Below are 99,375 nucleotides of genomic sequence, written 5' to 3'. Positions count from 1 at the left end.
GCTAAACATTCACCGGCGAACACCTTGTAGCCCAATACCTATCCATCAGGCCAAAAAAAGGGCCAACCCCTGCCAAGAGATGTGGCCCATAAGCTCTCAAAGAGAGTCACTTGCCTGAAGAGGATTGCCGAATCAGCGCGCGGTAATCACCGCCAGTTTGCTGATCCCCGCACGTTCAATCGCCGCCATGGCCCGCGCCACTTCGCCGTAGTTCACGCCATCATCGGCCTGCAACTGCACACGAACTTCCGCGTCCTTGGCCTTGGCCGCCTTGAGGTTGGTCTCCAGCAGGTCCGGCTGGATCTCGTCCTTGTTGATGAACAACTTGCCAGCCCCGTCGATGCTCACCACCAGCGGGTCTTTCTGCTCCACCGGTGCCACCGCCTCGGTCTTGGGCAGGTTGATGGGGATGGCGTTGGTCAGCAGCGGCGCAGTGACGATGAACACCACCAGCAGCACCAGCATGACGTCCACCAAGGGCGTGACGTTGATTTCACTGAGGACTTCGTCGCTGTCCTGGGTCGAAAAGGCCATATCAGGACGCCTCCTTCACCGGCTGGGTGAAACCGGCCTGGGCTTTGTGCACGGCAGGGTGCACCAGTACCCGGAAGGCACTCTTCTGCGCCAGGCTGTAGAAGTCATGGGCGAAGTCGTCCAGGTCTGCTGCAGTCAGCTTGAGGCGGCGCAGGAAGTAGTTGTAAACCAGTACCGCTGGCACCGCGACGGCGATACCTACCCCCGTGGCCACCAGTGCCGCGCCGATCGGCCCGGCCACGGTCTCGAGGCTGGCGGAACCTGCCGCACTGATACCCTTGAGCGCTTCCATGATGCCCCACACGGTGCCAAACAAGCCGATGAAGGGCGAGGTACTGCCGATACTGGCGACCACCGCCAGGCCGGTTTCCAGCGAACGGCGCTCGCGGACGATCTGCTGGCGCAGAGCGCGTTCGAGGCGGTCCTGGTGGTTGATGGCGTGGCTCAGGTCGTTGGCCTGGGTGGTATCGCCGACGGCAATAGCGGCATAACCGGACTGCGCAACGCGGGCGGCTGGGCCAGGCAGCTCATGGCTGATTTCGGCGGCCGAGTCCAGGCTGGAGGCTGCCCAGAATTGCTGGTGGAAGCGTTTGTCCTGGTTCTTCAGCCGCACGAACTGCACGACCTTGACCAGGGCCAGGCCCCAGGTGACGACAGAGAAACCAACCAGCAGCCAGATGACTGCGCTTTCAACGGATTCGAGGGGGGATGCCAACAGGCTCATGATGATGTCTTCCTATGTTCTGCTGATTCTGTGAAATGCGTTAGCGAAGCTTGAAGTCGATTGGCACGCTGACCCACCCGGTCTGGGCCACGTCGCCTTGCTTGGCGGGGACGAAGCTCCAGCGCTTGACGGCGGCCAGCGCAGCGGCGTCCAAGGCATCGCGGCCACTGCTCTTCTGCACCTGGATCTGCCCCGGTTTGCCACTGGGCAACACCTCGACGCGCAACAGCACGGTGCCTTCCCAGCCGCGGCGCTGGGCCATCTGCGGGTACTCTGGCGCCGGGTTCTTGAGGTACGCGGCGTTGGCTGAAGCCGGTGTCACCGGCGCCGGCGCGGGTGGCGCAGGGGCTGGCGGTGCCGGGGCTGCAACGGGTGGCGGTGGCGGTGCCTCGACCGGTTTCGGCTGCGGCTTGGGCGCCTGCTTGACCACAGGTTTAGGGATCGGTTTTGGCTTCGGTTTGGGCTTGGCGGCCAGCTCGTCGACTACCGGTGGCGGCGGCGGTGGCTCGACCACCGGCGGCGCGGGTGCCGGGGGTGGCGGCTCGACCACGGGCGGCGCAGGGGCGGCGAACTCGATGGTCATGGGTGGCACCTGGGGCGGCACCACGGGCAGCTCAGGCGTCGGTGCCTGGCTGACCCAGTAGGCGGCGGCGCCGTGCAGCGCCAGTACCAGCAGCGCCAACGCCAGCTTGTCGCGGCGCTTGAGGCCGCTGGCAGGCGTGCGTTGCAGGCGCTGCTGGCCAAGCGGAAGACGAAGCGTGCGTCCAAGCTCGACCAGGTCGCCCGGTGCCGGGCGCCATGGCTGGTCGTAGGCTCTGACGGCCGTCTGGACATTACCCATTGATCAAACTCCTGGGGTCTCGATTCAGGTGTGTGGCTGAATCATCGGGGCCAGAGGCTTATCTCTTAAAGTAATGTTTCAAATTATGGTTAGAACTTAATTGAATATTGTTTTTGAGCGATCGTGTGAAAGCCACGGATTTCGCGGGCTGTGGGCTGGAGGGCGATTAGCGATGCTTTGTGGGCATGCAAAATATTCGCGTAAGGCATGAGATTGCGGCGAGGGCTGCGCCCTCGATTCGCAGCACAAGGCTGCTCCTACAGGGAATCGCGGTGCAGCATTGTGCTGCGGAAGGGTGCGAAGCAGCCCCAGCAATCCACCCGGCAATAAAAACCCGGGACAGAGCCCGGGTTCGATACGCTGGGGTAGCTTAGATATCCGCCACCTTCTGCCACACCTTCGGCCTGAAGAACAGCGTCTCCCCGCGTGCCAGGCCGGTCAAGCTGTCGTGGTCCTTGACCACTTCGGCCTCGATCAGCTCGCTCTGCCCTTCCACCTTCAAGGTCACCCGGGTGGTCGCGCCCAGCGGGCGGATATCGCGCACCTCGGCGGCATGGTGGCCTTCGGTTTCATGGCGCGACAGCGACACTTCGTGCGGGCGGAACAGCACGTGGTGGCCTTCGCTCAAGGCCAGGCGGTTGGAGTCGCCGAGGAAGTGGTAGACGAAGTCGTTGGCCGGCTGCTCGTAGACTTCACCCGGCGAGCCGATCTGCTCGATCACACCCTTGTTCATCACCACGATGCGGTCCGCGACTTCCATGGCCTCTTCCTGGTCATGGGTGACGAACACCGACGTCAGGTTGATATCTTCGTGCAGGCGCGCCAGCCAGCGGCGCAGCTCTTTACGCACCTTGGCATCCAGGGCACCGAACGGCTCGTCGAGCAACAGCACCTTAGGCTCTACCGCCAGGGCGCGGGCCAGGGCGATACGCTGGCGCTGGCCACCGGAAAGCTGCTCGGGGTAGCGGTCGGAGAGCCAGTCGAGCTGGACCATGTTCAGCAGCTCATGCACCTTTTCGGCAATTTTGCTTTCGCTCGGGCGCTCGCCCTTGGGCTTCATGCGCAGGCCGAAGGCGACGTTGTCGAACACGCTCATGTGGCGGAACAACGCGTAGTGCTGGAACACGAAGCCGACGTTGCGATCACGCACGTCGTGGCCAGACACATCCTCGCCATGGAACACGATGCTGCCGTCATCCGGTGTTTCCAGGCCGGCAATGATGCGCAGCAGGGTGGTCTTGCCGCAGCCGGACGGGCCGAGCAAGGCCACCAGCTCACCGCTGTGGATATCCAGGTTGATGTTGTCCAGGGCCTGGAAGCTGTTGAAGCGCTTGCTGACGTTACGAACTTCGATCGACATGAATTATTCCTCCGCAGCGCTATGGCGCAGGCGGTTAATACGGTTCTCGCTCCACTGCTTGAGCAGCAGGATGAAGAGCGCCAGGATCAGCAACAGGCTGGCCACGCTGAAGGCCGCGACGTGGTTGTACTCGTTGTAGAGGATCTCCACGTGCAGCGGCAAGGTGTTGGTAACGCCGCGGATATGGCCGGACACCACCGACACCGCGCCGAACTCACCCATCGCCCGCGCCGTACACAGCACCACGCCGTAGATCAGGCCCCATTTGATGTTGGGCAGGGTCACATGCCAGAACATCTGCCAGCCATTGGCGCCCAGCAGGCGCGCGGCCTCTTCTTCCTGGGTGCCCTGCTCTTGCATCAGCGGGATCAGTTCACGGGCAACGAATGGCACGGTAACGAAGATCGTCGCCAGGACGATGCCCGGCAGCGCGAACACAATCTGAATGTCATGGTCCTGCAGCCAGGGGCCGAACAGGCCCTGCGCGCCGAACATCAGCACGTAGACCAGGCCCGCGATCACCGGCGAGACCGAGAACGGCAGGTCGATCAGGGTCACCAGCACGCTCTTGCCACGGAAGGTGTACTTGCTCACGCACCACGCCGCGCTGACGCCAAACACCAGGTTCAGCGGCACCGAGATGGCCACGGCAAACAAGGTGAGCTTGAGCGCCGACAAGGCGTCGGGCTCGAAGATCGCCTCGAAGAAAGTGCCGAAACCGTTTTTCAGCGCCTGCGATACCACGATCACCAGCGGCAGCAGCAAGAACAGCGCGAACACCAGCCAGCCAAGGCCGATCAGGATGCGCCGCGAGGTGGCGCTGCCACGGCGGGCGGCATTGGCGGCGGCGGTAGCGCTCAGGGATGAACTAGACATAGCCGGCCTCCTTCAAGGGGTTTCGATGCGGCGCTGCAGCAGGTTGATCAGCAGCAGCAGGATGAAGGAAACCACCAGCATCAGCACGCCGATGGCAGTCGCTCCGGTGTAGTCGTATTGGTCGAGCTTGACCATGATCAGCAGCGGCAGGATCTCGGTCTTCATCGGCATGTTGCCGGCAATGAAGATCACCGAACCATACTCACCCACCCCACGGGCGAAGGCCAGGGCAAAGCCGGTCAGCCAGGCAGGCAGCAGTGCCGGAGCCAGGATGTGGCGGAACACCTGCAGCGGCTTTGCGCCCAGGCAGGCGGCGGCTTCTTCGACTTCACGCGGGATGTCGGCCAACACCGGCTGGACAGTGCGCACCACGAACGGCAGGGTCACGAAGGTCAGCGCCAAGGTGATGCCAAGCGGTGTGTAGGCGATCTTGAAGCCCAGGTCGGTGGCGAACTGGCCAACCCAGCCCGCCGGGGCGTACAGGGCTGTCAGGGCGATACCGGCCACGGCGGTAGGCAGGGCGAACGGCAGGTCGATCATCGCGTCGATGATCTTGCGCCCGGGGAAGGTGTAGCGCACCAGTACCCAGGCCAGCAGCGTACCGATCACACCGTTGATGATGGCGGCGAACAGGGCGGTGCCGAAACTCAGCTTGAGCGCGGCGATGACCCGCGGCGCGCTGATGATGTTCCAGAACTGCTCCCAGGTCAGCTGCGAGGCATGGATGAACATGGCCGCCAGCGGAATCAGCACAATCAGGCTGAGGTACACCAAGGTGTAACCCAGCGTCAGCCCGAAGCCGGGTATGACGGGGGAAATACGACGTGACATAAGTATCCCTGGTTGAACGCACGAAGCCCGGAATCAATCCCGGGCCGGTGCAGGCTTCTGAATCTTGGGGCTGCTGTGCAGCCCATTCGCGGCACAAGGCCGCTCCCACAGGGGAGCGCGGTTCCTTGTGGGAGCGGCCTTGTGCCGCGAATGGGCCGCACAGCGGCCCCGTTTTTCCATAACCGCTTACTGTGCCTGATAGATCTGGTCGAACACACCGCCATCATTGAAGAATTTAGGTTGTGCAGTCTTCCAGCCACCGAAGTCCTTGTCGATGGTGACCAGGTCCAGTTTCGGGAATTGCTTGCCGAATTCGGCAGCGACCTTCTCGTCACGTGGGCGGTAGAAGTTCTCGGCGGCGATCTTCTGCCCAGCCGGGCTGTACAAGTGCTTGAGGTATTCGGTGGCAATCGCAGTATTGCCCTTCTTCTCAGCGTTCTTGTCGACCACGGCCACCGGTGGCTCGGCCAGGATCGACAGCGACGGCACGACGATTTCGAACTTGTCGGCGCCACCGTCTTCCTTCAGCGCCAGGAAGGCTTCGTTTTCCCAGGCCAGCAGGACGTCGCCCTGGCCGTTGTTGACGAAGGTGATGGTCGAGCCACGGGCGCCGGTATCGAGCACCGGCACGTGCTTGAACAGCTCTTGCACGTAAGCCTTGGCCTTGTCTTCGCTACCGCCGGTCTTCAGGCCATAAGCCCAGGCGGCGAGGAAGTTCCACCGGGCGCCGCCAGAGGTTTTCGGGTTCGGGGTGATGACCGAGACGTCTTTTTTGATCAGGTCGCCCCAGTCTTTGATGCCTTTCGGGTTGCCCTTGCGCACCAGGAACACGATGGTCGACGTGTACGGGGTGCTGGCGTCCGGCAGGCGGGTCTGCCAGTTGTCCGGCAGGGTCTTGCCGAGCTTGGCGATTTCGTCGATGTCGCCGGCCAGGGCCAGGGTCACCACGTCGGCGCGCAGGCCATCGATTACAGCGCGGCCCTGTTTGCCCGAGCCACCGTGGGATTGCTGGATCTTCACCTTGTCGTCCGGGTGGGACTGCTGCCAGTGCTTGATGAATTCGGCGTTGTACTGTTGGTACAACTCACGGGTCGGGTCATAGGACACGTTCAGCAGTTCGTAGTCCTTGGCGATTGCGGAACCGGCAAAAACAGCACTGGCCAGGGCGGCGAGCGCATAACGGCGGATGGACATGGTGAAGCTCCCGATTGGCATTTTTCTAGTTTTAGAGGTGTGGCGCGATCAGCCGGTCTTGTTGCCGGGCTGTTGCAGGCGGAACTTCTCCTTGCGCTCGATCTGGACGACCTGAGCGTTGTGCACGGTAATCTCCACCGCACCGAAACGCAGATCGCGCAGGGCGCTCTGGATCTCACGCAGAATGGTGGCTTCGTCCTGACCGTCGATGCTACGCAGAGATGCACTCATGCTCGTTCTCCTTGGAGTGAGGTTGCCGGGCAGAGGTTTGAAGGGGATTTGCGCCTGGCTTGAGGGCAATAGTAGTGAGGCGGGGATATTCTTAAAAATACTGTTTAAGAATGTTTATATAACCGTTTTTACAAGCCACACATTTCCCCTGTAGGAGCAGCCTTGTGCTGCGAAGAGGCCGGTACATTCACCTTCAAAAACGGATGGCTGTACCGGCCTCTTCGCAGCACAAGGCTGCTCCCACAGGGGGATGCGTGGTCAGGATGAGTGTTTTTCAGGCTCGCGGATTTTGTACCAGGCCACATACAGCGCCGGCAAAAACAGCAGCGTCAGCAAGGTGGCCACGATGATCCCGCCAATCATGGCGTAGGCCATCGGCCCCCAGAACACCTCGCGGGCAATCGGGATCATGCCCAAGCTGGCCGCGGCCGCCGTCAGCAAGATCGGCCGCCGCCGGTGGTTGGTGGCCTCCACCACCGCATCCCACGGTGACAACCCCTGCGCCTCGAACTCATCGATCTGGGTCACCAGGATCACCGAGTTACGAATGATGATACCGGCCAGGGCCAGAATCCCGAGAATGGCCACAAAGCCCATCGGCGTACCCGTAGGCACCAACGCCAGCACCACCCCGATCAAGCCCAACGGCGCCACGCTGACCACCAGGAACAACTTCTGCACGCTGTGCAGCTGGATCATCAGGAAGGTCGCCATGAGGAACAGCATCAGCGGAATGACCTTGCGGATCGGCCCTTGCGCCTTGGCGCTCTCCTCCACCGTACCGCCGGTCGCCACCTCGAAGCCGACCGGCAGTTTGCTGGCGAACTCGTCGATCTTGGGCTTGAGCTGAGCGACCAGGTCGGTGGGCTGGATGTCGCCATTGACCGACGCCTTGATGGTGATGGTCGGCTTGCGATCACGCCGCCAGACCAACGGCTGTTCCAGCTCGTAACGCACCGTGGCGAAGGCCAGCAGCGGAATCGAGGTGCCATTGGGGGTGAGGATCTGCAGGTTCTGCAAGGTATCGGGCGAGCCACGCTCGCTGTCTTCGGCACGGGCGACCACGTTGACCAAGTAGATGTTGTCGTTGACCTGGGTAATCGGCACGCCGGTGACGATGCTGTTCATCACGTTGGCCACGTCTTCGGACGACAGCCCCAGCTGACGCGCTTTGTCTTGGGCAATCTCGATGCGCAGCACTTTGCCCGGCTCGTTCCAGTCGTAGATCATCTCGCCGATGTGCTCGTTGGCATCGAGCAAGGTGGCGAGCTCGATGGCGTGCTTGCGCACCTGGTCGATGTCCTGGCCGCTGACCCGGTACTGGATCGGCCGGCCCACCGGCGGGCCCATCTCCAGCGATTGCACGTTGGTGCCGATGCCGACGAACTCTTCGCGCAGCAGTTTCTGCAGGCGATCCATCATACCCTGGCGCTCTTCGAAGCCTTTGCTGACGATCACCAACTGCGCGTAGTAGGGGTTCTGCAATTGTTGGTCGAGGGGCAGGTAGAAGCGGATCGCGCCCTGGCCAATGTAGGTGCTCCAGCGCACCAGGTCCGGGTCGTCCTTGATCCTGGCCTCCAGCCGGTCGACGACTTTACGGGTCTCTTCGATCGAGGCGTTTTGCGGCAGGTTGAGGTCGACCAGAATTTCGGGCCGGTCGGATGAAGGGAAGAACTGGTTCTGCACGAAGCGCTCGCAGAATATCGCCAGCGCGAACAGCAGCACGGTGCCAATGATGGTCAGCCAGCGGTTGCGCATGCACCACAGCAGGCCGCCCTCGAATGCCCGGCCTACGCGCCCGGGTTCGGCCTCGTGGGCTTTGACCTTGCTGCTGAGGATATGCACACCCAGCACCGGGGCGAAGAACACCGCCACCACCCACGACACGATCAGCGCCACGGCGATCACCGCGAACAGTGTGTAGGTGTACTCACCTGCCGAACTGGCGTTGAGCCCGATCGGCACGAAGCCGGCCACCGTCACCAGGGTACCGGTCAGCATCGGAAACGCCGTCGAGGTGTAGGCAAAGGTCGCGGCCTGCTCTTTGCTCTCGCCCATTTCCAGGCGTGTGACCATCACCTCCACGGTGATCATCGCATCGTCCACCAGCAGGCCCAGGGCGATGATCAAGGCGCCCAGCGAGATCCGTTGCATGGTGATGCCGCTGTACTCCATGAACACGAAGACCATGGCCAGCACCAGCGGGATCGAGCAGGCCACCACCAGCCCGGCGCGCACGCCGAGGCTGACGAAGCTCACCGCCAGCACGATCACCACGGCCTCGAAGAGTGCGCTGGTAAAACCACCCACCGCCTGTTTGACCACCACGGCCTGGTCGGACACGGTGTGCACACCCACCCCCACCGGCAAGTCGGCGATCACGCTGTCCATCTTCTTCTTCAGCGCGGCGCCGAACACCTGGATGTTACCGCCCGCCTTCATGCCGATGGCCAGGCCAATGGCGGTCTGGCCGTTGTAGCGGAACATCGGTGACGGCGGGTCGACGTAGCCGCGCTCGATATCGGCAATGTCGGCAAGGCGGAAGAAGCGGTCATTGATCCTCAGGTTGACCGTTTCCAGGTCCTTTTCGGAGGCGAACTGGCCGGTGGTGCGCACCGAAATACGTTCGGGGCCCGCCTCGATAACCCCTGCCGGGGTCACCGCGTTCTGCGATTGCAGCGCCTGCATGACCTGGCGCTGGTCGATACCCAAGGCTGCCAGTTTGCGGGTGGAGAAGTTAAGGTACAGCACTTCGTCCTGGGTGCCGACCAGCTCGATCTTGCCGATGTTGGGCACTTCGCGCACTTCGGCGCGGGCCTGCTCCACGTAGTCCCGCAGTTGCCGCAAGGTCAGGCCATCAGAGGTGAAGGCATAGATCGAACCGAACACATCACCGAATTCATCGTTGAACGCCGGGCCCTGGATGCCCTCGGGGAATTGGCCGCGGATGTCCTGGATCTTCTTGCGCACCTGGTACCAGATGTCCGGGATGTCCTTGGCCTTGGTGGTGTCGCGCAGGTACACGTAGACCGTTGACTCGCCCGGGCGGGTGTAGCTTTTGGTGTAGTCGAGCGAATCCAGCTCTTCGAGCTTCTTCTCGATGCGGTCGGTGACCTGGTACAGGGTTTCATCCTGGGTCGCACCGGGCCAGCGGGTCTGGATGACCATGGTCTTGATGGTGAACGACGGGTCTTCCTCACGGCCCAGGTTGAAGTAGGAAAAAATCCCCATCAGCAAGCCGACGAACATCAGGTACCAGACGAACGATTGATGCTTGAGCGCCCATTCGGACAGGTTGAAGCTTCCTTTCATTGCGCATCCTCGTCGAAGGTGACCTTCTGGCCAGGCTTGAGGCTGTTGACGCCGGCAGTCACCACGCGCTCGCCTGGCTGCACGCCGGAGGCGATGACGATGTGTTCGCGGGTGCGGTCGATCAAGGCGACATCCCGGGTCGCCACGGTTTTCTGCTGCGTGTCGATCACCCACACCTGGGTCTTGCCGTCACGCTCGAGCAAGGCGCTCAGGGGCAGTTCACTGCGCGGCGTGACCGCAGAACTCAGGCTCACGCTGATCGCGGTGCCAAGGTGGAAGGCGGCAGGTGTGCTGGCCAGGGTCAGGCGTGCACGCCGGGTGCGCGTGGTGGCGTCGGCTTGCGGTTCCAGCTCGCGCAACGAGGCCGTGGTGTTGATGCTGGGGTCGAGCTGCGAGGCCACGGTGAAGGTGAGGCCCTTGTCGAGTTGCTCGCCCACGCCGATCGGCAGGTCGATCACGGCTTCCTTGACGTCTGGCCGGGCCAGGGTCACGACAGCCTGGCCCGCCGTTACCGTTTGCCCAGCTTCGGCCTGCCAGGCAGTGATCACCGCCGCGTGGTCGGTGCGCAGGGTGCTGTAATCAAGCTGGTCACGCGCCTGGCTGACCGCCGAGCGTGCCTGCTCCAGCGCCGCACCGGTGGTTTTCAGGTTGGTCTGGGCAATGTCCAGCTGGGCCTGGGCGCCGACACCGCGGTCGTACAGCTGCTGCTGACGGCGCGCGTCGGCCTGGGCGTTTATCCACTGCGCCTGGACCTTGGCCAAGTCGCCTTCGGCGGCGCGCAACTGGTTCTGCTGGTCGGTGGGGTCGAGGGTGGCCAGTGTGTCCCCAGGTTTCACCTGCGCCCCCACATCAAGCCAACGCCGGGCAATACGCCCGGACACGCGAAAGCCCAAGGTGCTCTCGAAGCGCGCCTGAATGCTGCCGGCAAAGCGCCCAAGTTGCGCTTGCACCTGCGGTTCGACCTTCACCGAAAGCACCGGCCGAACGGGCTCGATCGCTTCTTCCTCAGAGCTGCAAGCAACCAGCAACAGCCCGACCGGGAGCATCAACAGCAAGCGCTTCATGGCGCATCCCCCGCAGCCTTTTCATCGATTTTTTCAACCTGCATGCCGGGGTGCAGCAATTGCCCGCCATTGACCACCACGGTCTCCCCGCCTTTGAGGCCTTTGGCGACCACGATCTTGCCGGTGAGGTAGCGCGCCACTTCAACCTTGCGCAGTTCGACCTTGTCGCCCTCGCCCACCACCCAGACGGCAGGCTCATGCAAGGCCTTGGTCAAGGCCGACCAGGGCAGCTCGATGCTGGAGCGCCCCTGGGTATTGGCAGTGGCCGTCACCGGTGAGCCCAGCTGCATGCCGGGCGGCACGTTGCGCAGGCCAACCTTGACCTGCACCGTGCCACTTTGCGCTGAAACGGTTGGCGTCACTTCGCGAACGAAGCCTTGCGCCTGGACGTTGGGGTCATCGAGCAGCTTCACGATCACCCCCTCATCGCTTGGCGGTGCCACCAGCAACGATTCATACACGTTGAACACTGCATCACGGTCGCCATCGCGGGCGAAGCCGAAGATCGGCATGGTGGCCTGCACCACTTGGCCGACCTCGGCCTGGCGCTCGGTGATCACGCCGGCGGCTTCGGACACCAGCGCGGTGTAGCTCAGCTGTTCATTGGCATTGGCCAGCTGCGCCTGGGCGGCCTTGAGCGCGCTCTGGTTGCTGCGCAATGCGGCTTCGGCGGAGTCGTACTCGCTCTGGCTGGTATAGCCCTTGGGCAGCAGCTTTTGCTGACGCACGAAAGCCGCGGCCGTCTGCGTCACGCGCGCTTGGGCGGCGAACACCTCGGCCTTGGCCGAGTCGACGTTGTTCTGCAGGTCTTTCGGGTCTAGCCGTGCCAGTACCTGGTTGGCCTTGACGTGATCGCCCACATCGACGCTGCGCGAAATGATCTTGCCGCCCACACGGAACGACAAGTCGGTTTGCACCCGCGCTTGTACGTCGCCGGTCAAGGTCACCCTGGCAGCGAAATCGGTAGGCTGGACCTGTTGCACACCGACCCGAGGCAGCATCTCGGGGGTTTCTTCCTTGCTACAGCCGGTGAGCATGTACAGCACACTCAGGCCTGCCAGCACCAGTGGACGCGTCACCCTCATGCAGGCTCCTAGCTTGCGCACAAATGATTTGTGAGATGCGACTGTCAGCGTAGTTCAGGGTTCAGTAAACGGCGATACGGCCTGTTCGCCATATACCAAAGCGCCCCATGCTCACCACAGGAGTCAATGGCGGGTTGATGTGCTGAGTTCACGGGCCTCTTCGCGGGCAAGCCCGCTCCCACAGGAAATTCCACTGGCTTGAAACTGTGATGTACCTGGAAAGTCCACTGGCTTGAAAGCTGTGGTGTACCTGTGGGAGCGGGCTTGCCCGCGAAGAGGCCTTTCGAGACACAGAGCCATCCCTGCCATATCCAGAAACCATCAGCCACCGTGCAATGCCACATCAACCGCTATGTTTCAGGGGGACTTCGCCATCAAGGAAGATCCCGATGTGTCCAGCCCAATCCAAACTGCTTCGCCGGGGCCGCTTTTCAGAACCCGGCAGGCTCTACCTGCTGACGACGATTACCCATCAGCGCATACCGCTGTTTCACGACTTCCATCTTGCTCGCCAAGTGGTTAGGCAGCTACGCCTCTCGGATCACAATCAGGACTTCCGGTCATTGGCCTGGGTGGTGATGCCGGACCATCTGCATTGGTTGGTCGAGTTGAAAGAAGTGACCTTGAGTACGCTGATGCGCAGGTTCAAGTCCCGTACAGGGATAGCGCTGCGCAGAGCAGGCGTAAGGCACAAGCCAATATGGCAGGCAGGCTATCAAGACCATGCACTGCGGCGAGAAGAGAGTGTGGTGCATGTCGCCCGGTACATTGTTGCCAACCCCATGCGGGCGGGGCTGGTCGACAGTGTCAGGGAATACCCCCACTGGGATGCAGTGTGGCTTTGAATTCGTGCTGAAACATTCGCGGGCAAGCCCGCTCCCACATGAACACCACAGACCTCAGGCTTGTGGATATCCCTGTAGAAGCGGGCTTGCCCGCGAAGAGGTGGGTCAGACCGGCGCAGCTGCTGCCGTCGGGCGCTTGACCTGTGGCTGCGAGACGTTTGCCGCAGCCCCTTCTTCGATGGCCTGCTGAATCGCCTTGCGACGGTGCTCTTCAGCGCGGCGGCTGAAGTACCAGACCATGAAGGTCACCAGCGACACCGACAACAGGATCAGGCTGGCCACGGCGTTGATCTCTGGCTTCACGCCCAGGCGCACCGCCGAGAACACTTCCATCGGCAAGGTGGTCGAGCCCGGCCCGGACACGAAGCTCGCCAGCACCAGGTCATCCAGCGACAGGGCAAACGACATCATGCCGCCCGCCGCCAGCGATGGCGCGATCATCGGGATGGTGATCAGGAAGAACACCTTCCACGGCTTGGCACCCAGGTCCATCGCCGCTTCCTCGATCGACAGGTCCAGCTCACGCAAGCGCGCCGACACCACCACCGCCACGTACGCCGCACAGAACGTGGTGTGGGCGATCCAGATGGTGACGATGCCACGCTCTTGCGGCCAGCCGATCATCTGCGCCATGGCCACGAACAGCAGCAACAGCGACAGACCGGTGATCACTTCGGGCATGACCAGCGGCGCGGTGACCAGGCCGCCGAACAGCGTGCGGCCCTTGAAGCGGGTGACCCGGGTCAGCACGAAGGCCGCCAGGGTACCCAGCGCCACCGCTGCCACCGCCGTGTAGCAGGCGATTTCCAGCGAGCGCATCACCGACCCCATCAGCTGGGTGTTGTCGAGCAGGCCGACATACCACTTGATCGACCAGCCCCCCCACACTGTCACCAGCTTCGAGGCGTTGAACGAGTAGATCACCAGGATCAGCATCGGCAGGTAGATGAACAGCAAGCCGAGCACCAGCATCAGCTTGGAGAAACTGAAGCGCTTCATGCCCTGCCCTCCATTTCTTTGGCCTGGCTGCGGTTGAACAGCAGGATCGGCACGATCAGGATCGCCAACATCACTACCGCCAGCGCGGACGCTACCGGCCAGTCACGGTTGTTGAAGAACTCTTGCCACAGCACCTTACCGATCATCAGGGTTTCCGGGCCGCCCAGCAGTTCTGGGATCACGAACTCGCCCACTACTGGGATGAACACCAGCATGCAGCCCGCGATGATGCCGTTTTTCGACAGCGGCACGGTGATCTTCCAGAAGCTGTTGAAGGTGCTCGAACCCAGGTCCGATGCGGCTTCCAACAGGCTCGGGTCGTGCTTCACCAAGTTTGCGTACAGCGGCAGGATCATGAACGGCAGGTACGAATAGACCACGCCGATGTATACCGCCAGGTTGGTGTTGAGAATCTGCAGTGGCTGGTCGATCAGCCCCAGCCACAGCAGGAAGCTGTTAAGCAGCCCGTTGTTGCTGAGGATGCCCATCCAGGCGTAGACGCGGATCAGGATCGCCGTCCAGGTCGGCATCATGATCAGCAACAGCAGCACAGTCTGCGACTCTTTGCGGGCGTTGGCGATGGCATAGGCCATCGGGTAGCCGATCAGCAGGCACAGCAAGGTGCTGAAGAAGGCCATCTTCAACGAGCCCAGGTAGGCCGAGATGTAGAGCTCGTCTTCGGTCAACAGGCCATAGTTGGCCAGGTTGAGCACCAACTGGATCTTGTCTTCGACGTAGCTGTAGATCTCGGTATACGGCGGGATCGCCACGTCGGCTTCGGCAAAGCTGATCTTCAACACGATGAAGAACGGCAGCATGAAGAACAGGAACAGCCAGATGAACGGCACGCCGATCACCAAGTGCCGCCCCTCCGGGGTCAAGCGCTGGAAGGCTCGCTTGAGCTTGCGCAGTTTCATGACCGCAGTACCACGCCGCTGTCGTCTTCCCACCACACGTACACTTCATCGCCCCAGGTCGGACGTGTGCCCTGGCGCTCGGCGTTGGCCACGAACGACTGGACGATCTTGCCGCTCGGCAGCTCGACGTAGAACACCGAGTGGCCGCCCAGGTAGGCGATGTCGTGCACCTTGCCGCGCGACCAGTTGTGCTCGCAGGTCGGTTGCTGGGTCGTGACCAGCATCTTCTCCGGGCGCAGCGCGTAGGTGATGTGCTTGTCTTCGACCGACGTGGTGATGCCGTGGCCAACGTAGATCTTGCGTTCCAGTTCAGGGCTGGCAATGATCGCGTGGCCTTCGGCGTCGTCGACCACTTCACCTTCGAACAGGTTGACGTTGCCGATGAACTCGCACACCAGGCGGCTGGTCGGGGTCTCGTAGATGTCCACAGGCGAGCCGATCTGGGCGATCCAGCCCAGGTGCATGATGGCGATGCGCTGGGCCATGGTCATGGCCTCTTCCTGGTCGTGGGTCACCATCACGCAGGTCACGCCCACGCGCTCGATGATTTCCACCAGCTCAAGTTGCATCTGCGAACGCAGCTTCTTGTCCAGGGCGCCCATCGGCTCATCGAGCAACAGCAGTTTCGGGCGTTTGGCCAGCGAACGCGCCAGGGCCACACGCTGGCGCTGGCCACCCGACAGCTGGTGCGGCTTGCGCTTGGCGTACTGGGTCATGTGCACCAGCTTGAGCATCTCGGCCACACGGGCGTCGATGTCCGCCTTGGGCAGCTTGTCCTGCTGCAGGCCGAAGGCGATGTTCTGCGCCACGGTCATGTGCGGGAACAGCGCGTAGGACTGGAACATCATGTTGATCGGCCGCTCGTAGGGCGGCATCTCGGTGATGTCGACGCCATCGAGCAAGATACGCCCTTCGGTGGGGCGCTCGAAGCCAGCCAGCATACGCAGCAAGGTCGATTTGCCGGAACCGGAGCCACCCAGCAGGGCAAAAATCTCACCCTTGCGGATTTCCAGGGACACATCGTCCACCGCTACCGTTTCGTCGAACTTTTTCGTGACCCGGTCGATCTTGACCAGCACCTGCTTGGGTTGCTGGCCACCCTCGAGGGCTTTCTTATAGGCTCCGGAGGCAACTGCCATGAGTGAAACTCCCAACAAGATTTTTGTGCCCGCGCGGCCTGTTCTGCAGGGGCCGCGGCGGGTCTGGATTGTTACTTGCCCGACTTGACCTTGGTCCAGCTACGGGTCATCAAGCGTTGCACCTTGGGCGGCAACTCACTGTTGACGAACATCTTGTCCAGCACTTCCTGCGGTGGGTAAACCGCGGCGTCAGTCCTCACGGCCTGGTCCATCAGGTCGCCAGCCTTGGGGTTCGGGTTGGCGTAACCGACGTAATCACTGACCTGGGCGATAACCTCAGGTTTCAGCAAATAGTTGATGAAGGCATGTGCCTCTTTGACGTTCTTGGCGTCCTTGGGGATCGCCAGCACGTCGAACCAGAGGTTGCCGCCTTCTTTGGGAATCGCATACGCCAGGTTCACGCCCTTCTTGGCTTCTTCGGCGCGGGCCTTGGCCTGGAAGATGTCGCCAGAGAAGCCCGCCGCGACGCAGATGTCGCCGTTGGCAAGGTCGGTGATGTACTTGGACGAGTGGAAGTAGGTGACGTAAGGGCGCACCGCCAGCAGCTTCTGCTCGGCAGCCTGGTAGTCCTTGGGGTTGCTGCTGTTGGGGTCCAGCCCCATGTAGTTGAGCACCGCCGGGAGCATTTCGTCCGCCGAGTCGAGGAAGGCCACACCACACTTGGAGAGCTTCTTCATGTTCTCGGGTTCGAACAGCACAGCCCAGGAATCGATGGTGTCGACGCCCAGCGCAGCCTTGACCTTTTCAACGTTGTAACCAATACCGTTGGTGCCCCACAGGTAAGGCACGGCGTACTGGTTGCCCGGATCGTTCTTTTCCAGGCGTTTCATCAGCGCCGGATCCAGGTTGGAATAATTGGGCAGCAGGCTTTTGTCGAGCTTCTGGAACGCGCCCGCCTTGATCTGCTTGCCGAGGAAATGGTTGGACGGCACTACCACGTCATAGCCGGTGTTGCCGGCCAGCAGCTTGCCTTCCAGGGTTTCGTTTGAGTCGAACACGTCCTGCACGGGCTTGATACCCGTTGCCTTCTCGAAGTCCGCGAGTGTGGTCGGGCCGATATAGTCGGACCAGTTGTAGAAATGCACCGTAGGCGCCGCTTGGACGCTGCATGCCAGCGTCAGGCCCGCTCCAGCCATCAAGGCCTTGCGTAATACAGAAATAGACAAGTGGGTGGTCCTCACAATCAGTGCCTGGGTAGCGGCAATGTGGCCGCACACGCAAAACCGGCGCGCAACTTACCTTCGCAGCTTCGATGCCGCAATCATCAATTGCCTTTCATGGCCTCTGGGCCGGGCAACCCCGGCCCAGAGCGCCTTGCATCGGGCTTACTTGCCCGACTTGATCTTGGTCCAGCTGCGGGTGATCACACGCTGCACAGAAGCGTCAGGCGCAGCGATCGCGTACAGCTGCTTCTTCACTTCGGCAGGCGGGTAGATGCTCGGGTCGCTGGTGATGTCTTTGTCCACGAACTGGGTGGCGGCAGCGTTGCCGTTCGGGAAGCGCACGGCGTTGGTGATCTCAGCCATGATTTCCGGCTGCATCAGGAAGTCCATGAACTGGTAGGCAGCGTCTTTATGCTCGGCATCTTTCGGGATGGCGACCATGTCGTAGAAGGTACCGGCACCTTCTTTCGGAATGACGTAGTCCACTTTGACCTTGTCGCCAGCTTCGTGGGCGCGGGCCTTGGACTGCTCCAGGTCACCCGAGTAACCGACGGCCACGCAGATGTTGCCGTTGGCCATGTCGCCGATGTACTTGGAGGAGTGGAAGTAGGTGATCGAAGGACGGATCTTGAGGAACAGGTCCTCGGCGGCCTTCAGGTCTTCCTTCTTGGTGCTGTTGCTTGGCAGGCCCAGGTAGTGCAGCGCGGCCGGGATCATCTCGGTCGGCGCATCCAGGAAGCTCACGCCGCAGCTCTTGAGCTTGGCGATGTTCTCAGGCTTGAACACCACGTCCCACGAATCGATCTTGTCCACGCCCAGCGCGGCCTTGACCTTCTCCGGGTTGTAGCCAATGCCGATAGAGCCCCACATGTACGGGAAGGCGTGCTTGTTGTCCTTGTCGCTGGCATCGCCAACGGCCTTGAGCAGGTCGGTGTCGAGGTTCTTCCAGTTCGGCAGTTTGGAACGGTCCAGTTCCTCGTACACGCCAGCCTTGATCTGCTTGGCCAGGAAGTTGTTCGACGGCACGACGATGTCATAGCCCGACTTGCCTGCCAGCAGCTTGGCTTCCAGGGTTTCGTTGCTGTCGAAGACGTCATACTTGACCTTGATGCCGGTCTGCTTCTCGAACTTGGCGATGGTGTCCGGAGCGATGTAGTCCGACCAGTTGTAGACGTTCAATACCTTGTCTTCAGCCTGAACAGCGGTCGCCATGGCACCCATCAGGGCGGCGGCCAGCAACGTCTTGCCCATTTTCTTCATGCGTCATGCTCCAGATTTTTTTGATTAGCCATCCGTTCAGCTGCCAGGTCCCGCAGTACACGCGTCGGGCGACTGAAACAGTCGCTAGTCTGGCAAGTTACAAGGCGCTGTTTCAAGGAAAGCAGCCCCTTGTAACCAACTAATGTCACAACGCTAGCCTAGCAGGTGCTCATCTGATCGCTTCGAGGGTCAGGTCGAGGCACTTGCGCGCCTTTTCCACCAGCTCGTCGATCTCTGCATGGCTGATTACCAGCGGTGGCGCGATGATCATGGTGTCACCGACCGCACGCATGATCAGGCCGTTCTCGAAGCAGAAGTTGCGGCAGATCATGCCCACGCCCTTGCCTTCGTAACGGCTGCGGGTGGCCTTGTCCTTGACCAGCTCGATCGCGCCGAGCAGGCCCAGGCCGCGTACCTCGCCCACCAGCGGGTGGTCTTGCAGCTCACGCAAACGCTTTTGCAAATACGGTGCCGCTTCTGTGCGCGCCTGCTCGACGATTTTTTCGTCGCGCAGAATGCGCAGGTTTTCCAGGCCTACGGCGGCCGCGACCGGGTGCCCTGAATAGGTGAAGCCGTGGTTGAAGTCGCCGCCTTCGCTGATCACCTTGGCCACGGTGTCACGCACGATCACACCGCCCATGGGGATGTAACCGGAGGTCAGGCCCTTGGCGATGGTCATCAGGTCTGGCTTGAGGTCGTAATAGTCGGAGCCGAACCACTCGCCGGTACGGCCGAAACCGCAGATCACTTCGTCGGCCACGAACAGGATGTCGTACTTGGCGAGGATCTCCTTGACCTTCGGCCAGTAGGTTTCTGGCGGGATGATCACCCCACCGGCACCCTGGATCGGCTCGGCGATGAAGGCGGCGACGTTGTCTTCGCCGACCTCGAGGATTTTCTTCTCCAGTTGCTCGGCAGCCCACACACCGAATTCGTCCGGGCTCATGTCGCCGCCCTCACCGAACCAGTACGGCTGCGGGATGTGCACGATGCCCGGAATCGGCAGGCCGCCCTGCTCGTGCATGCCGCTCATGCCGCCCAGGCACGCACCGGCGAAGGTGGAGCCGTGGTAGCCGTTGATGCGGCCGATGATGGTCTGCTTGTGCGGTTTGCCCTTGAGTGCCCAATAGTGACGGACCATGCGCAGCACGGTGTCGTTGCCTTCGGAGCCGGAGCCGGTGAAGAACACATGGGTCATGCCTTCCGGCGCCACGTCGGTGATGGCTTTGGCCAGTTCCAGCGCAGGCGGGTGGGCGGTCTGGAAGAACAGGTTGTAGTACGGCAGCTCGCGCATCTGCTTTTCGGCAGCCTGCACCAGCTCTTCACGGCCGTAACCTACCGCCACGCACCACAGGCCGGCCATGCCGTCGAGGATCTTGTTGCCCTCGCTGTCCCACAAATGCACACCCTGGGCCTTGGTGATGATGCGCGGCCCCTTTTCCTTCAGCTGTTTGTAGTCGCTGAAGGGCGCGAGGTGGTGCTCGCCGCTCAGGTTTTGCCATTCACGGGTTTGCGGGTTTTTGACGCTCATGTGCTTCTCCGTTATCCGACAGCCGCGCTCCTGCGGCACCAGGGTTGATCAGACAGCAAACAGCAGGAACTCACGCTCCCAGGAACTGATGACGCGTTTGAAGTTTTCGTGCTCGGCGCGTTTGGTGGCGACGTAGCCAGTGATGAACTTCTTGCCCAGGTATTGGACCAGCGCACGGCTGATTTCCATGCGTTCCAGGGCGTCTTCGATGGTCAGCGGCAGGCGCAGGTTGCGGCGTTCGTAACCACGGCCCTGCACCGGTGCACTGGCTTCGATGCCTTCGACCATGCCGATGTAGCCGCACAGCAAGCTCGCAGCGATGGCCAGGTAAGGGTTGGCATCGGCGCCCGGCAGGCGGTTCTCGACCCGGCGGTTTTGCGGGCCGGCATCCGGTACGCGCAGGCCAACGGTACGGTTTTCTTCGCCCCACTCGACGTTCACTGGCGCCGAGGTGTCGGGCAGGAAGCGGCGGAACGAGTTGACGTTGGGGGCGAACAGCGGCAGCGCTTCGGGGATGAACTTCTGCAGGCCACCGATGTGGTGCAGGAACAGCTCGCTCATGCTGCCGTCTTCGTTGCTGAAAATATTTTTGCCGGTGACCACATCAACCACGCTCTGGTGCAGGTGCATGGCACTGCCCGGCTCGCCGGTCATGGGCTTGGCCATGAACGTTGCGGCCACGTTGTGCTTGAGCGCGGCCTCGCGCATGGTGCGTTTGAACACCAGGATCTGGTCGGCCAGGTGCAGGGCGTTGCCGTGACGGAAGTTGATTTCCATCTGCGCCGTGCCGTCTTCGTGGATCAGCGTGTCGAGGTCCAGCTGCTGCAGTTCGCACCAGTCATAGACGTCCTCGAACAGCGGGTCGAATTCGTTGGCGGCCTCGATCGAGAACGACTGGCGGCCAGTTTCCGGGCGGCCCGAACGGCCTACCGGAGGCTGCAGCGGGAAGTCCGGGTCTTCGCTGCGCTTGGTCAGGTAGAACTCCATCTCGGGCGCGACGATTGGCTGCCAGCCTTTGTCAGCGTAGAGCTTGAGCACTTTTTTCAAGACGTTGCGCGGCGACAGTTCGACCGGGTTGCCCTTCTTGTCGTAGGTGTCGTGGATCACCTGCGCCGTCGGCTCGATGGCCCAGGGCACCAGGAACACGGCGTCTTCGTCGGGGCGGCAGATCATGTCGATGTCGGCCGGGTCGAGCAGCTCGTAATAGATGTCGTCGTCGACGTAGTCACCCGTCACGGTCTGCAGCAGCACGCTCTCAGGCAGGCGCATGCCTTTTTCGGCGATGAACTTGTTGGTCGGCGAGATCTTGCCGCGCGTGATGCCGGTCAGGTCGCTGATCATGCATTCGACTTCAGTGATCTTGTGCTCTTTCAACCAATCGGTGAGCTGGTCGAGGTTGTTACTCATAAATACCTCAGGAGGTAAGGTGGTCCGCGCCTTGATTCTGGATGGAGAAGATTGCTAAAGCAAAAACCCCCACGCAGGAGCACAGTGGATACACTGAAAACAAGCGTGTCCGTAATGAGTTTGAAGGGCAGGAAGGCGAATCGAAGCGTGTGAAGCCGCTACGGGGAATGGTCCGGGTGCGCCAAGCGTCAATTATTGCGGCCAGGGCGGCCACACCGTTGACGGTGCGTGCATGAACGACAGGGGTACCCGACGGCACTGCGCAGGCAGTGCTTTCAGGTCGCGACAAGCGGACCATGTGACCCTCGTATTATTGTGTTCTGGGTTGAATCCGAGCTTAGCCTTGTTCATTTTTTTACACAACACCTCCGTAAAAAATAAAACACGGCACGCTTGAGATAGCCCTTCACGCGGGAAATAGCGGATAATGGTTCGCCCCGATATGCAGCAAATCTGCCGTAGATGTGCCATTTCAGGGCATCATGGGGTTGGCTTGACATCAGTAGGGCTTTTCGATTGACTGGTCTTGCAAGCCCCCCTTGATTGATATTTTTAACAACAAAGGTGTTGCATCATGTCGGTACCCCCGCGTGCCGTTCAGCTTAACGAAGCGAACGCGTTCCTTAAGGAACATCCTGAGGTTCTCTACGTTGACCTTCTGATTGCAGATATGAATGGTGTGGTGCGCGGCAAGCGCATAGAGCGCACCAGCCTCCACAAGGTTTACGAGAAAGGCATCAACCTGCCGGCCTCCCTCTTCGCCCTGGATATCAACGGTTCCACCGTCGAAAGTACCGGCCTTGGCCTGGACATCGGCGACGCCGACCGCATCTGCTATCCCATCCCCGATACGCTGTGCAACGAGCCGTGGCAGAAACGCCCCACCGCACAGCTGCTCATGACCATGCACGAGATCGAAGGCGAGCCGTTCTTCGCCGACCCTCGTGAAGTGTTGCGTCAGGTTGTCAGCAAGTTCGACGACATGGGCCTGACCATCTGCGCCGCGTTCGAGCTGGAGTTCTACCTGATCGACCAGGAGAACGTGAATGGCCGCCCGCAACCGCCGCGCTCGCCGATCTCGGGCAAGCGCCCACAGTCGACCCAGGTGTACCTGATCGACGACCTCGACGAATACGCCGACTGCCTGCAGGACATCCTCGAAGGTGCCAAAGAGCAGGGTATTCCGGCCGACGCCATCGTCAAGGAAAGCGCCCCAGCGCAGTTCGAAGTCAACCTGCATCACGTCCCAGACCCGCTTAAGGCCTGTGACTACGCGGTGCTGCTCAAGCGTTTGATCAAGAACATCGCCTACGACCATGAAATGGATACCACGTTCATGGCCAAGCCCTACCCGGGCCAGGCAGGCAACGGCCTGCACGTTCACATCTCCGTGCTGGACAAAGATGGCAACAACATCTTCACCAGCGAGGATCCCGAGCAGAACGCCGCGCTACGTCACGCTGTCGGCGGTGTGCTCGAGACCCTGCCAGCGTCCATGGCGTTCCTCTGCCCGAACGTCAACTCGTACCGTCGTTTTGGCGCGCAGTTCTATGTGCCGAATGCACCGAGCTGGGGCCTGGACAACCGCACCGTCGCGCTGCGCGTGCCGACCGGTTCTGCAGACGCCGTGCGCATCGAGCACCGGGTAGCCGGCGCCGATGCCAACCCGTACTTGATGATGGCGGCCGTGCTGGCCGGCGTGCACCACGGCCTGACCAACAAGATCGAGCCGGGCACGCCGATCGAAGGCAACTCGTACGAGCAGCTGGAGCAGAGCCTGCCGAACAACCTGCGCGATGCCCTGCGCGAGTTGGACGACAGCGAGATCCTCAACAAGTACATCGATCCGAAGTACATCGACATCTTTGTCGCGTGCAAGGAAAGCGAGCTGGAGGAGTTCGAGCACTCGATCTCCGACCTCGAGTACAACTGGTATCTGCATACCGTGTAATTGAAAACGCCGCCCATCAGGGCGGCGTTTTTCTGAGACCGGTGTCGCCTGCTTCGCGGGGCAAGCCCGCTCCCACAAGCCCTCCGCATGGCTCAGGCCTAGTGAGATTCCTGTGGGAGCGGGCTTGCCCCGCGAAGAGGCCGGTACAGGCTTACAAGGACTTCTCGAAAATCTTGGAGTTGCGCTGGTAGTTGTACAGCGATGCCCGCGCCGCCGGCAGCCGCTCCACGCCACTGGGCGCAAAGCCCCGCTCACGGAACCAGTGCGCAGTCCGCGTAGTCAGCACGAACAACGTATTCAGCCCCATCTGCCGCGCACGGCTCTCGATGCGCTCCAGCAACTCATCGCCCCGCCCGCCATGCCGGTACTCCGGGTTCACCGCCAGGCACGCCAGCTCCCCCGCCTCGGAATCGGCAATCGGGTACAGCGCTGCGCACGCGATGATCATGCCCTCGCGCTCGACCACACTGAACTGCTCGATTTCCCGCTCCAGCACCTCGCGCGAACGGCGCACCAAGATGCCCTGCTCTTCCAGCGGGCTGATCAGCTCCAACAGGCCGCCCACATCCTCGATGGTCGCCTCACGCACGACTTCGAACTGCTCCTGCGACACCAGCGTGCCGCCGCCACCGCGGGTGAACAGCTCGGTCAGCAGCGCGCCGTCTTCGGCATAACTGACGATATGGCTACGCGCCACGCCGCCCTTGCAGGCCTCGGCGGCCGCATCCAGCAATTCGCCCTGGTAGTCGCTGCCCAGGCGCAGCAAATGCGGCGCCACCTGTTGTGGCCGCAGCTCACGCACCAGCTTGCCCTGCTCATCCAGCAGGCCCGGTTCGGCGCCGAACAACAGCAACTTGTCGGCACCCAGCTCGATGGCCGCGCGGGTGGCCACGTCTTCGCAAGCCAGGTTGAAAATTTCGCCTGTGGGCGAATAACCCAACGGCGACAGCAATACGATGGAACGCTCGTCGAGCAGGCGGCTGATGCCTTTGCGGTCGACCCGGCGCACTTCGCCGGTGTGGTGGTAGTCCACACCCTCGAGCACACCGATCGGCCGCGCCGTGACCAGGTTGCCGGACGCCACGCGCAGGCGCGAGCCCTGCATCGGCGAGGCGGCGATGTCCATCGACAGGCGTGCTTCGATGGCCAGGCGCAAGGCACCCACGGCATCGATCACACAATCCAGGGTCGCCGCATCGGTGATGCGCATGCCACGGTGGTAGTGCGGGGTCAGGCCACGGTCGGCCAGGCGGCTCTCGATCTGTGGGCGCGAGCCATGCACCAGCACCAGCCGCACGCCCAGGCTGTGCAACAGCACCAGGTCGTGGACGATGTTGCCGAAATTAGGGTGGTCCACCCCATCGCCAGGGAGCATGACTACAAACGTGCAGTCGCGATGGGCATTGATGTACGGGGAAGCATGACGCAGCCAGTTGACGTAATCGGGCATGACAGGGCCTGTGGATAAGTGGACGGAGAACGGCGATACAGGGGGCGTTCAAGATCATCGTCGGAACAGGCTTGCGGTCACGCGCGGTCTCCTCTAGGCAGGAACGAATAAGCTCAATGGACGTTTAGTGCAGGCAATAGTGCCGAATCAAGTCACGCAATAGACGCACGGTAGGCTCGATTCGTGACATTTCCAGGTACTCGCCGGGCTGATGGGCACAGGCGATGTCGCCAGGGCCCAGCACGATGGTCTGGCAGCCCAGCTGCTGAAGATAAGGTGCTTCGGTGCCAAACGCTACCGCTTCGGCGCGGTGACCGGTCAGGCGTTCGGCCACCTGTACCAGCTCGGCGTCCGCAGCCTGCTCGAAGGCAGGCACTTCCGGGAACAGCGGGGCATAGTCGATGCGCACCTCGAACCGCTCCGCCACCGGCGCCAGCTTCTGGCGAATCGCTGCCCGCAGTTGCTCGACATCCATCCCCGGCAACGGCCGCAGGTCGAATTCCAGCGCGCATTGGCCGCAGATACGATTGGGGTTGTCGCCGCCATGGATGCAGCCGAAGTTCATCGTCGGTGTAGGCACGGTGAACTGTGGGTTGCGGAAGGTTTGCTGCCATTCGCCGCGCAACTGCATCAGTTCGCCCATTGCGGCGTGCATGGCTTCCAGGGCGCTGCGGCCGAGGGATGGGTCCGACGAATGGCCGCTGCGCCCGAGGATGTCGATGCGGTCCATGAGGATGCCCTTGTGCATGCGGATCGGCCGCAGGCCCGTGGGCTCGCCGATCACTGCGGCGCGGCCCAACGGTTGGCCGGCCTCGGCCAAGGCACGCGCGCCGGACATGGAGCTTTCTTCGTCGCAGGTGGCGAGAATCAGCAGCGGCTGCTTGAAGTCATGCTCCAGCAACGGCACCACCGCCTCGATGACCAAGGCGAAAAAGCCCTTCATGTCGCAGCTGCCCAGGCCCACCCAACGGCCATCGACTTCGGTCAGCTTCAGCGGGTCGCTCGACCACAGCTGCTCGTCATAGGGCACGGTGTCGCTGTGCCCCGCCAGCACCAGGCCACCCGGGCCGGTGCCACGACTGGCCAGCAGGTTGAATTTGCCGGGGCTGACCTGCTGGATGTCGCACGTGAAACCCAGGTCACCCAACCAGCCGGCCAGCAGGTCGATGACCTGACGGTTGGACTGATCCAGCGCAGGCTGGGTACAACTGACCGAAGGTGCGGCGATCAAAGCGGCGAACTGGTCTTTCAGCGTCGGCAACGGCATGCCTGTACTCCTCGGAAGCGTTGCCCATCATAGGACCATCTGCCGTCTGGAATAAACCGTTGACGGCCGACTCCTGTAGACTCTCTGCCAACGAGCCCCTCCTTCGAGCCTGCGATGCACAAAGAAACCGAACTCAAGCTCCGCGCCAGCCGCGAGACCCTTGCCGCCCTGCGTGAGCACCCCCTGCTGAAAAAGCGCAACAAGTCCGGTTGGCAGACCCGTGAACTGCTCAACCAGTACTTCGACACTCCGGAGCGCGAGCTTTCCGCCGCCCGTGTCGCCCTGCGCCTGCGCCGCGATGGTGATGCAATTATCCAGACCTTGAAGTGCCGCGGGCAAAGCGTGGCCGGGCTGTCCGAGCGCAACGAGTACGAGTGGCACCTGGACAAGGTCAAGCTCGACCTGAAAAAGCTCGACGGCACCTGCTGGCCCGAGCAGTTGGCTGCGCTCGACAAGAAAACCATCAAGCCGCTGTTCACCACTGACTTCAGCCGTGAATACGCCGAAATCGCTTGGGGCCGCGGCAAGAGCAAGGTCGTGATCGAGGCCGCGCTGGACCAGGGCTTCGTGATCGCCGGCAAGCGCAAGGAAGAAATCTGCGAGTTGGAGCTCGAGCTGCGCGAAGGCGCACCTGAAGCCCTGCTGGAACTGGCCGCCGAGCTCGCCGCCAGCCTGCCGCTGATGCCTTGCGACATCAGCAAGGCCGAGCGTGGCTACCGCCTGCTGGAGCCCGAAAGCTACGAGCTGGGCCTGCCGCAGACCGAGCTGGACGCCGAAATGGCCCTGGACGATGCCTTCGCCGCCCTCGCCTGGCAGTTGCTCGGCAGCAGCCAGCGCCTGGCCGAGCAATACCGCCACAATGGCCACTGGCGCCTGCTGCAGGACTGGGTGCAGTCTCTGGCCGAGCTGCGCGCACTGGTCGCCAGCTTGGGCCAGGCCGCACCGCGCGCCACCACCCGCGAGCTGCGCGCCAGCCTCGACGCGCTGCTGGAAGACTGGCGCCCACTGGTGCAGGCCGGCAACGATGACGAAGACATCCGCCGCGCTGCGCCTGAGCAATTCGCCGAAGAACTCGAAGACGTGCGTTGGGGCCAGTTCTCGCTGGAAACCTCGCGCTGGCTGCTGGCCCGTGGCTGGACCGTCGAGCGCAAAGGCCGTGGCGAACGCCAGGGCAAGGCGCAGCTGGCCAGCTGGATGGCGCACCTGCTGGGTGAAGAAGGCCGTTCGCTGAAACTGCCGCTGTACACCCAGCGCCCGGAAGACCTGGCCGAACAGCTGCCGCGCATCGAACAGCTGCTCGCCTGGCTGCACCATGCCCGCCAGGTGCTCGAAGCGCCGCAGATGGACCGCCTGTACGGCGACCTGAAAAAGCTGCACGAGCTGGCTGAACTGCCGCTGTCCGAAACGCCCGACGAGCTGCTTGAAGCCCGTATCGAGCAGGCCCGCGCGGTTGATCAGAGCCGTGGCTGGAAGTACCTGCTCAAGGCCTGATCGGCGTCGCTAGCCCTGTAGGAGCAGCCTTGCGCTGCGAAGAGGCCCGTTTTGCCACAGATTTTTTCTGGTCAAACCGGCCCCTTCGCAGCACAAGGCTGCTCCTACAGGTCGTGTACTACCTCGACAGTGGCAGGCTGGTGGTGGATTTGATCTCCGAAAGCGCCACGATCGAATTGACCTCCTGAATCCCCGGCACATTCGACAGTTTTTCGAAGAAAAACCGCTCATACGCCTCAATGTCCGAGGTAACGATACGCAGCAAGAAGTCCACCGAGCCCATCAGCACATAACATTCCAGCACCTCCGGGAAACCTCGGATCGCCTCGGTGAACTCGGTGAAATTGGAGCGCCCGTGCGCGTTGAGCTTCACCTCTGCAAAAATCTGCGTGTTCAGGCCGATCTTCTTGCGGTCGAGCAGCGTCACCTGCCCACGTATCACCCCCTCCTCCTTCAGCCGCTGAATGCGCCGCCAGCACGGCGACTGCGAAAGCCCCACACGCTCGGCGATCTGTGCGCTGGACAGCGAAGCGTCCTCCTGCAGCAATTCGAGGATGCGCCGATCATAGGCGTCCAGTTCGCTGTGCATTAATAATTCTCCAGATCACGACAATCCAAATAGATCAATCTGCCATACCGGCCAATTGGTCGAATCATAGCGAAAAAATACCCGCCTCAACGTGCAAGAATTTCTCCCACATTTGCGGAGACCAGCATGAACGCACTGCCACGTACCGACGCCTGGGCCGCCAGCAACGCCCACAGCACCGTGCACTACCGCCTGCAGGCCGAGGCCGAGCCCGACAGCTTGTGCCGGGTGCTCAACCTGTTTGCCTTGCAGTTTCTGACCCCACACCACGTGCAGGTCAGCCAACAGGATGACTGGCTCGCCATCGAGATCGGCATTGGCGGGCTGAGCTGGCACCGGGCCGAGGTGATTGCGCAAAAATTGCGCAACTTGGTGTGTGTGGGCGAAGTTAGCCTGATGAACCTGGCGCGCGTGGAGCTGGCGGTGGTGTGACACCGCAAGATCCAGAAACCCTTTGCCCGCCGTAAGCGCACCGCACCCGACTAGCCTTCAACAGGACTCCCCTCCTGGCAAGGACGCCGCCATGCATAGCCCCGACAACCAAGCCCTCGACCTCAAGCGCCTGCTCCAGGCCTTGCTCACCGACCGGCACCTGGACGCCAGCGACACCCTGCTGGTACTGGAGCAGGCCGCGTCACGGCCGACCTGCCACCCTCTGGAGCTCATCGCCGCCCCCGGCCTTGAAGACCGCAAGCACCCCGGCCAGCCCCTGGACCTGGACCGCCTCTGCCAATGGCTGGCTGACAAGATCGGCCAGCCGTTCCTGCGCATCGACCCCATGCAACTCGACATGGCCCAGGTCAGCGGGCTGATCTCCCCCGCTTTCGCCCAGCGCCATGGCATTCTCGTCGTCGCCGCCGACCCTTCCGGCGTCACCGTGGCCAGCGCACAGCCCTATCAGGATGACTGGCAAGCGGACTTGGCCAGGGGCCTGGGCAGGCCCATCCGCCGCGTGCTGGCCAGCCCGCTGCAGATCCGCCAGCTGGGGCAGTCGTTCTTCCGCCTGGCCCAATCGGTACAGGGCGCGCAGCACCAGCAGTCAGCCAGCCTGGGCGAGCTCGAACACCTGCTGGAGCTGGGCAAACGCCAGGCAGAAGCCAGCGCCGACGATGCCCATATCGTGCACATCGTCGACTGGCTGCTGCAGTACGCCATCGAGCAACGCGCCAGCGATATCCACCTGGAGCCCCGTCGCGAAAAAGGGCAGCTGCGCTACCGCATCGACGGCCTGCTGCACACCGTCTACGCCTTCCCCGCTGGCGTCACCCTGGCGCTGGTCAGCCGCCTCAAACACCTCGGGCGCATGGATGTGGCAGAGAAACGCCGGCCACAGGACGGCCGGTTGCAAAGCCGCCTTGCCGGCGGCGGCGAAGTGGAATTGCGCCTGTCGACCTTGCCGACGCCCTTTGGCGAAAAACTGGTACTGCGCCTGTTCGACCCGCAACAGTTGCATGAAGACTTCGACCGCCTGGGCCTGGAAGGGCAGCAACTGGAGCAATGGCGCGCGCTGCTGGGCCAACGCCAGGGCATCATCCTGGTGACAGGCCCCACGGGGTCAGGCAAGACCAGCACGCTCTACGCCAGCCTCAAGCTGCTGGCCACCCCGCAAGTCAACCTGTGCACCATCGAAGACCCCATCGAGCGGCTGGAGCCGGCCTTCAACCAACTGCAAGTCCAGCCCGCACTGGGCCTGTGCTTCGCCGACGGCGTGCGGGCGATGCTGCGCCAGGACCCGGACATCATCATGATCGGCGAGATCCGCGACCGGGAAACCGCCCTGGTGGCCGTGCAGGCAGCCCTCACCGGGCACCTGGTGCTGTCGACCCTGCACACCAACGATGCCTGCGGCGCGATCACCCGGCTGCAGGAACTGGGCGTGGCTGATTACCTGATCAAGGCAACGCTGATCGGGGTCATGGCGCAGCGCCTGATTCGCACCTTGTGCGGCGATTGCCAGGGTTGTGCCTCGGCAGCCAGCGGCCAGCCCTGCCGCACCTGTCGCGGTACCGGTTTTCAGGGCCGTACTGGCCTGTTCGAACTGTTGATACCCAGCGAAAGCCTGCGCGCGCAGATAGGCCCACACACCGACCTGGCGCAGTTGCGACGCCAGGCGCTGACCGAAGGCTTGGTAGACCTGCGCCGCTGCGGGGAGGCGAAAGTGGCCCGGGGCCTGACCGCTACAGAGGAAGTGCTAAGGGCCTGCTCCTGAGCAAAAAACCCTTGTATTCAAGGAACTTGCCCCCCTCGGCAGAATCAAACCGCGCATCTTCAACCCTCACCCTTCGAGGTGTTTCAACATGCGTCTCAAAACCGCCATCGCGACCGCTGCCTTGCTTTCGCTGCCAATGGGCTCCGCCATGGCCGATACCTTCTGGCGTAACGTGATTTCTTCCGGTGCAACCACGGCGTCGACCTACCTGACGTCGAAGGATCACAAACTGGTAATGGCCGCGCAGGATGACGCCGGCAGCTTCGTAGCCAGTGAAGGCGCAATCCGCGGGCCGTTCCTGGAATCGGCGATGCGCCAGGTGCGCGCTGAAAACCCAGGGATGCAGGCCAGCGACATGGAACTGGCCAATGCCATCCTGGCCAAGAACGCGGTAGCCGAATAAGTTTTTGGGGGGCCAGCCCCCCAAAAAATCAGCGATAAGCCTCCACCGGCACACACGCGCAAAACAAATTCCTGTCCCCATACACATTGTCGACCCGGTTCACCGCTGGCCAATACTTGTGCTGGCGTACGTGAGCGCTGGGGGCGATGCCTTGCTCCAGGCTGTACGGCCTGTTCCACGGTGCCAACACGTCAGCCAAGGTATGCGGCGCATGCTTGAGCGGGTTGTCTTCGGCCGGCCAGTTGCCTTCCTGTACCTGAGCGATTTCTGCACGGATCGCCAGCATCGCTTCGACGAAACGGTCCAGCTCGGCTTTCGACTCACTCTCGGTTGGCTCGACCATCAGCGTGCCCGGTACCGGGAATGACATGGTCGGGGCATGGAAGCCGTAGTCCATCAAACGCTTGGCCACGTCTTCCTCGCTGATGCCGGTCTGCGCCTTGAGCGGCCGCAGATCGAGAATGCACTCGTGGGCCACGCGCTGGTTACGCCCGCGGTAAAGCACCGGGAAAGCCCCACCAAGTTGGCTGGCCAGGTAATTGGCCGAGAGGATCGCCACCTCACTGGCATCGGCCAGTTGCGGGCCCATCATGGCGATATACATCCAGCTGATCGGCAGAATGCTCGCACTACCCCAAGGCGCGGCACTGACCGCGCTGTTGCTCGGGTCCAAACCCGGCACCGGCACCACCGGGTGGCTGGCGACAAAGGGCTTGAGGTGGGCGCGGATACCGATCGGGCCCATGCCGGGGCCGCCGCCCCCGTGGGGGATGCAGAAGGTCTTGTGCAGGTTCATGTGCGACACATCGGCGCCGATGTCGGCTGGCCGCGTCAGGCCGACCTGGGCATTGAGGTTGGCGCCGTCCATGTACACCTGGCCACCGTGTTGGTGCACCACGTCGCAGATTTCGCGAATACCCTCTTCATACACCCCGTGGGTCGAGGGGTAGGTGACCATCAGGCACGACAACCGATCCCCGGCCGCTTGCGCTTTGGCCTTGAGGTCCGTGAGGTCGACGTTGCCGTCGTCGTCGCAATCGACGATCACCACCTCCATGCCGGCCATCTGCGCCGAGGCCGGGTTGGTGCCGTGGGCGGAGGACGGAATCAGGCACAAGGTACGCTGAGGCTGGTGGCGGCTGCGGTGGTAGCGGGTGATGGCCATAAGGCCGGCGTATTCGCCCTGCGCGCCGGAGTTGGGCTGCATGCAGATGGCGTCGAAGCCGGTGATGGCGCATAACCAGCTTTCCAGCTCGTCGATCATCGCCTTGTAGCCCACTGCCTGGGCAGTCGGGGCGAACGGGTGCAGCTGGGCGAAGGCTGGCCAGGTGATGGGGATCATCTCGCTGGTGGCGTTGAGTTTCATGGTGCAGGAGCCCAGCGGGATCATTGACTGGTTCAGCGCCAGGTCCTTGTTTTCCAGCTGCTTGAGGTAGCGCAGCATCTCGGTTTCGCTGTGGTGCAGGTTGAAGACCGGGTGCGCAAGGATCGGCGTGCGCCGCACCAGCCCCGCCGGGATGCCTTCTGGCAGCGCCAACTGGTCGAGCGCGGCAATGTCCAGGCCGTGATCGACGCCGAGGAAAATATCCAACAGGCGCAATACGGTCTGCTCGTTGCAGGTTTCGTCCAGGCTCACGCCCAGGTGCCCGCGCCCGAGGATGCGCAGGTTGATACGCGCGTGCTCGGCACTTTCGATGATCGCCGCCTGCGCGCCGCCCACCTCCAGCGTCAAGGTGTCGAAGAAATGCTGGTTGAGCCGCTTGATGCCCTTGGCCTCCAGGCCGGCCGCCAGAATGAAGGTCAGCCGGTGCACCCGCTGGGCGATGCGCCGCAAGCCTTCTGGGCCATGGTAGACAGCGTAGAAGCCGGCGATGTTGGCCAGTAGCACCTGGGCCGTGCAGATGTTGGAGTTGGCCTTCTCGCGGCGGATGTGCTGCTCGCGGGTCTGCAGGGCCATGCGCAGCGCGGTGTTGCCCCGGGCATCGCGCGACACACCGATGATGCGCCCCGGCATGGCCCGCTTGAAGTCGTCGCGGCAGGCGAAATAGGCGGCATGAGGGCCGCCGTAGCCCATGGGGACGCCAAAGCGCTGGGTCGAGCCCAACACCACATCGGCGCCCAGCTCACCGGGTGGTGCCAGCACCACCAGGCTGAGCAGGTCGGCGGCGACGCAGGCCAAGGCATGCTGGCTGTGCAGGTGATCGATCAGCGGGCGCAGGTCGCGTACTTCGCCGTGGGTATCCGGGTACTGCAGCAAGGCGCCGAATACCGCGTGCTTGGCCAGGTTATCCACAGCATCGACGATCAGTTCGAAGCCAAACCCTTCGGCACGGGTTTTCAGCACCGAGAGGGTTTGCGGGTGGCAGTGCTCGTCGGCGAAAAAGGCGTTGCTCTTGTTGCGCGCCACGCGTTTGGCCAGGGCCATGGCCTCGGCAGCGGCGGTGGCCTCGTCGAGTAGCGAGGCATTGGCCAGGGTGAGGCCGGTGAGGTCGATGACCATCTGCTGGAAATTCAACAACGCTTCCAGCCGGCCTTGGGCGATTTCCGGTTGGTAAGGCGTGTAGGCGGTGTACCAGCCAGGGTTTTCCAGCACGTTACGCAGGATGACGGTCGGCGTGACGGTGCCGTGGTAGCCCATGCCGATGAGGCTGGTCCAGACCTGGTTCTGCTCGGCATAACCGGCGAGCTTGGCCAATGCGGCCTGTTCGTCCAGCGCCGGCGGCAGGTCGAGGGGGCGATTGAGGCGGATCCCCGGCGGGACCGTCTGCTCGATCAGCTCGCTGCGGCTGGCAACACCCAACGCGCTGAGCATGGCCTGCTGCTCCGAGGCATCGGGGCCCAGGTGGCGACGCAGGAAAGGGTTGAGCTCTTGCAGTTGATGCAGGGACGGCGACTGGGACATGACGACGCTCTCTTCCTAGACCAGGCCTCATGGAGACTTATAAGTCTAGGAAGGATTGCCGATTGTGCGGGGAAACTTGCTTGCAGGCCCGGCCTCATCGCGGGTAAACCCGCTCCTACAGGGGTATCAGCTGCAGTGCAGTACCTGTGGGAGCGGCTTTAGCCGCGAACAAGGCGACGCGGTATTACTCGCCGATAGCAGCCTGATAACCCGCAGCATCCAGCAGCTTGTCCAGCTCAGCCTTGTCGCTTGGCTTCAGCTTGAAGATCCAGGCACCGTAAGGCTCTTCATTGAGCAGCTCAGGGCTGTCGGCCAGTGCTTCGTTGACCGCGATCACTTCGCCACCGATCGGGGCGTAGATGTCGGAAGCAGCCTTGACCGATTCGACCACGCCAGCCGCGTCGCCTTGGGCGAACACCTTGCCGACTTCCGCCAGTTCGACGAACACGACGTCACCCAGGGCTTCCTGTGCGTGGTCGCTGATGCCAACGGTCACTGTGCCGTCGCTTTCCAGGCGTGCCCACTCGTGGCTTTCGGCAAAACGCAGTTCGGCGGGGATATTGCTCATGTCTTGAATTCCTCGATTGGCTCAGCGGTCGGCCCGCCGGTTAAAAATTATTCAAATCAGGATTTTGCCGTGGCGCACGAAGGTCGGTTTGACCACCCGCACCGGGTACCACTTGCCGCGAATCTCGACCTCGGCGCGGTCGCCGGTGGCCATGGGTAAACGCGCCAGGGCAATAGACTTGCTCAGCGTAGGAGAGAAACTACCACTGGTGATCTCCCCTTCGCCAATGCCAGCAACGCGAACCACCTGATGGGCACGCAAAACACCGCGTTCTTCCAGCACCAGGCCAACCAGTTTTTCCTTCACACCTTGCTCGATTTCCTCCAGCAGGCCCGCGCGGCCGATGAACTCGCGCTCAGCCGGCTCCCAGGCGATGCTCCAGCCCAGGTTGGAGGTGAGTGGGGTGTGGGTTTCGTCGATGTCCTGGCCATACAGGTTCATGCCGGCTTCCAGGCGCAGGGTGTCACGGGCGCCCAGGCCACTGGGGGCGATGCCGGCGCCGACCAGGTCGTTGTAGAAGGTAACGGCCTCGTGGCCTGGCAGGATGATCTCGAGGCCGTCTTCACCGGTATAACCGGTGCGGGCAATGAACCATTCACCGTCGGCAATGCCTTCGAACGGGCGCAGCGCGCGAATCAGTGCGGCGCGCGAGGCGCTGAGCAAGGCGGCGACCTTGTCCCGGGCCTGCGGGCCTTGGATGGCCAGAATGGCCAGGTCCGGGCGCACCTCGAAATCGACCGAGAACCCGCTTTGCTGGGCCTTGAGCCAAGCCAGCACCTTGGCGCGGGTAGCGGCGTTGGTGACCAGGCGGTAGCCGGCTTCGGTGCGATAGGCGATGAGGTCATCGATGACCCCGCCCTCTTGGTTGAGCAGTGGGCTGTACAGCGCCTTGCCGACACTGTCGAGGCGGGCAACATCGTTGGCCAGCAAATGCTGCAACCAAGCGGTAGCATCACGGCCACTGATGTCGATCACGGTCATATGGGAAACATCGAAGACCCCGCAGTCACTGCGCACCTGATGGTGCTCCTCGACTTGCGAGCCATAGTGCAGGGGCATGTCCCAACCGCCAAAATCGACCGTCTTGGCGCCGAGCGCCAGGTGCAGGTCATACAAAAGCGTGCGCTGTCCCATGGGTTTCTCCTTCCGGGCGTGGCGAAGCGGCGGCGGTCGATGACGTTTGGTCGTCAGCTCTTCTTGTAGGACCCGCCGCGCGAATGCCGCGCATTGTAGCCGCATGGGCGCAGGCTGGCATCCTTACTGTCAGTGACCGGGGCGCCGAGCTGAGCGGCGAATCAGCCCGATGACCGGCAGCAAGCCCACCAGCACCAGGGTCAAGGCAGGCAGCGAGGCACGTGCCCACTCGCCCTCGCTGGTCATCTCGAACACCCGTACCGCCAAGGTGTCCCAGCCGAACGGGCGCATCAGCAAGGTGGCCGGCATTTCCTTCAACACATCGACGAATACCAGCAGGGCAGCACTCAGTGCACCGGGCACCAGCAACGGCAGATACACCTTGAAAAACAATGCCACGCCGCCGACGCCCAAGCTGCGCGAAGCCTCTGGCAACGAGGGGCGGATGCGCTCCAGGCTGCTTTCCAGCGGCCCGTAGGCCACGGCGATGAAGCGCACCAGGTAGGCCAGCAGCAAGGCCGCAAGGCTGCCCAGCAGCAAGGGTTTGCCAGCGCCGCCCAGCCACGTCGAAATCGGCACCACCAGCTGGTTATCGAGGTAACTGAAGGCCAGCATGATCGACACGGCCAGCACCGAGCCTGGCAGGGCATAACCAAGGTTGGCCAGGCCGACCCCGGCGCGGATGCCGCCGGTCGGCGCCTGGCGCCGGGCGAAGGCCAGCAGCAGCGCCACGCTCACCGTGATCAATGCGGCCATGCCGCCCAGGTACAAAGTGTGCAGCACCAGGCCGACATAACGCTCGTCCAGGTCATGCCGCCCGCGCTGCCAGCACCACACCAGCAGTTGCAGCAGCGGTATGACGAAGGCACAAGCGAACACCAGCAGGCACCAGCCGCTGGCCAGCAGCGCCTTGGCCCCACGCAGGTGATAGAGCGCCTTGCCACGCGCGCGCTCATTACCCGTACGGCTCGCGCCGCGGGCACGGCGCTCGCCGTACAGCACCAGCATCACCGCCAACAGCAGCAGGCTGGCCAACTGGGCCGCGCTGGACAGGCTGAAGAAACCGTACCAGGTCTTGTAGATGGCGGTGGTGAAGGTGTCGAAATTGAACACCGCCACCGCACCGAAGTCGGCCAGGGTTTCCATCAATGCCAGGGCGATACCGGCACCGATCGCCGGCCGCGCCATGGGCAGTGCGACGCGCCAGAACGCCTGCAGCGGTGACAGCCCCAGTACCCGGGCCGCCTCCATCAGCCCCCTGCCCTGCGCCAGGAAGGCCGTGCGCGCCAGCAGGTAGACATAGGGGTAGAACACCAGCACGAGCACGATGATCACCCCGCCCGTGGAGCGCACGCGCGGCAGGCGCATCGGCCCGAATACTTCGCGCAGGGCGCTTTGCACCGGGCCGGCAAAATCCAGCAGGCCGACGAAAACGAATGCCAGCACGTAGGCGGGGATGGCAAACGGCAGCATCAGCGCCCAGTCCAGCCAGCGCCGGCCAGGGAATTCGCAGAGGCTGGTGAGCCAGGCCAGGCTGACCCCCAATACGGTCACGCCGATGCCTACGCCTACTACCAGGGTCAGGGTGTTGCCGAGCAGGCGGCTCATCTGGGTGTCGAGCAGGTGTGACCAGATCTGCAGGTCGATCGACTGCCATGACAGCAGCAGGACGCTCAGAGGCAACAGCACCAGGGCGGCGACCAGGGCGACCGGGAGGTACCAGCGGCGTTGGGGGGTGTGGGGCAAGTTCAGAACTCTCGATTGCGATTGCGACCGCTGCGCGGTCGTTCGCGGGCAAGCCCGCCCCCACAGGGTTTACACACGCTTCAGTGGAAAACCTGTGGGAGCGGGCTTGCCCGCGAAAGGGCCCTTGCAGGCCCCGGAAGGATAACTCAGTTCCAGCCAGCCCGATCCATCAAGCGAATCGCTTCGGCCTGGCGCTTGCCAGCGATTTCGACCGGAATGCTGTCAGCCTTGAAGCTGCCCCAGGCGGCTACCTCGTCCGATGGCTTGACCTTCGGGTTGGCCGGGAACTCCTGGTTGATGTCGGCGAACAGCTTCTGCGCGTCCTCGCCGGTCATCCATTCCACCAGCTTTTTCGCAGCCTCAGGGTGCGGGGCATGCTTGGTCAGGCCAATACCCGACAGGTTGACGTGCACACCGCGGTCACCTTGGTTGGGCCAGAAGATCTTGACCGGCAACGTGGGGTTTTGTTTATGCAGGCGCCCGTAGTAGTAAGTGTTGACCACGCCCACGTCGCACTGGCCAGCTTCGATGGCCTGGATCACGGCGTTGTCATCGGAGAACACGTCGGTGGACAGGTTATTCACCCAACCTTTGACGATGGTTTCGGTTTTCGCCTCGCCGTGGTTCTCGATCAAGGTGGCGGTCAGCGACTGGTTGTAGACCTTCTTCGCAGTGCGCAGGCACAGACGCCCTTCCCACTGCTTGTCGGCCAGGGCTTCGTAGGTGCTCAGCTGCTCCGGTTTGACCCGGTCGGTGGAGTAGATGATGGTGCGCGCGCGCAGGCTCAGGCCGGTCCAGTCATGGGACGAGGCCCGGTATTGCGGCGGGATGTTCTGGTCGATGATGTCCGATTTGATCGGTTGCAGGATGCCCATCTGCTCGGCCTGCCAGAGGTTGCCGGCATCGACAGTCAGCAGCAGGTCGGCCACACCGTTCTCGCCCTCGGCCTTGATGCGTTGCATCAACGGGGCTTCCTTGTCGGTGATGAACTTGACCTTGACCCCGGTCTTGGCGGTGTAGGCGTCGAACACCGGCTTGATCAGCTCGTCGATGCGCGAGGAGTACACCACCACTTCTTCAGCTGCCTGGGCAGTGCCGCCGAACAACGTCAGGGCCAGGGCGGCCAGTAGGGGCTTGCGTGGCAACATGAAATGCACTCCTCGGATCGTATGAGAGGCGCAAATGGTAGTGAATCCCATTTTGTCCCTCACCCTCGGAGCCGTTACCGGATGTTGCAGGCCGTGCTAACGTCAGGGCTTGGCCAATTCTGGCAGGTCTCCGCTCAAGCCCAACGCTTGGCGCACGAACAATGCCTTGGCCTCTGGCATCTGCTCCACCAGCTTCAAGCCACTGTTACGCAACCAGCGCAACGGCAGCGGATTGGCCTGGAACAGCCGCTCGAACCCTTCCATGGCGGCCATCAGCCCCAAGTTGTGCGGCATGCGCCGGCGCTCATAGCGGCTCAGCACCTTTACATCCGCCAGCCGTTCGCCGCGCTCGCTGGCATTCACCAGCACCTCGGCCAGCACGGCGGCATCAAGGAACCCCAGGTTGACGCCCTGCCCGGCCAACGGGTGAATGGTGTGCGCGGCATCGCCGATCAGCGCCAGGCCCTCAGCCACATAGCGCTTGGCATGGCGCTGACGCAGCGGCACGCACACGCGTGGGTCGGCCTGTAGCACCTCGCCCAGGCGCCCCTCGAAGGCCCGCTCCAGGGCCTTGAGGAAGGCCGGCTCGTCCAGCGCCATCAGTTGCTCGGCATGCTCTGGCGTGGTCGACCAGACGATCGAGCACCAGTCCTGCTGGCCCTCACGTGTCAGCGGCAGAAACGCCAGCGGGCCCTCGTCGGTAAAGCGTTGCCAGGCCGTGGCCTGGTGCCCCGCGCTGCAACGTACGCTGGTGACGATGGCGTGGTGCAGGTAATCCCACTCACGGGTTTCGCAGCCGGTCAGGCGGCGTACCGCCGAGTTGGCGCCATCCGCCGCCACCACCAACGGCGCCCGCAGTTGGCGACCGTCGGCCAGGGTCAGCAGCCACTCGTCACCGGAACGGCGCAGTTGCTCGAGCCGCGCGTTGGGCAACAGGCCGATGTCGCTGTCATGCAGACGCTCCAGCAAGCCATCCTGCACCACCCGGTTTTCGACGATGTGGCCGAGCACCTGGGCATGCACGCTGGCCGCCGCGAAGTGGATCTGGCCCGTGCCGCTGCCATCCCAGACGTGCATGTCGGTATACGGCGTGGCCCGTCGCCGGGCGATGCCATCCCAGGCGCCTAGGCGCTCCAGAATGCGCTGGCTGGCCGCCGACAGGGCACTGACGCGCGGCTCGAACGGCGCTTCGGTATCGAAGGGTTTTACCGACAGCGGGCTGCCGTCGAGCAGGAGAATGTCCAAGCCACTGTGGCGCAATGCCAGGGCCAGGGCGCTGCCGACCATACCGGCACCGACAATCAACAGATCTGCGCGCATTTCCATGCCTTACGCCTGCCTCGCTTGCGGCTTGAGCCGCACGTATAGGGTTTTATCGACCCGCGCTACCAGTTCGCCGGCGCCGTCGCGGATGTCCACCTGCAGCCGCGGCAGGCACTTCTTGCCGGTGGCGGTCTGCTGGCGAATGTCGTCGAGCAGGGCGTCATCGAGGTGGAACTCGGCGTACACGGGGCCTTTGCCCGGCGAGATGAAATCAATGCTCGCCGCCTTGTCCCAGACGATGTACTCGCGCCCCAACTGCTCGATCAGCAGCAGCATGTAGAACGGGTCGACCATCGAATAGAGGCTGCCGCCAAACTGGGTACCGACGTAGTTGCGGTTCCAGCGGGTAAGCTTCATGCGGACCTTGACGCTGCGCATGTCCGGGCTGATGTGCTGCACGCGGATACCGGCGCCCAGGTACGGCGGGTAAAGGTTCAGCAACCAGCGCAACATGCGGGCCCGGCGCGCCAGTCTGCGCGGATTGCTCATGCCTGGCCCCGCGAATCGGGGCGCGTACCCAGGCCCATGGCCTGGCGGGCAAACCAGCTTTTTGCCGGCGGCAGCAGGTCGAGCCCGAGCAGGCCAATGTTGCGCCCGGCAGCCAGCAACGGCTGGTTGCTGCCGAACAGGCGGGTGACCTGGTCGGAGAAGCCAATGGTCAGCGCCTGGTCCAGGCGCTGACGCTGGTGGTAGGCCCGCAAGGTGCCCAGGTCACCGGGGTGCTGCGGGCCCGCCAGCAGAGCGTGTGCAAGCACCTGGACGTCACGCAGCGACAGGTTGAAGCCCTGGCCGGCAATGGGGTGCAGGCTGTGCGCAGCGTTGCCCAGCACCACCAGGTGCGGGCGTGTCTGCTCTTCGGCCTCGACCAGTGCCAGCGGGTACAGATGCCTTGCACCCACTTGGCGCAAGGCCCCAAGACGATAGCCGAAGGCGTCCTGCAGCTCGCGCAGGAAGCTGCGTTCATCGATTTCGGCCAAGCGCTGAGCGTCCATGCCCTGACGGGTCCAGACCAGCGCGCAGCGGTTTTCCGGCAGTGGCAGCAGGGCCATCGGGCCGGTTTCGGTGAACCGCTCGAACGCCTGGCCGCGGTGGGCTTCGCCAGGCGTGATGTTGGCGATCAGGGCGCTTTGCTCATAGGGCGTGCGGCGCACATGAATACCCAGCTGCTCACGCAGGCCAGAGCGGCCGCCATCGGCCAGCACTGCCAAGTCGCATTCCAGGCTGGTGTCGTCATCCAGTTGCAGGCGATAACCGCCTTCGATGGCGTGCATCGCCCTCACTTCGGCGGGGCAACGCCAACTCACCACCTCAGGGTCCAACCCCTGCCACAGGCACTGCCCGAGCCAGGCGTTTTCCACCACGAAACCCAGCGCTGGCACGCCTTCTTCGTGGGCATCGAGGCGCGTGGCACCGAACCGGCCACGGTCGGATACCTGAATCTGCAGGATAGGCTCGGCGCGCTGGCTGATGGCCTGCCACAGCCCCAACTGCTGGTAGATCTGTTGCGTGCCATACGACAACGCCGACGAACGCGCATCGTAGCTGGGCTGGAAGCTATGGCCGGGTGCGAACGGCTCGATCAGCAGGATCTTCCAGCCTCGCGCCTTGGCCCCGGCCTGCAGGGCCAACGCCAGGCTCGCGCCGACCAGGCCGCCACCGATGATCGCCAAGTGGACCCGGTTCATGCCGCGTCCTTGCGCGCAGCCTGCATCAGCGCCTCGATCTCGGCGACTGTGCGGGGTACACCCGACGTCAGAATTTCACAGCCCTGCCTGGTCACTACCACGTCGTCCTCGATCCTTACGCCGATGCCGCGCCACTTCTTGGCCACCGCCTGGTTGTCGGCGGCGATGTAGATGCCCGGTTCGACGGTCAGCGCCATGCCGGGCTCCAGCACGCGCCACTGGCCGCCCACTTTGTATTCGCCCACATCGTGCACATCCATGCCCAGCCAGTGCCCGGCGCGGTGCATGTAGAACGCGCGGTAGGCTTCGCTTTCGATCAGCCCCTGCACATCGCCCTTGAGCAGCCCCAGCTCCACCAGGCCCTCGGTGATGACCTGCACGGTCGCCTCGTGGGCGTGGTTCCAGTGCTTGCTGGGGGCGATTTCGGCGAAGGCTGCCGCCTGGGCCTTCAGCACCAGCTCGTAGATGGCCTTCTGCTCGGGCGAAAAACGCCCGCTGACCGGGAACGTACGGGTGATGTCGCTGGCATAGCAGTCGATTTCGCAGCCCGCGTCGATCAACACCAGGTCGCCGTCCTTGAGCGGGGCGTCATTCTGCTGATAGTGCAGGATGCAGCCATTGCGCCCGGCCGCGACGATCGAGCCGTAGGCCGGCATTTTCGCGCCGCCTTTGCGGAACTCGTAATCCAGCTCGGCTTCCAGGCTGTACTCATGCAGCCCGGCCCGGCAGGCCTGCATGGCACGCACGTGGGCACGGGCGGAAATGTCTGCGGCAGCGCGCATCACCTTCACTTCTGCCGCCGATTTATACAGGCGCATGTCGTGCAGCAGATGATCCAGCGCAACGAACTCGTTCGGCGGCTGGGCACCCAGGCGCGCCTTGGAGCGGATCACGTTGATCCAGTCCATCAGCCGGCGATCGAATTCGGGGTTGCTGCCCATGGCGCTGTACACCCGCTCCCGGCCCTCGATCAGGCCCGGCAGGATCTCGTCGATGTCGGTGATCGGGAAGGCATCGTCGGCGCCAAAATCACGCACCGCACCTTCCTGGCCGGCGCGCAGCCCTTCCCACTGCTCGCGCTCAGGGTTGCGCTCGCGGCAGAACAGCACGTACTCGCCATGTTCACGGCCCGGGATCAGCGCAATCACCGCCTCGGGCTCGGGAAAGCCGCTGAGGTACTGGAAATCGCTGTCCTGGCGGTACACGTGCTCGACGTCGCGGTTGCGAATGGCAACGGCAGCGGCGGGCAGGATGGCGATGCTGTTGGGGACCATCTGCGCCATCAGCGCCTTGCGCCGACGGGCATACTCGGCCTTGGGAATGTGGCTCATGGGCAGACTACCCCCGGTTGATCAGTGCAACGATGGCTTGGACGCAGGTGCGGCCGGCTTGGCCAGCTCGGAGAACAGCAGCAGCGGCGCGACGCGCAGGTATTCCATGACTTCCATGTAGTCGCTCTCGCCGTCTTCGGACTCTTCGAGGGCTTCTTGTACCTGGGAGATTGCCACCAGGTCCTGCAGCACGTCTTTGGCTTCGGTGGACAGGTCCTTGCCACCGGCGTTCAGGCCAAAGCCCGTGATGAAGCCTTGGCACCACTGGCCCAGCGCCTCAGCACGGTCAGCCAGCGCGGCATCATCGGTCGGCAGCAGCAGGACGATGGCCATGTCATCGCTGGTGAGCTCGCCCTTGACCATCTCTTGCAAGCCGATCAGGGCGTTGCGGACGGTGTCACCGGGTTCGTTTTCCAGCAGTTGGGCGGCGTCGGCCAGCCAGGCGTCGGCATCGAAGCCGGCACCGGCGCAGCTGCGCCCGACCAGCAAGCCGTGCAGCTCGGCAGGAGTGACAGGGTGGCCGTTGCTGGTAAGCAGCATGGCGAAGGCAATGTAGGGCGATTGGGTATTGGGCATGGGCAACTAGGCGCCAGACGGCGCAATGACTAGAATGGAGACCTTGTATCCTAGCACCGGCAGGCGCGCCAAGACCATCGGCACTGGCCGTCGCGGCCCGGGGAGAGGCATCATCGCCAGGTGACTCAACGACGGAGCGATTCGAGTGCAACCCACGCAAGAGAACGACCTGCAAGCGCTGATGAGCCGATTCGAGTTGCTGATCGAACGTGTCGAGCAACTAAAACGGCAAAATGCACTCCTAGTAGCTCAGGAAAAATCCTGGCGCGAAGAGCGCGCCCACCTCATCGAAAAGAACGAGATCGCAAGGCGCAAGGTCGAGTCGATGATTTTACGCCTCAAGGCTCTGGAGCAAGACTCATGAGTTCAAGCAATAGCGTCACCGTGCAGATCCTCGACAAGGAATACTCGATCATCTGCCCGCCGGAAGAGCGCAACAACCTGGTCAGCGCCGCGCGCTACCTGGACGGCAAGATGCGCGAGATCCGCAGCAGCGGCAAGGTGATCGGCGCCGACCGCATCGCGGTCATGGCTGCGTTGAACATTACCCACGAGATGCTGCACCGCCAGGAAGACCGTAGCGCTGCCCCGGTCGCTGGCACCAACCGCGAACAGGTGCGCGACCTGCTGGATCGGGTCGATAAGGCTTTGTCCGACGACACGGATACCAAAATCGGCTGAGATTGGTATACTGGCGCCACTCCCTGGGGGATGCGCCAGTCGGTTATGTCCCTGAGCCGATACGCACAACCACGGGGGTTGCACGCTGGGGCCGGTGTGCATGTCCGCTCGACGGAAAGCCTTAACGCCCCCTGCAATCTCCACCTTGAACTTTCGGGTTCAAGGGCTACACCGATAGCGGTCTTATCGGGGAGCCTTATTTTTTTGTCCGCCCTTGCTGCGGGCATACCCCTACCAGTCGCGACAACTGGGAACGCCTGTGCCATGACCGACACCGCGCCGCTCACCCGCCCCCAGCTTCGTCGCCTGCTCCGCAATGCCCGCCGCGCACTGACGCCTGCCCAGCAGCGCCAAGCCGCCCTTGGCCTATACCGCCAGCTGGCGCAAGACCCGCTGTTCCGCCGCGCCCGGCACATTGCCCTGTACCTGCCCAACGACGGTGAAATCGACCCCTACCTGCTATTGCGCGAAGCCCAGCGACGCGGCAAACGTACTTACCTGCCGGTGCTGCACGCCTGGCCGCGCACACGCATGGTGTTTCAGCGTTTCGAACAGGGTGAAAAACTCAAGCGCAACCGCTTCCGTATTCCAGAGCCACTGACCGACCGCAAACGCCAACGCCCGATCTGGGCTCTGGACCTGATCCTGCTGCCGCTGGTGGGTTTCGATGAAGTGGGTGGCCGCTTGGGCATGGGCGGTGGTTTCTATGACCGCAGCCTGGCCTACCAGACGCGCCGCAAGACCTGGAAGAAACCTTTGCTATTGGGGCTGGCGCATGAATGCCAGAAGGTCGAGCGGCTGGCACAGGCCAGTTGGGATGTACCATTGCAAGGCACGGTCTCGGACCGCGACTGGTACCTGGCGCCGAACTGAGCGGCGCCAGCGGAGGGCATCAACGTTGCGGCTGGCTGGCGTCGACCGGCATTTGATAGGCGGTGTCCAGCTTACGCTCCAGGAACCCTTGCGCATAACCAGTGGTGACCACACCCAGGCCAAAAATGAACACCAGGATCCACAGCAGATCCGGCTTTTTGCGTTGATTCATCGAAGATTGCCCCCCAGGCAAACTGTTTCGGCTTGGCGATTTTCTGAGTATCGCCAGAGCATCTCGCTTTAAACGGGGCGCATTTTCCGACAACCTGCGCCCACACGCAAACATTGGCGCCAACCGGCTGTCGGTTTCGTGCAACAGGTTATTTCAAACCTTTTCAGGAGCAGCATGCATGGCCTATTGGCTGATGAAATCCGAGCCCGACGAGCTCTCGATCGAAGCCCTTGGCCGGCTGGGCGAAGCGCGCTGGGACGGCGTGCGTAACTACCAGGCGCGCAACTTTTTGCGGGCCATGAGCGTGGGCGACGAGTTCTTCTTCTACCACTCCAGCTGCCCGCAACCGGGCATTGCTGGCATCGCCCGCATCACTGCGGCGGCCTACCCGGACCCGACCGCACTGGACCCAGAAAGCCACTACTACGACCCCAAGGCCACCGCCGAGAAGAACCCGTGGAGTGCGGTGGACGTGGCCCATGTGAAAACCCTGCCCAAGGTGCTCGACCTTGGCAGGCTCAAACAACAGGCTGCACTTGCCGAATTGCCGCTGGTGCAAAAAGGCAGCCGCCTGTCGGTGATGCCGGTTACCCCTGAACAATGGGCGGCCATTGTCGCGCTGAAGTGAAGGTGGGCTAGGATCAAGGGGTTTGACCGATATCAACACGCCATGGATAGCCGCACGCCACGATAGCGGCGTGCATTGAGCAGGATGCTGACTGATGAATCGATATGCCCCCAGGGTCTTCGCCACTGCATTGATCGCCCTTCTGGCGACCGCGGCAGGGCTGGGTTACTGGAAGTCGCTGCATGACCAGCTGCCGGAAGGCCTGAGCATGGGCAACGGCCGTCTCGAGGCGACCGAAGTGCAAGTTGCCACCAAGGTCCCCGGGCGCTTGGCCGAAGTGCGGGTCGACGAAGGCGACAAGGTGACCCGTGGTCAGCTGCTGGCCCGTATCGACACCCGCACAATGGAAGCCCAGCGCAATCAGGCCGAGGCCGAAGTGCTGCGCGCCCAGGAAAACTACGCGGCGGCCCAGGCCAGCGTGCAACTGCGTCAGAGTGAGCTGCTGCTCGCCGGCCAGGAACTCAAGCGCGTGCGCGAGATTTTCAAGCGCAACTATGCCAGCCAACAACTGCTCGACCAGCAGCAGGCCCGCTTCGACACCGCGAACGCGGCGGTGGTTGCGGCGCGCGCCCAGCTGGCAGCCGTCAAAGCCGCCATCGGCGCCGCCCAGGCCCAAGTCACCCAACTGACCAGCGAGATCGACGACAGCAGCCTGCGCGCGCCCATCGACGGCATCATCCAGCTGCGCCTGGCCGAGCCGGGTGAGGTCTTGGGCGCTGGCGGTCGCGTGCTGATGCTGATCGACCCGAGCGACCAGTACATGAACCTCTACCTCCCAGCCTCCACCAGCGGCCGGCTGACCGTTGGCGATCAGGCACGCATCGTCCTCGATGCGCTGCCCGATCAGGCGTTGCCGGCGAAGGTAGCGTTTGTCGCCGCCAAGGCGCAGTTCACCCCGAAACAGGTCGAAACCCGCGATGAGCGGCAGAAACTGGTGTTTCGCGTAAAACTGCGCCTGAGCGACCCAAGCGCCGTGCCGCAAGCCAAGCCGGGCATGCCGGGCGCTGGCTATGTGCGCACGGCTGACATGGACTGGCCGGCCAACCTGCAATGAACGCGCCGGCACTGCTGGCCGAGGGCATCAGCCACCGTTATGGCGACCTGATCGCCTTGCAGACGCTGGGTTTCAGCCTGCCCAGCGGCACCCGCTGCGCACTGATCGGGCCTGACGGGGCCGGCAAATCGACCCTGCTCGGGCTGATCGCCGGCGTAAAACGCCTGCAGCAGGGCGAGTTGCAGGTGCTGGGCGGCTCGATCCGCCAACGACGCCACCGTGCTGCGCTGTACCCCAAGGTCGCGTTCATGCCCCAAGGGCTGGGCAACAACCTGTACCCCGAGCTGTCGATCAGCGAGAACATTCGTTTTTTCGCCACGCTGTTTGGCCTGGGCCGGCAAGAATGCGAACAGCGCATGGCCAACCTGCTGCAGGCCACCGACCTGCATCGCTTCGCCGAGCGCCCGGCCGGCAGGCTGTCGGGCGGCATGAAGCAGAAACTGGGCCTGTGCTGCGCGTTGATCCACGAACCTGACCTGCTGATCCTCGACGAACCCACGACCGGGGTCGACCCCCTGTCGCGGCGACGCTTCTGGGAACTGGTCGAGCAGGTACGCGAACAACGCCCGCAATTGACGCTGCTGGTGGCCACTGCCTATATGGAGGAAGCCGAGCAGTTCGAGCATTGCCTGATGCTCGATGGCGGCCGGCTGATTGCCGCGGGCCCCAGCCACACATTGGCGGGCGTCACGCCCAGCGGCAAACTGGACGATGCCTTTACCCATTTCCAGGGGGCAGGCAGTACGCAACATGCGCCGTTGGCTATCCCGCCACGCTCGGCAAATGACGGCCTGGTCGCCATCGAAGCGCATGACCTGACCCTGCGCTTTGGTGACTTCACCGCGGTCAACAAGGTCAGCTTCGCCATTGGTCGTGGGGAAATTTTTGGTTTTCTCGGCTCCAACGGCTGCGGCAAGACCAGCACCATGAAAGTGCTTACGGGCCTGGTACCCGCCAGCGAGGGCAGTGCCAGCCTGCTGGGCCGCCCGGTGGACGCCAGCGACCTGGCCACGCGCAAGCGGGTTGGTTTCATGTCGCAGAGTTTCTCGCTGTATGGCGAGCTCAGCACCCGTCAGAACCTCACGCTGCATGCGCGCCTGTTCGACCTCCCCAAGGCCGACAGCGCGCAGCGCATCAGCGAACTGATCGAGCGCTTCGGCCTGCGCGACATCGCCGACCAGCCGTCAGGCGCCCTGCCCCTCGGCCTGCGCCAGCGCCTGTCGCTGGCCGTCGCGGTGCTGCACCGCCCTGAAGTGCTGATCCTTGACGAGCCGACTTCCGGCGTCGACCCTGCCGCCCGCGATGATTTCTGGCGACTGCTGGTGGAGTTGTCGCGCGAGCAAGACGTGACCATTTTCCTCTCTACGCACTTCATGAACGAAGCCCAGCGCTGCGATCGCATTTCGTTCATGCACGCCGGGCGCGTGCTGGCCTGTGACACGCCTGATGCCCTGCAACGCCAATACGCCGGCGAAACGCTGGAAGACGCCTTTGTGCGCTGCCTGGAGCAAGCCCAGGAGGCCGTACCCCAGGCCCCGCAAAACACTGTGCTGGAACAGCCGGCAGCGGCCACACCGCCGTTGCGCCAAGGTTTCAGCCTGCGCCGCCTGCTGGCGGTGGCCAGCCGGGAGGGCAAGGAGCTGCTACGCGACAAAGTGCGCCTGGCCTTCGCCCTGCTCGGCGCCGTGTTCATGATGGTGATCTTTGGCTATGGCATCTCGCTGGATGTAGAGAACCTCGCCTTCGCCGTTCATGACCAAGACCAAAGCCCGCAAAGCCGGGCCTACCTCGAAGCGTTTCGCGGATCACGGTATTTCGCTGAGCAGGCGCCGATTCGCGATACCCGTGAAATGCACCAACGCCTGCAACGTTCCGAAATCAAACTGGCGCTGGAGATCCCACCCGGCTTTGGCCGTGACCTTTACGCCGGTCGCCAACCGGTGGTGGCTGCCTGGCTCGACGGCGGCATGCCGTTCCGTGCAGAGACCAGCCGCAACTATGTTGAAGCGGTGCACCAGGCGAACCTCGAACAATTTGCCGCGGCCAGCCAGCAACCGGTGCAGCGCCAGGAGCCGGTGCGCTTGGAAACACGCTTCCGCTACAACCAGGACGTGGTCAGCGTGAATGCCATCGGGCCCGGCGTCATGGCGCTGATCCTGGCGTTCATCCCGGCCATGCTCACCGCCCTGGGCATCGTCCGTGAAAAAGAACTTGGCTCCATCACCAACTTCTACGCCACGCCCCTCACCCGGCTGGAGTTTCTGCTCGGCAAACAGCTGCCCTACCTGGCCGTAAGCCTGGTCAACCTGGCGTTGCTGGTGGCGATGAACCGCTGGTTGTTTGCCGTACCGCTCAAGGGCAGCGTGCTGGCCCTGGCCTGCGGCGGCGTCGCCTACCTGCTGGCGACCACCAGCCTGGGCTTGCTGATCTCGGCCTTCACCCGCACTCAGATCGCGGCCATCCTGGGCACCATGATCATCACCAGCCTGCCGACCATCCAGTTCTCCGGCCTGATCGTGCCACGCTCGTCGCTCGATGGCGCCGCAGCAGTGATGGGCCAACTGTTCCCGGCGGGTTACTTCCTGGACATCGCGGTCGGCACCTTCACCAAAGCGCTGGGCCTGCGCGAGCTGTGGCCGCAGTGCCTGATCCTGCTGAGCTTCTTCGCCGTGTTCACCGGCCTGAGCCTGGCCATGCTGAAGAAGCAGGAGGCCTGATATGTCGCGCCTGAACCACACCCTGCGCCTGGGCCTGAAAGAGCTGACCAGCCTGCGCCATGACAGCGTGCTGCTGCTGTTTTTGCTGTATGCCTTCAGCGTGGCGATCTACATGCCGGCGGCAGGCTCGGTGATCGGCGTGCACAACGCCAGCGTTGCCGTGGTGGACGAAGACCATAGCCAGCTCTCGCGCAAGCTCACCGAGTCACTGCAACCGCCCGAGTTTCAACCTGCCGTGCCGCTGCCCCCAGACCGCCTGGACCAGGCCATGGACAGCGGCCAGTACACCTTCGTGATCAATGTGCCGGTGAACTTCCAGAGCGACCTGCTGGCCGGGCGCTCACCCGAGCTGCAGATCAACGTCGACGCCACGGCCATGAGCCAGGCGTTCATGGGCGCCGGCTACATCGGCCGGATTTTCGAGCGTGAGCTGCTCGACTATGCCCAGCGCACCACAACCCAGAGCCCCGTGCTGATCAACCCCAAGGCACTGTTCAACCCCAACCTGGAGGGTGGCTGGTTTCTGGCCGTGATCCAGATCATCAACAACATCACCATCCTGGCGATCATCCTCACCGGCACGGCGCTGTTGCGCGAGCGTGAACACGGCACCCTCGACCACTTGCTGGTGCTGCCGTTGACCGCCCTGGAAATCATGCTGGCGAAAATCGCCAGCAACGCGCTGGTGGTGGTGCTGTGTACCTGGGTGTCGCTCATCGTGGTGGTCAAAGGCGCCCTGGGCGTGCCGCTGTCTGGCTCCATGGGGCTGTTCCTGGCCGTGACCGCGCTGTACCTGTTCGCCAGTACCGCCTTGGGCATCTTCCTCGCCACCCTGGCGCGCTCGACGCCTCAATTCGGCCTGCTGGCGATCCCGGTCATCATCCCGATGCTGTTGCTGTCTGGCGGCAGTACCCCGCTGGACAGCATGCCGCAGTGGCTGCAGTGGGTCATGCAGGGCTCGCCGTCGACGCATTTCGTCAGCCTCGGCACCGCGATCCTGTTCCGCGACGCCGGCGTGGTCGTGGTATGGCCAGACATCCTGGCCCTGGCCGTGATTGGCCTGGTGTTCTTCAGCGTGGCGCTGGCGCGCTTTCGGCGGACGCTGGCGTCCTGAGAGAGTGTCGCTGGGGAATATGAGAACGACACAAAGACAAAGGGCGCCTTCCGGCGCCCTACTCACAGACAGGTCGGCTTGTCATCGCCATCTACCTGCCCGGCTCTGTGATTGCTGGTTAACCAGGATCCGCAGAGTCTTACAAGCCCCTTACGGGAACAGGATGGATTATCACGCATCAGGTGCTTTATTGACAACAGACTGCACTGTTGCTGGATGTGTGAAGCCCAGCGTGAAGCAAACGGCGGCCCTAACGGCGGCAAAATGCTCGGGCTGCATTGTAAAAGTCATATATTCCCGGCCACCTCCCTGCCGCGACTTGACGCGGCATCTGTCCAGCCTGGAGGTTGCAACCGTGTAGATCATGTCGCACTTGGCCCAGCATGTCAGATCAGGGCCAGGCAAATAACTCGGCAGGACAACGTGATGCCTGGCCAAGTGATCAGGAGCAGTGGTGCTCAACGGGATTATCGTCACCAACTGGCGATTTTGACTGTGCTTGCGAAGAACGACGACGGGCCGCACCTTGATCATTTCAGGTGCTTGAAATCCTGAAAAATCGCACATCAGTACAGTCGCCTCTTTCGGTTGGTACTTCAAAGGCATTGCCAATACTCTCGAGCAACTGAAGACGAGGCACAATTTAACGCGGCCATCGCATCAGAAACTGTAAATTGGCGGACGTACAAGGAAGACAGAAAGGTCCTACGACTAGGGTTAGTCTGAGCTCGTTTCAGACACAAATGACGAGGCCCTGCTGGAGGCCTGCGCCCTAATAGAAGCCGCTGTCGCCGGCTTGCCGGCGATGGGCCCCAAGGGTTTCAGGTCACTGCACAATCAAGTTGTTGAACAGCAGGTCTTCGACAATTGGCTTGCCCTCTTCCGCTTCCATCACCTGCTGCACCTGCTTCAAGGCTTCCTGGCGCAGTTGCTCCTTGGCGTCGACGTTGCTCATCTTGTCCACCGTCTGCTGGGTGAACAGCGCCACCAGCTGGTTACGGATCAGCGGCTCGTGGTGTTTCACGGCCTTGGCGGCTTCATCACCGGTCACGCGCAGGGCTACGTCGGCCTTGTAGACACGCAGCTTGGGGCTGCCGTCGAGGGCATAGTTACCGACAAAGGGTGGGCTCAGGGTGATGTAGGCGACCTTGGGCGCCCCTTCCTTGGCTTCTTCGGCCACGGCCGCAACTGGCAGCATCAGGGCCAGCACCATCAAGATCCACGCTTTCACGAATTCGCTCCTCAATACAATTGGCGCCAGCTTACCCAGCACACCGCTCAAACCCAAGCCCTGGCTTATGCCGGCCCATCAGGGTAGGCCATGCTCGTTGACCCGGCAGGTGGCCCTCCTACACTTATCGGCCACTACCCGCAAAGGAATAGCCCCGATGAAAGCTGTGTTGTGCAAAACCTTGGGCCCGGCGCGCGACCTGGTACTGGAAGACGTCGCCAGCCCCGTGCCGAAAAAGAACGAGATCCTGCTGGATGTGCAGGCTGCGGGCGTCAACTTCCCCGATACCTTGATCATCGAAGGTAAATACCAGTTCCAGCCACCGCTGCCGTTTTCCCCAGGTGGCGAAGCGGCCGGTGTGGTGGTTGCGGTCGGCGAGAAGGCCGGTGCGTTCAAGGTGGGCGATCGGGTCATGGCCCTCACGGGGTGGGGTGCGTTCGCCGAACAGGTGGCGGTGCCCTTCTACAACGTGATGCCGATCCCCGAGCACATGGACTTCACCACCGCCGCCGCCTTCGGCATGACCTATGGCACCTCGATGCATGCACTCAAGCAGCGCGGTCACCTGCAGCCGGGTGAAACCCTGCTGGTGCTGGGGGCCTCAGGGGGTGTGGGCCTGGCGGCCGTGGAAATAGGCAAGGCCATGGGCGCCCGGGTGATCGCTGCAGCCAGCAGCGCCGAAAAACTGGCCGTGGCCAAGGCTGCCGGCGCCGATGAGCTGATCGACTACAGCCAGGCCAGCCTCAAGGACGAGATCAAGCGCCTGACCGGCGGCCAGGGCGTGGACGTGATCTACGACCCGGTGGGTGGCGAGCTGTTCGACCAGGCGGTAAGGGGCCTGGCCTGGAATGGCCGGCTGCTTGTGGTGGGGTTTGCCAGCGGGGCGATCCCACAGCTGGCGGCGAACCTGGTGCTGCTCAAGGGCGCAGCGGTCGTGGGGGTGTTTTGGGGGGCGTTTGCCCAGCGTCAGCCGGAGCAGAATGCAGCTAACTTCCGTCAGCTGTTTGCCTGGCAGGGTGAAGGCAAGCTGAAGCCGCTGGTGTCGGAGACTTATCCACTGGCTGAGGCGGGGGCTGCCATTGAGAAGCTGGGGCAGCGGCAGGCTGTGGGTAAGTTGGTGGTGCTGACTAGCTAGCGTCTGGCTGCTTGATTGCCTGCTCGGGCCTCTTCGCGGGGCAAGCCCGCTCCCATAGATTATCCACTGCCCTCAAGGCGGCTCGGGTGCCTGTGGGAGCGGGCTTGCCCCGCGAAGAGGCCGGTACTGCCAGTCAATAAATCAGACCTCGCGCAGGTTATGGCAGCGCCTGAACCGCGCCTCCAGGTTGCGATCCGGCATTTGGTGGCTGCGCAGCGCATTCAACGTCTGTTCCACATACTCGCGCGTGGTGCCATATCGCCCCTTGGCACTGGCTAGGATCTGGCTGAGCAGTGTGTCGGGCAAATTCCCCGCATAGCACGGCAAATGGCGCTCCAGCACAAAACCCAAGGCCTGCACCTTGCTGCCATCACCCAATCGGCAACTGAGCCAGTGCGGGCGGTAGGCCGGGTACGGCATTTCGCGTTGCCACAGGGCCATCAGCGAATCATCCAGGTTGCTTTCATCCAGCCGATAGGCAAAACCACTGCATGACCCACCACGGTCCAGGCCGAACACCAGGCCGGGCGTTTCCGGTGTGCCACGGTGCTCGTGCGACCACAGGTACAGCCCACGGTGATAACCGTGCACCCGTGCGCGCTGCCGCTCTACCGAACTGCACTCCGGTCGCCAGATCAATGAACCATAGGCGAACAACCACACCGGCCCGCCTTCATGGCGTGACATGGTCAGTTGCATGGAGTTGATCAATTGCTCGCGGGTCAGTTGCTGGCCGAAGTCGAGCGCCGGAGGGTAAGCACTTGTCCAGGACAAACTTTCAATTGCCGACATACGCTGCCGCCATTATTCCCTGTGAACTACAGATGAATCGAGAATCGCTGTGTGCCGGGGTTTGCGCCCCGCACCTAAGGTGTCTGCATTAACCTTAGGATAGAAACGCGCCAACACTCAAGCCTGAAAGCTAAAGTTTCACGCGAACTTCCGACGATTGGAGAGCATTGTTTCGAGCGCAGTGAAAGTTATTAGCCAAGGCGGTAACAATTACCGCCTTATACCCACTCGGTTGAACTTGAGTTATTAGCCGCGCGGCGCGTAGGCAAATACATCGGCGCGCATGCGGTGTGCATCCATACCGGCCTCGACCAGGGCATCGAGGGTGGCATAGACCATGTTTGGCGAGCCGCTGGCGTAGACGTGCACGCCGTTGAGGTCGTGGATGTCTTCGCAAACGGCCTCGTGCAGCATGCCGCAGCGGCCTTCCCACCCACACAGGTCACTGACGACCTTGTGCAGGAACAGGTTGGGCAGGCGCAACCATTCGTCCCAATGCTCAATCTGGTAGAAGTCCTCAGGCCGACGCACACCCCAGTAAAGGTGTACCGGATGCTTGAAGCCCTGGGCACGGCAATGCTCGACCAGGCTGTGCATCTGGCCCATTCCCGTACCGGCGGCGATCAGCACCAGCGGCCCGTCTGGCAACTCGGCCAGGTGCGCATCACCGAAAGGCATTTCGATGCGCGCCAGGCGATCACGCTGCAGTTGCTCGATCAGCTGCAGCGCGCTGGGCTCACGCGCCAGCACGTGCAGTTCCAGCTCACGCCCACCATGGGGCGCAGAGGCCAGGGAGAACGCCGCCTGCTTGCCGCCCTCGCGTTCGATCATCAGGTACTGACCGGCGTGATAACGCGGCGGCTTACCGGCAGGCGCACGCAGGCGCACGCGCCAAACGTCGCCACCGACCTCGACGCATTCGCTCACGCTACACGCCAGCTTGCGCACTGGCAGCTCGCCCAGGGCGAGCACACCGTCCCAGAGCAACACGCAATCCTCCAGCGGTTCGGCAATACAGGTGAACAGCTCGCCATGGTCGCGTACTTCGCCGTTCTGGCGGACGCTCCCTTCCACCAGCAAGGCGGCGCAAACATGGCAATTGCCATTGCGGCAGCTGTTCGGGCAGTCATAGCCGAGCCGCCGCGCTCCATCCAGGATCCGTTCCCCGGGTTCAAGCGCCAGCACTGCCCCGGACGGCTGCAACGTTACCTGCATCAATCTATTCCCAACTGATCCCACAGCTCATCGATACGGCGGGTGACGGCCTCGTCCTTGACGATGACCCGTCCCCATTCGCGTGTAGTCTCGCCCGGCCACTTGTGGGTGGCGTCCAGGCCCATCTTCGACCCCAACCCGGACACCGGCGACGCGAAGTCCAGGTAGTCGATCGGGGTGTTGTCGATCATCACCGTATCACGCTTGGGGTCCATGCGCGTGGTGATGGCCCAGATCACATCGTTCCAGTCGCGGGCGTTGATGTCATCGTCGGTGACGATAACAAACTTGGTGTACATGAACTGTCGCAGGAACGACCACACACCCAGCATCACGCGCTTGGCGTGGCCTGGGTATTGTTTTTTCATGGTCACCACCGCCATGCGGTACGAGCAACCTTCCGGTGGCAGGTAGAAGTCGACGATCTCCGGGAACTGCTTTTGCAGGATCGGCACGAACACTTCGTTCAGCGCCACGCCGAGAATCGCCGGCTCATCCGGCGGACGGCCCGTGTAGGTGCTGTGGTAGATCGGTTTTTGCCGGTGAGTGATGCGCTCGACCGTGAACACCGGGAAGCTGTCCACTTCGTTGTAATAGCCGGTGTGGTCGCCGTAGGGGCCTTCCGGCGCCATTTCGCCTGGGTGAATCGCGCCTTCGAGAATGATCTCGGCGGTGGCCGGTACCTGCAGGTTGCTGCCACGGCACTTGACCAGCTCGGTGCGGTTGCCACGCAGCAGGCCCGCGAAGGCGTATTCGGACAGGGTATCCGGCACCGGCGTCACGGCGCCCAGGATGGTTGCAGGGTCTGCGCCCAGCGCCACGGCCACTGGGAACGGCTGGCCGGGGTGCTTCTCGCACCATTCGCGGTAATCCAGCGCGCCGCCACGGTGGCTCAGCCAGCGCATGATGACCTTGTTGCGGCCGATGACCTGCTGGCGGTAGATGCCCAGGTTCTGGCGGTCCTTGTTCGGGCCGCGGGTAACGGTCAGGCCCCAGGTGATCAGCGGGGCCACATCGCCTGGCCAGCAGTGCTGGATCGGCAACTGGCCAAGGTCGACGTCGTCACCTTCGACCACGACTTCCTGGCACACCGCATCCTTGACCACCTTCGGCGCCATCGACACGACTTTCTTGAAGATCGGCAGCTTCGACCAGGCATCTTTCAGGCCTTTCGGCGGCTCTGGTTCTTTGAGGAAGGCCAGCAGCTTGCCGATTTCGCGCAATTCTTCGACCGACTCGGCGCCCATGCCCATGGCCACCCGCTCGGGCGTGCCGAACAGGTTGCCCAGTACCGGGATGTCGTACCCCGTGGGCTTCTCGAACAGCAACGCCGGGCCTTTGGCACGCAGGGTGCGGTCGCAGACCTCGGTCATTTCCAGGACGGGAGAAATCGGAACCTGGATGCGCTTGAGTTCACCGCGCTGTTCCAGGCCACGGATGAAGTCGCGCAAGTCGCGATACTGCATGCAGGAGCCTCGTGTTGGCCGTATCGGTCGGGGTGCAGAGTGTAGCGCCGTTCGGCGCCTAATGGCCAAAAATGACTTGGGGCCGCTTCGCGCCCCATCGCGACACAAGGCCGCTCCTACAGGTAATGCATAATCCTGTAGGAGCGGCCTTGTGTCGCGATGGGGCGCGAAGCGGCCCCAATCGATTCCAGCCTGAAACGCTTACTTACGCTTCATCGACAAGAAGAACTCGTCGTTGGTCTTGGTCTGCTTGAGCTTGTCGACCAGGAACTCGATGGCGGCGATTTCGTCCATCGGGTGCAGCAGCTTGCGCAGGATCCACATGCGCTGCAGTTCGTCGTCGGCGGTCAGCAGCTCTTCGCGGCGGGTGCCGGAGCGGTTGATGTTGATGGCCGGGAACACACGCTTCTCGGCGATACGACGGTCCAGGGGCAGCTCCATGTTGCCGGTACCCTTGAACTCTTCGTAGATCACTTCGTCCATCTTCGAGCCGGTTTCGACCAGCGCGGTGGCGATGATGGTCAGCGAACCGCCTTCTTCGATGTTACGCGCGGCACCGAAGAAACGCTTCGGCTTCTCCAGGGCGTGGGCGTCGACACCACCGGTGAGGACCTTGCCGGAGCTCGGGATCACGGTGTTGTAGGCACGTGCCAGACGGGTGATGGAGTCGAGCAGGATGACCACGTCTTTCTTGTGCTCGACCAGGCGCTTGGCCTTCTCGATGACCATCTCGGCAACCTGCACGTGGCGGGTTGGCGGCTCGTCGAAGGTCGAAGCGACCACTTCGCCGCGCACGGTGCGCTGCATTTCGGTCACTTCTTCCGGGCGCTCGTCGATCAGCAGGACGATCAGGTGGCACTCGGGGTTGTTACGGGTGATGTTCGCCGCGATGTTCTGCAGCATGATCGTTTTACCCGCTTTCGGCGGGGCGACGATCAGGCCACGCTGGCCTTTGCCGATCGGGGCGCACAGGTCGATGACGCGGCCGGTCAAGTCTTCGGTGGAACCGTTACCGGCTTCCATCTTCAGGCGCTTGTTGGGGAACAGCGGCGTCAGGTTTTCGAACAGGATCTTGTTCTTCGCGTTTTCAGGGCGATCGAAGTTGATCGTGTCGACCTTCAGCAGGGCGAAGTAACGCTCCCCTTCCTTCGGCGGGCGGATCTTGCCGACGATGGTATCGCCGGTACGCAGGTTGAAACGGCGGATCTGGCTAGGCGAGACGTAGATGTCGTCGGGGCCGGCCAGGTAGGACGCATCAGCCGAACGCAGGAAACCGAAACCATCCTGGAGAATCTCCAGCACGCCGTCACCCGAGATCTCTTCGCCGCTTTTCGCGTGCTTCTTCAGCAGGGCGAAAATCACGTCCTGTTTGCGCGAACGGGCCATGTTTTCGATGCCCATCTGTTCGGCCATTTCCAGCAGATCGGTAATCGGCTTTTGCTTGAGTTCAGTCAGGTTCATAAGGGGAGTGACGTAATCATGTATGAAGGGAGGATTAAGCTTCTGGCTTAATGAAGCCGCGCCGCTAGAAGGCGATAGGATCGCGCACAGATTCTAATTAGGAGTGCGTCGGCGACGGCGTGCAGGGGGCACTGGAGAAGCAGTGCGAGGCCGAATGTAACACTTGCTTTTTTCGACGTCTAGTGGGTTGGAAAAGAAAAGCCCCGGTATTTCCGGGGCTTTTTCACATCACAGGTGGGCGTCGAGGAACGCGGCCAGCTGCGATTTGGACAGTGCGCCGACCTTGGTGGCCTCGACGTTGCCGTTCTTGAACAGCATCAGCGTCGGGATGCCACGCACGCCATGCTTGGCCGGGGTTTCCTGGTTGTCGTCGATGTTCAGCTTGGCGACAGTCAGTTTGCCTTCGTAGGTGGAAGCGATGTCGTCCAGAACCGGAGCGATCATCTTGCATGGACCGCACCATTCAGCCCAGTAGTCGACCAGCACCGGGCCTTGGGCTTGCAGGACTTCGGCCTCGAAGGTGGCGTCGGTGACGTGTTTGATCAGATCGCTGCTCATGGATATCTCCGGGGTCGTAAGCATAAAAACGTGGCCCATCATAGCCGCAGAGGCTGACTACAGGAAGTCACAGACGATTGAGTGTAACTATAGTTGTGCAAGACGCCGCGAATCGAAACTGTCATATGCGTGTCATAACATCGAATGGCACATTGCCCTGCATCAAGCCTTGGCGTGCCACGCGTTGGCGACAGCCCCGTATCGTGTCACGATTGCCAGGTTAACGACCGAGAACATCCAGATCATGCCGCATACCAACGCGAAGAACCTGTCTCTGATCGCCGCCATCGACCTTGGCTCCAACAGTTTTCACATGGTCGTGGCCAAGGCCCACCACACCGAGATCCGCATTCTCGAACGGCTGGGGGAAAAGGTTCAGCTGGCCGCCGGCATCGACGAAGAGCGCAAGCTCAGCGAAGAAGCCATGGAACGGGGCCTCGAATGCCTCAAGCGCTTCGCCCAACTGATCAACGGGCTGCCCGCGGGTGCGGTGCGCATCGTTGGCACCAACGCCCTGCGCGAGGCGCGCAACCGCAACGAATTCATCCAGCGCGCCGAGGCCATTCTCGGGCACCCGGTGGAAGTGATTTCCGGCCGTGAGGAAGCCCGCCTGATCTACCTCGGCGTCTCCCACACCCTGGCCGACAACCCCGGTAAGCGCCTGGTCGCCGACATCGGCGGCGGCAGTACCGAGTTCATCATCGGCCAGCGGTTCGAGCCACTGCTGCGCGAGAGCCTGCAAATGGGCTGCGTCAGCTTCACCCAGCGCTACTTCCGCGACGGCAAGATCACCCCGGCGCGTTATGCCCAGGCCTACACCGCCGCGCGGCTGGAGCTGATGAGCATCGAAAACGCCCTGCACCGCCTGACCTGGGACGAAGCCATCGGGTCGTCCGGCACCATCCGCGCCATCGGCGCAGCCATCAAGGCCAGCGGCCTGGGCAATGGCGAGGTCAACGCCGAAGGGCTGGCGTGGGTCAAACGCAAACTGTTCAAGCTGGGCGAGGTGGACAAGATCGACTTCGAAGGGGTCAAGCCAGACCGCCGCACCATCTTCCCGGCAGGCCTTGCGATTCTCGAGGCCATCTTCGACGCCCTCGAACTGCAACGCATGGACCACTGCGACGGCGCCCTGCGCGAAGGCGTGCTGTTCGACCTGCTCGGCCGCCATCACCACGAAGACGTGCGCGAGCGCACCCTCAACTCCTTGATGGAGCGTTACCACGTCGACCAAGGCCAGGCCGCGCGCGTCGAGCGCAAGGCACTGCACGCCTTCGACCAGGTAGCAAAAGCTTGGAATCTGGAAGAGGGCAATTGGCGCGATCTTCTGGGATGGGCCGCGAAAGTGCACGAAGTTGGGCTGGACATCGCCCACTATCACTACCACAAGCACGGCGCCTACCTGATCGAGCACTCCGACCTGTCGGGCTTTTCCCGTGAGGATCAGCAGATGATGGCCCTGCTGGTACGCGGCCATCGCCGCAACATCCCCAAGGACAAGTTCGCCGAGTTCGGCGATGAAGGCGTGCAGCTGATTCGCCTGTGCGTGCTGCTGCGCTTCGCCATCCTGTTCCACCACATTCGTGGCACGCAGCAAATGCCGAAGGTACAGCTGCAAGCAGGCGACAACAGCCTCGATGTGGTCTTCCCAGAAGGCTGGCTGGAGCAGAACCAGCTGACCCAGGCCGACTTCGCCAACGAGGCGGAGTGGCTGGCCCGGGTCGGCTTCGTCCTCAGCGTACGTTGAGGACCGGGTTGCTCAGGCGCTCCAGCAGGGTCGCCTGGGCACTGCGCGGGTTCTGGTTGCCGGTTGGGGTGCTGCGCACGTAGCGCCCATCCGACTGCAGCGTCCAGGCATGGGTGTTGTCGGTCAGGTAGCTTTCCAGCTCTTTCTTCACCCGCAGCAACAGCTTCTTGCCTTCGACCGGGAAGCAGGTCTCGACGCGCTTGTCGAGGTTGCGCTCCATCCAGTCGGCACTGGACAGGTAGATCTGCTCCTCGCCGCCATTGAGGAAGTAGAACACCCGGGTGTGCTCGAGGAAGCGGCCGATGATCGAGCGCACGTGAATGTTGTGCGAAACCCCCGGAATACCTGGCCGCAGGCAGCACATACCGCGCACCACCAGGTCGATGCGCACCCCGGACTGGCTAGCCTTGTACAGCGCCTTGATGACCTTGGCATCGGTCAGCGAGTTGAACTTGGCGATGATGTGCGCAGGCTTGCCGTCCAGTGCGAACTGGGTCTCGCGGGCAATCATGTCGAGCATGCCCTTCTTCAGCGTGAAGGGTGCGTGCAGCAGCTTTTTCATGCGCAGGGTCTTGCCCATGCCGATCAGCTGGCTGAACAGCTTGCCGACGTCTTCGGTGAGGGCGTCGTCAGAGGTCAGCAGGCTGTAGTCGGTGTACAGGCGGGCGTTGCCGGCGTGGTAGTTGCCGGTACCCAAGTGCGCATAGCGGACGATTTCGCCCTGCTCACGCCGCAGGATCAGCATCATCTTGGCGTGGGTCTTGAACCCGACCACCCCGTAAATCACCACCGCACCCGCCGCTTGCAGGCGGCTGGCCATCTGCAGGTTGGACTCTTCGTCGAAACGCGCGCGCAATTCGATCACCGCAGTGACTTCCTTGCCGTTACGGGCAGCGTCCACCAACGCGTCGACGATCTCCGAGTTGGCACCGGAGCGATACAGGGTCTGGCGCACGGCCAGCACATGCGGGTCCTTGGCGGCCTGGCGCAGCAGGTCGACCACCGGCGTGAACGATTCGAACGGGTGCATCAGCAGCACGTCCTGCTTACTGATCACGCTGAAGATGTTGTCAGCGTTCTGCAGCAGCTTGGGGATCGCCGGGGTGAACGGCATGTATTGCAGCTGCGGGTGGCTGTCGAGGCCGGTGATGCTGAACAGGCGGGTCAAGTTGACCGGGCCATTGACCTGGTACAGCTCGCTCTCGCTCAGGCTGAACTGCTTGAGCAGGTAGTCCGACAGGTGTTTCGGGCAGGTATCAGCCACCTCAAGCCGCACGGCATCTCCGTAACGGCGCGAGAACAGCTCGCCGCGCAGGGCGCGGGCCAAGTCGTCGACTTCTTCGGAGTCCAGCGCCAGGTCGGCGTTTCGGGTCAGGCGGAACTGGTAGCAGCCCTTGACCTTCATGCCCTGGAACAGGTCGTCGGCGTGCGCGTGGATCATCGACGACAGGAACACGTAGTTGGCGCCCGGGCCACCGACTTCTTCAGGCACGCGGATGACCCGCGGCAACAGCCGCGGCGCCGGGATGATCGCCAGGCCCGAGTCGCGGCCGAAAGCATCGACGCCTTCGAGTTCAACGATGAAGTTGAGGCTCTTGTTCACCAGCAAGGGGAACGGGTGCGTCGGGTCGAGGCCGATCGGGGTGATGATCGGCGCGATCTCGTCACGGAAGAAGCGCCGCACCCAGGTCTTGAGCTTGGGCGTCCAGTGACGGCGACGGATGAAGCGGATGTGGTGTTTTTCAAGCTCTGGCAGCAGCACGTCGTTGAGGATCGCGTACTGGCGATCCACCTCGGTGTGCACCAGCTCGCTGATGCGCGCCAGCGCCTGGTGCGGCTGCAAGCCGTCGGCCCCGGCCTGTTCGCGGGCGAAATTGATCTGCTTCTTCAGGCCGGCGACGCGGATCTCGAAGAATTCGTCGAGGTTGCTGGAGAAGATCAGCAGGAATTTCAGACGCTCGAGCAGCGGGTAGCTCTCGTCCAGTGCCTGCTCCAGCACCCGAATGTTGAACTGCAGCTGCGACAGCTCGCGATGAATGTACAGGCTGCTGTCGTCAAGGCCCGGGACGGTGATCGCCGGTGCCGGCGCGGGGGCCGGTGCCGCGGCCTCGACCACAGGCTCGGGCTCTGGCGCCAGCGGCAGGTCTGGCGTGGTTTGCACCATCTCTTCGGGGACTGCCTGGGCGTCCTTGATCGCGACAGGGGTGAGCACTTCATTATTCATCTGGACGTTCCTGGAGGACGTTAACGCCCTATCATCAATTGAGCGGGACGATAAGCGGCCATTATGACGCCTGTGTTACACCCACTGGCAAGCCTGCGACTTGTGGCCGAAGGCATTGTCCTTGTAGGAATTGTTCACGTCGAGACACATTTGGACACTTTCATCCACGCGCGCGAAGGGGTAGGCTGCGCGTTCATTTCGCCAGCACCTCAGAAAATGCTTCAACAATTCCTGCAGGATTTCGGCTACTTCGCCCTTTTTCTAGGCACCTTCTTTGAAGGCGAGACCATCCTGGTGCTTGCGGGTTTCCTCGCGTTCCGCGGTTACATGGACATCAAGCTGGTGTGCCTGGTGGCCTTCTTCGGCAGCTATGCCGGCGATCAGCTGTGGTACTTCATGGGCCGTCGCCATGGGCGCAAGATCCTGGCACGCAAACCGCGCTGGCAGGCCATGGGTGATCGGGCGCTGGACCACATCCGCCGCCACCCCGACATCTGGGTGCTGAGCTTCCGCTTCGTCTATGGGCTGCGCACGGTCATGCCGGTGGCCATTGGCCTGTCGGGCTATCCGCCGCGCCGCTACCTGCTGCTCAACGGCCTCGGTGCCGCCATCTGGGCGCTGGCCCTGGGCGCAGCGGCCTACCACTTCGGCGCCATCCTCGAAGGCTTGCTGGGCAATGTGAAGAAGTACGAGCTATGGGTGCTCGGCGGCCTGTTGTTGCTCGGTGTCCTGCTCTGGCTGCGCCGGCGCTTCCGCACCCTGCGCGCGGAGCGCAAGGCGGCGGCACTGGCTCAGGCCCCAGAGGCTGAGCAGGCTGTAAGCCAGGAGCAGGACCCACCCAAGCGGCGTGATCACCGCTAAGCCCATTGCGCCAGCCAGGTACAGCGCTGGCGCATTCGACAGCAACCGCGCCCGCTCCAGGCGCACGGCCCAGGGCCGGTTCTCCAGCAGCGCGCCGAGCACGAACAAGCCCAAGGCCATGACCGACCAGCCCAGTATCAAGGCGGCGGCAGGCACGCGCTCCGCGGCCTCCATCAAATAGCTGCCCAAGGCCACATAGACGACGAACTGCGCCGCTACATAGGCCTGCTGCGCTCGCCCCAGGGCAACCTCGAACTTGCGAAACAGCGCCAGGTCCGGCTTGGCCAGTGGGTAACGCGCCGCGACATCGGCCGGGCGCCAGCCCGTGGGCATGAACCAGATCCGCCATTTGTCCCACACGCTGCGCGTGCGCCGGGCATCACGCCACAGCTGGGCGTAGAACTGCAGGTTGGCCCACAGCGGGTTCCAGCTGGCCAGTGGGGTGGTCACGCCGAATACCACGGGCTCGGCCGGGTCCTCTTCCTTGAACGTTCCGAACAGGCGGTCCCAGAGAATGAACACGCCGCCGTAATTGCGATCCAAGTAAACAGGATTTTGCGCATGGTGGACGCGATGGTTGGATGGCGTGATGAAGATCCACTCAAGCCAACCGAGTTTGGCAATGTGCCGGGTATGCACCCAGAACTGGTACAGCAGGTTCAGCGACGCCACGGTGATGAACACCAGGGGCGGCACGCCGATCAGCGCCAATGGCAGGTAGAAGATCCACGAAAAGATGAAGCCGCTGCTGGTCTGGCGCAGCGCCGTGGTGAGGTTGTACTCCTCGCTTTGGTGGTGCACCGAATGAGCCGCCCACAGCACGTTACGTTCGTGCCCCAGGCGGTGCAGCCAGTAGTAGCAGAGGTCGTACAGGACGAACGCCAGCACCCACACCCACCACGCTTGCTGGGGCAAGCGCAGCAGCGCCAGATGCTCCCAGGCCAAGGCATAGGTCAGCAGCCCGACCCCTTTGGTCAACAGGCCAGTGCTGGTCGACAAGACGCCTGTACTCAGGCTGTTGATCGCGTCGGCCAAGGTGTAATTACGCTGGCCACGCACGCGGTCAGCCACCAGTTCAACGGCGATCAATACGAAGAAGAACGGCACGGCCAGCAGTATCAGGTCCATGGTGACGACCTCAGGCGTTATCCACAAAGATTAGGCCGCGACCGCGGGAATCCCTATGGCTACATCTGCCAAACTAGAGGACATTTAGCGCCTCGACACTGGAGTAATGAGCATGACGAAAAAAGTAGCGGTGATACTTTCCGGCTGTGGCGTCTATGACGGCGCCGAAATCCACGAAAGCGTGATCACCCTGCTGCGCCTCGACCAGCGCGGGGCGCAGGTGCAGTGCTTTGCGCCGAACATCGCGCAGATGCATGTGATCAATCACCTGACCGGCGAAGAAATGCCCGAGTCGCGCAACGTGCTGGTGGAGTCGGCGCGTATCGCCCGTGGCGAGGTCAAGGACATCCGCGAAGCCAATGCCGAAGACTTCGATGCACTGATTGTGCCCGGTGGTTTCGGGGCGGCGAAAAACCTCTCGAACTTTGCCGTCGAAGGCACCAACTGCAGCGTCAACCCAGACGTACTGGCCCTGGCCGAAGCCTTTGCCGATGCCTGCAAGCCGGTTGGGCTGATCTGCATCTCGCCAGCGCTGGCGGCGAAGATCTACGGCCCAGGCGTGGTCTGCACCATCGGCAACGATGCCGGCACGGCTGCTGCGGTAGAGAAGATGGGTGGCAAGCATGAAGAGTGCGATGTGCACGACATCGTTGAAGACACCCAGCGCAAGCTGGTGACGACCCCGGCCTACATGGTTGCGAAGTCGATCAGCGAAGCGGCCGGTGGGATCTACAAGCTGGTAGACCGGGTGCTGGAGCTGACCCACGAGGGCGACCAATAACCCAAGCCTGCCCTGCCTTTGTAGGAGCGGCCTTGCGTCGCGAAAGGGCTGCGCAGCGGCCCCGGCAATCTATGCCTGATGCGCAGATCGTGGGGCCTTGCGCAGCCCTTTCGCAGCACAAGGCTGCTCCTACAAAAGCCGTGGACGTCAGGTGGGCTTGGACAAGCGCGCGATAATCCGGTCCAGCGCATTGGCGAATGCCTGCTTCTCGCGCTCGCCATAAGGCGCCTGCCCTCCCCCAACCTGCCCTTGCTCGCGCAAATCGGTGAACAGGTTGCGCGTCGCCAGCCGGTCGCCCATGTTGCGCTCGTCAAACTCGCGCCCGCGCGGGTCCAGCGCCGCCACGCCTTTCTTGACCAGCCGATCGGCCAACGGCACGTCGCTGCAGATCACCAGCTCACCCGGCGCGGCGTTGTCGACCAAATAGTCGTCGGCCGCATCCATACCGCTGGGTACCACGATCAGCCGCACACAGGCAAAGGCCGGTTTGCTTTGCGCCTGGCCGGCCACCATCACCACCTCGAGTTTGCGCTTGAGGGCGAACTTGACGATCAAATCCTTTGCCGCCTTGGGGCAAGCGTCGGCATCGATCCATACACGCATCCGTAAACACCTCTAAATCAGCGAGACTACGCTCATGCAGCCCATCATGCCCGAAGCGGGCTGAAAGCTGGAGTCGGCGGGTTTCACCCACACGCAAGGACGCTGGAAAAATGACGCCAACAAATCGATTTAGCGCTTATCCGACTGGTTCACTCAGGCTAAACTCGCCGCAGCCCTACTGGCCTGCCACGAGCGCGCAATGAACCACCCCCAAGAAATCCGCCCAGACCTGGACGAAGGCATCGACCGGAAAGTTCTGGCGACCTTGCGTGCGCGCTTTCTGACGCTCAACCAAGGTCGCCTGCAACGTGCGATGGAGGGGCTGTCGACGCGCCAGCAACAGGTACTGACACTGTTGCCGCTGCTGTTCCACGTCAACCACCCACTGCTGCCCGGCTATGTCTCGAGCAGTACGCCCGCCGGGGTGGCCGGTTTCGAGCCTGCCGACGACCTGGTCGCCGAAGCGCAACGGCTGGCACGCTCGTTCGCCTACAAGGCCCGCCAGGGGCAGGCAGCGCGCCCAATCCATGGCGTGTTCCTGATGGGCAGCCTGGGCTCGCTGGCCCAGGCCGAACAAAGCGACATGGACTTGTGGGTCTGCCATGCGCCAGGCCTGGGTGATGACCTGCTGAACGAGCTGCGCCGCAAATGCCAACTGCTGGAAACCTGGGCCGCCAGCCTAGGCGCCGAAGCACACTTCTTCCTCATCGACCCGCAAGGCTTTGCGCAAGGCGAGCGGGACGGCCAGCTTGGTTCCGACGACTGCGGCACCACCCAGCATTACCTGCTGCTCGACGAGTTCTACCGCACCGCCATCTGGCTGGCTGGGCGCACGCCGCTGTGGTGGCTGGTGCCGGTCTACGAAGAGCACAACTACAGTGCCTATACCCAGACCTTGCTCAGCAAGCGCTTCATCCGCAGCCAGGACGTGCTCGACCTCGGCAACCTGGCGCATATCCCCCCCGGCGAGTTCGTGGGTGCTGGGCTGTGGCAACTGTTCAAAGGCATCGACTCGCCCTACAAATCGCTGCTCAAACTGCTGCTGACCGAAGCCTACGCCAGCGAGCACCCCGCCGTGCGCTGCCTGAGCCTGGACTACAAGCATGCGGTGTTCGCCAACCAGCTCGACCTCGACGAGCTGGACCCTTACGTGATGGTCTATCGGCGCATCGAGCACTATCTGCGGCAACGCGGCGAAACGGCGCGCCTTGAGCTGGTCAGGCGCAGCCTGTACCTGAAGGTCAACAAGAAACTCAGCGGCCAGGTGCGCGCCAACGGTTGGCAGCGCCAATTGCTGCAACGCCTGGCAGACGAATGGGGTTGGGACGAGCGCCAGCTGGCCCTGCTCGACAGCCGCAGCCAATGGAAGGTTGGCCAGGTCGCGGTCGAACGCCGCGAGCTGGTGGCTGAGCTGAACCACAGCTACCGCTTCCTCAGCCAGTTCGCCCAGACCCGCAACGCCAGCAGCCGCGCCGACCAGCGTGACCTCAATGTGCTGGGCCGGCGCCTGTACGCCGCCTTCGAGCGCCGTGCCGGCAAGACCGAGGTGATCAACCCAGGGATCGCCCCGGACCTCGCAGAAGGCACCCTCACCCTGGTCCAGGCCCCCAACCGCAAAGAGCCGGGCAGCCACCACTGGGAGCTTTACACCGGCAACCTGAGCACGCACGAGGTCACGCATTTCAGCCCGATCAAACGCTGCCGCGAGCTGCTCGAACTGCTGACCTGGGCCCATCGCAATGGCGTCATCGACAGCAGTACACGCTTCGCCGTGCACCCTGGCGCCAGTGACCTGCGCGAGCTCGAGCTGTTCAACCTGCTGGGCAGCTTGCAGCAGACCCTCGACCTGCCGCTGCCGACCGTCAGCGAAGTCCGCCTGCTGCAACCCAGTGTGGCCGACGAAATCCTGTTGCTGATCAACGTCGGCATCGACCCGCTGCGCCAGCACCGCGACCTGAACATCCTGATGACCACCGAGCGCACCGACTCGCTGAGCTACGCCGGCGTGCGCGAAAACCTGGTGCTGACGCTGGACCAGGTCACCCTCAACAGCTGGAATGAAGTGCTGGTGCAGCGCTACGACGGCGAGCACGCATTGCTGCGCTGCCTGCGCGACTACCTCAACAGCCTCGGCCAGCGCGGCCACCGCCCCCGGCTACGGGTACGCTGCTTCTGCCACAACCGCGCCCAGGCCATCGAGCAGCGGGTCGAGGAGGTTTTCGCCACGGTGCAACAGTTGCTCGACCAGGGGGCGAACTACCGCTACCTGCTGCAGGTAGCCCAGCACACCCATGTGCTGGAGCTACTGCCCGGCCAGGTAAGCCTGGCGACCCTGGCTGACCACCAGGCGCTGCTGGACTACCTGAGTGAAGAACGCAGCCGCTACAGCCCGCTGCACCTGGACGCCAATGCCCTGCAGGACCACGACCTGGCACTGGTGCTGGAGCAGGGGCGGCCCGCGTGCATCCAAGTGTTCTATCGCCTGCAAGGCGCCTGGGCCGATCTGTATGTGCTGGATGAGTACAACGCGCTGTGGCAACAGCGCCTGCCATTGCAGGATGAAGCCCATCTGCTGCTGCCACTGCAACGCTTCCTGCGTTCGGTGCTGATGCGCCGCGATACTCAACTGCCGCTGGACGCCCTGCGCCCCGCTTCGCTGGATATCCACTATGGGCAGTTGTTGCCGTCAGGCCCGGGCAAGGCGCGCAGCATCGAGCCACGGCTGGTGCCTATCGAGGGCAGCGGCCAGCCGTACTATGAGGTTCAGGCGATTATCCAGGGCGGTGCCGCGGGCGCCGTGACGGTGACGTTGTACTGTGACCAACAGGAGTTCTCCGAGCTGGACCATGGCGATCAGCTGTACGCCGTGGTCGCCCGGCAGATCATCGGGCAACGCCGCAGCGCCGGTCATTACCGCTGCTACATTACCGACCTGGATTTGTCCGAGCTGCTGGGTGATGAGCTGGGCGCGACCGTTCTGTACCTGCGTTACAAGCGGGAGCTGGAACAGGCGCTGAATGAGGGGCTAGAGCAGTTGCAGGCAGCGGTCGGGGGATGAACCAGTGGGGCCGCGTTGTACCCCTATTTACAGGGCATGCGCGAACATTGTGGGGCCTTGTGCCGCGATGGGCCGCAAAGCGGCCCCCAAAAGGCTCACAGGTCGAAATCACCCGCCGCTTCTGGCTGATACTCGACTTCCAGCAGCTTCAGCTTGAGGGTCTTGCCGCCCGGCGCCGGCCAGTCGATCTGCTCACCGACCGAAAGGCCCAGCAAGGCACAACCAATCGGCGCCAGGATCGACACCTTGCCTTCCGGCCCAGCATCCTTCGGGTACACCAGGGTCAAGTGGTAGTCCTTGCCGCTGGCCTCTTCACGGCAGTGCACGCGCGAGTTCATGGTCACCACCCCGGCCGGGACGTCCTCGTGACCGACCACCTGTTCGGCGCGGTCAAGCTCGTCCTGCAGGGCGAGCACACCCGGCGTACTTTCGTCGAGGCTGTCGATCAGACGCTCGAGACGTTGTACGTCCAATCGGGTGAGGATGAGGGAAGGCTTGGTGCTCATGATCCAGTCAGACTCCTTTGAACAGGCAATTTTCGTCGGGCAAATAAAGCAAAACCCCGCCCAAGGGCGGGGTTTATGATGACTTTGGCGTCACCGACGCAGAACCTGACACTACCACAGCCGGGCAAATACTCAAGCCCGTGCGCGCAAGGCCTCGGCTTCGCGGCAGATCTGCCGGCGCCGCTCGTCGTCCGCAGACCGCCATTCGCGGATGTGCTCCACAGGGCGGTGGCAGCCGGTGCAGACACGCTGCTCATCCAGGCGGCAGACGCTGATGCACGGCGATTTCACGGCCGTGCTGACATTGCTGTAGAGCGGCTTGGGCGGCCGCAGCTGCTCACTCATCTCAGATCTCGTCGAAGTCCAGCTTCTCGCCGGCCCGCTCCCAGACGATGCGCTCCAGCATCTCGCCGAGCAGCTCTTCGCTCTTCTCGCAGATCCACTTCTTGCTCTCTTCGTCGTAGTCGAAGTGGAAGCCACCCGACTTGTCCGCCAGCCACAACTGGCGCAGGGGCTCCTGGCGGCTGAAGATCAACTGGCTGCCGTTGTCGAACTTGATGGTCAGGACACCGGCGGAGTTCTCCATGTCCAGGTCCATGCCGCTCTCGTCGAACAGGTCTTCCAGGGCCTGTTGGGTCGCGTCGACCAGATCATGGAAACGCGCTTCGCTCAAACTCATTGCAGGAACCTCGAAATTGGCTGCGTTACAGGCAAGCCGGGCAAGATACGGGCGCTTGCCGCCGAATGCAAAGATTAGCCATTGCAGGCGGCAAGAATAGCCCGCCCGGCGGACCGGCTCTTGCATAGGCAATCCGCCGGTCGCTCGGTATACTCGGGCGCAATACTGCATATTTCAAAGGATTTCACCCATGAAGCGCCTGATTTCCTCGCTCGCGGCGCTGGTCGCGGTTGCCTGCCTCGTTTCGGCCTGCGGTCAGAAGGGCCCCCTGTACCTGCCGGAAGACGGCAAGGACGGCAAGGGCAGCCAGAAGTCGCATCAGCACAAGCACGCTCCGGCGGTACAGCCGCAAGAAGAGCAGCCTATCCAGCCCGAGCAAACGCCAGAGCAGTAAGGAAATCAGATGAACGCTTTCAATTACCGCGACGGTGAACTGTTCGCGGAAGGTGTGGCCCTGTCGGCCATCGCCGAACGTTTCGGCACCCCGACCTACGTGTACTCGCGTGCCCACATCGAAGCCCAGTACCGCAGCTATACCGACGCGCTGCAAGGCGTCGAACACCTGGTGTGCTTTGCAGTCAAGGCCAACTCCAACCTCGGTGTGCTGAACGTGCTGGCCCGTATGGGCGCAGGCTTCGACATCGTTTCCGGCGGTGAGCTGGAGCGCGTACTGGCCGCTGGCGGCCGCGCTGATCGTGTGGTGTTCTCCGGTGTCGGCAAGACCCGCGAAGACATGCGCCGCGCGCTGGAAGTCGGCGTGCACTGCTTCAACGTCGAGTCCACCGACGAGCTTGAGCGCCTGCAAGTGGTGGCCGCCGAGATGGGCAAGGTTGCCCCGGTCTCGCTGCGGGTCAACCCGGACGTCGACGCCGGCACCCACCCGTACATCTCCACCGGCCTCAAAGAAAACAAATTCGGCATCGCCATCGCCGACGCCGAAGCCATCTACGTGCGTGCCGCCCAACTGCCAAACCTGGACGTGGTCGGTGTCGACTGCCACATCGGTTCGCAGTTGACCACCGTCGAGCCGTTCCTCGATGCCCTCGACCGCCTGCTGGACCTGGTCGACCGCCTGGCCGACTGCGGCATCCACCTGCGCCACCTCGACCTGGGTGGCGGCGTTGGCGTGCGCTACCGCGATGAAGAGCCGCCTTTGGTGGCCGACTACATCAAGGCCATCCGCGCGCGCGTCGGCGACCGCGACCTGGCCCTGGTCTTCGAGCCGGGCCGCTACATCGTGGCCAACGCCGGTGTTCTGCTGACCCGCGTCGAGTACCTCAAGCACACCGAACACAAAGACTTCGCCATCATTGATGCGGCGATGAACGACCTGATCCGGCCGGCCCTGTACCAGGCCTGGATGGGCGTCAGCGCGGTCACCCCACGCGAAGGCCAAGGCCGCGCCTACGACCTGGTCGGGCCGATCTGCGAAACCGGCGACTTCATTGCCAAGGAGCGCGAGCTGAACCTGGCCGAAGGCGATCTGCTGGCTGTGCAGTCTGCCGGCGCCTATGGTTTTGTCATGAGCTCGAACTACAACACCCGTGGCCGTTGCGCCGAAATCCTGGTCGACGGTGACCAGGCGTTCGAAGTACGCCGCCGCGAAACCGTCGCCGAACTGTATGCTGGCGAAAGCCTGCTGCCGGAGTGAGCCCATGCTGCTGCGTTTCACCAAGATGCATGGGCTGGGCAATGACTTCATGGTCCTCGACCTGGTCAGCCAACACGCACACATCCAGCCCAAGCATGCCAAGCAATGGGGCGACCGCCACACCGGCATCGGCTTCGACCAGCTGCTGATCGTCGAGGCACCGAACAATCCAGAAGTGGACTTCCGCTACCGGATCTTCAATGCCGACGGCTCCGAAGTCGAACAGTGCGGCAACGGTGCGCGCTGCTTTGCCCGCTTCGTGCTGGACAAGCGCCTGACCGCGAAAAAGCGCATCCGCGTCGAAACCAAGAGCGGCATCATCGAGCTGGACGTGCAGAACGACGGCCAGGTGAGTGTCGACATGGGCCCGCCGCGCCTGGTGCCGGCCGAAATCCCCTTCGTCGCCGACGAGCAGGCACTGAGTTACCCACTGGAAGTCGACGGCGAGGTTCACGCCATTGCCGCTGTGTCCATGGGCAACCCACATGCCGTGTTGCGCGTCGATGACGTGCATACCGCGCCTGTGCATGCCCTGGGCCCGAAGATCGAAAACCATCCGCGCTTCCCGCAGCGGGTCAACGCTGGCTTCATCCAGGTCATCGACCGTCACCGTGCCAACCTGCGGGTCTGGGAACGCGGTGCCGGCGAGACCCAGGCCTGCGGCACCGGCGCTTGCGCTGCGGCCGTGGCGGCTATCAGCCAAGGCTGGATGGACTCACCGGTGACCCTCGACCTGCCGGGTGGCCGCCTGCACATCGAATGGGCCGGCCCCGGCAAGCCCGTGTTGATGACCGGCCCGGCCGTACGCGTCTACGAAGGACAGGTTCGTCTCTAAGCGAGTAACCGCCATGACCGATCAGCCCAAGGTTGTACCCCAGCAGTCCACCGAGCTCGATGCCGAGGCGGTGGTCGCGTACCTGCGCGCCCACCCGACCTTCTTCGCCGAGCACGACGAACTGCTGGTCGAGCAGCGCATCCCCCACCAGCGTGGCGACAGCGTGTCGCTGGTGGAGCGCCAGCTCAAGCTGCTGCGCGACCGCAACATCGAGATGCGCCATCGCCTGTCGCAACTGATGGACGTGGCGCGAGACAACGACCGGCTGTTCGACAAGACCCGCCGGCTGATCCTCGACCTGCTCGATGCAGGCAGCCTGGAAGAAGTGGTGATGGCGGTCGAAGACAGCCTGCGCCAGGAGTTTCAGGTGCCCTTCGTCAGCCTGATCCTGTTCGGCGATAACGTCGCGCCAGTGGGCCGCTGGGTCAGCAACGCCGAGGCGCACCAAGCCATCGGCGGCCTGCTGGGGGGCGGCAAAACGGTCAGCGGCAACCTGCGCGACCATGAGCTGGCGTTCCTGTTCGGTGAAGATCAGCGCCTCGAAGTCGGCTCCAGCGCCGTTGCCGCCCTCGAATACCAAGGGCTGCACGGCGTGCTGGCGATTGGCAGCCGCGACCCGCAACACTACAAGAGCAGCGTCGGCACCCTGTTCCTCGGCTACATTGCCGAGGTGCTGGGCCGTGTCGTGCCGCGCGTTACCCAGACCCTGCGTCCGGTGCGCTGATGGAACGCCAGCTGGAGGCTTATTGCGCACACCTGCGCAATGAGCGCCAGGTGTCCGAGCACACCCTGCTGGCTTACCGCCGTGACCTCGACAAGGTCATTGCCTACTGCAACGATCAGGGCATCGCCGGCTGGCAAGCGCTGCAAATCCAGCAGCTACGCCAGTTGATCGCCCGCCAGCACCACCAAGGCCAATCCTCGCGCAGCCTGGCGCGCCTGCTGTCGGCCGTGCGCGGCTTGTACCGATACCTGAACCGTGAAGGGCTGTGCCAGCACGACCCGGCCAGCGGCCTGTCTGCGCCCAAGGGCGAGCGCCGCCTGCCCAAGACGCTGGATACCGACCGCGCCCTGCAACTGCTCGATGGCGGCGTCGACGACGACTTCATTGCCCGACGTGACCAGGCCATGCTCGAACTGTTCTATTCGTCAGGCCTGCGCTTGTCCGAACTGGCTGGCCTCGACCTCGAATACCTCGACCTTGCCGGCGGGCTGGTGCAGGTGCTGGGCAAGGGTGGCAAGGCGCGCGTACTGCCTGTCGGCCGTAAAGCCCGCGAGGCCCTGCAGGCGTGGTTGCGCCTGCGCGGCATCGGCGGCCCACGCGACAGCGCCGTGTTCATCACGCGCCAAGGCAATCGCTTGAGCCCACGGGCTATCCAGATGCGGGTCAAGGTCGCCGGCGAGCGTGAGCTGGGCCAGCACCTGCACCCGCACATGCTTCGCCATTCTTTCGCCAGCCATCTGCTGGAATCGTCCCAGGACCTGCGTGCGGTGCAAGAGATGCTCGGCCATGCCGACATCAGCACCACGCAAATCTACACCCACCTGGACTTCCAGCACCTGGCCGCGGTGTACGACAGCGCCCACCCCCGGGCCAAACGCAGCAAAGGCACAGACTCATGAGCATCAAGCTGATCACCTTCGACCTCGATGACACCCTGTGGGAGACCGCGCCGGTGATTGCCAGCGCTGAAGTGGTCCTGCGCGACTGGCTCGAAGCCAACGCGCCGATCCTCGGCGGCGTGCCGGTCGAACACCTGTTCGCCATTCGCGAGCGCCTGGTGCAGGCCGAGCCCGGCCTCAAGCACCGTATCAGCGCCCTGCGCCGGCGGGTGCTGTTCCATGCCCTGGAAGAGGTCGGCTACAGCGAAAAGCACGCGCAGGCGCTGGCCAACGAAGGCTTTGAAGTGTTCCTGCATGCACGCCACCAGGTGGAAATTTTCCCGGAGGTGCAGCCGGTGCTGGAAATCCTGCGCCACCAGTACACCCTGGGGGTGGTCACCAACGGCAACGCCGATGTGAGCCGCCTGGGCTTGGCGGACTACTTCCGCTTTGCCCTGTGCGCCGAGGACCTGGGCATCGGCAAACCGGACCCGGCACCGTTTCTCGAGGCGCTGAAACGTGGCGAGGTCGAAGCCAGCGCGGCGGTGCATGTGGGTGACCACCCCGGCGATGACATTGCCGGCGCCCAACGGGCCGGGCTGCGGGCCGTGTGGTTCAACCCACAAGGCAAGGCCTGGGTCGGTGAGCGGGCACCCGATGCCGAGATCCAGCGGCTTTCGCAACTGCCTGAGGTAATGGCGCGCTGGCGCTGACAGGGGCCGCTTCGCGGCCCATCGCCGGCAAGCCAGCTCCCACAGGTATGCGCTGCGCCTAAGGTAGCTTTATCCTGGGGGAGCTGGCTTGCCGGCGATAGGGCTCCTAAACCCAACACGCACAAAAAAGCCCGCAGCGACGGCGGGCTTTTTTGTGGGCGACCACTCAGATAGGGCGGCTGCCGTATTTGTTGTCCGGCTTCTTGGGCGGATCGGCGACCACGTTGGCCTCCACTTCCTGCACCTTGCCACCGCGCGAGAGGAACTCTTCCATCGCTTTGGCCAGCGCATCGCGCTCCTTCTGCTTGGCTTCCATGCTCGGCATCTCGTCTACCGAGACAGCGGCCTTGGACTTGCCTTTGGCAGTGGGCGCAGGGCTATCGTCTTCGCCAGCGTCTTCCGCAACGTCGTCAGCCGCTGCTTCGAGACCCTCATCAGCCTCATCATCGTCGCCTACTTCGAGGTCGTCGTTTTCCAGATCATCGTCGCTCATGTTCTACCTCATGACTTGCGAAAAGCAGGTTGGTTATAGACCAGTGCAGCCGTAGACCGGCAGCCACCAGTGAAAATTCAACTGGCCGTGGGTTGGCCACTGCCTTGGGCATCCACCTCCTGATGGGAGGGTCGTACCCTGCAGGCCCTGCTCCTGGCAGGACCTGACGAAATCCTTGAGCCACCTGCTGGCCACGCGCTAATGGCAAGCCTAGCAAAGGCTGGGGAAGCGTGCGGACTGCATGTCAAACACCCTTCGGCGCGCATTCTAGCGCGCCCGTGGAAAAAGCAAAGCTCCATAAACGCTCGGCATCTTGTAAGTTTTCTGCCTACGTCGCGAACGTGACGGATAAACCGTTTGCCGTGCGGGAAATGGCAAAAATCAGACGAAAAAATGCCCGGCGAACCGGGCAAGTTTTTACCGCGTCGCAGTTACAGGTTGTAGCCGCGTTCGTTGTGCTGAGCCAGGTCGAGGCCGACCGACTCTTCTTCTTCGTTGACCCGCAGGCCCATCACCAGGTCCAGCACCTTGAGGATCACGTAGGTGACGATGGCGGTGTAGACCACGGTGAAAATCACGCCTTTGGCCTGGATCCAGACCTGCATGCCGATATCGGTGACCGTGCCGAAGCCGCCCAGGGCCGGTGCGGCGAACACACCGGTAAGGATGGCGCCGACGATACCGCCGATACCGTGTACGCCGAAGGCATCCAGCGAATCGTCATAGCCCAGCTTGCGCTTCAAGCTAGTGGCGCAGAAGTAGCAGATCACACCCGAAGCCAGGCCGATCACCAGGGCGCCCATCGGGCCCACGGTGCCTGCGGCAGGCGTGATTGCGACCAGGCCGGCGACCACACCCGAGGCGATGCCCAGGGCACTCGGCTTGCCGTGGCCAAGCCACTCGGCAAACATCCAGCCCAAGGCCGCAGCGGCGGTGGCGATCTGGGTCACCAGCATGGCCATGCCAGCCGTGCCGTTGGCGGCGGCGGCAGAACCTGCGTTGAAGCCGAACCAGCCGATCCACAGCATCGCTGCGCCCATCAGGGTGTAGCCCAGGTTGTGCGGGGCCATCGGCGTGGTCGGGTAGCCTTTGCGCTTGCCCAGCACCAGGCAGCACACCAGGCCAGCGATACCTGCGTTGATGTGCACCACGGTGCCGCCGGCGAAGTCCAGCACGCCCCAGTCCCACATCAGTGCGCCATCACCGCTCCACACCATGTGCGCGATCGGTGCGTACACCAGGGTGAACCAGATGCCCATGAATACCAGCATCGCGGAGAACTTCATGCGTTCGGCGAAGGCACCGACGATCAGCGCCGGCGTGATGATGGCGAAGGTCATCTGGAAGGTGATGAACACCGCCTCAGGGAACAACGCGGTGGCCGAAGTCAGGCTGTCGGGCGTGACGCCGCTGAGAAATGCCTTGGAGAAGCCACCGACGAAGGAATTGAAGTTGAGCACGCCCTTTTCCATACCACTGGTATCGAAGGCCATGCTGTAGCCGTAGACGACCCAGAGAATGCTCATCAGACCGGTGATCGCGAAGCACTGCATCATCACCGAAAGCACGTTCTTGGAACGCACCATGCCGCCGTAGAACAGGGCCAGGCCCGGGATGGTCATGAACAGCACCAGCGCCGTAGCGGTCAACATCCAGGCGGTGTCGCCGGAGTTCAGCGCTGGGGCAGCTTCCTCTGCCAGGGCGAGCCCGGGCATTACGAGGGACAATAGGGCTCCTAGCCCTGCGATCTTACGCAGAGTCATGTTGTTTTCTCCTGGGGCGTTGGGTTTGGTGAGGCTTTTTTTGTTACTTAGATCGCGTCGGTATCGGTTTCGCCGGTACGGATGCGGATCGCCTGCTCCAGATTCACCACGAAGATCTTGCCGTCACCGATCTTGCCGGTGTTGGCTGCCTTGGTGATGGCTTCGATTACCCGATCAAGGTCCTTGTCGTCGATGGCGACGTCGATCTTCACCTTGGGCAGGAAGTCGACCACGTATTCAGCACCGCGATACAACTCGGTGTGGCCCTTCTGCCGACCGAAGCCTTTGACTTCAGTGACGGTGATGCCCTGCACGCCGATTTCCGACAGTGACTCGCGCACGTCGTCCAGCTTGAACGGCTTGATGATGGCTGTGACTAGCTTCATGAAACTCTCTCCCGATTTGGTGGACTTGCCCCAGGAAAACAAACCCGTCTCAAGTCTAAGCGCAGCGGTTGGCTTTGTAACGCGTCGTCGGCATCCGGCTCCGCGTGCGCACTGCCTGGTCACAAGGAACTGCATCAGTGCATGGCTCGTACAGGTCATTGCAGAAACCTTGCCAGTTCCACTAAAACGCCAGAAAACAGCGAGTTGCACGAAATAGTCGGGATTGGCCAGTCGCCAGCATTGAAAAGATGCACGATTTCGGTGCGCGCCGGCTTGGCCCACTGCGCGAAAAATGTGCAGTGCGCACTGCTTGCTCACTGGCCAAACCGCGTTTTGCTGCGTGTTACACTGCGGGTCATTTTTCAGTTTCAGTGGACAGCCGAACATGCTCGCGCCCAAAGCCCTTCTCGATGCCCTGAGCGACCAGGCCTCACGCCTGTTCAGCAGCGATACCGCCCAGCCCCGCGCCGAACTGGAAAGCCAGTTCAAAGTGCTGATGCAGGGTGCCTTCAGCAAGCTGGACCTGGTCAGCCGCGACGAATTCGACAGCCAGATGGTCGTGCTGGCCCGTACCCGCGCCCGCCTGGAGGCCCTGGAGAAGCAAGTCGCTGAGCTGGAAGCGCGGATGGCGCCGCCCAGCGAATAAGGCTCAGGCGGAGGCCTGCAATCGATCCTCGCGCCGATTACCTGGTTTCGGCGGTAACTCGCTGGCGTGCAGTGTGCCGCGGAACAGCGTCGCGCCGCACAAGGTGAACAGCGTCTTCACCCGGTTGTGCGAGTTGAGTATCTCAGCCTGGATATGCTCGATGTCGTTATCCGCCGGCTGCAATGCGACCGCACGGTTGATCCACTCGATGGCGGCGAAGCGGCTTTGCTTGCGCGTGCCCTGCCCTTGCATCCAGGCCAGCCCTAGTTCAGCACTGGCGCGAGCGGCAATACTGGCGTCCGGGTGCTCGACCAGCGCCTGCAAGTAGTCGACGGCTTCGGCCTGTTCCTGCGGTTCGCCGAACTGACGCAGCAGAATACCCAGCTGCAGACGCGCACTGGCAGCGGTCTGCATATCGCCCAACGCATCGTTCAACAATCGCCTGACGGCCAACATGGCACTGCGCTCATTCAAGGCTTCTGCGCTTTGCATGCGACGGCAGGCCAAGGTGTATTTCGCCTGCTTGCAACCGGTCTCTACCGCGCGCAACAACCAATAGTCGGCAGCACTCGCGTCCAGGTACTGCGCGGGGGTGTTGGGCAGCGCGCCTCGGTGCAGGTCATGAAGGCTAAGGGCAGCCTCTGGCAGGCTCAGCTCGGCACAGCGTTCATAAAGGTAGAACGCTGCCTCGTGCTGGTTGGCAGCCCAGAGCAGGCGTGGCACTTCAAGCACGTCCAAACCCGGCCCTTGGCGGCCACATTGGCGCTTTACCGCAGCCAGTGACCACACACGTGCCTGCTCGTTCGAGCACTGAAAACCCCACAGCCCAAACGCATGCCCAACCGCCCTCAACGCACAGGCGGCGGGGTGCGAGCGGCTCGCGCAGAGCTGCTCGATAGCGATACGAAAGGCCTGCTGGTCATCCTTCACTGCGTGGAACAGCATGACGCAGACAAAACTACGGAAGGGCTGGCCGATGCCCGGGACGAACCCAAGGTCAGGGTAAAGATTTACACTGACGGCAAAATCGCGCAGGGCGCCGGCGTAATCCTGCTGAGCACAACCACGCAAAGCACCACGCCAGGCCAGCAAGGTGGCACGCTCCCTGGGCCTGAGTGCTCGCAGCGACCACGCCTTGAAGACCTGCAGCCACACAGCGATCGACTGCGACTGGCCGGCATGCGGCAGTTCGAGCTGGTCCTCGATAGCCAGCCAGCGCAGTGCATTACGCTGTTCCTCGGGCCAACGCTCACACAGCGGCCCAATGGCCAGGGCGTCGATCGCGGCGTCACTGCCTCCCCAGCAGGGCAACAGGTAGGTTGCATAAGCCTGAATCGCTTCGAAACAGCCGGGGAATGCGCCAAGTGCTTGATGCAGCCAATAGTGCTGGACGTTTTCTCGCCCCTGCTCGGCCCGCTCGCACAGGCACGCCGGTAAGGCCTGAGGTAGTTCGGCCAGAGGTAGCAGGCCGTATTTCACCAGCAGCGGCGCTGCAGCCTCTTGCACCTCCACGTCGGCCTGAGCACAGGGGCTGAAGCGCACCGGCTGGCCGTCGAACAGGCCCAGCAACCAGCCTGGCTCCGCGAAATGCGCGCTGATCTTCAGCATGCCGATCGCCGCTGCCACGGGTTGGTTTGAGCGCCCCATGGCACGCAGCAGGTGCGCCGCGCCAATCTCGCAAACCTGTTCCGCCGCCAGCCGACGCTCGGCGCTGATGGGCTCGGTGTTGGCAGACTCGCGGATATGGCAGGCCCGGCTGAAACAATGAAAGCCCATCACCACCTGAGGGTGATAGGCCTTGGGGCAGGCATCGATCCAGGCCTTGAGGATCTGCGTCAGGGCCTTGTCACCCTGGCTGTCCCAATCGACCAGCATGTATCCTTCGACGGCCTCCAGGTAGGCCGGGAACTCGCCGGGCGGCGACTGCCGCCAGCGCACTTCGAGGATGTCGAAGAAGCGGTTGAGTTCAACGAATGCACTGGCCTGCACCAGTTCACGGATTGCCTGGCGAGTGCGAGTGAGCGTTTGCACGGGGCAATACCTCAAGTCCATTTGTAGGAAGTTGTGTTGCCATCCCATGGCAATCACAGTAGCCCTTCAACACTAAGCCATACCCTGGATCTGCGCAAAAATAATTGGATCCATTTGTGTCGGATTCTAAGAAAACCCAGGGGAAATACCTGACCTGAAAAACCAGGACGCACACTTATTGCGCTGATCGTGGCAGTCGCCGCTAAGCTTGCCCAAGCCGCAGGAAGCGGCCCCATTCCGCGACAATGGAGCGTCCATGTCACTTGCTCTCGTCCACAGCCGCGCCCAGGTCGGCGTGCAGGCACCGGCGGTCAGCGTCGAAACTCACCTGGCCAACGGCCTTCCCCACCTGACCCTGGTCGGCCTGCCCGAAACCACGGTCAAGGAAAGCAAAGACCGGGTCCGCAGTGCCATCGTCAATTCCAGCCTGGATTACCCAGCCAGGCGCATCACGCAAAACCTGGCTCCTGCCGACCTGCCCAAGGATGGCGGGCGTTATGACCTGGCCATTGCCTTGGGCATCCTCGCCGCGAGCGGGCAGGTGCCGGTGGCCACCCTCTGCGACATCGAATGCCTTGGCGAACTGGCGCTGTCCGGCCAGTTGCGCCCCGTGCAGGGCGTGCTACCGGCGGCGCTGGCGGCACGGGAAGCAGGCCGGGCGCTGGTAGTCCCGCGGGAGAACGCCGAGGAAGCAAGCCTGGCAGGCGGGCTGGTGGTGTATGCCGTCGGGCACCTGCTGGAGCTGGTCGCCCACCTGAACGGCCAAGTGCCCTTGCCGCCGTATGCCGCCAATGGCCTGGTCTTGAACAGCCGGCCCTACCCCGACCTCAGCGAGGTACAGGGCCAAATCGCGGCCAAGCGCGCCTTGCTGCTGGCGGCCGCCGGGGCCCATAACCTGCTGTTTACCGGCCCGCCTGGCACCGGCAAGACCTTGCTTGCCAGCCGCCTGCCAGGGCTGTTGCCGCCACTGGACGAGCGCGAAGCGCTGGAGGTGGCAGCCATTCAGTCAGTCAGCGGCCATGCGCCGTTGAACAGCTGGCCGCAACGCCCGTTCCGCCACCCACACCACTCAGCCTCGGGCCCTGCGCTGGTAGGCGGTAGCAGTCGGCCGCAACCCGGCGAGATCACCTTGGCTCACCATGGTGTGCTGTTTCTCGATGAACTGCCCGAATTTGAGCGGCGTGTGCTGGAGGTATTGCGCGAGCCGCTCGAGTCCGGAGAGATCGTGATTGCAAGGGCCCGGGACAAGGTACGTTTCCCTGCGCGGTTCCAGTTGGTGGCCGCGATGAACCCCTGCCCTTGTGGCTATCTGGGCGACCCTACCGGCCGCTGCCGCTGCAGCACCGAGCAGATCCAGCGCTATCGCAACAAACTGTCGGGGCCACTGCTGGACCGCATCGACCTGCACCTGACCGTGGCGCGTGAAACCACCACCCTCAACAACCAACCCAGCGGCGAGACCAGCGCCGCTGTCGCCGAACGGGTGGCCGAAGCACGCGAGCTGCAGCAACGCCGACAAGGGTGCGCAAATGCCTTTCTCGACCTCAACGGCTTGCGCCGCCATTGCCCGCTGGAGGCGGCGGACCAAGCCTGGCTGGAGACAGCCTGCGAGCGGTTGACCCTGTCGTTGCGCGCGGCCCATCGGCTGCTGAAAGTGGCACGCACGCTGGCGGATCTGGAAGGTGTGGCGTCGATTACCAGGGCGCACCTGGCCGAGGCGCTGCAGTATCGGCCTGGGAGCTGATCTGAATCCGCGATTTTGGGGCCGCTTTGCGGCCCATCGCGACGCAAGGCCGCGCCTACACGTACAGCGCCCGCCTCCGCCCGGGGGAGGCTGTGCGGCGTTATCGGTCGACCAACGCCGCCTCAACCGCCGCCAGCAACGCCTCTTCAGAAAACGGCTTGCCCAGGCACGCCACCGCCCCATGGCGCTGCGCAGCCTTCAGCGCCATGTCGTCCCAATGCGCCGACATGCAGACGACCGGCAGCCGCCAGCCCCTGCGCGCCAGCTCACGCAGCACATCTAGCCCGGAAAGCCCAGGCATCTTCAAGTCCAGCAACGCACACCCGGCCTCGCGCGCCAGCGTCGAGGCCAAGAACTCTTCGCCCGAACCAAACAGCAATGCGCCGAAGCCTGTCGCTCGCAGCAGGTTGGCCAGGCTTTTGCGCACAGACGCATCATCGTCGACGATGCACACCCACGCCCTGTCGCGTTCAACCTCGGGGTTCATGCGGCGCCCTGGCCCTCGGCACGGGCCTCGAGCACGTTGTGCATGGCGACCAGTTCGACCAGCGAGCGGGACTGCATCTTGTTCATGATGTTCTTTTTGTGCACCTTGGTCGTCACCTCGCTGGTGCCAATCTCTTTGGCAATCTGTTTGTGCGACAACCCGCCGACCACCAGCGCGAACACCTGCCGCTCACGTTGGGTCAGGCGCGCGTACTTTTCCCTGACTTGCCGTGTATGCCGCCACGCGCGCCCAGCCGTCAGCGCACGGGCACGCAGCGCCGTCAGCAGGGTCAGCAATTGCGTCTCATCAAAGGGCTTGGTCAGGAACTCCACAGCACCCGCACGCATCGCCTGAACGGTCATGGGAATAGTGCCGTGGCCGGTCATGAACACGATCGGCCAGGGCAGGTCGAGCCGACGCACCATCGCCTGCAGCTCCAAACCGCTGGCCTCAGGCAGGTTCATGTCCAGCAACAGGCAGGCATAAGGCGTGTCGGCATGCGCTTCAAGCAGCGCCTCAGCCGAGGCGTACAGGCGATGCACAATGTCGTGCGAGCGAAAGAGGCGCCCCAAGGCGTTGAGCACCGATGGGTCGTCATCCACCACCAGCACGGGCACCGCTGCGCAATCAGCCGCGGGCTCAGCCGTATCGAGGTCGAAGGCTAGCGAAGCGTTGCTCAAGGGTCTCGCCGGCAGGTCGAGGGCCACTTCAGATGCCAGCCGATAGCCGCGGCGTGGCACGGTCTGGATCAGGCCGCGGTCACCGAACGCCTTGCGCAACAAGGAGATCTGCACCTGCAGGTTGTTGTCTTCGACCACCGTGCCGGCCCACACCTGGCTGAACAGCTCGTCCTTGCCAACCACACGGCCTTTGGCGCGGATCAGTGTTGCCAGCACCTCGAAAGCGCGCCCGCCCAACACGATCGGCTTGCCGTCGAGAAACGCTTCTCGTCGCTCCAGCGACACCTGGGCATTGCCAAATCGGATCATGGTCTTCTCGAGTCTCACGGGTCCGGGCGGTTGCGCAGCCCCGTGCAATCTAGGCCAGCGCCCGCATTCATACAATTATCCCGAGGGATAGGTTGGCCTTGGACTATACAAGCGCCCGCCACGGCCAAGGGGACGATAACGGTCAAGATGGTTCCCGTTCCTGCCAAGCCGTCTGGCCCGCGCATGCGCGGGGGGATCGCTGCGTATACTCGCGCCCTTGGATGTGGTTAGCAGGGGGTGCTTGATGCTCGATGAACGCCTCGCTTACAGGCCCATCGATTATGACCAGTCAATCGACGAGGGCTGGTTGAATCGGTGCGACATCACTCGCCTGGGGCAGGAAGGCGAGCTGACCTACTTCCGCCTGTGTGACCCCGGCACGGGGCAGGCCTGGATCGCTGTGCGGGCCCCGATCGAATCCCCTGCTGCCTGCCAGCGCCTGGAGCGCGATTATCGCCTGCGCCTCGACCCGGAGTGGGCGGTGATGCCCTCGGCCTACGTGCGTTCGGCTGAAGGGCCGCTGCTGGTGTATACGGGCGGCCGCTCGGTCGCCGACCTCATCGCTCAAGGCCCGGCAGCGCTCCCCGGCTTCCTCGACATCGCCGTCAAAGCCGCATCAGCATTGGCGCTGGCACACGCTGCCAACGTACTGCACGGTGCCTTGCAACCCGCGCATATCTGCGTGCAGCACGCGCAGCGGGTGAGGCTTGGCGGGTTTCGCGCGGATGCGCACTCGCTCATCAGCGAGCAAGGCGCCCCCATCGGCAACTGGTCCTACCTGGCGCCGGAACAGATCTGCCCCCTCGGCTCCAGCAGCGACCAACGCAGCGATATCTATGCGCTGGGTGCCATCCTGTACCAGCTTTTGCTGGGCGAGTTGCCGCTCGCCGGGCGCGACACACTGCACTGGCGCCAGCTGCATGCCGGCGTGCAGCCACGGGCGGCCATCGAGGTCGACAACCGCGTGCCGCAGCCGCTCAGCCGCATCCTCGCCAAGGCCCTGGCCAAAGAGCCCGATGCCCGCTACCAGACCGCCCGTGCGCTGGCGGTGGACTTTGCTCACTGCCAGCGGCAGTGGCTGGCGGCCCAGGCCATCGAAGATTTCGAGCCTGGCAGCGCTGACCCCCTTTCGCCCAACCACGAACGCCTTTATGGCCGCACAGCCGAGCAGAAGGTCATCACCCTGCTGCTCAAGGCATTGCGCCGCGACAGCGCGCCCCAGGCCCTGTTCATCAAGGGCGCTACCGGCATGGGCAAGTCCAGCCTGGTACAGGCAGCGCTCAAGGGCGGCGCCGAGGGTTATTGGGCCAGTGGCAAGTGCAACAGCCTGGAACGGGCGGTGCCCTATGGGCCCTGGATCGAGATTCTCGGTTCGCTGACCACCCAATTGCTGGCCAAGAACCGCGATGACCTTGACGCGCTGCGCCGTGAAATTCTGCGGCGCATCAAAGGGCGCGGCCGTTTGCTGGGCAAGCTGGCCCCAGACTTGAAGCTGGTGATCGGCCCCATGGCCGAGTTCCCGGAAAAGCCCACACGGCTGGCCTTGCAGAAAGAGCTGCGAGCGATCGTCGAATTCCTGCAGGTGTTCAGCCGCCCCGGGCGCCCATTGGCGCTGTTTCTCGATGACATGCAGTGGGCTGACGACGCCACGCTGCACTTGCTTGATGAGCTGCTGGAGCAAGCACCCAGCAACCTGCTGTTGATCTTCGCCCGGCGCAGCGATGCACCACCCGGCAGCAAGCCCCTGGTTACCCCGGCGTCCATCCGTAGCACCACCCTAGACCTACGCCCCCTCACCGTCGGCGCCGTGATGGAGATGATCAGCGAGCGCTACCACGCCGCGCCTGACGCTGCCTTGCAGCTCGCCGAGCTGGTGCATGCGAAGACCGCTGGCAACCCGTTCTTCATCCACCAGATCCTCGGGGCGATGGTCGAGGACCAGTTGTTCACCTTCGACACCCAGACCATGCGCTGGTCGTGGTCGCTGCCAGCAGTAGCGCAACACCGCTATGCCGACAACGTCGCCGACCTGATGGTCCATCGCCTGGCACGCCTGCCTGAAGCCCAGCGCACTGTGCTGCGCTTTGCCAGCGCCGCGGGTGGCCGATGCGACGAACGCCTGCTGCGCCGCATGCTGCCACTGCCCGCCGAGCAACTGGCCGAACAGCTCAAGGCATTGATTGGCGCGGGCTTCCTGCTGCCGGGGCACAAGGCGCTGGTGTTCTCGCATGATCGCGTACTGGACGCCGCCTACGCACTCACCCCATCGCGCGAGCGGCCGGCGCTGCACGCGCATATTGCCCAAACCATGCGGGCGGCCTGGCAAACGGCTCAACACGACGCGGTGTTCGAAATCGCCAACCAGGTGCAGTTGGCCAGCCCGCATGCATTTGCTGCCAGCGACTGCGAAGGGTTTCTGGTGCTGCTGCAGGAGGCCGCGTTGCGGGCGCGCGACAATGCCGCCTATGAGCAGGCCGCCGGCTACCTGCAGGCGGCCGACGAACTGCTGCGCCTCGGCATCACGCTCGGCAGCCAGGCGAACCACGCCTTTACCATCGCCTGCCTGGCCGCAGAGTGCGACATGCAACTGTCACGCATGCCACAAGCCGAAGTTCGCATCCTCGAATGCCACCAGCGTGCGCTATCGGCGCTCGACAAGGCCCGGGTATGCAAGCTTGAAGCACGCCTGCATACCTTGCGTTCGGACTACCCAGCCGCCATCGCGTGCGCCATCGGCGGCCTTGAGCTGTTGGGCATCACGCTTGCCCAGGGCATCCACCCCGAGCAAGTCGAGGCAGCCTATGGCCGTGTCCACGCCCTGATCGAGAACAAGGGCCGTCATTGCCTGGAATCGTTGCCCAGGGCCGATTCGGAAGACGCGGCGGTGGCAATCGCGCTGCTGGCGACCCTTTCATCATCGTTCTTCGTCAAGGACGACCTCTGCTTCCTGCACCTGGCCAAGATCATGGAGCTGTCATTGCTCCACGGCGTCGCCCCCGGCAGTACTTATGGCCTGGCCTGGTTCGGCGTGATGGCGGCCGAGCGCTTTGCCGCCTACCATGACGGCCATGCTTATTGCCTGGCGGCGCTCAAGCTGATCGAGCGGCACGGTTTCGAGGCCGACTTGACCAGCGCCCTGCTCGCGCTCGACCAGGTCAGCGCCTGGACCGCGCCGATGGAGTTTGCCCGGCGCACGGCACTGGAAGCGGTCGAATCGCCGCGCCTGAGCGGCGACCTGGCGATGGCCTGCTATGCCCGCAATCACCTGGTTTCCGACTCACTGTTCATGGGCCAACCCTTGCAGGAAGTCAGCGGCGAAGTGGAGCAAGGGTTGGGCACCGTTCGCGGCTACGGCTACAGCGATGTCGAACACATCCTCTTGGCCCAGCAAGCGTTCGTCGCTGTCATGACCGGCAGCAGTGGCAGAGTCGGCCTTGCGTCGCGCTCGGGGTGCGAAGCGCCTGCCGAAGCCCGCGTGCACAGCATAAAGTCCTGCACCACGCTGTTCTTCAAGCACCTCTACGCCGGCATGTCGGCCTTTTACCTGGGCGATATCAATCAGGCCGTACACCTACTCGCCAGCGCCGGCAGCCATGCCTGGGCCGCCCCTGCACACATCAACCTGGCCGACTACCACCTGTTCCGCGGCCTGACCCTGGGCAGCCCGGAAGCCCCGGGCAGCGCGATGGGCAAATTGGCTGCGCTGCACGAATTGCGCGAGCGCTTTGCTGCGTGGGCGAGCTTCAACCCGGTCACCTTCCGCAACAAGCTTCTGCTGATCGAGGGCGTGATCGCCAAGCTCAGCGGCGATGGCCTGGCTGCCATCCGCTGCTTCGACCAGGCCCAGATCGCCGCCACGGCCGCCGGCTTCATCCATGAGCAGGCCCTGGCCCACGAGCAACTGGCTGAAGTGTGCATCCCCAGTGGCTTGATCTCTGGCGCCAACCTGCACCTGCGCATTGCCCGTGACTGCTTCCACATCTGGGGTGCTACGGGTAAGGTGCGCCAGCTCGAAACCCTGCACCCGTTCCTGCGCACCCAGCCCGTGCAGGAGACCTACCGCTCTGCCAGCCAGGCCAGGCTCGACCTGGAAGTCGGCCTGGAAGCCGCGCGCGCGCTGTCCGAAGAGGTATTGCTAGAGGGCCTGATCGAAACCTTGATGGGCCACCTGACCCAGCACTCCGGCGCCGACCACGGTGCCCTGCTGATCGTCAGCGGCGCCGAGTTCCAGATGGCCGCGCTGGCCTACATCGACGATGCCGGTCTGCACGTGCGCATGGACAATTGCCAGAAGTTCCTGACCCAGGCGCCGCTGTCGATCATCAATGCCACCCTGCGCACCAAGAAACCCATGGTGTTGAACGACGCCCTCAGCGACTGCCCAGAAGCGTTTCGCCAGGAGCTGCACGCACGCAACGCCCGCTCGGTGCTGTGCCTGCCGCTGCTGCTGCAGGGTGTGCTGATCGGCCTGGTCTACCTGGAAAACCGCCTGGTGCCGAACCTGTTCGGCAGCCAGCGCCTGGCCATGCTGGAGATTCTCGCTTCGCAGGCTGCGGTATCGCTGCAAACGGCCAAGTTCTATACGCGCCTGGCCGAGGACAACCAGAGCCGCGCGCAGATGGAGGCCGAGCTGCGCCGCTCACGTGCAGAGCTTGCCCGCAGCGCGCACCTGCAGGTGATGAACGAGTTGTCCGCCTCCATCGCCCACGAGATCAGCCAGCCCCTGCTCGGCATCGCCGCCAATGCGGCCGCCAGCCTGCGCTGGCTCAAGCGCGGCCAGCCCGACCTGGAAGAAGCCATCGCCGGCCTGGAAGATATCCGCAACGACAGTGAACGGGCAGCCAACATCGTCCGCGCACTGCGGTCGCTGGCCAAACAGTCGCCGATGCAACTCAAGCCGGTGAAGCTCGATGCGCTGATTCTGGAAGTGGTGCGCCTGACATCCTCGGATGCCTTGAAAGGCGGCGTGAAGGTGCAAACCCGGCTGCAGGCCGCGACGAGCCTCATGGCCGACCCTGTGCAGTTGCAGCAGCTGATCTACAACCTGATCACCAATGCCCTGGAAGCGCTGGCGGGGTTCCGCGACGATGGCCTGTTGCGCATCACGTCTGCCGTGGTCGAGGCGGGGGTGGAGATTTGCGTGGACGACAATGGGCCAGGGATTGCGCCAGAGGAGCTGGAGCGGGTGTTTGGTGCGTTCTACACCACCAAGAGTGGCGGACTGGGGATGGGGCTGGCGATCTGCAGCTCGGTGATTCAGGCCCATGGTGGGCAGTTGCAGGCTCAGGTTTCGGAGTTGGGCGGGTGCCGGATCAGGTTGACGGTGCCGGTTCGGGCGGATGATTGACCTGTTTTAGCCTATCCGCGAATGGCTGCGCAGCAGCTCCAACCCAACATCGAAATATTTTGGGAAACATCCCACGTAGATAGTGGACGGCATCACCGCGCAAATTCAGGTCCCTGAGAACAGACTGGGCGTCCGGAAATTCTTCAGGAGTACTTGGATGCGCCATTCTATAGTTGACTTGAAAAGTGTAAGGCGTGGCCTTACGATCAGTTCTCTATGATCAAGAGTTTCAGGCAACTGGCGTCTTGTGTTCCGCTTCGTTGGTACCGACGTGGAACTTGTCGATTATCTGGACTACCACTAGGAAGCTGAAACCCATGCCTATGTATGATCCACCCCATCCCGGTGAGTCTCTGCGCGAAGACGTTTTGCCTGCTATAGGCATGAGTGTCTCGGGGCTTGCACGCCATCTCGGCTATTCGCGGGGGCAACTGTCCACCGTACTCAATGGGCGTGCCGCCCTATCTGCGGACCTGGCTTATCGTCTTGAACTGGCGGGCCTCGGCGATGCGCGGCAGTACCTTGCCGAACAGGCGGCTTATGATCTCTGGCAAGCCGCGAACCGTGAGCACCCCCAGATTACGCGGCTGGTGTTTGCCTGAAACTCAATCCGCATCCGAATCAAACAACCGCTCCAACTCCACCCGCGCTTCCTTCGCCGTCTGCATCACCTTGGCCCGGTCATCGCGCACCTGCCCCTGCGCCTCCAGCACTTCTTCGTCATGCTGGGTGAACCGCGCAATACGGTCCGCCGCTTGTTCGTCACTCAACCCTAACCCCACCAGCGCACGGCGGGTCAGCTCCAGGCTTGAGTAGAACGTCTCGCGAATGGGCTCGGCACCCACGTCCACCAGCTTGTGCACATGCTGGCGGTTTCGTGCCCGGGCCAGCACTTTCAGGTGCGGGTACAGGCGCTTGACCCGCTCCGCCGTGCGGGTGGTGACTTCCGGGTCGTCGGTGGTGATCACGAAGTATTCCGCCTCGCCCACCTTGGCCGCATGCAGCACTTCGGGGCGCAGGGGGTCGCCGTAGAACACTGGGGCCTGCTCGAACATGCGGGTCATCTCGATGGCGTCCACCGAGGTTTCCAGGGCGATGAAGGGGATCTTCTGGGCACGCAGGATGCGCGAGACGATCTGCCCCATGCGGCCCATGCCTACGATCACCACGCGCGGTGCATCGGTCTGGATCTGCTTGTACTGTTCGGGCACTTCACGCTGCGGTTGCGGGCGCTTGAGGGCACGGGCGCAGCCGAGCATCAACAGGGGCGTGATGGCCATCGACAAGGTGATGGTCATCATCAGCAGGTCGTAGGTCTGGGTGTCGAACAAGCCTTGGTCCTTGCCCAGCTTGAACACAACGAAGGCGAACTCGCCACCCGCCGCCAGCACCATGCCCAAGCGCAGGGCGCTGGCGCTATTGAGGCCGCCGGCGAGCCGGCCGACCACTATCAGCAAGGTCAGCTTGACCGCGATCAGCAGCAGGGTCAGGCCCAGCAGCACCAGCGGCATTTCCAGCAGCAGGCTGAGGTTGGCGCCCATGCCGACACTGATGAAGAACAGCCCCAGCAACAGCCCTTTGAACGGTTCGATCTGCGATTCCAGCTCATGCCGGTACTCCGAGTCGGCCAGCAACAGGCCGGCCAGGAATGCACCCAAGGCCATGGAGATACCGGCCTCTTCCATCAGCCAGGCGGTGCCGATCACCACCAGCAGTGCGGTGGCGGTTGAAACTTCTGGCAGGCCGGTGCGAGCGACGATGCGGAACACCGGGCGCAGTAAGTAGCGGCCGCCCACGATGACCACGGCGATGCTGGCGAACACCTTCAGTGCATGTTCAAGGTTGTCACCGTGGCCGGTATCCGGGCCACTGGCGGCCAGCAGCGGGACCAGGGCAATCAGCGGAATGGCAGCGATGTCCTGGAACAGCAGGATGGCGAACGCCAGGCGACCGTGCGGCGCGTTGAGCTGCTTGCTTTCGGCCAGGCTCTGCAGGCCCAGGGCGGTGGATGACAGCGCCAGGCCCAGGCCCAGCACCAAGGCGGCGGCCAGTGACTGGGCGAAGCCGAACAGGGCGATGGCGCCAATCACTGCGCCGGTCAGCAGTACCTGCGCAGCGCCCACGCCGAACACCGACTTGCGCATCAGCCACAAACGCTTGGGCGACAGTTCCAGGCCGATGATGAACAACAGCAGCACCACGCCCAGTTCCGAGATGTGCGCGACGCTTTCGGTATCGCGGATCAGCCCCAGTGCCTGCGGGCCGATGGCCACGCCGGCCAGCAGGTAGCCGATCACGGCGCCCAGTTGCAGGCGCTTGGCCAGGGGAACAGCAAGGACCGCAGCGAGCAGGAAGATCACCGCGGTTTGCAGAAGGCTGCCTTCGTGTGGCATTGGCTCGTACTCCATGAGCTGCCGGGGCAGCGTTGAACAATGTGGCCGGCAATTTTGGGCATTGTGCGGGCGTCAGACAATCCGGCTTGAAGGAGAAACATTGTCCCGCCTATCAAGGCAATCAGCTGATCGCACGCGCATCGGCTCAGCTCTCGCCAAACTGCGCCCGGTACTGTGCCGGCGTCATGCCGATGCGCTCGCAAAACACCTTGCGCATATGCCGATCACTGCCAAACCCACAGCGTGCCGCCACCACCTTCAACGGCAGGTCGCTGCCTTCGAGCAGTTTGCGCGCCTGGTCAATGCGCGCATTTTGCAGGTACTGCAACGGCGTGATGCCGACCTCACGCTGGAATGTACGGGCAAAGTTGCGGCTGCTCATGGCCACCAGGTCGGCCATTTTCTGCACGGTAAAGGCCTGGTCTATATGGTCGACGATATAGGCCTGCACCCGCGCGGTTGGCGAATCATCACGCGGCACGGCCGCCAGCAACGGCCCATACGGGGTTTGCCCGCCCTGACGATGGCGAGCGACCAGCAGCACCTTGGCCACTTCCAGGGCCAGGGCCTTGCCGTGGTCTTCGGCGACCACGGCCAGCGCCAGGTCGATACCGGCGGTGATGCCGCCCGAGGTGATCAGGCAGCGGTCGATCACGTAGATCTGTTCGGTCTCGACGTTCGCCTCAGGGAAGGCCCGCGCCAGCCGTTCGACATAGTTCCAGTGGGTGGTGCAGCGATAGCCGCCGAGCAGGCCGGCCCGGCCCAGCAAGAACACGCCGGTGCAGATGGCACCAAATCGCTTGGCCCCGCGCACGGCCTGTGGCAGCCAGCGCTCAAGGCCCGGCAGGGCGACGTCATAGGCCCCTGGGCCGCCGGGTACCAGCAACAGGTCGACGGCTTCGGGCAGCTCTTCCAGGCGCAGGTCGGCCATCACCCTCAGCCCGCATGAACCGCGCACCGTACCCTGGCCTTCGGCCAAGGTGATCAGCCGGTACTGCCGCTCAGCGGGCAGAAACCGGTTGGCGATGGCAAAGGCGTCCATGGGGCCGGTGACATCCAGCAACAGCACATCATTGAACAGCACCATCGCCACGGTGCGGTGGGCGGGATTTTCCTGCATGCCTCTTTCGCCTTGAATGCGGGCCGCCGGGAGCGGCCCGAAACTGAATACGCGCGCATCTTAAGGTATTGGTATAGCGGTCAGGGCCAGCACTGCACAATTAAGAACTCTTCAGGTTTGGCTCAGGACTTTGTCATGACCCGGGGGCGAGACTTTCCTCATTGAACAGGAGAGTCGCCATGAGCCCTCTGACGATCCACAGCACCTCACCGGCCCCAGGCGCGCTGACCCCTGCGCGGCTGCGCCAGGCCAAGGAACTGATGCTGCACAGCCCTTTGTCGATCATCGAGATCGCTGGTGTGTGCAACCTGACCCGCAGCCATTTCTCGCGCGCGTTCAAGGTCAACACCGGTTTGTCGCCCCAGGCCTGGCGCCTGCTGGCGCGCATGGAGAAGGCCAAGCGCCTGCTGGCCACCGAGGTGCCGATCACCCATGTCAGCCTCGAATGTGGTTTCTGCGACCAGTCCCATTTCACCCGGGCATTCAGCCGCCTGGTCGGCCAGCCGCCCAAAGCCTGGCGGTTGACCACGCAAGGTGCCGCATCCGGCCCGCATTCTTAAGCGCCTTTTATCCATTGGTATACCACCTTCGGGTAGTACGCCTGAGTTTCACACCCTAAGCCCAATGCAAGGAGTTACCCTCATGAGCCAACCGGATTACAAGCGCCTGAACAAAGACGACGCCGTGGTGCTGCTGGTCGACCACCAGACCGGCCTGATCTCCCTGGTGCAGGACTTCTCGCCCAACGAGTTCAAGAACAACGTACTGGCCCTGGGCGACCTGGCCAAGTTCTTCGGCCTGCCGACCATCCTCACCACCAGCTTCGAACAAGGCCCCAACGGCCCGCTGGTGCCCGAGCTGAAAGAGATGTTCCCGGACGCGCCGTACATTGCCCGCCCTGGCCAGATCAACGCCTGGGACAACGAAGACTTCGTCAAGGCGATCAAGGCGACAGGCCGCAAGCAGCTGATCATCGCCGGCGTGGTCACTGACGTGTGCGTGGCCTTCCCGACCTTGTCGGCGCTGGCTGAAGGCTTCGAGGTGTTCGTGGTGACCGACGCTTCCGGTACCTTCAACGAAACCGTGCAGCAGGCCGCGTGGGTACGCATGACCCAAGCAGGCGCACACATGATGAACTGGTTCTCGGTGGCCTGTGAGCTGCACCGCGACTGGCGCAACGACATCGAAGGGCTGGGCAATCTGCTGTCGCAGCGGATTCCCAACTACCGCAACCTGATGAACAGCTATGCGGCGTTGAGCGCTCGCTGATCCACGCCTGCACAGCGACAAAAAAGCCGGCGCCCTCACAGGGCGCCGGCCTTTTCGTTTGCCACTAGCGGGTGATTACTTACCCGCCGTCAGCGCGTTGTAACTGGTCATCAAATTCCGATAATCCGGAATGTGGTTGGAGCACAGTGCTGCCAACCCTTCGACGTCATTGCGCCAGTCGCGGTGCAACTCACAGGCCACGCCGAACCAGGTCATCAGCTGCGCACCGGCACGGCTCATGCGGTCATGGGCGGCATCGCGGGTCATTGCATTGAAGGTGCCGGAAGCGTCGGTCACCACGAACACCTCGAACTCTTCTTCCAAGGCTGCCAGCGCCGGGAATGCCACACAGACCTCGGTCACTACACCGGCGATGATCAGCTGCTTCTTGCCAGTGGCCTTCACTGCCTTGACGAAATCTTCGTTGTCCCAGGCGTTGATCTGGCCTGGGCGGGCAATGTACGGAGCCTCTGGGAACAGCGCTTTCAGCTCGGGCACCAGCGGGCCGTTGGGGCCTTGCTCGAAGCTGGTGGTAAGGATGGTTGGCAGGTTGAAGAACTTGGCCAGGTCCGCCAGGGCCAGTACGTTGTTCTTGAATTTGTCCGGTTCGATGTCACGGACCAGGGACAACAGGCCAGCCTGGTGGTCGACCAGCAGCACAGCGGCGTCATCTTTGTTCAGGCGGTTGTAGGTGAATTTGCTCATGGTCCGTGCTCCTAAAAGGTTTTCGATGTTTTCAGTAAGTGGGGTGTTTCGCGTTGATGGGCACAGATTAAATTCATCACCTTTGCTGCGGTAGACTGCGAAAATTGCCTTTAGCGTTCCATTTGGAGAACGATCATTGGAAGACCTCAACTCCCTCTACTACTTCACCCAAGTCGTCGAGCACGGCGGCTTCGCCCCGGCCGGGCGGGCGCTGGACATGCCCAAGTCAAAACTCAGCCGACGCATTGCCGACCTTGAGGACCGCCTGGGCGTGCGCCTGCTGCACCGCACCAGCCGGCACTGCTCGTTGACCGAAATTGGCCAGGCCTACTACAACCGCTGCCTGGCCATGCGCGTGGAAGCCGAGGGCGCGGCGGAGATCATCGAGCGCAACCGCAGCGAGCCTCGCGGCCTGGTGCGCATCAGCTGCCCGACCACCCTGCTCAACTCCTGGGTCGGGCCAATGCTGACCCGTTACATGCTCAAGTACCCGCAGGTGGAGCTGTTCATCGAAAGCACCAACCGCCGCGTCGACCTGCTGCACGAAGGCTTCGACGTCGCGCTGCGCGTGCGCTTTCCGCCACTGGAAAACACCGACATGGTGATGAAGGTGCTGAGCAACAGCACCCAGTGCCTGGTGGGGCATCCGCAGTACCTGGCGCAACTGCCCGAAGGCTTCGACCCGCAGCTGCTTGGCACGCTGCCCAGCGTGCATTGGGGCAGCGCCCAGCGTGAGTACCAATGGGAGCTGTTCCAGGGCGAGGACATGAGCCGCAGCATCGTGATCCCGCACACGCCGCGCATGGTCACCGACGACCTGTTCGCGCTGCGGCATTTTGTAGTGGCCGGGGTTGGCATCGCGCACTTGCCACGTGTGGCCGTGCGCGAAGACTTGGCCGAGGGCCGGCTGGTGGAGCTGCTGCCGGAGTGGCACCCGCGGTGCGGCATCGTGCATGCGATCTTCCCGTCACGGCGCGGGTTGTTGCCGTCGGTGCGGTCGCTGATCGATCACCTGGCCGAGGAGTTCGCGATCAGCGACATGGCCTGAGTCAGTTGCTGTCAGTACCGGCCTCTTCGCGGGCCCAGCGCCCTGGAGACCACGCGGTCCCTGTGGGAGCGGGCTTGCCCCGCGAAGAGGCCAGCACACCCTTACAAGACCTTGGCCTACGCTTGCCTCACAGTCTCGGATCATCCACCCCGGAGCCCTCATGATCCGCGCCAATCACGGACCAGGCCGCGCCCTGCTCGCCTCCCTCGCCCTTTGCCCCGCATTCAGCCAGGCAGATGAACCCGGCTGGTCGCTGCTCAGCCGCAACTACTTCCTGCACAGCGACTTCCGCTCGCCTTCCGGCAGCGGCCAAAACTACCGTCAGGAATGGGCCCAAGGCTTCATCGGTGAAATCCGTTCGGGGTTCACCGAAGGCACGGTGGGTGTTGGCATCGACGCGCATGGCTTTCTCGGCCTCAAGCTAGACGGTGGCCGCGGCCATGCCGGTACCGGCTTGCTGCCGCGTGACAGCGGTGGCCGTGCCGAGTCCGACTATTCCAGCGCCGGTGCAGCCCTCAAGCTACGCCTGGGCAATACCCTGCTGCGCTACGGCGAGATGACTGTCGAGACACCGGTGTTCGACACCGGCGACAAACGCCTGCACCCCGAATACGCCACGGGTTGGTTGCTGGAGAACACCGACCTGCCCGACTGGCGCCTGCAGGCGGGCCGCTTCACTGCGTTCAACAACCAGGACAACAGCTCGACCCACGACGATTTCGCCGGCTACGGCGCCACCACCCATGGCCGCGCTATCAGCCTGGCCGGCGCCACGTTCGCCCCCGATGGCCCGTTCGGCGGTGCGCTGTACGCCAGCCAGCTGCAAGACACCTGGCGCCAGGCCTACCTCAATCTCAACCTGGCCGAGGGCAATTGGCGCCTGGACGGCAACCTCTACAAAACCCGTGATACCGGCAACGCCAGCGCTGGTGCCATCGACACCACCGCCTACAGCCTGGCGGGCAAGTACCGCTTCGGTGCCCAGGCGCTGACCCTGGCCTACCAGAAGGTCGAGGGCGACACCCCCTTCGACTTCGTCGGCGGCGACTCCATCTACCTGGCCAACTCGATCAAGTACGCCGACTTCAACGGCCCCGGCGAGCGTTCGTGGCAACTGCGTTACGACCTCGACTTCGCCACCCTCGGCATGCCCGGCCTGAGCCTGATGGGCCGCTACGTCAGCGGCCGCGGTGTCGATGGCACGCATGCCCCGGCAGGTGGCGCCTACACGGCGCTACAGGGCCAGGGCGGGCGCCACTGGGAGCGCGATGTCGACCTCAAGTACGTGGTGCAGTCCGGCGCCGCCAAAGACCTCAGCCTGGCGCTGTCCCACGTCAGCCACCGCGCCAACCAAGCCCAGGCGGGCGATGATATCGACCGCTTCTACGTGATCATCGAATACCCGCTCAAAGGCGGCTTTTGAACAAAAAAGGGGCCTCTACGGGCCCCTTTCCTCATGTCAACTTAGAACGCAAAACACGAACACCCCAACGCCCCCCAGAACCCTTGGAAGTCGTTCACCGGCACGCTGGAATGCCGCGCCTTTTCGTGGCTGTGTGCATGCACCCCACACGGCCCGCTGCACTGGTGCACCGCCGCGGCCAGCGATGGCGTACCCACACGCCAGTGCCCTGGCACCTTGGCCACCGGCGACCATTCCGGCAGTACCGGTACCTGCGGTGGGCCGAGCCTGTCGAACTCGCCAGCAGCGTACACGACCTTGCCGTCAACGATGGTCAGCACCGACTCGATGCCCTTGATCGCTTCTTCCTCAACACTGAAAAAGTCCAGCGACAACGCCGCCAAGTCCGCCAACTGGCCAACCTTGATCTGGCCCTTCTTGCCCTGCTCGCTGGAGAACCAGGCGCTGCCCTGCGTGAACAATTGCAGCGCGGTGTCGCGGCTCAGGCCCTCGGGGTACAGCTCCATGCCGCCGACGGTTTTGCCGCTGACCAGCCAGTACAGCGAAGTCCACGGGTTGTAGCTGGAGACGCGGGTTGCGTCGGTACCAGCCCCAACCGGCACGCCCATGTCGAGCATGCGTTTGATCGGCGGAGTCTGCTCGGCAGCCTTGGCGCCGTAGCGGTCGACGAAGTACTCACCTTGGAAGGCCATGCGGTCCTGGATGGCGATACCGCCGCCCAAGGCGCGCACGCGCTCGATGTTCTGCGGGGTGATGGTCTCGGCGTGGTCGAAGAACCACGGCAGGCCATTGAACGGGATGTCGCGGTTGACCTTCTCGAACACATCCAGCATGCGCGTGATGGATTCGTTGTAGGTGGCGTGCAGGCGGAACGGCCAGCGCTGCTCGACCAGGTGGCGTACCACCGGTTCCAGCTCTTCTTCCATGGTTTGCGGCAGGTCCGGGCGCGGCTCGAGGAAGTCCTCGAAGTCGGCCGCGGAGAACACCAGCATCTCACCCGCGCCGTTATGGCGCAGGAAGTCGGTGCCGCTGTGCAGCTTGACGCTGGAGGTCCACTTCTTGAAGTCGTCGAGTTCTTCCTTGGGCTTCTGGGTGAACAGGTTGTAAGCGATACGCACGGTCAGCTGGTTGTTGTCTGCCAGCTCCTGGATCACCGAGTAATCGTCGGGGAAGTTCTGGTAGCCGCCCCCCGCATCGATGGCGCTGGTCAGGCCCAGGCGGTTGAGCTCACGCATGAACTGGCGGGTCGAGTTGACCTGGTACTCCAGCGGCAGCTTCGGCCCTTTGGCCAGGGTGGCGTAGAGGATCATCGCGTTAGGGCGGGCGATGAGCATGCCGGTCGGCTCGCCGAACTTGTTGCGCTGGATCTCGCCACCCGGCGGGTTCGGCGTGTCCTTGGTGTAACCCACGGCTTTGAGCGCGGCGCGGTTGAGCAGCGCGCGGTCGTACAGGTGCAGCAGGAACACTGGGGTATCGGGCGCGGCCTGGTTGATTTCTTCCAGGGTCGGCATGCGCTTTTCAGCGAACTGGAACTCGTTCCAGCCACCGACCACACGCACCCACTGCGGGGTCGGGGTACGGGCGGCTTGGTCCTTGAGCATGCGCAGGGCATCGGCTACCGAAGGTACGCCTTCCCAGCGCAGCTCCAGGTTGTAGTTCAGGCCACCGCGGATCAGGTGCAGGTGGGAGTCGTTCAGGCCCGGGATGACCGTGCGCTGCTTGAGGTCGATGATCTGCGTGGTGGCGCTTTTGTGGGCCATGGCTTCGGCGTCGCTGCCGACGGCGATGAAGCGGCCGTCCTTGATGGCGACGGCGGTGGCGGTGGGCTTCTCACGGTCGACAGTGTGCAGTTTGCCATTGAACAGAATGAGGTCGGCGGTCATGGAGCCTCCTTGAGTGGATGCATGGGCGGAACCGGCGGAGCCGGCGAAGGGCAATGCGGACCAGAGCGCGCCGGCGGCACCGAGCACGGTGCTGGTGGCGAGGAACTGGCGACGGCTCTTGTCGTTAGGGTCCTGGGACATGGTCTTCTCCGTCTGGGTGCGGCAGCGGCAAGCGCAACTGCGGAGCATGCCGGCTCAAGCCTGGTCAGGGATTGCATGGATGTGCGGTGGGTTGAAGAAGGTTAGCCCTGTTCACGTTTTGTGCTGCCAGGGCCGGCCTCTTCGCGGGCAAGCCCGCTCCCACTGGGGCATCACATGCCCCAAAAGCTGTGTTGATCCTGTGGGAGCGGGTTTACCGGGGCGCCGGACCGCCGCGAATGCCTCACACCGTCATCGCTGGAGGAACGCCAACAAGTCTTCATTCAGCTGCTGCGCATGCGTCACGGCAAACCCATGCGGCGCACCTTCATACACCTTCAGCTCGGCCCCACGAATCAACTCGGCGGCTTTCTTGCCCGTGGTCTCGAACGGCACGATCTGGTCCGCGTCACCGTGAATCACCAAGGTCGGCACCTCGATCTTGGCCATGTCCGGGCGGAAGTCGGTCTTGGAGAACGCGGTGACGCAATCCAGCGTGCCCTTGATCGAGGCCAGCAGCGCGATGTTCAGGGTCTGCGTCAGCACCCCCTGGGACACCTGCTGCCCTTGGTTCAAGCCATAAAACGGCGTGGCAAAATCGGCGATGAACTGCGCCCGGTCGGCACGCAGGCCCGCCTGAATGCCCTCGAACACCGCAGCCTCGACCCCCTCAGGGTTGTCATCCCGCTGGCCAAACACCGGCGTCACCGCCCCCAGCAGCACAAGCCCGGCCACCCGCTCGTTACCATGGCGCGCGATGTAGCGGCTGACATCGCCACCGCCCATGGAGAAGCCCACCAAGGTCACTTCACGCAGGTCGAGGTGTTCGATCAGTTGGGCGATGTCATCGGCAAACGTGTCGTAGTCATAGCCATTCCACGGCTGGCTCGACCGGCCGAAACCACGGCGGTCGAAGGCGATGGCGCGATAGCCACGGCT

The 99,375-nt window shown here is 63.1% G+C and carries 88 protein-coding genes, 1 other RNA gene and 2 pseudogenes (1 of these 91 running past the window's edge); 35 read left to right on the top strand and 56 right to left on the bottom strand.

All coding sequences use genetic code 11. The features are described 5' to 3' along the window. Positions 1-132: 132 nt before the first annotated feature. The 11 genes from HU764_RS26315 to HU764_RS26265 all read right to left on the bottom strand — a co-directional run bounded on the left by HU764_RS26315 (position 133) and on the right by HU764_RS26265 (position 12,052). Positions 133-534: an ExbD/TolR family protein gene (locus HU764_RS26315; protein ID WP_027592267.1), complete on the bottom strand. Its 402-nt coding sequence runs from the start codon at positions 532-534 to the stop codon at positions 133-135. Between the two features lies 1 nt (position 535). Continuing rightward, positions 536-1,258 (bottom strand): MotA/TolQ/ExbB proton channel family protein, encoded by a 723-nt coding sequence (locus tag HU764_RS26310; RefSeq protein WP_099430730.1) that lies wholly within the window; start codon positions 1,256-1,258, stop codon positions 536-538. Positions 1,259-1,298: 40 nt separating this feature from the next. Next, the gene (locus tag HU764_RS26305; protein WP_186703101.1) at positions 1,299-2,099 is read right to left on the bottom strand and encodes an energy transducer TonB; all 801 of its coding nucleotides are present in this window, start codon (positions 2,097-2,099) and stop codon (positions 1,299-1,301) included. Positions 2,100-2,469: 370 nt separating this feature from the next. After that, the gene (locus tag HU764_RS26300) at positions 2,470-3,459 is read right to left on the bottom strand and encodes a sulfate/molybdate ABC transporter ATP-binding protein (protein WP_027592264.1); all 990 of its coding nucleotides are present in this window, start codon (positions 3,457-3,459) and stop codon (positions 2,470-2,472) included. Between the two features lie 3 nt (positions 3,460-3,462). Then, positions 3,463-4,335 (bottom strand): sulfate ABC transporter permease subunit CysW, encoded by an 873-nt coding sequence (gene cysW, locus HU764_RS26295; protein ID WP_027592263.1) that lies wholly within the window; start codon positions 4,333-4,335, stop codon positions 3,463-3,465. A 12-nt stretch (positions 4,336-4,347) separates the two neighbouring features. After that, entirely contained in the window at positions 4,348-5,166 is an 819-nt protein-coding gene (cysT, locus tag HU764_RS26290; protein ID WP_012274724.1) for a sulfate ABC transporter permease subunit CysT, read from the bottom strand. 186 nt (positions 5,167-5,352) lie between these two features. Next, on the bottom strand, positions 5,353-6,360 hold the full coding sequence (locus tag HU764_RS26285; RefSeq protein ID WP_033702118.1) for a sulfate ABC transporter substrate-binding protein: 1,008 nt from the start codon (positions 6,358-6,360) through the stop codon (positions 5,353-5,355). A gap of 48 nt (positions 6,361-6,408) precedes the next feature. Then, on the bottom strand, positions 6,409-6,591 hold the full coding sequence (oscA, locus tag HU764_RS26280) for a sulfur starvation response protein OscA (protein ID WP_003258557.1): 183 nt from the start codon (positions 6,589-6,591) through the stop codon (positions 6,409-6,411). A gap of 258 nt (positions 6,592-6,849) precedes the next feature. After that, positions 6,850-9,903, bottom strand: coding sequence for an efflux RND transporter permease subunit (locus tag HU764_RS26275; protein ID WP_186681397.1), 3,054 nt, complete (start codon positions 9,901-9,903; stop codon positions 6,850-6,852). After that, positions 9,900-10,967 (bottom strand): efflux RND transporter periplasmic adaptor subunit, encoded by a 1,068-nt coding sequence (locus tag HU764_RS26270; RefSeq protein WP_186703100.1) that lies wholly within the window; start codon positions 10,965-10,967, stop codon positions 9,900-9,902. The genes HU764_RS26275 and HU764_RS26270 overlap by 4 nt, the downstream gene beginning before the upstream one ends. Then, positions 10,964-12,052 (bottom strand): efflux RND transporter periplasmic adaptor subunit, encoded by a 1,089-nt coding sequence (locus HU764_RS26265; RefSeq protein ID WP_186703099.1) that lies wholly within the window; start codon positions 12,050-12,052, stop codon positions 10,964-10,966. Before HU764_RS26265 ends, HU764_RS26270 begins: the two co-directional genes overlap by 4 nt. A 389-nt stretch (positions 12,053-12,441) precedes the next feature. Between HU764_RS26265 and HU764_RS26260 the strand changes: the two genes are divergently transcribed. Beyond that, on the top strand, positions 12,442-12,897 hold the full coding sequence (locus HU764_RS26260; RefSeq protein WP_186703098.1) for an REP-associated tyrosine transposase: 456 nt from the start codon (positions 12,442-12,444) through the stop codon (positions 12,895-12,897). Between the two features lie 105 nt (positions 12,898-13,002). Here HU764_RS26260 and HU764_RS26255 read toward each other — a convergent pair whose 3' ends face one another. From HU764_RS26255 to HU764_RS26225, 7 genes are all read right to left on the bottom strand, one after another. Further along, entirely contained in the window at positions 13,003-13,896 is an 894-nt protein-coding gene (locus HU764_RS26255; RefSeq protein ID WP_027592258.1) for an ABC transporter permease subunit, read from the bottom strand. Beyond that, a complete protein-coding gene (locus HU764_RS26250; RefSeq protein WP_027592257.1) occupies positions 13,893-14,813 on the bottom strand; it encodes an ABC transporter permease subunit in 921 nt (306 codons plus the stop codon). The genes HU764_RS26255 and HU764_RS26250 overlap by 4 nt, the downstream gene beginning before the upstream one ends. Continuing rightward, positions 14,810-15,952 carry a polyamine ABC transporter ATP-binding protein gene (potA, locus tag HU764_RS26245; RefSeq protein ID WP_027592256.1) on the bottom strand — a complete coding sequence of 381 codons (1,143 nt, stop codon included), beginning with the start codon at positions 15,950-15,952 and terminating at the stop codon, positions 14,810-14,812. The genes HU764_RS26250 and potA overlap by 4 nt, the downstream gene beginning before the upstream one ends. 71 nt (positions 15,953-16,023) lie before the next feature. Beyond that, positions 16,024-17,118: a polyamine ABC transporter substrate-binding protein gene (locus tag HU764_RS26240; protein WP_099430737.1), complete on the bottom strand. Its 1,095-nt coding sequence runs from the start codon at positions 17,116-17,118 to the stop codon at positions 16,024-16,026. Positions 17,119-17,277: 159 nt separating this feature from the next. Next, positions 17,278-18,375 carry a polyamine ABC transporter substrate-binding protein gene (locus HU764_RS26235; RefSeq protein WP_027592254.1) on the bottom strand — a complete coding sequence of 366 codons (1,098 nt, stop codon included), beginning with the start codon at positions 18,373-18,375 and terminating at the stop codon, positions 17,278-17,280. A 169-nt stretch (positions 18,376-18,544) separates the two neighbouring features. Next, positions 18,545-19,906, bottom strand: a complete 1,362-nt coding sequence (locus HU764_RS26230; protein WP_099430739.1) for an aspartate aminotransferase family protein — start codon at positions 19,904-19,906, stop codon at positions 18,545-18,547. Between the two features lie 48 nt (positions 19,907-19,954). Further along, the gene (locus tag HU764_RS26225; RefSeq protein ID WP_027592252.1) at positions 19,955-21,313 is read right to left on the bottom strand and encodes a glutamine synthetase family protein; all 1,359 of its coding nucleotides are present in this window, start codon (positions 21,311-21,313) and stop codon (positions 19,955-19,957) included. A 41-nt stretch (positions 21,314-21,354) separates the two neighbouring features. Here HU764_RS26225 and HU764_RS26220 point away from each other — a divergent pair, with 41 nt between their 5' ends. Continuing rightward, entirely contained in the window at positions 21,355-21,549 is a 195-nt protein-coding gene (locus tag HU764_RS26220; protein ID WP_225876673.1) for a hypothetical protein, read from the top strand. A 338-nt stretch (positions 21,550-21,887) separates the two neighbouring features. Then, the gene (locus tag HU764_RS26215; RefSeq protein ID WP_027592251.1) at positions 21,888-23,264 is read left to right on the top strand and encodes a glutamine synthetase family protein; all 1,377 of its coding nucleotides are present in this window, start codon (positions 21,888-21,890) and stop codon (positions 23,262-23,264) included. A gap of 151 nt (positions 23,265-23,415) precedes the next feature. Here HU764_RS26215 and argA read toward each other — a convergent pair whose 3' ends face one another. Next, entirely contained in the window at positions 23,416-24,714 is a 1,299-nt protein-coding gene (gene argA / locus HU764_RS26210; RefSeq protein ID WP_027592250.1) for an amino-acid N-acetyltransferase, read from the bottom strand. 124 nt (positions 24,715-24,838) lie between these two features. Next, the gene (gene argE / locus HU764_RS26205; protein WP_186681408.1) at positions 24,839-25,981 is read right to left on the bottom strand and encodes an acetylornithine deacetylase; all 1,143 of its coding nucleotides are present in this window, start codon (positions 25,979-25,981) and stop codon (positions 24,839-24,841) included. Positions 25,982-26,095: 114 nt separating this feature from the next. Here argE and HU764_RS26200 point away from each other — a divergent pair, with 114 nt between their 5' ends. Next, entirely contained in the window at positions 26,096-27,472 is a 1,377-nt protein-coding gene (locus tag HU764_RS26200) for a CYTH domain-containing protein (protein ID WP_027592248.1), read from the top strand. A gap of 118 nt (positions 27,473-27,590) precedes the next feature. Here HU764_RS26200 and HU764_RS26195 read toward each other — a convergent pair whose 3' ends face one another. Beyond that, positions 27,591-28,061, bottom strand: a complete 471-nt coding sequence (locus HU764_RS26195) for an Lrp/AsnC family transcriptional regulator (protein ID WP_027592247.1) — start codon at positions 28,059-28,061, stop codon at positions 27,591-27,593. Between the two features lie 126 nt (positions 28,062-28,187). On the opposite strand from HU764_RS26195, the gene HU764_RS26190 reads away from it, so the two are divergent. The 3 genes from HU764_RS26190 to HU764_RS26180 all read left to right on the top strand — a co-directional run bounded on the left by HU764_RS26190 (position 28,188) and on the right by HU764_RS26180 (position 30,673). Continuing rightward, positions 28,188-28,493, top strand: a complete 306-nt coding sequence (locus HU764_RS26190) for a hypothetical protein (protein ID WP_099455671.1) — start codon at positions 28,188-28,190, stop codon at positions 28,491-28,493. 91 nt (positions 28,494-28,584) lie between these two features. Continuing rightward, a complete protein-coding gene (locus HU764_RS26185) occupies positions 28,585-30,270 on the top strand; it encodes a GspE/PulE family protein (RefSeq protein WP_186681410.1) in 1,686 nt (561 codons plus the stop codon). A gap of 88 nt (positions 30,271-30,358) precedes the next feature. After that, positions 30,359-30,673, top strand: a complete 315-nt coding sequence (locus tag HU764_RS26180) for a DUF2388 domain-containing protein (RefSeq protein WP_027592244.1) — start codon at positions 30,359-30,361, stop codon at positions 30,671-30,673. 28 nt (positions 30,674-30,701) lie between these two features. Here HU764_RS26180 and gcvP read toward each other — a convergent pair whose 3' ends face one another. The 10 genes from gcvP to HU764_RS26130 form a co-directional block, all read right to left on the bottom strand. After that, the gene (gene gcvP / locus HU764_RS26175; protein ID WP_186703097.1) at positions 30,702-33,575 is read right to left on the bottom strand and encodes an aminomethyl-transferring glycine dehydrogenase; all 2,874 of its coding nucleotides are present in this window, start codon (positions 33,573-33,575) and stop codon (positions 30,702-30,704) included. 184 nt (positions 33,576-33,759) lie between these two features. After that, positions 33,760-34,143: a glycine cleavage system protein GcvH gene (gcvH, locus tag HU764_RS26170; protein ID WP_027592242.1), complete on the bottom strand. Its 384-nt coding sequence runs from the start codon at positions 34,141-34,143 to the stop codon at positions 33,760-33,762. A gap of 51 nt (positions 34,144-34,194) precedes the next feature. Continuing rightward, positions 34,195-35,277: a glycine cleavage system aminomethyltransferase GcvT gene (gcvT, locus tag HU764_RS26165; protein WP_186703096.1), complete on the bottom strand. Its 1,083-nt coding sequence runs from the start codon at positions 35,275-35,277 to the stop codon at positions 34,195-34,197. Between the two features lie 129 nt (positions 35,278-35,406). Beyond that, complete coding sequence (locus HU764_RS26160) at positions 35,407-37,023, bottom strand: ABC transporter permease (RefSeq protein ID WP_027592240.1); 1,617 nt, start codon at positions 37,021-37,023, stop codon at positions 35,407-35,409. Between the two features lie 146 nt (positions 37,024-37,169). After that, the gene (locus HU764_RS26155) at positions 37,170-38,171 is read right to left on the bottom strand and encodes an extracellular solute-binding protein (protein ID WP_099430747.1); all 1,002 of its coding nucleotides are present in this window, start codon (positions 38,169-38,171) and stop codon (positions 37,170-37,172) included. Between the two features lie 102 nt (positions 38,172-38,273). Continuing rightward, positions 38,274-39,491, bottom strand: coding sequence for a 2-octaprenyl-3-methyl-6-methoxy-1,4-benzoquinol hydroxylase (locus HU764_RS26150; protein WP_186703102.1), 1,218 nt, complete (start codon positions 39,489-39,491; stop codon positions 38,274-38,276). A gap of 9 nt (positions 39,492-39,500) precedes the next feature. Next, positions 39,501-39,983, bottom strand: a complete 483-nt coding sequence (locus tag HU764_RS26145; protein WP_027592237.1) for a DUF4442 domain-containing protein — start codon at positions 39,981-39,983, stop codon at positions 39,501-39,503. Further along, a complete protein-coding gene (gene ubiH / locus HU764_RS26140) occupies positions 39,980-41,179 on the bottom strand; it encodes a 2-octaprenyl-6-methoxyphenyl hydroxylase (protein ID WP_186703095.1) in 1,200 nt (399 codons plus the stop codon). The genes HU764_RS26145 and ubiH overlap by 4 nt, the downstream gene beginning before the upstream one ends. After that, on the bottom strand, positions 41,176-42,510 hold the full coding sequence (gene pepP / locus HU764_RS26135) for a Xaa-Pro aminopeptidase (protein WP_186703094.1): 1,335 nt from the start codon (positions 42,508-42,510) through the stop codon (positions 41,176-41,178). Before pepP ends, ubiH begins: the two co-directional genes overlap by 4 nt. A gap of 21 nt (positions 42,511-42,531) precedes the next feature. Further along, positions 42,532-43,086, bottom strand: a complete 555-nt coding sequence (locus HU764_RS26130; protein ID WP_027592234.1) for a YecA/YgfB family protein — start codon at positions 43,084-43,086, stop codon at positions 42,532-42,534. Positions 43,087-43,267: 181 nt separating this feature from the next. On the opposite strand from HU764_RS26130, the gene HU764_RS26125 reads away from it, so the two are divergent. From HU764_RS26125 to HU764_RS26110, 4 genes are all read left to right on the top strand, one after another. Continuing rightward, positions 43,268-43,450, top strand: coding sequence for a TIGR02449 family protein (locus tag HU764_RS26125; RefSeq protein ID WP_033693939.1), 183 nt, complete (start codon positions 43,268-43,270; stop codon positions 43,448-43,450). Next, positions 43,447-43,767: a cell division protein ZapA gene (locus tag HU764_RS26120; RefSeq protein WP_027592233.1), complete on the top strand. Its 321-nt coding sequence runs from the start codon at positions 43,447-43,449 to the stop codon at positions 43,765-43,767. Before HU764_RS26125 ends, HU764_RS26120 begins: the two co-directional genes overlap by 4 nt. 17 nt (positions 43,768-43,784) lie before the next feature. Further along, positions 43,785-43,964, top strand: a non-coding RNA gene (gene ssrS / locus HU764_RS26115) — 6S RNA. Between the two features lie 67 nt (positions 43,965-44,031). Further along, positions 44,032-44,640, top strand: coding sequence for a 5-formyltetrahydrofolate cyclo-ligase (locus tag HU764_RS26110; protein ID WP_186703093.1), 609 nt, complete (start codon positions 44,032-44,034; stop codon positions 44,638-44,640). A 19-nt stretch (positions 44,641-44,659) separates the two neighbouring features. On the opposite strand, the gene HU764_RS26105 is transcribed toward HU764_RS26110, so the two are convergent. After that, positions 44,660-44,812 (bottom strand): hypothetical protein, encoded by a 153-nt coding sequence (locus tag HU764_RS26105; protein ID WP_172960392.1) that lies wholly within the window; start codon positions 44,810-44,812, stop codon positions 44,660-44,662. A gap of 178 nt (positions 44,813-44,990) precedes the next feature. Here HU764_RS26105 and HU764_RS26100 point away from each other — a divergent pair, with 178 nt between their 5' ends. The 4 genes from HU764_RS26100 (at position 44,991) to HU764_RS26085 (ending at position 50,325) form a co-directional block, all read left to right on the top strand. Beyond that, positions 44,991-45,440, top strand: a complete 450-nt coding sequence (locus HU764_RS26100; RefSeq protein ID WP_099430754.1) for an EVE domain-containing protein — start codon at positions 44,991-44,993, stop codon at positions 45,438-45,440. Between the two features lie 94 nt (positions 45,441-45,534). Then, positions 45,535-46,494, top strand: a complete 960-nt coding sequence (locus HU764_RS26095; protein ID WP_186703092.1) for an HlyD family secretion protein — start codon at positions 45,535-45,537, stop codon at positions 46,492-46,494. Further along, a complete protein-coding gene (rbbA, locus tag HU764_RS26090; RefSeq protein WP_186703091.1) occupies positions 46,491-49,211 on the top strand; it encodes a ribosome-associated ATPase/putative transporter RbbA in 2,721 nt (906 codons plus the stop codon). Before HU764_RS26095 ends, rbbA begins: the two co-directional genes overlap by 4 nt. Position 49,212: 1 nt before the next feature. Further along, positions 49,213-50,325: an ABC transporter permease gene (locus tag HU764_RS26085; RefSeq protein WP_099455682.1), complete on the top strand. Its 1,113-nt coding sequence runs from the start codon at positions 49,213-49,215 to the stop codon at positions 50,323-50,325. Between the two features lie 171 nt (positions 50,326-50,496). Here the strand turns inward: HU764_RS26085 and HU764_RS26080 are convergent, their stop codons facing one another. Next, complete coding sequence (locus HU764_RS26080) at positions 50,497-50,931, bottom strand: type II toxin-antitoxin system PemK/MazF family toxin (protein WP_099455683.1); 435 nt, start codon at positions 50,929-50,931, stop codon at positions 50,497-50,499. Between the two features lie 220 nt (positions 50,932-51,151). Beyond that, complete coding sequence (locus HU764_RS26075) at positions 51,152-51,556, bottom strand: flagellar basal body-associated protein FliL (protein WP_027592226.1); 405 nt, start codon at positions 51,554-51,556, stop codon at positions 51,152-51,154. 157 nt (positions 51,557-51,713) lie between these two features. Between HU764_RS26075 and HU764_RS26070 the strand changes: the two genes are divergently transcribed. Continuing rightward, the gene (locus HU764_RS26070; protein WP_186681430.1) at positions 51,714-52,691 is read left to right on the top strand and encodes an NADPH:quinone oxidoreductase family protein; all 978 of its coding nucleotides are present in this window, start codon (positions 51,714-51,716) and stop codon (positions 52,689-52,691) included. 141 nt (positions 52,692-52,832) lie between these two features. Here the strand turns inward: HU764_RS26070 and HU764_RS26065 are convergent, their stop codons facing one another. The 5 genes from HU764_RS26065 to trxA all read right to left on the bottom strand — a co-directional run bounded on the left by HU764_RS26065 (position 52,833) and on the right by trxA (position 58,183). Continuing rightward, entirely contained in the window at positions 52,833-53,483 is a 651-nt protein-coding gene (locus tag HU764_RS26065; protein ID WP_099430759.1) for a gamma-glutamylcyclotransferase, read from the bottom strand. 246 nt (positions 53,484-53,729) lie between these two features. After that, positions 53,730-54,698 (bottom strand): CDP-6-deoxy-delta-3,4-glucoseen reductase, encoded by a 969-nt coding sequence (locus HU764_RS26060; RefSeq protein ID WP_027592223.1) that lies wholly within the window; start codon positions 54,696-54,698, stop codon positions 53,730-53,732. After that, positions 54,698-56,164 carry a 4-hydroxy-3-polyprenylbenzoate decarboxylase gene (gene ubiD, locus HU764_RS26055; protein ID WP_186703090.1) on the bottom strand — a complete coding sequence of 489 codons (1,467 nt, stop codon included), beginning with the start codon at positions 56,162-56,164 and terminating at the stop codon, positions 54,698-54,700. Before ubiD ends, HU764_RS26060 begins: the two co-directional genes overlap by 1 nt. Positions 56,165-56,365: 201 nt before the next feature. After that, entirely contained in the window at positions 56,366-57,625 is a 1,260-nt protein-coding gene (rho, locus tag HU764_RS26050; protein ID WP_003253661.1) for a transcription termination factor Rho, read from the bottom strand. Positions 57,626-57,853: 228 nt separating this feature from the next. Further along, positions 57,854-58,183, bottom strand: a complete 330-nt coding sequence (trxA, locus tag HU764_RS26045; RefSeq protein WP_009684153.1) for a thioredoxin TrxA — start codon at positions 58,181-58,183, stop codon at positions 57,854-57,856. Between the two features lie 244 nt (positions 58,184-58,427). Here trxA and ppx point away from each other — a divergent pair, with 244 nt between their 5' ends. After that, the gene (ppx, locus tag HU764_RS26040) at positions 58,428-59,930 is read left to right on the top strand and encodes an exopolyphosphatase (RefSeq protein WP_027592219.1); all 1,503 of its coding nucleotides are present in this window, start codon (positions 58,428-58,430) and stop codon (positions 59,928-59,930) included. Here the strand turns inward: ppx and ppk1 are convergent. Further along, positions 59,917-62,154 carry a polyphosphate kinase 1 gene (gene ppk1, locus HU764_RS26035; RefSeq protein ID WP_186703089.1) on the bottom strand — a complete coding sequence of 746 codons (2,238 nt, stop codon included), beginning with the start codon at positions 62,152-62,154 and terminating at the stop codon, positions 59,917-59,919. The genes ppx and ppk1 overlap by 14 nt on opposite strands. A gap of 216 nt (positions 62,155-62,370) precedes the next feature. Between ppk1 and HU764_RS26030 the strand changes: the two genes are divergently transcribed. Then, positions 62,371-63,015 (top strand): DedA family protein, encoded by a 645-nt coding sequence (locus tag HU764_RS26030; RefSeq protein WP_172961384.1) that lies wholly within the window; start codon positions 62,371-62,373, stop codon positions 63,013-63,015. Between the two features lie 501 nt (positions 63,016-63,516). Here the strand turns inward: HU764_RS26030 and HU764_RS27805 are convergent. Next, positions 63,517-64,143: pseudogene (locus HU764_RS27805) on the bottom strand (sterol desaturase family protein); the annotation flags it as partial. A gap of 112 nt (positions 64,144-64,255) precedes the next feature. Between HU764_RS27805 and elbB the strand changes: the two are divergent. Next, entirely contained in the window at positions 64,256-64,924 is a 669-nt protein-coding gene (gene elbB / locus HU764_RS26020; protein ID WP_027592215.1) for an isoprenoid biosynthesis glyoxalase ElbB, read from the top strand. A 147-nt stretch (positions 64,925-65,071) separates the two neighbouring features. Here elbB and HU764_RS26015 read toward each other — a convergent pair whose 3' ends face one another. Next, positions 65,072-65,527, bottom strand: a complete 456-nt coding sequence (locus tag HU764_RS26015; RefSeq protein ID WP_186703088.1) for a YaiI/YqxD family protein — start codon at positions 65,525-65,527, stop codon at positions 65,072-65,074. Positions 65,528-65,726: 199 nt separating this feature from the next. On the opposite strand from HU764_RS26015, the gene HU764_RS26010 reads away from it, so the two are divergent. Further along, entirely contained in the window at positions 65,727-68,585 is a 2,859-nt protein-coding gene (locus tag HU764_RS26010) for a class I adenylate cyclase (protein ID WP_186703087.1), read from the top strand. A gap of 95 nt (positions 68,586-68,680) precedes the next feature. Here HU764_RS26010 and rnk read toward each other — a convergent pair whose 3' ends face one another. The 3 genes from rnk to cyaY all read right to left on the bottom strand — a co-directional run bounded on the left by rnk (position 68,681) and on the right by cyaY (position 69,770). After that, positions 68,681-69,091 carry a nucleoside diphosphate kinase regulator gene (rnk, locus tag HU764_RS26005; RefSeq protein ID WP_027592212.1) on the bottom strand — a complete coding sequence of 137 codons (411 nt, stop codon included), beginning with the start codon at positions 69,089-69,091 and terminating at the stop codon, positions 68,681-68,683. Between the two features lie 132 nt (positions 69,092-69,223). Then, a complete protein-coding gene (locus tag HU764_RS26000; protein ID WP_186703086.1) occupies positions 69,224-69,436 on the bottom strand; it encodes a DUF1289 domain-containing protein in 213 nt (70 codons plus the stop codon). A gap of 1 nt (position 69,437) precedes the next feature. Beyond that, entirely contained in the window at positions 69,438-69,770 is a 333-nt protein-coding gene (gene cyaY / locus HU764_RS25995; RefSeq protein WP_027592210.1) for an iron donor protein CyaY, read from the bottom strand. 190 nt (positions 69,771-69,960) lie between these two features. Here cyaY and lptM point away from each other — a divergent pair, with 190 nt between their 5' ends. The 6 genes from lptM to HU764_RS25965 are packed head-to-tail and all read left to right on the top strand — an operon-like array spanning position 69,961 to position 74,571. Beyond that, positions 69,961-70,164, top strand: a complete 204-nt coding sequence (gene lptM, locus HU764_RS25990) for an LPS translocon maturation chaperone LptM (RefSeq protein ID WP_033693895.1) — start codon at positions 69,961-69,963, stop codon at positions 70,162-70,164. Between the two features lie 9 nt (positions 70,165-70,173). Continuing rightward, positions 70,174-71,421, top strand: coding sequence for a diaminopimelate decarboxylase (gene lysA / locus HU764_RS25985; RefSeq protein ID WP_027592209.1), 1,248 nt, complete (start codon positions 70,174-70,176; stop codon positions 71,419-71,421). Between the two features lie 4 nt (positions 71,422-71,425). Beyond that, positions 71,426-72,256, top strand: coding sequence for a diaminopimelate epimerase (gene dapF / locus HU764_RS25980; protein WP_027592208.1), 831 nt, complete (start codon positions 71,426-71,428; stop codon positions 72,254-72,256). 13 nt (positions 72,257-72,269) lie between these two features. Further along, the gene (locus HU764_RS25975) at positions 72,270-72,980 is read left to right on the top strand and encodes a DUF484 family protein (RefSeq protein WP_099430767.1); all 711 of its coding nucleotides are present in this window, start codon (positions 72,270-72,272) and stop codon (positions 72,978-72,980) included. Next, on the top strand, positions 72,980-73,879 hold the full coding sequence (gene xerC, locus HU764_RS25970) for a tyrosine recombinase XerC (protein WP_186703085.1): 900 nt from the start codon (positions 72,980-72,982) through the stop codon (positions 73,877-73,879). Before HU764_RS25975 ends, xerC begins: the two co-directional genes overlap by 1 nt. Further along, entirely contained in the window at positions 73,876-74,571 is a 696-nt protein-coding gene (locus tag HU764_RS25965) for an HAD family hydrolase (RefSeq protein ID WP_186703084.1), read from the top strand. Before xerC ends, HU764_RS25965 begins: the two co-directional genes overlap by 4 nt. 166 nt (positions 74,572-74,737) lie before the next feature. Here the strand turns inward: HU764_RS25965 and sutA are convergent, their stop codons facing one another. From sutA to glnK, 3 genes are all read right to left on the bottom strand, one after another. Next, positions 74,738-75,064 carry a transcriptional regulator SutA gene (gene sutA, locus HU764_RS25960; RefSeq protein WP_027592204.1) on the bottom strand — a complete coding sequence of 109 codons (327 nt, stop codon included), beginning with the start codon at positions 75,062-75,064 and terminating at the stop codon, positions 74,738-74,740. Positions 75,065-75,495: 431 nt separating this feature from the next. Further along, positions 75,496-76,827, bottom strand: coding sequence for an ammonium transporter (locus HU764_RS25955; protein ID WP_027592203.1), 1,332 nt, complete (start codon positions 76,825-76,827; stop codon positions 75,496-75,498). A 47-nt stretch (positions 76,828-76,874) separates the two neighbouring features. Beyond that, positions 76,875-77,213 carry a P-II family nitrogen regulator gene (gene glnK, locus HU764_RS25950; RefSeq protein WP_002555808.1) on the bottom strand — a complete coding sequence of 113 codons (339 nt, stop codon included), beginning with the start codon at positions 77,211-77,213 and terminating at the stop codon, positions 76,875-76,877. 385 nt (positions 77,214-77,598) lie between these two features. On the opposite strand from glnK, the gene HU764_RS25945 reads away from it, so the two are divergent. Next, the gene (locus HU764_RS25945) at positions 77,599-77,859 is read left to right on the top strand and encodes an accessory factor UbiK family protein (protein WP_085272187.1); all 261 of its coding nucleotides are present in this window, start codon (positions 77,599-77,601) and stop codon (positions 77,857-77,859) included. A 3-nt stretch (positions 77,860-77,862) separates the two neighbouring features. Here the strand turns inward: HU764_RS25945 and HU764_RS25940 are convergent, their stop codons facing one another. After that, entirely contained in the window at positions 77,863-79,890 is a 2,028-nt protein-coding gene (locus HU764_RS25940; protein ID WP_186703083.1) for a DUF4034 domain-containing protein, read from the bottom strand. A gap of 256 nt (positions 79,891-80,146) precedes the next feature. Here HU764_RS25940 and HU764_RS25935 point away from each other — a divergent pair, with 256 nt between their 5' ends. Further along, positions 80,147-81,634: a YifB family Mg chelatase-like AAA ATPase gene (locus tag HU764_RS25935; RefSeq protein ID WP_027592198.1), complete on the top strand. Its 1,488-nt coding sequence runs from the start codon at positions 80,147-80,149 to the stop codon at positions 81,632-81,634. 100 nt (positions 81,635-81,734) lie between these two features. Here the strand turns inward: HU764_RS25935 and HU764_RS25930 are convergent, their stop codons facing one another. After that, positions 81,735-82,088, bottom strand: coding sequence for a response regulator (locus tag HU764_RS25930; RefSeq protein WP_186681496.1), 354 nt, complete (start codon positions 82,086-82,088; stop codon positions 81,735-81,737). Between the two features lie 29 nt (positions 82,089-82,117). Further along, positions 82,118-83,110: a response regulator gene (locus HU764_RS25925; protein ID WP_186681450.1), complete on the bottom strand. Its 993-nt coding sequence runs from the start codon at positions 83,108-83,110 to the stop codon at positions 82,118-82,120. A gap of 244 nt (positions 83,111-83,354) precedes the next feature. Here HU764_RS25925 and HU764_RS25920 point away from each other — a divergent pair, with 244 nt between their 5' ends. The 3 genes and pseudogenes from HU764_RS25920 to HU764_RS25915 all read left to right on the top strand — a co-directional run bounded on the left by HU764_RS25920 (position 83,355) and on the right by HU764_RS25915 (position 89,059). Beyond that, positions 83,355-88,457, top strand: coding sequence for a trifunctional serine/threonine-protein kinase/ATP-binding protein/sensor histidine kinase (locus HU764_RS25920; RefSeq protein ID WP_186703082.1), 5,103 nt, complete (start codon positions 83,355-83,357; stop codon positions 88,455-88,457). Between the two features lie 226 nt (positions 88,458-88,683). Beyond that, a pseudogene (locus HU764_RS27800) lies at positions 88,684-88,761 on the top strand (type II toxin-antitoxin system RelE/ParE family toxin); the annotation flags it as partial. Positions 88,762-88,774: 13 nt separating this feature from the next. Then, positions 88,775-89,059 (top strand): HigA family addiction module antitoxin, encoded by a 285-nt coding sequence (locus HU764_RS25915; RefSeq protein WP_099430780.1) that lies wholly within the window; start codon positions 88,775-88,777, stop codon positions 89,057-89,059. A gap of 3 nt (positions 89,060-89,062) precedes the next feature. On the opposite strand, the gene HU764_RS25910 is transcribed toward HU764_RS25915, so the two are convergent. Continuing rightward, positions 89,063-90,850, bottom strand: coding sequence for a monovalent cation:proton antiporter-2 (CPA2) family protein (locus HU764_RS25910; RefSeq protein ID WP_186681454.1), 1,788 nt, complete (start codon positions 90,848-90,850; stop codon positions 89,063-89,065). Positions 90,851-90,995: 145 nt separating this feature from the next. After that, on the bottom strand, positions 90,996-91,970 hold the full coding sequence (locus HU764_RS25905; protein WP_186703081.1) for a GlxA family transcriptional regulator: 975 nt from the start codon (positions 91,968-91,970) through the stop codon (positions 90,996-90,998). 179 nt (positions 91,971-92,149) lie between these two features. Between HU764_RS25905 and HU764_RS25900 the strand changes: the two genes are divergently transcribed. After that, positions 92,150-92,530 (top strand): helix-turn-helix domain-containing protein, encoded by a 381-nt coding sequence (locus tag HU764_RS25900; protein ID WP_186681456.1) that lies wholly within the window; start codon positions 92,150-92,152, stop codon positions 92,528-92,530. An 82-nt stretch (positions 92,531-92,612) separates the two neighbouring features. Further along, positions 92,613-93,239, top strand: coding sequence for an isochorismate family cysteine hydrolase YcaC (gene ycaC / locus HU764_RS25895; protein ID WP_027592192.1), 627 nt, complete (start codon positions 92,613-92,615; stop codon positions 93,237-93,239). 75 nt (positions 93,240-93,314) lie between these two features. On the opposite strand, the gene ycaC (HU764_RS25890) is transcribed toward ycaC (HU764_RS25895), so the two are convergent. After that, positions 93,315-93,944 carry an isochorismate family cysteine hydrolase YcaC gene (gene ycaC / locus HU764_RS25890; protein ID WP_099430781.1) on the bottom strand — a complete coding sequence of 210 codons (630 nt, stop codon included), beginning with the start codon at positions 93,942-93,944 and terminating at the stop codon, positions 93,315-93,317. Positions 93,945-94,080: 136 nt separating this feature from the next. On the opposite strand from ycaC (HU764_RS25890), the gene HU764_RS25885 reads away from it, so the two are divergent. Together HU764_RS25885 and HU764_RS25880 are read left to right on the top strand one after the other, a co-directional pair. Beyond that, on the top strand, positions 94,081-94,992 hold the full coding sequence (locus HU764_RS25885; RefSeq protein ID WP_027592190.1) for a LysR substrate-binding domain-containing protein: 912 nt from the start codon (positions 94,081-94,083) through the stop codon (positions 94,990-94,992). 160 nt (positions 94,993-95,152) lie between these two features. Further along, positions 95,153-96,415, top strand: coding sequence for an OprD family porin (locus tag HU764_RS25880; RefSeq protein ID WP_186703080.1), 1,263 nt, complete (start codon positions 95,153-95,155; stop codon positions 96,413-96,415). A 41-nt stretch (positions 96,416-96,456) separates the two neighbouring features. On the opposite strand, the gene HU764_RS25875 is transcribed toward HU764_RS25880, so the two are convergent. Together HU764_RS25875 and HU764_RS25870 are read right to left on the bottom strand one after the other, a co-directional pair. Beyond that, positions 96,457-98,298 (bottom strand): amidohydrolase, encoded by a 1,842-nt coding sequence (locus tag HU764_RS25875; protein WP_027592188.1) that lies wholly within the window; start codon positions 98,296-98,298, stop codon positions 96,457-96,459. A 390-nt stretch (positions 98,299-98,688) separates the two neighbouring features. Then, positions 98,689-99,375: the 3' portion of an alpha/beta fold hydrolase gene (locus HU764_RS25870; RefSeq protein WP_186703079.1), read on the bottom strand. The gene runs 132 nt beyond the window's last position; the window shows 687 of its 819 coding nt (coding positions 133-819); its start codon lies beyond the right edge, outside the window — the gene reads right to left on this strand; the stop codon is at positions 98,689-98,691.

The sequence above is a fragment of the Pseudomonas kermanshahensis genome (genome assembly GCF_014269205.2).
GTDB classification, from domain to species: domain Bacteria; phylum Pseudomonadota; class Gammaproteobacteria; order Pseudomonadales; family Pseudomonadaceae; genus Aquipseudomonas; species Aquipseudomonas kermanshahensis.
This window is presented reverse-complemented; position numbering and strand designations above follow the sequence as displayed.

Coding starts and splice junctions, on each gene's coding strand:
- gcvT (WP_186703096.1), bottom strand. CDS start 35,277: ATGGGACAGCGCACGCTTTTGTATGACCTGCACCTGGCGCTCGGCGCC.
- gcvH (WP_027592242.1), bottom strand. CDS start 34,143: ATGAGCAATATCCCCGCCGAACTGCGTTTTGCCGAAAGCCACGAGTGG.
- lptM (WP_033693895.1), top strand. CDS start 69,961: ATGAAGCGCCTGATTTCCTCGCTCGCGGCGCTGGTCGCGGTTGCCTGC.
- HU764_RS26060 (WP_027592223.1), bottom strand. CDS start 54,698: ATGCAGGTAACGTTGCAGCCGTCCGGGGCAGTGCTGGCGCTTGAACCC.
- potA (WP_027592256.1), bottom strand. CDS start 15,952: ATGGCAGTTGCCTCCGGAGCCTATAAGAAAGCCCTCGAGGGTGGCCAG.
- HU764_RS26100 (WP_099430754.1), top strand. CDS start 44,991: ATGGCCTATTGGCTGATGAAATCCGAGCCCGACGAGCTCTCGATCGAA.
- HU764_RS25965 (WP_186703084.1), top strand. CDS start 73,876: ATGAGCATCAAGCTGATCACCTTCGACCTCGATGACACCCTGTGGGAG.
- HU764_RS26110 (WP_186703093.1), top strand. CDS start 44,032: ATGACCGACACCGCGCCGCTCACCCGCCCCCAGCTTCGTCGCCTGCTC.
- HU764_RS26190 (WP_099455671.1), top strand. CDS start 28,188: ATGAACGCACTGCCACGTACCGACGCCTGGGCCGCCAGCAACGCCCAC.
- HU764_RS26015 (WP_186703088.1), bottom strand. CDS start 65,527: ATGCGTGTATGGATCGATGCCGACGCTTGCCCCAAGGCGGCAAAGGAT.
- argE (WP_186681408.1), bottom strand. CDS start 25,981: ATGCCGTTGCCGACGCTGAAAGACCAGTTCGCCGCTTTGATCGCCGCA.
- HU764_RS26065 (WP_099430759.1), bottom strand. CDS start 53,483: ATGTCGGCAATTGAAAGTTTGTCCTGGACAAGTGCTTACCCTCCGGCG.
- oscA (WP_003258557.1), bottom strand. CDS start 6,591: ATGAGTGCATCTCTGCGTAGCATCGACGGTCAGGACGAAGCCACCATT.
- HU764_RS26145 (WP_027592237.1), bottom strand. CDS start 39,983: ATGAGCAATCCGCGCAGACTGGCGCGCCGGGCCCGCATGTTGCGCTGG.
- HU764_RS26150 (WP_186703102.1), bottom strand. CDS start 39,491: ATGCGCGCAGATCTGTTGATTGTCGGTGCCGGTATGGTCGGCAGCGCC.
- HU764_RS26095 (WP_186703092.1), top strand. CDS start 45,535: ATGAATCGATATGCCCCCAGGGTCTTCGCCACTGCATTGATCGCCCTT.
- HU764_RS26195 (WP_027592247.1), bottom strand. CDS start 28,061: ATGCACAGCGAACTGGACGCCTATGATCGGCGCATCCTCGAATTGCTG.
- HU764_RS25900 (WP_186681456.1), top strand. CDS start 92,150: ATGAGCCCTCTGACGATCCACAGCACCTCACCGGCCCCAGGCGCGCTG.
- HU764_RS26265 (WP_186703099.1), bottom strand. CDS start 12,052: ATGAGGGTGACGCGTCCACTGGTGCTGGCAGGCCTGAGTGTGCTGTAC.
- HU764_RS26275 (WP_186681397.1), bottom strand. CDS start 9,903: ATGAAAGGAAGCTTCAACCTGTCCGAATGGGCGCTCAAGCATCAATCG.
- ycaC (WP_027592192.1), top strand. CDS start 92,613: ATGAGCCAACCGGATTACAAGCGCCTGAACAAAGACGACGCCGTGGTG.
- pepP (WP_186703094.1), bottom strand. CDS start 42,510: ATGAGCCACATTCCCAAGGCCGAGTATGCCCGTCGGCGCAAGGCGCTG.
- rbbA (WP_186703091.1), top strand. CDS start 46,491: ATGAACGCGCCGGCACTGCTGGCCGAGGGCATCAGCCACCGTTATGGC.
- HU764_RS26010 (WP_186703087.1), top strand. CDS start 65,727: ATGAACCACCCCCAAGAAATCCGCCCAGACCTGGACGAAGGCATCGAC.
- dapF (WP_027592208.1), top strand. CDS start 71,426: ATGCTGCTGCGTTTCACCAAGATGCATGGGCTGGGCAATGACTTCATG.
- argA (WP_027592250.1), bottom strand. CDS start 24,714: ATGCCCGATTACGTCAACTGGCTGCGTCATGCTTCCCCGTACATCAAT.
- elbB (WP_027592215.1), top strand. CDS start 64,256: ATGACGAAAAAAGTAGCGGTGATACTTTCCGGCTGTGGCGTCTATGAC.
- ycaC (WP_099430781.1), bottom strand. CDS start 93,944: ATGAGCAAATTCACCTACAACCGCCTGAACAAAGATGACGCCGCTGTG.
- HU764_RS25925 (WP_186681450.1), bottom strand. CDS start 83,110: ATGATCCGATTTGGCAATGCCCAGGTGTCGCTGGAGCGACGAGAAGCG.
- HU764_RS25955 (WP_027592203.1), bottom strand. CDS start 76,827: ATGACTCTGCGTAAGATCGCAGGGCTAGGAGCCCTATTGTCCCTCGTA.
- HU764_RS25910 (WP_186681454.1), bottom strand. CDS start 90,850: ATGCCACACGAAGGCAGCCTTCTGCAAACCGCGGTGATCTTCCTGCTC.
- HU764_RS26255 (WP_027592258.1), bottom strand. CDS start 13,896: ATGAAGCGCTTCAGTTTCTCCAAGCTGATGCTGGTGCTCGGCTTGCTG.
- HU764_RS26180 (WP_027592244.1), top strand. CDS start 30,359: ATGCGTCTCAAAACCGCCATCGCGACCGCTGCCTTGCTTTCGCTGCCA.
- trxA (WP_009684153.1), bottom strand. CDS start 58,183: ATGAGCAGCGATCTGATCAAACACGTCACCGACGCCACCTTCGAGGCC.
- cysW (WP_027592263.1), bottom strand. CDS start 4,335: ATGTCTAGTTCATCCCTGAGCGCTACCGCCGCCGCCAATGCCGCCCGC.
- HU764_RS26300 (WP_027592264.1), bottom strand. CDS start 3,459: ATGTCGATCGAAGTTCGTAACGTCAGCAAGCGCTTCAACAGCTTCCAG.
- HU764_RS25975 (WP_099430767.1), top strand. CDS start 72,270: ATGACCGATCAGCCCAAGGTTGTACCCCAGCAGTCCACCGAGCTCGAT.
- HU764_RS26215 (WP_027592251.1), top strand. CDS start 21,888: ATGTCGGTACCCCCGCGTGCCGTTCAGCTTAACGAAGCGAACGCGTTC.
- HU764_RS26155 (WP_099430747.1), bottom strand. CDS start 38,171: ATGTTGCCACGCAAGCCCCTACTGGCCGCCCTGGCCCTGACGTTGTTC.
- cysT (WP_012274724.1), bottom strand. CDS start 5,166: ATGTCACGTCGTATTTCCCCCGTCATACCCGGCTTCGGGCTGACGCTG.
- glnK (WP_002555808.1), bottom strand. CDS start 77,213: ATGAAGCTAGTCACAGCCATCATCAAGCCGTTCAAGCTGGACGACGTG.
- HU764_RS26105 (WP_172960392.1), bottom strand. CDS start 44,812: ATGAATCAACGCAAAAAGCCGGATCTGCTGTGGATCCTGGTGTTCATT.
- HU764_RS26305 (WP_186703101.1), bottom strand. CDS start 2,099: ATGGGTAATGTCCAGACGGCCGTCAGAGCCTACGACCAGCCATGGCGC.
- HU764_RS26030 (WP_172961384.1), top strand. CDS start 62,371: ATGCTTCAACAATTCCTGCAGGATTTCGGCTACTTCGCCCTTTTTCTA.
- HU764_RS26125 (WP_033693939.1), top strand. CDS start 43,268: ATGAGCCGATTCGAGTTGCTGATCGAACGTGTCGAGCAACTAAAACGG.
- gcvP (WP_186703097.1), bottom strand. CDS start 33,575: ATGTCCCAGTCGCCGTCCCTGCATCAACTGCAAGAGCTCAACCCTTTC.
- HU764_RS26185 (WP_186681410.1), top strand. CDS start 28,585: ATGCATAGCCCCGACAACCAAGCCCTCGACCTCAAGCGCCTGCTCCAG.
- lysA (WP_027592209.1), top strand. CDS start 70,174: ATGAACGCTTTCAATTACCGCGACGGTGAACTGTTCGCGGAAGGTGTG.
- HU764_RS25875 (WP_027592188.1), bottom strand. CDS start 98,298: ATGACCGCCGACCTCATTCTGTTCAATGGCAAACTGCACACTGTCGAC.
- cyaY (WP_027592210.1), bottom strand. CDS start 69,770: ATGAGTTTGAGCGAAGCGCGTTTCCATGATCTGGTCGACGCGACCCAA.
- HU764_RS26310 (WP_099430730.1), bottom strand. CDS start 1,258: ATGAGCCTGTTGGCATCCCCCCTCGAATCCGTTGAAAGCGCAGTCATC.
- HU764_RS25905 (WP_186703081.1), bottom strand. CDS start 91,970: ATGCAGGAAAATCCCGCCCACCGCACCGTGGCGATGGTGCTGTTCAAT.
- HU764_RS26270 (WP_186703100.1), bottom strand. CDS start 10,967: ATGAAGCGCTTGCTGTTGATGCTCCCGGTCGGGCTGTTGCTGGTTGCT.
- HU764_RS26250 (WP_027592257.1), bottom strand. CDS start 14,813: ATGAAACTGCGCAAGCTCAAGCGAGCCTTCCAGCGCTTGACCCCGGAG.
- HU764_RS26000 (WP_186703086.1), bottom strand. CDS start 69,436: ATGAGTGAGCAGCTGCGGCCGCCCAAGCCGCTCTACAGCAATGTCAGC.
- HU764_RS25945 (WP_085272187.1), top strand. CDS start 77,599: ATGCTCGCGCCCAAAGCCCTTCTCGATGCCCTGAGCGACCAGGCCTCA.
- ppk1 (WP_186703089.1), bottom strand. CDS start 62,154: ATGAATAATGAAGTGCTCACCCCTGTCGCGATCAAGGACGCCCAGGCA.
- HU764_RS26220 (WP_225876673.1), top strand. CDS start 21,355: ATGGAGAAGATTGCTAAAGCAAAAACCCCCACGCAGGAGCACAGTGGA.
- HU764_RS26070 (WP_186681430.1), top strand. CDS start 51,714: ATGAAAGCTGTGTTGTGCAAAACCTTGGGCCCGGCGCGCGACCTGGTA.
- HU764_RS26130 (WP_027592234.1), bottom strand. CDS start 43,086: ATGCCCAATACCCAATCGCCCTACATTGCCTTCGCCATGCTGCTTACC.
- ubiD (WP_186703090.1), bottom strand. CDS start 56,164: ATGCAGTATCGCGACTTGCGCGACTTCATCCGTGGCCTGGAACAGCGC.
- sutA (WP_027592204.1), bottom strand. CDS start 75,064: ATGAGCGACGATGATCTGGAAAACGACGACCTCGAAGTAGGCGACGAT.
- ppx (WP_027592219.1), top strand. CDS start 58,428: ATGCCGCATACCAACGCGAAGAACCTGTCTCTGATCGCCGCCATCGAC.
- HU764_RS26235 (WP_027592254.1), bottom strand. CDS start 18,375: ATGAAGAAAATGGGCAAGACGTTGCTGGCCGCCGCCCTGATGGGTGCC.
- xerC (WP_186703085.1), top strand. CDS start 72,980: ATGGAACGCCAGCTGGAGGCTTATTGCGCACACCTGCGCAATGAGCGC.
- HU764_RS25935 (WP_027592198.1), top strand. CDS start 80,147: ATGTCACTTGCTCTCGTCCACAGCCGCGCCCAGGTCGGCGTGCAGGCA.
- HU764_RS26120 (WP_027592233.1), top strand. CDS start 43,447: ATGAGTTCAAGCAATAGCGTCACCGTGCAGATCCTCGACAAGGAATAC.
- HU764_RS25880 (WP_186703080.1), top strand. CDS start 95,153: ATGATCCGCGCCAATCACGGACCAGGCCGCGCCCTGCTCGCCTCCCTC.
- HU764_RS25915 (WP_099430780.1), top strand. CDS start 88,775: ATGCCTATGTATGATCCACCCCATCCCGGTGAGTCTCTGCGCGAAGAC.
- rnk (WP_027592212.1), bottom strand. CDS start 69,091: ATGAGCACCAAGCCTTCCCTCATCCTCACCCGATTGGACGTACAACGT.
- ubiH (WP_186703095.1), bottom strand. CDS start 41,179: ATGAACCGGGTCCACTTGGCGATCATCGGTGGCGGCCTGGTCGGCGCG.
- HU764_RS26285 (WP_033702118.1), bottom strand. CDS start 6,360: ATGTCCATCCGCCGTTATGCGCTCGCCGCCCTGGCCAGTGCTGTTTTT.
- rho (WP_003253661.1), bottom strand. CDS start 57,625: ATGAACCTGACTGAACTCAAGCAAAAGCCGATTACCGATCTGCTGGAA.
- HU764_RS26200 (WP_027592248.1), top strand. CDS start 26,096: ATGCACAAAGAAACCGAACTCAAGCTCCGCGCCAGCCGCGAGACCCTT.
- HU764_RS26260 (WP_186703098.1), top strand. CDS start 12,442: ATGTGTCCAGCCCAATCCAAACTGCTTCGCCGGGGCCGCTTTTCAGAA.
- HU764_RS25920 (WP_186703082.1), top strand. CDS start 83,355: ATGCTCGATGAACGCCTCGCTTACAGGCCCATCGATTATGACCAGTCA.
- HU764_RS26080 (WP_099455683.1), bottom strand. CDS start 50,931: ATGCCTTTGAAGTACCAACCGAAAGAGGCGACTGTACTGATGTGCGAT.
- HU764_RS26230 (WP_099430739.1), bottom strand. CDS start 19,906: ATGAGCGTCAAAAACCCGCAAACCCGTGAATGGCAAAACCTGAGCGGC.
- HU764_RS26315 (WP_027592267.1), bottom strand. CDS start 534: ATGGCCTTTTCGACCCAGGACAGCGACGAAGTCCTCAGTGAAATCAAC.
- HU764_RS26225 (WP_027592252.1), bottom strand. CDS start 21,313: ATGAGTAACAACCTCGACCAGCTCACCGATTGGTTGAAAGAGCACAAG.
- HU764_RS26085 (WP_099455682.1), top strand. CDS start 49,213: ATGTCGCGCCTGAACCACACCCTGCGCCTGGGCCTGAAAGAGCTGACC.